The following is a 112,518-nucleotide window of genomic DNA, read 5'->3' as shown; positions in this document are numbered from 1 at the left end:
TTGAGCCAGAGCGCGTCGGCGAGGTCCGGCGCGCCGAACTCGCGGTTGCCCTTGGCGTCGGCCCCGTGGCAGGAGGCGCAATTGGCTTCGAACAGCGCCTTGCCCGGCTCGACCATTGTCGCATCCGAAGGCGTGCCGGTCAGGCTGACGACATAGGCCGCCGTCTGCTTGATTTCCTCCGGCTTGAGAATCTCGGTAAAGGACGGCATTTCGGAGACGCGCGTGTCGTCGTCGCCGGTATAGCGAATGCCATGTGCCACCGTCTGGTAGATCTCCTCAGGCTTGCCGCCCCACAACCAGTCGTCGTCATTGAGGTTGGGGAACCCGGCCGAACCTGCAGCGCCCGAACCGTGGCACTGGGCACAGTTGACCTTGAAGGCCGAGGCGCCGGCTGCAACCGCGAACTGGTGAAGCTGCGGATCGGCGATGATCTGATCGAGCGAGCTTGCCGCGATCTTTTCCAGATTGCCGGCCTGCGCCGCCTTGGCATCCGAAAGCTCGACGCTGAGCTCGCCCCGGCTGGAGTAGCCGATGACGCCCTTGGTCGCATCGGTCAGAAGCGGCACCGCCGGATAGACGACCATATAGCCGATCGCCCAGACGATGGTGGCGTAGAAGGTATAGACCCACCAGCGCGGCATCGGGTTGTTGAGCTCGCGGATACCGTCCCATTCGTGGCCGGTTGTTTCGACGCCGCTGATCTCGTCGACATGTTTGTCCGCCATGGATCAATCCTCCTTCAGAGGTATGGCTGCGGCCCGTTCGGCGGCCTGCTTGGCGCCTGGCCGGAAGATGAAGGCGACGACGCCCAGGAAGAAGATCACCATGCCGAGCAGTGCCCAGCTGTCGGCGAACTGGCGCATGGCCGTGTAGGTTTCCATGTCCGTGCCCTCCTTAGCGATAGCCCGTGGTGTCGTCGTAGGTCGAGAAATCGACGAGCGTGCCGAGCATCTGGAGATAGGCGACAAGCGCATCCATCTCCGTCAGCCTCTGCGGATCGCCGTCGAAGTCGCCGAGCTTGGCCTTGGGGTAGCGCGCCTCGACGCCTGACGTGTCCGCATTCGGGTCGGCCTGCGCCTTGATGTCGGCGGTGGCGTTGTCGACCATCTCGTTCGAATAGGGCACGCCGACGGCCCTGTTGGCCTTCAGCTGGCCGGCGACGTTGCGCACATCGAGCGGCGTCGCCTTGAGGAAGGCGTAGCTCGGCATCACGGATTCCGGCACCACCGAGCGCGGCTCGATGAGGTGCTGCACGTGCCACTCGTTGGAGTAGCGGTCACCGACGCGGGCAAGATCAGGCCCGGTGCGCTTCGAGCCCCACTGGAACGGGTGGTCGTACATGGATTCCGCCGCCAGCGAGTAGTGACCGTAACGCTCCACCTCGTCGCGGAACGGCCGGATCATCTGGCTGTGACAGACGTAGCAGCCTTCGCGAATGTAGATGTCGCGCCCAGCCAGTTCCAACGGCGAGTAGGGCCGCATGCCTTCGACCTTCTCGATGGTGTTTTCGAGATAGAACAGCGGCGCGATTTCAACGATGCCGCCGATCGAAACGACGAGGAGCGAGCCAACGAGCAGCAGTGTTGCGTTGCGTTCCAACAGGGCGTGTTTGTCGAGAATGGACATGGTCTATGCCCTCCTATTCCGCTGGCTTGAGCACGGGCGTCGAACCGAAGATCGGAGCTTCGTCACGCACGCGGCCAAGGATGGTCATTGTTACGTTGAAGGCCATGAGCAAGGCGCCGGCGAGGAACAGGGCACCGCCCAGTGCACGCAGCACGTAGTAGGGCAGCATGGCCGCGACCGATTCCGCGAAGGAATAGACGAGGAAGCCCTGGTCGTCGTATTCGCGCCACATCAGGCCCTGCTGGATGCCGGCGACCCACATGACGGCGGCGTAGACGACGATGCCAAGCGTAGCGAGCCAGAAGTGCCAGTTGACCATGCGCACGCTATAGAGCCGCTCGCGGTTCCACAGCTTCGGTGTGAGATAGTAGATCGCGCCGAAGGTGATCAGGCCGTTCCAGCCGAGCGCACCCGAGTGCACGTGGCCGATCGTCCAGTCGGTGTAGTGGCTGAGCGAGTTGACGGTCTTGATCGACATCATCGGACCTTCGAAGGTCGCCATGCCGTAGAAGGCGACGGCCATGACCATCATGCGGATGATCGGGTCGGTACGGATCTTGTCCCAGGCGCCCGAAAGCGTCATCAGGCCGTTGATCATGCCACCCCAGGACGGCATCCACAGCATGATGGAGAAGACCATGCCGAGCGTCTGCGCCCAGTCCGGCAGAGCCGTGTAGTGCAGGTGGTGCGGACCGGCCCAGATGTACATGAAGATCAGCGACCAGAAGTGGATGATCGACAGGCGGTACGAGTAAACAGGGCGGTTGGCCTGCTTCGGGATGAAGTAATACATCATGCCGAGGAAGCCGGCCGTCAGGAAGAAGCCGACGGCGTTGTGGCCGTACCACCATTGCGTCAGCGCGTCCTGCACCCCGGCAAAGGCCGAGTAGCTCTTGGAGCCGAGGAAGGACACCGGGACCGCCAGGTTATTGACGATGTGCAGCATCGCGATGGTGACGATGAAGGCGAGGTAGAACCAGTTCGCCACGTAGATATGTGGCTCCTTGCGCCTGAGCAGCGTGCCCATGAACACCGCGAGATAGGCAACCCAGACGATCGTCAGCCACAGGTCGACATACCATTCCGGCTCGGCATATTCCTTCGACTGGGTGATGCCCAGCAGATAGCCGGTGGCAGCCATGACGATGAATAGCTGATAGCCCCAGAACACGAACCAGGCGAGATTGCCGCCGAACAGGCGGGCGCGGCTGGTGCGCTGGACGATGTAGAATGAGGTCGCGATCAGCGCGTTGCCGCCGAAGGCGAAGATCACCGCCGAGGTGTGCAGCGGCCGCATGCGGCCGAAGTTGAACCACGGCTCGATGTTGAGGTCCGGAAAGGCCAGTTGGAGCGCAACCACAACGCCCACGAGGAAGCCGACGACGCCCCAGAAGACGGTGGCGATCACGCCATACTTCACCACGTCGTCGGAATATTCCGACAGCGGCGCGGCCGCCTTGCCTGCGGATGCCGTGCTGAAATCGAGGCGTCGCAGCATGACGATGGTGCCACCGAGCAGCACGAAGAACAGCACCCACATATGGGCTTCAAACTGCCGGTCCTGGGCAAACCCGGCACCTAGCAGCGCCAGGAATGCACCGATCCCGAGCAGGATCGTCTCGAAAGTGTATTTCATGGTTGGGTCCCCAACTTTATCCGATGCAGACGCGTGCGCACACCGAGAGATGGCATGGCAGCGCAGCTTGCCGGAACCTGTCAGAATCGGGGCGCCTGCACCTTGATTCAGATCAAGGCCAGCCACGCCGACTTGCATCACCCTCAGGAAACAATGAGGGAGCGCCATAGGAGTTGGCGTCAGAACAGCATGAAGAGAACGAATGACAACGGCCGGATCAGGCCATGGACCGGTTTGCCGCCGCGCCCTGCCCTTTCGGGCGAACCGCGGGCCTGGCTGGCGCGCGCGCATCAGGAGCAGCTTGCGCTCTGCAACAGCCTGGAGGAAATCGCCGACAGCCTGCCGGCCGAAATCGACCGGCAAAAATGCGCCTACGCCGCCAAGATGCTGGAACCGCTGATCCGCGAACTGCATTCCGGCGAAGAAAGTGCGGTGTTTCGCTGGGTCGAGCAGAACTGCGGCGACGACCCTTCGATCGCCGCCACGCTCGCGCGGCTGAAATACGAGCACTGCGAGGATGAGTGCTTTGCCGAAGAACTGTCGGAGATGCTGGTGAAGCTCGGCGCAGCCGATGACAGCGTGAATGCAGAGACTGCAGGCTACATGCTGCGCGGTTTCTTTACAAATCTGCGCAGGCACATCGGCTTCGAGCAGGAATGTCTTCGCACGCTGCTTCCGGCCAGTTCAGACATCGTGCGCGCCGACATCAACTAAGAGCGCCGCGGCCCTGCTGCCTAGTTCCCTGGGTCGGACGCGATCCGGGGACGAAATGATTCTGCAGGTACAATGAGTAGCAGCGCCCGCGCGTCACATTCGGCGCGCGGCGCCTCAGGCGCCACCGCCGTTTCGCAACCGGCCTGACGAATGTCCTCAGGCGGCAATCGCCCGGCGCCGGTCGGCATGTTCCTGGATCACCAGGATCGCGCCGATAAGCTTGCCGTTGCTCGACATGCACGGCGTCAGCCGGCAGCGCACGACGACCGTTCGCGCATCGACGGTCTTGGCGAAGGTATAGTCGACCACCTCACCCGAAAAACAGCGATCCAGATAGTTCTTCACCCGCAGCTCGAAGCGCTGGATGCCGATGAACTCGACGATATGCCGGCCGATGAGATCCATCGGGCGGCTCTCGAGATGGTTGGCATTGAGCGGATTGGTGTAGAGATACCGGTAGTCCGGCGTGATGACCGCGATACGGTCCGGAAAGCTGTCGAGGATCGCTTCGTTGAGCAACCCCTCGTCGGCCCGCCCCTTGTGTGGCGCAACAGGCGCGCGCTCCAGGCGCAACTCGGCGGCGTTGACCGCGCCGGTCGCCGCGAAATAGCGATTGATCAGCGATTGCAGCAGCTGCGAATGCCGCAGCACGCAGGAAATGTCGTCGGCCTCGACGCGCAGAATATCGATCAAAAACTGGAACTGAAGGCGGGCATCCTCGACGCTCACGGCCTTCTCGTCATAGACCGACTTCAGAATAGGATCGAGTTCACGATCCAGAAGTCCGATCAGATGCTCGTCTGCCGTACGTACAGCATACTGCAACTGTGAATACTTGAACCAGAACAGCTCAATCAGTGCGTTCAATTCGAAACCCCAATTCCCCCACGGCCGAGGCCGCGCCGATGCACTTAGACGACAGGCTTTAATGGTGTAGACGCTGATCCAGGTTTTGACGCCTCCCTCACACCCATTCGCGAAAACCGCATGACTTTGGCCACCCAAAGCGCTTGCAGTCTGTCCCCCGCGACACAACGGGGAGTTTACACTCATTGTCGCGCCGTTCAACATCAGAAAGGAAAGCTTGCCGCCTGCAAACGTTTTCACAAACGCAAAGGCGCCGTTTTCCGGCGTCAGACGTAAAAAGACCGCTTGGAATCCTGCGTTGCAAACACGCAACCGCGACACTTCATCGGGTTCAAGGAGAATCAGTCCTTGAGATGGCGCTTGATGTGCCAGCGATCATGGTACCACAGCCATTGGCCGGGATACTCCCGGACCCAGCTCTCGACCTTGTCGTTGAGCACCTGCGCCGTGGCGTTGACGTCGACGGCGCCATCGGCTTTGCGCGGGATGTCGATCGCCGGTTCCAGCTCCAGCCGGAAACGATTGCCGGGCAGCCGGATGCAGCGGGCGGGATAGACCTCGCAGTTGAACTGGCGCACCAGCTTGGCCAGCAGCGGGTTGGTCTGCACGTCCTGCCCGAAGAACTTGGTCTTAAGCCCCTTTCGGAACTTCTGGTCGACGAGAACGCCGACGCCGTTGCCGCGCTCGAGCTGGCGCGCCAGTGCAAAGGACGAACCCGCATGCGACGGCACGAGGTTGCCCATGCGCTCCTTGCGGAACTCGAAGACCTTCTCGGCCACGTAGGGGTTGTTCGGCGGGCGGAACAGCACCGTGACTTCGAGCCCGAAAGCCGAGCCTGCCACCGGCAGCATTTCGAAATTGCCGCTGTGGGCGGTAAAGACGATGAAGGGCCGCGGATTGTCGCGCAATTCGAGGAACAGTGGAACGCCCGAAACTTCGACACGGCCGGGCGTGGTCGCTTCCGGGTCGAAATCGAACAGCCGGTCGAGGAAGACATATTCGGCCGCCATGCGGCCCATATTACCCCAGCTCTCCATGGCGATCGCTTCGATCTCGGCCTCGCTCTTTTCGGGAAAGGCGTTGCGAAGATTGGTCAGCGTCAGCTTGTGCCGGCCGGTCTTCGGCCCGATGAAGCGCGCGACGCGATCCATGAACCGGATCGCGCCGTCGGCCGGAAACAATTTCAGGATCGTCAAAAGCAGAAAGACGAATTGCGCAATCAGCCACTGCCGGAAACGATCCGCCGCCAGAACCAGCCGTGTGATCAGCATGCGCACGTGGATCAATCCATCTTCAGGATGATCTTGCCGAAGATCTGGCGCGATTCCATCCGCTCCAGAGCCCGGTCGATCTCGTCGAAACCGACCTGTGTGTCGATGACAGGGTGCACCAGGCCGCGCGCCATCTTCTGCATGGCGTTGGCCATGTTCTCCATGCGGCAGCCGAAGGAGCCGAGCAGCTTCAGCTGCTGCTGGAACAGCATCATCAGGTTCATGTCGGTCGACACGCCCGAGGTTGAGCCACAGGTGACGAGGCGGCCTCCCCGCTTCATGCACAGCATGGAGCCGGCCCAGGTGTCCTTGCCGACGTGTTCGAACACGACGTCGACGCCCTTCTTCTTGGTCAGCTTGCGCACGACGCCTTCGAAGCGGTCGGTGCGGTAGTTGATGACGTGATCGGCGCCAAGCGCCTTGGCCTTCTCGATCTTGTCATCCGAGCCGACGGTGGTGATGACGGTGCAGCCAATCTTCTTGGCAAGCTGGATCGCCGCCGAGCCGATGCCGGAGCCGCCGGCATGAACGAGGATCGTTTCGCCCGGCTCGAGCTTGGCATTGTCGAAGAGCATGTGCTCGACCGTGCCGAAGGTTACCGGCGCAAGCGCTGCGGCAACCGCATCGATGCCGGGAGGCGCCGGAACCAGCAGGCGGGCCGGAAGATTGATCTTTTCCTGCGCAAAGCCGTCGAGGTGGAAGCCGTGCACGCCGCCCACATGTTCGCAAAGATTGTCGCGGCCTTCGCGGCACGGGCGGCAGAGACCGCAGGTGCGCGCGCCGTAGATCGACACGAGCTGTCCCGGCAGAACGCTCGAAACACCCGGGCCGATGGCATCGACGACACCGGCTGCCTCGGCGCCGATGACGAGCGGCATCTTGCGCTTGGCAAACGCCATTCCGCGCCAGCCCCAGACGTCGATGTGATTGAGCGCAACAGCCTTGACCCGGAGCGTCACTTCGCCCGGGCCTGGCGCTTCCGGCTCGGGAATGTCGGTGATTTCGAGCTTGCGGTCATCGAGCAGTTGCAGGGCGCGCATGATCTTTCCTCTGCCTTGGCGGCATCAATTCGTCTGAAGGTTCTGCTGCCTGGTTCTGGCTGAAACCGGATCCGATTTGAGGAAGAACCACGCAGCAGGTCTAATGCGTTACAGCGTCCCTTGCGCGCCATATCCGGCGCGCAGCGCTGTCGCCGTTGGCTTAGGCCGGCTCGGCGGTCATGACAAGGCTGGCGTTCTGTCCGCCGAAGCCGAAGGAGTTCGACAGCACGGCAGAAACCTGCTGGCTGCGCTTCACGTTCGGCACGACGTCGAGCACGATGGCCGGGTCGGGATTGAGGTAGTTGATCGTCGGCGGCAAGGTGCCGGTCAGCATCGTCTGGATCGAGAACACCGCCTCGACCGCGCCTGCGGCCGTCAGCGTGTGGCCGATCATCGACTTGTTCGACGAAACCGGGATCGACGGCAGATGCTCGCCAAAGACGGCCGACATCGACAGATATTCCATCTTGTCGTTTTCCGGCGTCGAGGTGCCGTGGGCGTTGATGTAGCCGATGCCGCCTTCGTCGATGCCGGCGTCGGCAAGGGCCGCGCGGATCGTCGCGATCGCCGGGCCGCCATCGGGCGAAGAGCGCGTGCGGTGGAAGAGATCGGCCTTCTCGCCACAACCCTTCAGGATGCCGTAGACGCGGGCGCCGCGGGCAACGGCTGCTTCCAGCGATTCCAGCACCAGGGTAGCTGCACCTTCGGCGATGACGAAGCCGTCACGGTCCTTGGTGAAGGGCTTGGACGCCTTTTCCGGCGGATCGTTCTGGGTCGAGAGCGCCGACAGCAGCGCAAAGCGGATCAGCGCCTCGGCACTGACCGAACCGTCGGTCGCAACCGTCAGTGCACGATCGGTGCGGCCCTGGCGAATGGCCTCGACGCCGAGCTGGATTGCGGTCGCGCCGGAAGCGCAGGCGGTCGACAGCGTCACCGGCAGACCGCGGGTGCCAAAACGATCGGCAAGACGCTCGGAGATCGCGCCGAAAAGCACGGCCTCATGGAACGCCGGATCGGCCTTCTCGCGCATCGCAGTGAGGAAGCGATTGTAGGCGTCGCCCGGCTGGCTCGACGGCGGCGAACGGTCGGCGAGCTCGAAACGCGCGCTCCATTCCGGCTCGATCGGCGGGGCGGCGAGAAACAGGGGGCCGTTGAAATCGCCGGAAATGCCCGCCTGGGCGAGCGCCTCCAGCGTCGTCTCGCGCGCCATCGCATAGGAGCGCTCGACGGAGTTGGCCGCCGGAACCTCGATGAAATCGACCATGCCGGAGATGCGGGTGTTGAGCCCCTCCGTCGGGAAACGGGTGATCTTGCGGATACCGGAAACGCCGCCGGTCAGTGCCGCCCAGTTGTCCGCGAGCCCCTGGCCGAGCGAGGTGATGACGCCCATGCCGGTGACGGCGACGATCGGACGACCGAGATGATCCTTGTAAGCGTTGCTCATCAATCGTTCCTCTTATTCGGCCGAAAGGACCGCGACGCCTTCGCCGCGTGAGTGACCGATGGTGGTCACGACCGCCGAACGGGCAGCCGCCGTCATCGGCTTTTCGAAGCTTGCGTCGAAGGCCGGAACCTTGGCACCGTGGCCGAGCGTGAGTGCTGCAAGCGCAAGGCCCGCCGGAAACTGCGCTTCGATGCTGTGGCCGACGAGGCCGCCATAGGCGCGCACCGGCGCCTCGGCAAGCTTGGCTTGCAGAAAGGCCTTTTCGCTGGCGACGAGATCGTGAAAACCTGACGTGCCGGAGAAGACCACCGTCTGTGCCGGATCGAGCTTTTCGGCCGGCTTTGCGAGATCCGCAAGGCGGGCTTCGAGCTTGCCGTCGGCGCGGCTGCCGCGGTCGCTGCCGATCGCGTCGATGGTCGCATAGATACGGGCTCCGCGGGCTTCGGCGTATTCGCGCGCTTCCAGCACCAGGAATGCGCCAACCGATCCGGGGATCATGCCGCCGCCGTTTTCACGGCTGCGCGACCAGATCGGATGCCAGTCGCCGGTTGCCTGCCCCTGGATCGCCTCGATCATAAGCATGATGTCGAGACGCTCGGCCGAGAACGCACCGCCGACCAGCGTATGGGTCGACTGTCCGGCCTTAATGCGGAAGAAGGCGGTTTCGATCGCCGAAATGCCGGCTGCCTCTTCGCCCATGAAGGTGCGCGACGATCCCGTCACCTTGTGCACGATCGAGATGTTGCCGGCGAGAAGGTTGGAAAGCTGGGCCAGGAACAGCGTCGGGCGCAGTTCGGTCGTCAGTTTCTCGTTCAAGAGCTGCTCGCGGTCATTGCGCTTCAGCGCCTCGTCGACGATCAGCGAATCGACATTGATGTCGCGTTCGCCGCCGCCGGCAGCGACGATCATGTCCATGCTGCCGCAGGCGTCGAGATTGTCCTTGAGGCCGGCATCGTCAAGCGCGAGACCGGCTGCAAACACGCCGAGGCGCTGCCAGTTTTCCATCTGCCGCTGGTCGCCGCGCTTGGCGATCTGCTGAGACCAGTCGATCTCCGGCAGCGGATGCACCGGATAAGGCTTGAATTTTTCCGTCTCGACGCGGGCCGCCGGCGTCTCGGTCGCGCTCAAAAGCGCCACATGCGGCTCGACCCCGACACCGAGGCTGGTGACGATACCGACGCCGGTGATGACCACGTCGTTTGCGGATTTGCTCATCTTCACTTCTCCGAAGCGGCATCCGCCGCAAGTGCCGTCATCAGGCCCACCTCGACTGCGCGCTTGCGCACGATATCGCCGAGCGGCACCTGATCGAACGGCATCGTCCTGAGTTTCAACTGTGCGTCACAGACCTTCTTGCCCGCAGACGTGATCTTCGCCTTGGTGACGGCAAAGCCTGAGCCATCGTGCTCAAGGAAGGCTTCGATATCGAGTTCCGCCGAAGGCTCGACGAAGGTCCGCATCTTGGCGCCGTCGACCGACATCAGAAACGGCATCGCCGCGAAATTGGTCGCGGCCAGAACGAGAAATCCCGAAGCCTGGGCCATCGTCTCGATCAGAAGGACGCCCGGCACCAGCGGATAGCCTGGAAAGTGGCCCTCGAATACCGGGCTCTTTTCGGGAACGACGGATCGCGCCGTCAGCCGGCCAGCCGAAAGATCGACCGTTTCGACACGATCGATCATCTGGAAGTATTCAAGGAGCATGGAGGCTCACCCCGTTTGGTTTCGGGCTCAAGTAAAAACGCCAATGCCGCCTGTCAAGCGCAGGGCGCGACCGGCGGCATTGGAAATCGAGTGGAAAGGCTTGAACCTTGGGCCAATCAGGCCTTGGCAGCCCGCAGCTCGTCGATCTTGGAGCAGAGGTTCTTGAGCACGAAGTATTCTTCGGTCGAAACCTTGCCTTCGTTGACTTCCTGCGTCCACTGTTCCAGCGGAATCTTGATTCCGAATTCCTTGTCGATCGCAAAGACGATGTCGAGGAAGTCCAGGCTGTCGATGCCCAGATCGTCGATCGTGTGGCTTTCCGGCGTAATCGTCTCGCGATCGATCTCGCTCGTTTCCGCGATGATGTCGGCAACCTTGTCGAATGTAGCAGTCACGCGCATACCTCTTTATTATTTTATTCCGAGTCTCGGCGATCCTATAGGTAAATGCGCCGCAAAAGCCAATGGCCTTGTAGCAACCTTGGCGATTTGAAATGCGATGTTGCTAAACGGCGACCGAATGGCGACCCCGTCCGCTCTGCAGATGCGCGTCGAATACGGCCGCCACCGACCGGGCAAACGGACGACCGCGGCCCGTCAACCTGAAGACACTATCCGCGATCGTCGTCAGCCCATCCGTATCCCTGGCGCGAAACAGCTTTGCCTCCTCGATGACAGCAGCGGCGCCCTCAGGGAATTCACCAGCGATTTGCGCAAAGGAGAATGAAAAGTCGCACATGATTGCCGCGATCACCCGTGCGCGCAGCCGATCGTCCGGCGTCAGCAGATAGCCGCGCACCGCCGCCAGGCCCGATTGCTCGACCTGGCGCAGATATTCGCCGGTTGCCGGCATGTTCTGGACATAACCTTGACGAAACTGACCGATCGAAGAGGCGCCGAGGCCGATCAGGGTTTCGGCGCTGTCGGTGGTATAACCCTGGAAATTCCGGCGCATGCGCCCTTCCCGGCTTGCGACCGCCAGACTGTCACCGGGCTTGGCGAAATGATCGATGCCGATTGCCTCATAGCCGGCGGCGACAAGCATTTCGGCCGCCCGGCTCATCTGGGCAAAGCGCTCGACGATGCCGGGCAGGCTTTCATCCGGGATCATCGATTGATGCTTCTTCATCCACGGCACATGGGCATAACCGAAGAGCGCGATACGATCGGGTGCCAGCGACAGGACGGCGTCAATCGTGGCTTCGAGCGAAGACAGGCTCTGGTAGGGCAAGCCGTAAAGCACATCGCAATTGACCGAACGCACGCCCCGCGCCCGCGACGCCTCGATCGCGTCGCGCGTCTGTTCATAGGTCTGGATACGGTTGATCGCTTTCTGCACCACCGGGTCGAAATCCTGGACCCCGAAACTCGCCCGCGTCATGCCGATCGCCGCCAGCGCATCATGGCGCGCCTCGTCGAGGTCGTTCGGGTCCATCTCGACGCTGATTTCGCAATCGCTGGAGAATCGGAAGTGGCTGGCGAAGGCCCTTTTGAGCGCGATCAGATCATCCGGCCGGAGCAAAGTCGGCGATCCACCGCCCAGATGCAGCGCCGTGACCTTGGCCTCGCCGTTCACCCTCCCGCCGATTGCCGCAATCTCGCGGTGCAGACCGGCGAGATAGGTCGTCACCGGGTCGTAACGCAGCGTTTGCTTGGTGTGGCAGGCACAGAACCAGCACAGCCGGTCGCAATAGGGCACATGGGCATAAAGCGACAGCGCCTCACCCGGTCCGATGGCTTCAAGCCAGGATTGATATTCAGCCTGACCGACCGTTTCGGAAAAATGCGGCGCGGTGGGGTAGCTGGTATAACGCGGCACGGGGCTCGCATATTTCAGGATCAGAGCGTCGTCCATCGGTCTCTCCGTCAAGTTGGCCAAGGCATAGGACGGTTGGCGAAGGAGACCTTTGATTTTGATCAAGTTGCCGAATTAACACGTTAAATTTGACAATTCGCAATTTCGCATGAGACATTGTTTCGCGCTTCCGGAATTAGCACCTGTCAACTCTTGATTTAACCGCCCGCATCCTCTTTGGTCCCCAGAACAAACCCGATGCAGGGAAGAAAGATTTGCAGATCGTGACTGAACAACGCCGCAAGGATATCCACAACTCGGACATTCCATCCGTCTGCGCTGCCTGCGAGGCGCGCCATGGCGGCGTTTGCGGCACGCTGACGTCAGACCAGCTTCTCGACCTCAGCCGGCATTCGACCCGCAGGCGCGTCGAGCCAGGCCGCGAGGTGGTCGGACAGGGGGAAATGACCGACAGCTACGCCAACATCATCAGCGGTGTCGTCAAGCTCAGCAAGGTTCTGTCAGACGGCCGCCAGCAGATCGTCGGCCTGCAGTTCGCGCCCGATTTCATGGGACGGCCTTTCACGCGCGAAAGCGCGCTGACCGCGGAAGCGGCAATCGACACCGACATCTGTTCGTTCCCGCGCAATGTCATCGAGCGGCTCGTCTCCGAGGCGCCGGGGCTCGAACACCGCCTGCATGAGCAAGCATTGAAGGAGCTGGATGAAGCGCGCGACTGGATGCTGACGCTCGGCCGCAAGACCGCCCAGGAGAAGGTGGCAAGCTTCCTCTATATCATCGCCACCCACATCGATCCGGAAAACGGCACGGCAACGGAATTCGATCTGCCTTTGTCGCGCGCCGATATCGCCGACTATCTCGGCCTGACGATCGAGACCGTCAGCCGGCAGGTCACCAAGCTGCGCAAGGACAATGTCATCCGCATCGAAAACAGCCGCCGCGTCACCGTGCCCAGCATGGACAGACTGATGCACGTCGCCGGCATCGACTGAACCCGCCATTCCGCACTTCAGCGCGTTTCCGCTTTAGCGCGGTGGCAGAGACGCGCTACCTCGCTGTTTTCACGCATTCCCTGACGTAAAACCGCTGCGCACTTTTGCTCGGAATGCTCACCGCGTAATGACAATCCGCGTGTTGCTCAAGCCATGCTCACGGGCAAGCGCAAAGAACTCGGCCGCATTGTTGGGGTGCAACCGCACGCAACCATGCGAGGCAGGTCGGCCAAGCCGCTTCAGGTCATAGGTCGCGTGCACGGCATAGCCGCCGTTGAAGAACACCGCGTAAGGCATTGGCGCATTGTCATATTTTCGCGACCGATGGTGTCGCGAAAGCCATTTCGCCTTCCAGCTGCCCTTGGGCGTGACATAGCCCTTGCGCGCCGTGGAAACCTTCCAGCGATACATCACGACGCCGTTCTGCTTCACGACCATCGTCTGAGACGAAAGGCTGATCTTGGCAACGAGATTGGCGGCGCTCAGTGGTTGAGCGGGAAACTGCATCAATGCGGCAATCAGCACAGTCAGGAATGCGTGTCGCATGTTTCGCTCTCCGCGTGCGAAAGCTCGACTGCAAGATCCCGACCTGTAGAGACGGTCATGCAGCAGGCTTCAGGCGCTGCAGCGTCTCTCACGCGTCACCCGGCGCGTGTGCGCTGCGATCGGTGGAACCAAAACGTTCGCGGAGAATAGCCGGCTCATCATGATACGAGTTTAATACATATGGAAAGCAAAGTCTTAATGCCAAGTTCAACTTGCCGTGGATACGCGGCGATCGCCAATCAAATCATGGCGATCAGAAGAACGCCAAAGGTCATCGCCGAACAGGCGCCATAAAATACGGCAATGCCGGCATCGATGTCTTCGTTTTCGGCAATGGCGCGGCCCGGACCATTGATCATCGGCTCGCTGACCTTGACCCCGCCATAGATGCGTGGGCCCGCAAGCTGCAGGTTCAGCGCACCGGCCATTGCGGCCTCCGGCCAGCCGGAATTGGGCGAGCGGTGCAGGCCGTGGTCTCGCAGCGCCACGCCGATCGCATCGGCCGCGGCACGGCGGCCGCGGTGCAGCAGAGCGCCAACGGCAATCAAGAGGATGGATAGTCTTGCGGCCGGCAGGTTGGCGACGTCGTCGAGCCGGGCGGCGGCCCAGCCGAAATGGAGGTATTTCGGCGATTTGTGGCCGACCATCGAATCGGCGGTGTTCAGCATCTTGTAGGCGAGCAGGCCGGGAAGACCGGCAACCGCATACCAGAAGGCCGGAGCCACGACGCCATCGGAAAAGTTCTCGGCAAGGCTTTCGATCGCGGCGCGGCAGACGCCGGGCGCATCGAGCGTCTTCGGATCGCGCCCGACGATCATCGAGACGGCGGCACGCCCGCCTTCCAGTCCATCCCGGCGCAAGCCTTCGGCAACGCGCCCGACATGGTCGCCAAGGCTCTTTTGCGCCAGAAACACCGCAACGACGACGGCCTCGAGCAGATAGCCAAGTACGCCCATCGTGCCGAACAAGCGATGCAGGATGCAGCCGACAAGCACACTTGCAAGCAGCAGCAGACCGATCGCCGCGACACCACGCAGCTTCAATGCGCCGGCGCCAAGGGTCTCATGCCCGTTCAGCGCGCCATCGAAGACCGCGATCGCCCTGCCGAAGAAGACGACGGGGTGCGGCAGACGCGACCAGAGCCAGTCCGGATCGCCGACGACGCGATCCAGCAGCAGCGCCGCCACAAGGATGAGAAGGATCTCGCTTGACACTTAGCCTCCCCCTGGCCGTGTCCCGTCGCCAGGGCGTGAGACATCTACAGGGCGCAGGGCGCCCGCGGCACGCAGGGCGTTCCAGTGGCGCAATGCGTCCGCCAGCCGTTGGTCACCTTCTGCGTCGGGCGCAAGCCCGATCCTGAGCCAGCGGGTGTCGTAGTCGAATTTGCGTGTCAGGATCTGCGCCTCGCAGAGATGCTGATGCAAGGCGCTGGCGTCGGCATGCTCCACCAGCACGAACAGGCCGGTTCCACCGATGCGTTTGAGACCGGCGTCATCAAGCACCGAATCGAGCCCCGCGCGGCGCTCAAGAATGCCCGCGGCGATCGCCTGCGTATCGCCGGACATCAGTGCCCGGGAGATCACAAGCGCCGGTCCGGACACCGCCCAAGGGCCGAGCCATTCGCGAAAGGCGCCGAGTATGGCATCGTTTGCCACGACGAAGCCGAGGCGCAGACCGGCCAGGCCGAAGAACTTCCCGAAGGACCGGAAGACGATGAGATTGTCGTTGGCGGCTACATGGCCGGCGACGCTCAGATCCGGCTGCAGATCGCCGAAGGCCTCATCGACGACAAGCATGCCGCCTTTCGCCTTCATCACTGCCGCCATTGCCAGGATGTCTGCCGGCTGAAGGGCGCGGCCGGTCGGGTTGTTGGGGTTGACCACCACCGCAAGGCCGTGGTGGAGACCAAGCTCCTCGGCGCGTTCCACCCGATCGACAGCAAAGCCGGCGGCCGCCAGCACGCGCGTATATTCACCATAGGTGGGGCCGAAAACGGCAATCCGGCGGCCGGCCGGAGCCAGCCGCGGCAGCAGCTGGATCACCGACTGGGTGCCGGGAACCGGCAAGGGCTGGATGCCGTTGGTCCTGTAATAGCTCGCGGCGGCCGCGCGTGCGCCATCGATCGTCAGCTTGTCGGGCAGCCTGTGCCAGGCCTGCTGCGGCACATCAGGCAGCTCGACGGGGTGTGGATTGATGCCGGTCGACAGGTCTAGCCAATCCTCGAAGCGACCACCGAAGCGGGCGGCAGCTTCGGTGATGCCGCCGCCATGCACGATCGGCGCGCTCATGACGGGTCCACAAGATCGATGAGGTGCATGAAGGAGCCGGCGACATTGTCGCGCTTCAGACCCGCCTGCCCGAGATCGACGCTCGCCGCATCGCTGACGGAAAATAGCCGGTCAGCGGCACCTTCAGAAACGATGGTCGCGTAGTGGAATTCGTGCGCCGTCATGGGTCCATCGAAGAACGTCGTGTCGAGAGGCACGACACGGCGGTAGCCGAGGTGCCGCCTGCGCTCGGCAAAACTGGTGACGAGCGGCAACAGGCCGAGCATTTCGTAGCGCGCGCCATCGGCTGCCACAAGCCCCTCGCCCAGCACCATATAGCCGCCGCACTCACCGAAGATTCGCGCGCCCCGCTTGGCCGCCGCAGCTATACCCGATCGGAAAGCAGCTGCCGTCTGCAGTCGCCCGGCATGAAGCTCGGGATATCCACCCGGCAGATAGACCACATCCGCCGCCGCGTCGGGACCTTCGTCGGCAAGCGGCGAGAAGAAGGAGATTTCCGCCCCGGCGCGACGCCAGCCGAACAGGAGGTGCTCGTAGCTAAAGGCGAAGGCCACATCCCGCGCCACCGCGATATGCTGGCCGAACGGCTTGAACCTGATGACCTCGGACATCACCCGTTCGGTCTGTGACAGGCTGGAGGCCCTATGGATCGCATCGAGATCGCAAGTCGCCTCGATCCGATCAGCCGCATAGTCGATGAAGGTCTCGAGCGTGCCGTGTTCGCCCGCCTGCACAAGCCCCAGATGCCGCTCGGGCAGCTTCAGGACGCCATCCTGCCTGAGTACGCCGAAGACAGGCGTGCCCACCCGCGTCAGCGCGTCGCGCAGCATCATTTCATGCCGGTCGCTCCCGACCTTGTTGAGAATGACGCCGGCAACCCGGATATCGCCCCTGTAGTCGGCATAACCGCGCACGAGCGCCGCGACCGAATGCGACATGCGGGCGCAATCGACCACCAGGATGACGGCAAGATCGAGCGCTGCAGCAAGGTCAGCCGGCGTGCCGCTGCCGTCGGCCGCACCGTCATGCAGGCCCATCATCGCCTCGACAACCAGCATGAGCCCATTGGCTGCGGCGTGCGCAGCGTTTGCTGCCAGAAGCTCGGGGCGCATGGCCCATGGATCGTAGTTGAGGCAAGGCTCGCCGCTGGCGAATGTGTGGAACGCCGGGTCGATATAGTCAGGCCCCGCCTTGCCGGGGGCAATCACCATGCCCCGCCGCCGCATGGCGCGCATCAGGCCGAGTGTCACCGTGGTCTTGCCGGAGCCCGAACAGGGCGCGGCGATCAGCAATCCGCTCATGCGGGATCCCTGAGCTCGCGGCTTGCGAAAGGATCGGCCACAAGCTGGCGCCCGCCAAGCGCCCCGATCCAGTCGAGCGATGCCCTCAGCCGCACGACCTCGCCGACGACCACGATTGCCGGCGGCTGCAGGCCCGATGCTGTGACATCGGCTTCGGCGCGTGCCAGCGTCGTTTCAAGTACTGCCTGATCCGGCGTTGCTGCGTTGCAGACGAAGGCGACCGGCTCATCCGGCGAACGCCCGGCCCCAATGAGATTGGCGGCAATCGTGCCGATATGCTTCATCGCCATGTACATCACGATCACCGGCGAGCCCGAGGCAATGCCCTGCCAATTGATGCGGTCCGGCACCAGGCCGGAGGAATCGTGACCGGTGAGAAAGGTGACGGCGTGGTTGACCTCGCGGTGGGTGACCGGAATGCCGGCATAGGCAAGCCCGCCGATCCCGGCGGTGATGCCCGGCACGATGCGGAACGGTATGCGGTTTTCGACCAGCGTCAGTGCTTCCTCGCCGCCCCGCCCGAAGACGAAGGGATCGCCGCCCTTCAGCCGCAGCACGCGCTGGCCGGCACGTGCCAGCTCGACGAGCCTCAATGAGATATCGCGCTGTTTCGGCGACGGTTTGCCGCCGCGCTTTCCGGCAAACTCCAGCACGGCACCCGGCCGGGCGAGCTTCAGGCAATCCTCGTTGACCAGCGCATCGTGCACGATGACATCGGCCTGCCGCAGTGCGTTGGCGGCATGAAGCGTCAGAAGGCCGGGGTCACCGGGGCCGGCGCCGACGAGCCACACGCTACCGGGCTCAAGCTCGGGCAGACCGGAAAAAATCGTATCGCTCATGCCGCTTCTCCTGCCATTCGCTTGCACGTTGCCGTTGACTTGCCTTGGCAAGGAGCGGATTCAGATCTGCAAGAAAGCCGCATAGATATTTGAAATGGTTCGTACATTTTCTGCGAAACGCGACCCGGTAAACAGCTCATGACACTGCCGCCGCGCTCACCGACAGGCGCTCGACGGGTCCGGCGATTGCTGCCGTCGCATGCGATGCGGTGAGTTTGCCAACGAGCAGCACGCTTGCCGGCCCCGCGCCGACGAGTGCAGCACCTTCCGCCACGCCGTGGCAACCGGTGTGGGCAAAGACGACCGCCGAGGGGTTCTGCAGCCGGGGTGCCGCGGCCTCCAGCGTCGCCGCATCGAAGAACCGTGCCTCGACGGCAAAATGCTGGGCGGCGGCATGAATCGCGGGCTCACCGCGCCTCGCATCGAGCGAGGCGACGAAGCCGATATCGGCTTTCGCTGCGCCCACCTTCGCCAACGCCTTTTCGGCAAGGGCAATCACCTCATCGGCCGGCGTGCCGCGCTCGCAGCCAAGTCCAAGGACGAGTGGTCCTGGCGGTGGCGGCGCTATGCTGGATGATATCATGCTCGACCTCGGCCCCCTCGCGGCAATCCACACGAAGCGCCGTCCGGCTCAAGTCCGGATCGGTCTGGACAGCACCGGTTCAAGCCCCCTGCCTGGGTCGGCCGCACCGGACGCTCTTTCAGTCCGCCTGAAGCGGACGCCGTCGCACATCCGACATTTTTACCGGAGGCAATCGCACGGGTCAAACCGGATTGCGCCATCGCCATGTCGCGTTTGGGGAAACCCATCACCCACCTTTCACGCATGCAAAGCGCCGGAACCGGCAATCGACCGAAGCCGGCAGACGCCCCATCCGAATAGCCATGATCCCAGAGTAGGTATCTGATTTTCCTGGATAATATACATCTGGCGACAAGCATCACAGATGCGCCTCGACGTTAGGCTTTGCATTTCGCCGCGGCCTCTGACACAAGGCGAACAAGGCCTGTGTACTCCTCCCTTCTCGAGTCCCTCCCGTGCAAGATCTCGCTTTTCACCTGCTCGTGTTCCTTTTCGTTGCCGCCTTCATTGCCGGCTTCATCGATTCGATCGCCGGCGGTGGCGGCATGATCACCATTCCCGCCATGCTGATTGCCGGCATCCCGCCGCTCCAGACGCTGGGCACCAACAAACTGCAGGGACTTTTCGGCTCCGGCTCGGCAACGCTTTCCTATGCCCGGCGGGGTCACGTGAACCTGAAAGAGCAAATGCCGATGGCGCTGATGTCGATGGCGGGCTCCGTGTTGGGCGCGCTGCTCGCGACCATCGTTCCCGGCGACGTTCTGAAGGCGATCCTGCCCTTCCTGTTGATTGCGATCGCCCTCTATTTCGGCCTCAAGCCGAACATGGGCGACGTCGACCAGCACCGCCGCATCACGCCCTTCCTCTTCACGCTGACGCTGGTGCCCGTCATTGGCTTTTACGATGGCGTCTTTGGTCCCGGTACCGGCTCGTTCTTCATGCTCGGCTTCGTCACGCTTGCCGGATTCGGCGTCCTCAAGGCGACGGCCCACACCAAGCTCCTGAACTTCGGCTCGAATGTCGGCGCCTTCGCCGTCTTCCTGTTCTTCGGCGCCATCCTGTGGAAAGTTGGCCTGATGATGGGCGTCGGCCAGTTCCTCGGTGCCCAGGTCGGCTCGCGCTACGCCATGGCCAAGGGCGCCAAGATCATCAAGCCGCTGCTCGTCATCGTCTCGATCGCGCTCGCCATCCGGTTGCTTGCCGATCCGTCGCATCCGCTCCGGATCTGGCTGGGAATGTAGGATCGCGGCGCCGCCCGGCCATCGATCTTGCTGCTCCGAGTCTATCCGATCACCGGCATCAGGTGGTGCCTGCCTTGGCCCTTCGGGCTCAGGGACCTGAACAGACTGGATGAATTTATCAGGTACTGACCTCAGTTCGTCGACCGGCGGAACTGCGACACGAAGAGCCACAATGCGGTAGCCGTGACGGCCGGCGCTGCGAGGAGCATGCCGAATCCGAAGATGAAGTGCGCCGCGACCTGCGCACGCAGCAAGAAATCTCCGGACCACAGTCCTTTCCTCAAGAGCTCAGACCACAATAGTGGTATCGCTGCGAGACCCGCCGACACGAGAAAGGCCGATAGCAGCGTTATCGGCAGGATCATCCAGCGCTGACGCAGGTGACCCGAGAGCAACTTGACGAGAGACCCGACGAGAACGGCCGGCAGCAAACCGTAAAGATATGCGGTCGCAATGCCGTCCATGAGGCCGCCGGCATCCCGCCAGAGGTCGCGAGGTCGGCTTCCTGGGGTGGAAAGCATCGGGCCGAATACCATGACGAGCAGCAACAAAATCAAGGGACCGACCGCAGCGGCGTAGAAAACGAACCAGCGGCTGAGGCGCGCTGAAGGGCGTGCTGCTACATTTTCTGCCATTCTCTCCTCCACTCAACCCTTTCGTGCAAGGCCATCGCGATAAATGCAAGGCAAACACATGAGGAACGAGCAGGCGCGCATCAGGTTTTGCAAGGGCATCGCCACGCGGAATGCGACGGCAGTCGCCAGCGATCAACAATCGGCAACCGGACCGCGAATTTCCAATTTTCACCCTTGAACCTCTAGTGACGAGAGAGTGCAACCTGCGCAAGATACAACGCGAAAGGAGCGGCGGCGATTTCCGCCGCGTCTTCTCGCAATCCCATCCAGACGTTCCGTCTACCCCCGAGGTCTCATGCTCACCGCCCTTCCCGCCGCTCTGATGCTCGTCGTTGGCCTGTTCACTCTGGCACTGGCGGTCCTGCGCCGCCGGCAATCCGGCCGCTCGCCCGTTGTCCTGACCTATGGCGACGATGCGGAAGGGTTTGCCGGCAAGCTCTTCCGCGTGATCGTGGCCGCGCTGGTGGTTCATCTGATCGCAATCGCCGCCTTTCCCGAAGCAGTGGACGTCTCGCTCGGCCGCATCCCCGCGCTCGACGCGCCAATTCTTCACGCCGTCGGCCTCGTGTTGATGGCGCTCGGCGGTGGGCTGACGATGCTGTCGCAATGGGTGATGCGCCACTCCTGGAAGATCGGCATCCTCGAGGAACAGGACGCGCCGCTCGTGACCTCCGGCCTCTACGCCTTCTCGCGCAACCCGATCTATGTCGGCATGGTCGCCGCACTGATCGGCACGGTGCTGGCCGTGCCGAACGTCGTCTCAGTGGCGCTCGCTCTTTCCGCCTGGATATCGATCTCCTACCAGATCCGTATGGAGGAAGTTCACCTCGGCCGTGCGTTCGGGCAGGCCTACAGCGCCTATTGCAAGCGTGTCCGCCGGTGGGCCTAGGTCCAACCAGCGCCTGCCAACAGCCCTTCCTTATCCGCCCGCAAGCCGCCTTCCAGAGCACGATGCATGTGCAATGCCGAAATTGCGGAATTATGTAGCAATTGCCGCCAGTGGTATTTTAGCGGAGGTGGGCTGTGTGACCCCCGTGGATCAGAGAAAAAGCTACAATCGCCACGGTTCCATTGGTGATATGAAGTCAGGATTGGTTTTGAAAGTAGGCCCATGGTCGAGCCGATTTCCCAGGAGCTCTTCTTAGCGCTAAAGCGGACCGCCCTGCTGCCGAACGGGCTACGGTTCTCATACGTCGAGATGGGAGATCCCAACGGTGTGCCCGTCCTCCTGCTGCACGGGTTTACGGACAGCGCCCGAAGCTGGAGCCTCGTTGCACCGTATCTCGCGACGGGCTTTCGCCTCATAGCGCCAGACCTGCGCGGCCACGGGGATTCCGACAAGCCTGAAGGCTGCTACACTATTCCCGAGATGGCGAATGATGTCCGGTTCCTAATAGAGGTTCTGGGGCTTGCGCCGACGCACGTGGTCGGTCATTCGCTTGGAGGGCGGCTGGCGCAAGCAGTTGCCGAGCGGTGGCCCCATATCATCGGCAGAATCGTTCTCGTGTCCACGTCCGCCACACTGCGCGAACGTCGGGGATGGTTGTGGGAAAACATCCAAATGCTCCGCGATCCCATCGATCCAGGAAGCGCATTCATGCGAGAATGGTGCTGTGGCGCAGTTCCTGTCGACGAGGTCTTCCTCGCTTATGCGCGACGCGAAAGCGCGGCGGTGCCCTCACGCATCTGGCATTCCATCTACTATGAGCAGCTTGCGTATGATCCTTCGCCGCTTTTGCAGGATATTTCCACAGCCACACTCATCCTGCGGGGCGAGGAGGATTTGATCGCTACAGAGGAACATCAGGAGAATATGAGAGAAGCTATCGCCGGCGCGGAGTTCATTTCCCTGCCCGGCCACGGCCATAACCCCCATTGGGAGGACCCTGAAAAATTGGCCGCCTTGATTGCGACGTTTCTGGGGCGTTCATAACCCCTCCCGGCGCAATCGAGAGGGCGGCTGGTGGCAACCCCCTATGGGACAAAGATCAGCATAGCCTAGCACCCAGCCCTGCGGCGTTTCAAGGCAAGTGCCGGAAGCAACCAAACCGGACAACCCGCGCGACACGACGGTGAAGCAGCGGGCCGTATCAGCGGGCTTGTTGAAAGCAGGCTCAGAACACCGCCAGGAGCAACGCGCCCGCGGCGATGAACACCACACCGAGCCAATTCATCAGGTTGAGCTTCTCGCCGAGAAACAAGACGCCGAAGATCGCCACCATGACGATCGACAGCTTGTCGATCGGCGCCACCCGCGCCGCATCGCCGAGCTTCAGGGCGCGGAAATAGGCAAGCCAGGAGGCGCCGGTGGCAAGGCCGGAGAGGGCCAGGAACGGCCAAGTGCGCCCCGGGATTTCCGAGGGCTTTTGCCATTGCCCCGTCGCCGCGACGATGCCGGCCAGCACGAGGAATATGCCGACAGTGCGGATCAGCGTGGCGAAGTCGGAGTTGATCTGCGCAACCCCGACCTTGGCAAAGACAGCCGCGAGCGCCGCAAAGGCGGCCGAAAGCAGCGCCTCCCGCATGTTTCCTTAAATCGGCATCGATTTGAGGAATCATGCAGAGTTCAAAGTGCTACAGCGACCTTTGCGCGTCCAGGGGACGCGCGGCGCTGTAGAACTGCCAGCTCTGGCTCATCAGAACTCGACGCCCTTCTGGGCCTTGATGCCGGAGCGGAAGGGATGCTTGATCAGTTCCATTTCGGTCACCAGATCGGCAGCCTCGATCAGGTCTTCCTTGGCGTTGCGGCCGGTCAGCACCACATGGGTCATGTGCGGCTTTTCTTCCTTGAGGAAACGCACCACCTCGGCCACGTCGATATAGTCGTAGCGCAGGGCGATGTTGATCTCGTCGAGCAGCACCATCGAGTTGCGCTCGTCGCGGATCAGTTCCTTCGCCTTCTCCCAGGCCTTTTCCGCCATCGCCACGTCACGGGCGCGGTCCTGGGTTTCCCAGGTAAAGCCTTCGCCGAGCGTGTAGAACTGGCACACGTCGCCGAAATGCTTCTCGATCAGGTCGCGCTCGCCGGTTTCCCAGGCGCCCTTGATGAACTGCACGACCGCACACGGCATGCCATGGGCGATGTGGCGGAAGATCATGCCGAAGCCGGCAGTCGACTTGCCCTTGCCCTTGCCGGTGTTGACGATAACAAGACCCTTTTCGTCGGTCTTGGTCGCCATGATCTTTTCGCGGGCCGTCTTCTTCTTCGCCATCTTCATGGCGTGGCGCGCATCGTCCTTCTCGGCAACGCCCTCACCCGTGCTGACCACATCTTCGCTCATGACGTTCTCCTGATCCTATGATTCAATCGTGGGATCCGGACGTAGTGCTGACCGCGATCCCATTCTTTGCACTTGCGCAACTCCGGACGGAAAACCGTTTTGCGGCCTCCCGGAGCTGCTCATTCGTTACCGGCGCGAAGCCGCGATGCGGCCGTCGTTCGCCCGGTGAGTTCAAACCGCGCCGAGTTCGAGCGCGGGGTCCACAGATTGCGATCGATCGCCTCCAGCAGCCGCTCGGACAATTCGGCGAGTGCTGCCGGGTTCTTGTCGCGCAGGAAGCTCGACACCCGCTCGTCGACGATGAACGCCTGATAGGCCGCCTCGAAATGGTGGTCGCGCACCGCCCCCGTGGTCGCGGCAAAGGCGAACATGTAGTCGACCGTGGCAGCGATCTCGAAGGCGCCCTTGTAGCCGTGGCGCATGACGCCATCGATCCACTTGGGATTGACGACGCGCGCCCTGACCACGCGGCCGATCTCTTCCTCCAACGAGCGGATCACCGGCTTTTCCGGCCGGGAGTGGTCGTTGTGGTAGATCGCCGGCTTCGCACCTCCAAGGTGCTCGGCGGCAAGGCTCATGCCGCCTTCGAACTGATAATAGTCGTCGCTGTCGAGCAGGTCGTGCTCACGGTTGTCCTGGTTCTGGACGACAGCCTCGATGGTGCGCAGCCGCTCCTCGAAGAGGTCGCGCTCGGCCTTGCCCTCCTCGCCGGCGCCATAGGCATAGGAGCCCCAGGTGAGATAGGCATCGGCGAGATCGGCTTTTCTGTCCCAGCCCTTCTCGTCGATCAGCGCCTGCAGGCCGGCGCCGTAGGCTCCCGGCTTCGCCCCGAAGACGCGATAGGAGGCGCGGCGCGCCGCTTCCGCCGCCTCTATACCGGATGCCTCCAGCCGCTGCGTCTCGGCGCGCATGCGCGCGGCGATCATGTTGTCGGCATCGTCTTCTTCGAGCGCCCCGACGGCGCGAATCGCCTTGTCGAACAGTGCGATCTGGTCCGGGAAGGCATCCCGGAAGAAGCCGGAAATGCGAAGCGTCACGTCGACGCGCGGACGGCCGAGCATCGCCAGCGGTATGATTTCGTAGCCCATCACCCGGCGCGAGATCGTGTCCCAGGTGGGCTTGGCACCAATCAACGCCAGAGCCTGGGCGATATCGTCTCCACCCGTTCGCATGTTGGCCGTGCCCCAGGCCGTGAGTCCGAAGGAAGATGGCCAGTCACCGTGATCCTGCAGGTAGCGGCGAATCAACAATTCGGCGGATTTCTTGCCGAGTTCGTAAGCCGCCGGCGTCGGCACCGAGCGGCTGTCGACGGAGTAAAAATTGCGGCCGGTCGGCAGCACATCGGGACGGCCGCGGGTCGGCGCGCCGGATGGTCCGGGTGCGACGAAGCGGCCATCGAGGCCGGTGAGAAAACCGGCCATCTCGGCGGCGCCGGAATTGACGATCGACGGTTTCAGCCGCGTCTCGACCTCGCCAAGCACGGCGCAGGTGGCGGACCAGCCCTCGGGTGCCGGCGTCTCGCCGCAAACGAACGCCGCCGCGAGCAGCTCGATGCGCTCGACCGTATCGCCGGCAGTGCGCCAAGGTTGATCGGAAACCTCGGCAAGGATATCCGGCCGTAAACCGGTCCAGGGATCGGACATCACGCAATCGAGCGGATCGAAGCCGAGCCCTGCGTCGGCGGTGATCGCGCGCTGAAGGCTCTGGTCGGCACCTTCGCCGAGCCCGCGCGGCACCCGCGCCAGCGCCACCGTCAGGTCGGTCAGAAGCCGCCCCTCCGGCGCCACGCCAAAAATGTGCAGGCCGTCGCGGATCTGCATCTCCTTGAGGTCGCAGAGATAGGCGTCGAGCTTCTCCAGCGCCTTGTCGTCGCTGTCGCCCTTGTCGATGCCGGCGTCGAGGTCGAGGCCGATGTCGCGCACGAGGTCGAGGATCTGCCGGCTCAAGAGCCTGAGCCGCCGCGGATCCCCGCCGGCGGCGTCGTAATATTCATCGACCAGAGCCTCGAGATCCTTGAGCGGTCCGTAGGATTCGGCCCGCGTCAAGGGCGGCGTCAGGTGGTCGATGATGACGGCGCTGGTGCGGCGCTTGGCCTGCGTGCCCTCGCCGGGATCGTTGACGATGAAGGGATAGATATGCGGCAGCGGCCCGAAGATCGCCTCGGGATAACAGGTCTCCGACAGCGCCAGGGCCTTGCCGGGCAGCCATTCGAGATTGCCGTGCTTACCCATATGGACGATCGCCTGCGCCCCGAACTGGTTGCGCAGGAAGGCGTAGAAGGCGAGATAGCCATGCGGCGGCACGAGGTCCGGCGAATGGTAGCTTTCCTTCGGATCGATGTTGTAACCACGTGCCGGCTGGATGCCGACGACGACCTCGCCGAAGCGGGCAAGCGGCAGCGCGAAGGCGCCGTCGAGGAAGAACGGATCGGTTTCCGGTGCGCCCCAGCGGCCGGTCACTTCATCCTGAATCTGTTTCGGAAACGAATCGAAGAATGCCTTGTAATCACTTAGCGAAATGAGTTCGCGGATGTCACGGTCGCGGCTCGCCGCATTGGTCGGCCCGGCCATGAGATAGCGGATCAGTGCGTCACCATCTGCGGGCACACCGGCAACAGGATAGCCTTCCCCCGCCATGGCGCGCAGCACCTCCACAGTGCCCGCCGGCGTATCGAGCCCGACGCCGTTGCCGAGCCTGCCGTCGCGGTTGGGGTAGTTGGCCATGATGATGGCGATGCGGCGTTCGGCCGGCCTGGCGCGGCGCAGCTTCGCCCAGTTGACGGCGAGCCGTGCGGCAAACCGTACGCGGTCGGCAAGCGGCTCATGCCCCACGTTATTGGCTTCCACTTTGGGGTCGTAGATCGACGCCGCCTTGAAGGAGACAGCACGTGCCAGGATACGGCCATCGACTTCGGGCAGAGCGACATTCATGGCGAGATCGCGCGCCATCAGCCCCTGCGGCGAGGCCTGCCATTGCGCTCGGGACGATCCGGAAAAGATCACCTGCAGCACCGGCGCGCCCGTCGATTCCAACACGGTCGGCTGCCGGTCGGCGCCGGGAGACGAGACGGCAAAGCCGGTGGCGTTCATCACCACGTCGGGGGCAGCCTCGGCAAATATCGATTGCAGCGTGCCGACCGAAACCGCATCCTTCAGACTGGAGACGAACAACGGCAGCACGCGCATGCCCTCAGTGGCAAGCGCCTCGATCAGTGCTTCGACCGGCCGGGTCTCGCCGCTCTGGACCAGGGCGCGATAGAAGCAGATCGCGACTGTCGGGGGTTCGAATCCCTCCCCCGCGTCCATCCGATCTTGGACACGTGTCGACCATTCGCTGACGCCGATGACGCCCGCGCCTGGCCACCAGATGCCGGCCTTCAGAAGTGGTTTTGCCGGCTGCGGCTTTTCCGCGCCCGAGATCAGCGCCTCGGCATAATCGAGGAACAATCCGGCATTGTCGGCGCCGCCCTCGGTGAAATAGGCCCAAAGGCGCTGCCGGTCGTCGGCTGCGACCGTCGAAAATGGCTCGAGGCCCGGATCCGGCTTGTCGTCGCCGGGCAGCACCGCGATCTGGAAGCGATGGGTGACGGCGGCGGCATGCAAGGCTTCCAGCACATAGCGGAAATAGCTGGCGCCACCGAGCGGCCGGACCACGATGAGCTTGGCATGCCGTGCGGTGCGCTCGACGTAAGTGTCGACCGACATTGGATGCATCAGGTTCATCAGGCTGGCGATACGCAGGCTTGATCCCTCGTTGCGGCGGCCATGGGCCGCAGCGATCGAGGAAAGCTCGGTGTCGGCGGCAGACAGGAAAAGCACGTCGGCCGGCGTTTGCCCCAGATCGATCGCTTCGTTGCCGTCGGCGATCGTTCCTTTCTGGGCGAGAAGCAGATGCATTGTTCTGTCCGTTCAAGCACTTCCAGGAAAACGCTTTCCCGGAAGTGCGTTGCTTCAAGGAGTTAGACGAGCGCGGTGATGGCAGCGCGCACCGCAGCTTCGTCCATGTCGTGCAGGCCGATGACGACGAGGCGCGTGCCGCGCTTTTCGCCGGCCGCCCAGGCACGGTCGTAGTACTGGTCGATGCGGGCGCCGACAGCCTGGATCAACAGACGCATCGGCTTGCCGGGCACGTCGGCAAAGCCCTTGAGGCGCAGCACGTCATGCTCTGCGATCACGCCCTTGAGGCGATCGACGAAGGCGGCCGGATCGGCAATCGCGCCGAGCTCGACGACGAAGCTATCGAACTCGTCGTGAGAGTGCTCCTCGCCGGCCTCATGCTCCATCTCGTGGTGCGACTTGCGGTTGGCGATATCGCTTTCCGTGCCGACGCCGAGACCGAGCAGGATGGCGGCAGCCACTTCGCCGTTCTTGGCTTCGATCATCGTCGGCTTGCGGCTGGTGCGCGAAGCGACCTCTTCGCGCACGGCCTTCAGGCCCGACGCGTCGATCAGGTCGGTCTTGTTGAGAACGATCAGGTCGGCAGCGGTCAACTGGTCCTCGAACAGTTCCTCGATCGGGCTTTCGTGGTCGAGATTGTCGTCCTCGACCCGCAGTGCATCGACCTTGTCGTGGTCGTCGGCAAAACGACCGGCGGCAACGGCGGCGCTGTCAACCACGGTGACGACGCCGTCGACGGTCACTTCGCTGCGGATATCCGGCCAGTTGAAGGCGGCGATCAGCGGCTGCGGCAAGGCGAGACCCGAGGTTTCTATGATGATGTGATCGGGACGGTTTTCGCGCTCGAGCAGCTTGGTCATCGTCGGGATGAAATCATCGGCAACCGTGCAGCAGATGCAGCCGTTGGTGAGCTCGATGATGTCGTCTTCCGAGCAGGCTTCCGCACCGCAGCCCTTCAGGACGTCGCCGTCGACGCCGAGATCGCCGAACTCGTTGATAATAAGCGCAATGCGCTTGCCGTCGGCGTTCTGCAACAGGTTGCGGATCATCGTCGTCTTGCCGGCACCGAGGAAGCCGGTGATGACGGTCGCCGGGATCTTGCCCTGGTTGGCTCTGGCAGTGGTCATGGATCAACCCTTCATTTTCAGCGGCAATCCGGCCGCGACAAAGTAAACTTCCGCGGATTTCTCCGCAACGATCTGGTGAAGCCGGCCGGCATGATCGCGGAAATCGCGAGCCATGCGGTTCTCGGGCACGATGCCGAGGCCGACTTCGTTGGAAACAAGGATGAGGCGCGCCTGGGCCTCAGGCAGAAACGCGGCAAGGGCAGAAAACTCCGCCGCCATGTCGCGTCCTTCCATCATCAGGTTGGTGACCCACAGGGTCAGGCAGTCGACGAGGACCACGCGCTGTTCGTCGTCGATGCGTGTCAGCAGCGAAACGAGATCGAGCGGCTCTTCATGCGTCGTCCAGCCTTCGCCACGCCTCTGCCGGTGATGGTCGATGCGCTCGCGCATCTCGTCGTCCCAGGCGCGCCCGGTGGCGACATAGTGCATGCCGAGCCCCGAGGCTTCGACGAGCCTTTCGGAAAAGCTGGACTTGCCGGAACGGGCGCCGCCGAGGACCAGAACAGGGCCGGCATGGGGAATGGTCATGTGCGTTGCCGCCTCACGCGCCTGGTCGCAAGTTCGAGCGGCAACAGGATTTCACCGCGCCAGAGGCGCGTTCGGAAAACGATCGATGAGCCAAGACAACCTCCGTGATGGCGTGGGAAGCGGGCTTCCCGTCGGGCGGAATGCCCCTGTCGGACGGCAGGTCTCCTGGCTCACGGCGTCACGGACCCACGGCATTGCCTCGCGCGATAACGCGAAACGCGATGCCAGGGCCCGAACGGCCCGCCTCACCTTCCCGGCGCTTTCCGGTGCCACAGCGAACCTTTGCGCGTCTCCGACGCGCGGCGCTGTGGGCGGTTTCGTGAAAGGCGGACGATTCGTAGAAGAAGAGGCGTCCAACCCGGCTGATCACGAAGCCACGCCAGTGGCTTTTCCGGCTGAGTTCCAAACCGCCTGCGATCGCACCATGCGATCCAAAGCCGGCCGTCCTTCAGCCCGATGGCGAACCCTGACCGTTCTACAGTCGCGGGGTCGGCTGCGATAAGGATGCCCGATTTGGGTCCACCCGTCACATTCCCAATTATTCCCCCGCATCGCCACGATCCGGGGAAACCATCCAACGTCCGATGATTAGGAAGCGGGCAGTGCAAAGTCAATCGACGCGTGCGACACCTCCCCGGCCGAATTGCGCCGCGCGACGATTTGCCGGGCGCGGAGTACCGCAGGCCGCCAGTTCTCGTCACAGAGCACAAGCGATGCACCACGGCGGCGAACTTCATTTTAGCGATTGCAGATAATGCGATAAACTAGCCCAAAAAGAGGGTTCGGTTATCCGGAAGGCAAATGGAACGCAGGCTCGCCGCCGTGATGATTGCCGACGTTTCCGGCTATGGACTGCTCACCCAGGCCGACGAGGAGGGTACGTGTGCCCGCTTTCAGGCCGATCTGCACAACCTGTTCGAACAAAGGATCGCTGCGCACCGTGGGCGGTTGATCAAGACCATGGGCGATGGGTTGCTGGTCGAGTTCGTGAGTGTCGTCGAGGCGGTCCGTTGTGCGGTGGAGGTCCAGCGCGCGAAATCCGAAAGCCGAGGATCCGATGAGGGTCGACTGGAATTCCGCATCGGCATCAATCTTGGCGATGTCATCGTTGACGGCGACGACATTCAGGGCGATGGCGTCATCATTGCCGAGCGCCTGCAGAGCATCGCCGAACCGGGTGGGATCGTCATCTCCGGCACCGCCTACGACCAGGTCGAAAAGCACCTCGATGTCCGTTTCGTCTTTCTCGGCGAACAACGCCTGAAGCATATCGAAAGGCCGGTGCGGGCTTACAGTCTGGAGCTGAACGAAACTCGCGCCGGCGGCGCAAAGGTCGCAGCGCACAGCACGAGGCGCTGGGCGGCACTTGTTGCATCTGCTGTCGTGCTCGGCGCAGCCAGTGGTGTCGTCTGGTGGCAGCCGTGGGAACCGCCTGCGGAAACGGCCCAGGTCCAGCCATCGAACCTGACCGTGCCGGACAAACCGTCGATAGCAGTGCTTCCGTTTGCCAATGTGAGCGACGATCCCAGGCAGGAGTATTTCGCCGATGGCATGACCGACGGCCTCGTCACCGAACTGGCCCAGGTATCCGGCTTGTTCGTTATCGCGCGCAACTCGACCTTCACCTACAAGAACAAGCCAGTGACACCCGGGCAGGTGTCCAAGGAACTCGGGGTCAGATACGTCCTCGAAGGCAGTGTGCAGCGGGCCGGAGAGCAGCTGCGGATCAATGCCCAGCTGATCGATTCTCTCGATGGCGGCCACGTTTGGGCCGGAACGTTCGACGGCTCGCTTTCCGATGTCTTTGCGCTGCAGGACAACGTGATGCGCGGCATTGCCGATGCGCTTGCGCTTCGGCTGAACCCTGACGAGCAGATGGCCTTGGGGCGCAAGGAAACGATGGTGCCGGCAGCTTTCGATGCGTTCCTGCGCGGCTGGGAGCATCACCGACGCACGACCCCCGAGGATTTTGCAAAGGCAGTGCCTTTCTTCGAGCAGGCGATTGCGCTCGATCCTGCCTATGGGCGCGCTTATGCCGCCGCCGCCATGGTCTACGCGCGCATCTGCATGTGGCGCTGGCATTATCAGCTGGGCATCTCGCGGACCGAAGCGAGAGCCAGGGCGACGCAATATCTGCGCACCGCGCAGAAACACAAAACAGCGCTGGCCTACCAGGCGGCCGCTCTCCTTTCCGAAGCGGACTGGCAGCATGCCGACGCGCTAACCCAACTCAAGGAAGCGATCGCGCTCGAACCCGGCGATAGCTGGAGCTACGCGCTGACGGCCTTCGTCCTTACCTCCGTCGGCCGCCCGGCGGAGGCCCTGCCCTATATCCGCACGGCCATGCGCCTCGATCCGCACTCCCCGTCCTTCTTCATTTACGTCCTTGGACTGACGCACTTCAGCCTGGAGGATTTCGAGGCGGCAGCGGCAGCAACAAAGCGCAGCATCGAACTCAATCCGCAGGATGACGGCTCGTTCCTTCTTCTTGCCGCCGCTTCCGGGCACCTCGGTCGCCGCGTGGAGGCGCAGGCGGCCATCACCCGTTTCAACGCGCTTCGCCTCGCACGCGGCGGCACTGCGGCCAGCATCGCGACCAGCCCACCCCTGGACCTGGCAAGGCAGGAGGACAGCGAGCGTTTCTACCGGGGGCTGCGGCTGGCGGGCCTACCCGAGACCTTGATGAACACCGACTTCATCGCCGCAAACAGGCTGCAAGCCGACGAAGCCCGTTCGCTCCTCCTGGGGCATCGGCTGCATGGACGCATGCTGGATTCTGGCGAGGAACACGAGGCTGTGATTTCAACCGGGGGCATGGCCACTCTGACGGGAGACTGGGCATCCATCGGAGCCGGTCGCATGGCCGACGTCGAGGTCAAATTCGACAGCGACGAGGTTTGCTTCCTGTGGCTGAAGACAACGAACCTATGCGGGATCGTGCTGCGAAACCCCGGGGGGCTTCGCGCCAAGGAGAACGAGTTCATATGGTATCACGGCGACAGAGCCTTCACGTTCTCACAGATCCCCTAGGCTTGCTGCTTCGCCATGCCTCGGCTACCGCACCCGCTCCAGCACGCTGAACTGAAAAGCCTGCGCTGAATTCCAAGGCGTCTTGTGCTGGTGCGTGATCGCCTCGACCAGCCGGAAGGACGGACCGATCACGTCAGCAAGCGCCGCCGGATCGTAGCGCACCACGGGCAGGCCGCTGCAGCGCGCTGGCCCGTCGGGGGCAAAGGTGGCGATGATGGCATGACCGCCTGGCGTGACCGCGGCCTCCAGCCTCTCGATATAGGCGGCGCGGTCGTCCGGATCGGTCAGGAAATGAAAGGCGGCCCGATCATGCCATATGTCGTAGGCGCGTTCCGGCTTCCACTCGGTCACGTCGGCGGCGATCCAGTGCACCTGATCCGCACGCGCGCAAAGCCGCGCCCGGGCGGCTTCGAGTGCAGCCGGTGAGAGATCGAGCACGGTGATCGCCGTCATGCCCTCATCAAGCAATGCATCGACCAACCGCGACGCGCCGCCACCGATATCGATCAGCGAAGACATGGCAACTGCCGCATGTTTGCGGATGAGATCGAGCGAAACGGCCGGCGTACCCTCGAACCAGCTGACGCCCTCATCACCCTTTGAGGCATATGCAGCGTCCCAATGCGCTCGTCGCTCGTCGTCACTCATTTCAAACCGCCTCGCACGCCGGTTGTCGCGTGGCCCAATGTCTGCGTGTGTCGGCGCCTGCGCCGCATCTTAGCGCTTGACGCGTGTGCTGCAATGGCAGCGGGCGGGTCTCAAATGCCGAGCAGTTGATCCAGCCATTTCCGGTCAAGCACCGCCTCAATCTCGCTCGCGACATCATCGAGCGCCGCGTCGACCGACTGGCGGTAATTGCCGATGCCGCCTTCGATGCCGAAGCTCGTCAGCAACGCTGCGCGATAGGCATCGCTGGAAAACAGGCCGTGCAGGTAGGTGCCCATCACCCGGCCATCGGCCGAAAGGGCGCCATCGGCGCGGCCATCAATGCGGATTGATGGCCGATCGCAATCGGCCCCGGCTGTGCGGCCGAGATGGATCTCGTAGCCTTCCAGTGCAACGCCGTGTTCCAACGACCAGGCGCGGCTGTTGCGCAGGGTCTTTTCCGGCGCCATTTCCGTTTCGACGTCGAGCAGCCCGAGCCCGGCGATCTCGCGGTCGCTGCCCTCGATTCCGAGCGGATCGGTGACGCGTGCCCCCAGCATCTGGTAGCCGCCGCAGATGCCGATCACGCGGCCGCCGCGTCGCACATGGCGCTTGAGATCCTGGTCCCACCCCTGGGCCTTGAAATCCTGGAGGTCGGCGATGGTCGACTTCGAGCCGGGTATGACGATGAGCCCGGCATCGGCCGGAATTGGGTTTCCCGGTTTGACGAAGACGAGATCGACCTCCGGCTCGGCGGCAAGCGGATCGAGATCGTCGAAATTGGCAATGCGCGACAAGACAGGCACGGCGATCTTGAGCGCCCGACCCTCGCCACGGGCCAGTTTTTCAAGAACCACCGAATCCTCTGCCGGCAGCCGCCCTGCCGCCTTCAGCCACGGCACCACGCCGAAACAGGACCAGCCGGTGTAACGACCGATGGCAGCAATGCCATCGTCGAACAAAGTGACGTCGCCGCGAAACTTGTTGATCAGGTAGCCGCTGACCATGCGCCGGTCCTCTTCCGGCAGGATCGCATGGGAGCCGACCAGCGAGGCGATGACACCGCCACGATCGATATCCCCGACAAGCACGACGGGCACATCAGCGCGCGTCGCAAAACCCATATTGGCGATGTCGCCGGCCCTCAGGTTGATCTCGGCCGGCGACCCCGCCCCTTCGACCACGACAAGATCGGCACCGGCTGAAATCTGCTCGAAGCTTTCCATCACCGCGCCCAGCAGCTTCGGCTTCAGCGCCTGGTATTCCCGGCCCTTCGCCTGGCCCGCGACCTTGCCCTGTACGACGATCTGGCTGCCGACATCCGATTGCGGTTTCAACAGCACCGGGTTCATGTGCACCGAGGACGGCACGCGGGCGGCCAGCGCCTGCAGCCATTGCGCCCGGCCGATTTCGCCGCCATCGTCGGAGACGGCGGCGTTGTTCGACATGTTCTGCGGCTTGAACGGCATGACCTTCAACCCGCGATTGGAGGCGAGCCGGCACAGCCCCGCCACCAATACCGATTTTCCGACATCCGAGCCGGTTCCCTGAAGCATGATCTTGCGTGTCATGGCGCCACCGGTAACACCGAATTGACCGCCGGCAAAGGCCTGCTTTGACACGATTTCGCCGCATTTGCGGCGCGTCGATGACAGTCTGTTTCGGTCGCTTACCAAGCTTGTCGAGTTTCTCTCCGAAACTAGCGTAAATGCGACATCCTGTGACGAGTTTGGCATTCATTTTCGCGCGGCGCGAGCCTATATCAGCGCCACCGAAACACACCCGGATCACAACACGTCCGGCCTCTCAAGGTCCATGTCCATGCTGTACATCTTCAGCAAACCAAATTTCGTTCAGATTGCCTGGAATTCCAAGGCACCCGTCAGCCAGTCGCGCGTTCGCAACGTCGTGCTCGATGCTCCCTTTGGGCCGCTCGGGTTCATCCGCACGTCCAACATCGGTTGACCTGCCCCGCCCGTTGATCGGGCGCACGTTTGGCAATGGCTTTGCATTCCAGCAGCTAACGCCTCCTCCTCCAGCCGTCTCCCCCGTGGAGACGGTTTTTTTTGGCCTGATGACCGGGAAACCCGAGGCTCCTGTTTTGTGCATGTCGATATCACAAAGCCGCAACGCACTTTGCGCAACATGCCCGAAAACGCGAAAGCCGCATCGACCTCTTGGCGAGGGATGCGGCTTCCAAAAAACGCTGGTCACTCCGGAAATACACACCGAAGGCTCGCTTCACACCCGGGACGCACTACCTTGATCCGGGCCGGCGGCCGTTTCCCGCCGCGCAACAACATTTAGCCGGACATCGTTACCGGATGGTTATTGAGGATTTAACGAATGATGAATCGCGGCTTTTTTTGAACTTTTTTCGCGACATCGGCAGAAAATGCCGGTGACGCATTCGCGACAGGAAAAGTCCTGATTGCAACAGATCAAAAAAGGGCAGTGCGGCGACCGCTATATTTTGCGGCACTAATTGTCGTAAATGCTTAAATTTGGGCGGCCCGAGGCCCAAAAAAACTCTTCGATCATGTCGCAGACAGACGCCGCCGGCACCCAGACCCCGCCGTTGTCCGATTCAAGAGGTTGATTTCCCAACGAGAATACTTAGGCTTGCAGAGCGGTATAGAGGAGATCCGGCCGGCGACAGGGTTCCGCGGCAAGGACAAAACAAACTCCCATGACCGCCGCAGCAGGGGCTACCCTTGGCTTGTCTTTTGCCGAACCCCAAGCTGCTCATTTGGTTCGGGTGAGCGGGATGCGAGGGCGTCCCCAGGATACCCGTTTGATCGTTGGCTGCAGTTCAAAGACTGGGAGGTCTTGCAACATGAAGAAACTCCTCGCTTCCACCATCCTCGCCGCGGGGCTGTATGCCTTGGCGGGTTCCGCGCAAGCCGCCGAATGCGGAGACGTCAGCATTGCCGAGATGAACTGGGCGTCTGCGGGCGTTGCCGCCCACGTGGACAAGTTCATTCTCGAAAACGGCTATGGCTGCACCGTGACGCTGGTCACCGGCGACACCATGCCGACCTTTGCCTCCATGAACGAAAAGGCCCAGCCGGACATGGCGCCGGAACTGTGGGTCAATGCCGTTCGCACACCGCTCGACGCGGCCATCAAGGAAGGCCGGCTGATCGAAGCAGCCAAGATCCTGAGCGAAGGCGGCGTCGAAGGCTGGTGGATCCCGAAATTCCTCGCCGATGCCAACCCCGACATCAAGACGGTGCAGGACGCGCTCAAGCACCCGGACCTGTTCCCGGCCCCGGAAGATCCGTCCAAGTCCGCCATTCACAATTGCCCGTCGGGCTGGAACTGCCAGGTTTCGACCGCCAATCTCTTCAAGGCGATCGATGCTGAAAAGGCCGGCTTCCAACTGATCGACACCGGCTCCGCCGCCGGTCTCGACGGTTCGATCGCCAACGCATTCGCCAAGAAGACCGGCTGGCTCGGTTACTACTGGGCACCGACCGCCATCCTCGGCAAGTACGAGATGACCCGCCTCTCCTTCGGCGTCGATCACGACAAGAAGGAATGGGACGCCTGCTCGGCCGTTCCGGATTGCCCGGCCCCGAAGGTCAACTCCTACCCGGTCTCCGACGTCTTCACGGTCGTGACCAAGTCCTTCGCCGACAAGGCCGGCGTCGCCATGGATTACGTCAAGGCGCGCAAGTGGGACAACGGCACGGTCAACAAGGTTCTTGCCTGGATGGATGAGAACCAGGGCACGAACGAGGATGCCGCAAAGCACTTCCTCGAAGAGTTCCCCGACATGTGGACCCAGTGGGTCGCGCCCGACGTGGCCGAAAAGGTAAAGGCTGCGCTCTGATTTCGGCTGATATTGCAGGCGCCCGCATGAAAAGCGGCCGCCTGCATCGGCGCCTTCGCCATCAGGCAAGGGAACCGGTAGGGCGGTCGTTGCTCCTGACGACGAACGGGGGCCATTCGCGTCGCATTCAGTAAAGCGGGCGTCACGTTCCGCTGTCACATTCCTCACGCCGGGACCCGAAGAGGTCACTAGCTAAGTCTGCGCAAGGATCGGCAACGACCGACCCGAAGACGCAGTCGGCGTCATAAGACTTCCGGCCAAGAAGGGGAAAAATATGGCATCCATCTGCAGTGTCTTGCCAGCGTTGCTCTGCAAGTTCCCTGCCATTGACGACGGAACGATCCGGCTCGCGCGCAAGACCATCGACGATGGTTTCAAAGGTTTCGTTCGCTCCTATGGCGACGCCATCGATACGGTTGTGCAACCGCTTCAATGGTTCTTGAACTATCTCGAAGGCGCGTTCGTGGCGTCGCCCTGGATCCTCGTGCTGATCGTCATGGTGGCCGTGGTCTATTACGGCAGCCGCAACGTCAACATCACCATCGGCACGGCACTGTCGATGATTGCCATCGGCCTCGTCGGCCTGTGGAACGACACGATGATAACCCTGGCGATGGTCACCGTCTGTACGCTGATCTCGATCCTGATCGGCATTCCGATCGGCATTCTGATGGCGCGCTCCGATCGGGTGCAGTCGATCGTCAACCCGGTGCTCGACGTGATGCAGACGATGCCGAGCTTCGTCTACCTCATCCCGGTGGTCATGATTTTCGGCATCGGCAAGGTTCCTGGCCTGATCGCCGTCGTCATCTACGCCGTGCCGCCGATGATCCGTCTTACCAATCTCGGCATCCGCCTCGTCGACCAGGAAGTGCTGGAAGCCGCCGACGCCTTCGGCTCGTCTGCCTGGCAGAAGCTCAAGAACGTGCAGATGCCGCTGGCGCTGCCCACCATCATGGCCGGCATCAACCAGACCATCATGATGTCGCTGGCCATGGTCGTCGTCGCATCGATGATCGGCGTCGGTGGCCTCGGCAAGAACGTGCTGCAGGCGATCGCCAACCAGTTTTTCACCGTCGGTTTCCTCAACGGTTTCGCCCTTGTCGGTATCGCCATCATTTTTGACCGTACCAGCCAGGCCTTCGGCAGGCGGCTGCAGAAGCATTCGGAGGTTATCCATGGCTAGTCACGCGATCGAGGTGAAGAACCTCTACAAGATCTTCGGCCCCCGCGGCGGCGACTATGTCGACGCTGTCAAGCGTGGCCTCGGCAAGGCCGAACTCAACGAGAAACACGGCCACGTGCTCGGCCTGCAGGACATCAACATCTCGATGCCGGCCGGCGGCGTGATGGTGGTCATGGGGCTTTCGGGCTCCGGCAAGTCGACGCTGATCCGTCACATCAACCGGCTGATCGACCCGACGGCGGGCGAAGTGCTTTATGACGGCGTCGACGTCTGCAAGATGAGTGACAACGACTTGCGCGAATTTCGCCGCCACAAGACGGCGATGGTGTTCCAGAAATTCGCGCTGCTGCCGCACCGGACGGTTCTGGACAACACCGTCTATGGCCTGGAAATCCAGGGCGTCGGCAAGGCGGAAAGCGAAAAGCGCGCGCGTGGCTGGATCGACCGCGTCGGCCTCCAGGGTTTCGAGAACCACTACCCCAACCAGCTGTCCGGCGGCATGCAACAGCGCGTCGGCCTCGCCCGGGCGCTCACCAACGACGCCGACATCCTGCTGATGGACGAAGCTTATTCCGCACTCGATCCGCTGATCCGCGTCGACATGCAGACCGTGCTTCTCGACCTGCAGAAGGAGCTGAAGAAGACCGTCGTGTTCATCACCCACGACCTCGACGAGGCGCTCCGGCTCGGCGACAAGATCGCCATCCTGCGCGATGGCCGCGTCGTGCAGCAGGGAACGGGCCAGCAGATCGTGCTATCGCCCGCCGACGACTACATCACCGCCTTCGTCAAGGAAGTGAACCGCGGCCGCGTCATCAATGTCGAGACGATCATGCGGCCGCTTTCGGGCAATCCGGAGGGCATGCCGCTGGCGATGGGCATGGTGCTGGAATCGGCGGCACGCGCCATGACCGGCGCCCACGTCAACGCCGCCCATGTTGTCGACGAGAACGGCCGCCCGATCGGCGCGCTCGACCTACCGACGATCATCTCGGCGATGGTGACGCCCACCAGCCACGAGGACAAGCGGGCCGCCTAAAGCATGTCGCGCAAAAGTGTGCTGCGGTTTTGCGATCGCGACATGCATAAAAACAAGAACTTAAAGCGCGGCAAGCGAATCTGAAAGATCGCGACGCGCCTTAAGGCAAGTCCACAATCGAGATCATGGGCGCCCGGCATTTTTTTCCGAAAGGAAGTTGCTGGCGCGCCCATCTTGTTCCTGCTCACGGCTCGGGCGGGCATTCGCCGCAGGACGTTCCTACCTGTCACCGCGATGCCGATGTCAGCCTCGCGTCGATAGAAAGCCGCCGTGTCGCTGGCGCTCAGTTAGTCTTCGTCGTTTCGGCTGCGGCCGGCTCGACGGTGCTTGCGGACGAAAGCGAATCGCTCTTGGCCGGGAAATACTTGTCGAGCAGGCCCATCATCTGGTTGTCGCGCTTCTCAGCGGTCTCACCGCCCATGACAACACCGACGAGGCGCTTGCCGTCGCGGGTTGCCGAGGTGACCAGGTTATAGCCCGATGCCGTGGTGTAGCCGGTCTTGATACCGTCAGCGCCGGCGTAGCGGTTCATCACACCGTTGTGTCCGCGAAGCTTCATGCCGCGGAACTCGATCCGGCGGTTGGAAAACAGGGCAAACTCTTCCGGGAAATCACGCATCAGGGCGATGCCGAGCGTCGCCATGTCGCGCGCGGTCGTCACCTGCTCCGGATCGGGCAAGCCATTGGCGTTCTTGAATACGGTTCTGGACATGCCGAGCTGGTGTGCCTTCTCGGTCATCACCTTGGCAAACCCTGTCTCCGTCCCGGCCAGTTGCTCGCCGATGGCAACGGAAGCATCATTGGCCGACAGCACGATCATGCCCATCACGGCTTCGCGCACGGACACGGTGCGCCCGACGCCGACCGCCAGCTTGAACGGCTCCTTGTTGTTGGCATTTTCCGACATCGTCAGCCGCTGGTCCCAGGTCAGCCTGCCGTCGCGAAGAGCTTCGAACGCCAGATAGATCGTCATCATCTTGGTCAGGGACGCGGGGTAGTTCAGTTCATCGGCATTTTCGGCCTCAAGGACCGTGCCTGTCTGCGCGTCGAGAACGAAATGGGCCTTTCCGGCGAAAGCGGAGGACGCACCGCCGAGCAGCAGACCGAGTGAAACCGCGGCCGACGCGAGTGTCCGGAGTGTAAAATGCATGATGTTCTTCTCGTTTGAGGCTATCGATCAGCGTGCGAGATCCGCGGGCAGGCTGGCGACTACATAAGTGCGCCCTTTTACAGCGATCGCCAGCAGGCCGCAATCGCCTGTAGGCTGCGGCCTTTCGTCGTGAACCCCCGCCCAGATTCGGCCATAATGGCTTCGCTCGACGACGGAGTTCCTCCTCGGGGTCGACCCTTCCTAACCGTTTCGCGGCGCGACCGCCCTTGCCCCGAAAGGCCAGCCGGACAGAAAGGGTTTCTCGACGAAACGATAGGTCAGATATGAGGCAACGAGCACTGCGGCCGTTGCAGCGAGGGTAACCAGCGTGGCGCCCCCCTGGCCAAGCGCCAGCACCGTGTCGCCATCGGCAGCCACATGGGTCGGCACCTTCAGGCCGAAGCGCAAAACCTGCGTCACCACCCAACCGACAATCGAATGGGTCAGGTAGACGCTGTAGCTGACGGTGCCGAGCCACACGAAGAGCGGCCACTCGAGAAAGCGGCGCAGGGACGTACCGTCCTGCAGGTTCGCGACGGCCACGATCGTCAGCGCGAAAAGAGCTGGCAAAAGGATCTCGGCCTGGGTACCGCCGAGACCCCAGATTGCCAGGACGACGAGCGCCAGCGTGCCGGCCGCCATTGGCGTGGCCGCCTTTCGGGGAATCCGGACGTGGAGCGAAGCGGCCCATGCCCCCAGGAAAAAGGAAAATATGCAGCGGACGATCGCAAAGATCGGATCGGTCTCAAGCCGCCCTCCCTCGAGGACCAGCAGGACGATGGCCGCCCCCGCCGCCAGAACAAGGCACCAGCGCATTTCCAGCCGCAGAAGCCCCATGGTCAAGGCGAAGATCAGGTAGGTCCAGAACTCGACGGAGATGGACCAGCTCGGAATGTTGAACGACAGTTCGTTCAGAACCACGCCCTGCAGCAGGAAGAGATTGGCCAGGAAGGCCTTTGCGTCCGACACGACGAAGGCGGGGCTGTTGGAAACGATGCCGGTCCTCTGTTCGAAGACGTATTTGAGGCACTCGATGCCAAGGAAGATCAGAAGGGTGAACAGATGAAGCGGATAGAGCCGCCAGAATCGTCGGCGCTGGAAGCTCGCCACGTCGGCAGGCGTCGATAATCGGTTGACGTAATTGAGAGCAATGACGAAACCGCTGAGCACGAAGAAGAAATCGACCATCAGGTAGCCGTGCCGGATGAAGGCGTTTTCACTCAGCAAACTACCGTAGCGGAAATGGTGCAGGGCAACGGCAAGCGCTGCAACCCCCCGCAAGGATTCCAGCGCCAGAAGCTTGGGTTTCTTCGCCATTGGGGAGAATGCTCCATCCCAGACGGCTAACGCCGCCGTTTCATCTCGTTGCGCCGGAAATTTGGATTTTCTGCTTCGAAGGAGGCAGGCTTCGCAAGGACAGTCCTGCCGCAGTTTTGCCCGGGAAGGCTTAAAATCCGGTAATTGGGGCGTCGCAAGGCGCCAGGCGGCATCCGGCCTTGCTTGGCGCGGCATCGTCGAGGACATCTTGCGCGATGTCGCCGGGGCTCATCGAGGTCGCGTTTCATTCGAGCTTAACCGAATTGCTCCATATTCCAGCGTAGGTCCCAGCCCGCGCCATGGCAGCAGACAGGGGCCGCGATACAGGAGGCGGCGCCATGTCGGCGATGCCCTGCCCCAACACTTTCGGCGCCTCATGCAACGACCTTCCGCCACCGCAGACTTTCCGACAGGCCGGCATCAAATACCGGCGCCGGCAAGCTACGACGCCGGACTGGCGCAACTGACCCGGCATCTGGCGTCGCTTCTGTCCGGCCTCGGGCTCTTTCTGATGGTCTTCACGCTCATGCCCTTTCAGGGCGCGATGGAGACCGATCCGAATGCGGCCAACGACGGCAACATCATCAACCAGGTCGGCTACATCGTGCTCGGCGCGGTCTACCTGTTCGCGATGCTGCTGGTGGTCGACAAACGGGTACTGGCGCGGCTTGTCTCGCCGGCCTGGGTGGCGATCTTCGCCATCGCCTACTTCTCCTGCCTGCAGTCCTACGATCCGGCAGCCTCTGCCCGCGGGCTGACGCTCAGCCTCGTGGCGATGATCATGGTGGCGGGTGTGCTGGTGCTGCCGCGCAGCGAAGAGGATTTCGTTCACGCGGGCGCAAATGCCATCCTGCTACTTGTTCTAATCGACTATGCGGCGCTCATCGTGGCGCCGAACCTCGCAATTCACTCGGCCGCCGGCGGCGAACCCTGGCATGCCGGCTTCTGGCGCGGACATCTGCTGCACAAGAACGTCTCGGCGCCCGTCTTTTCCATCCTGTGCATGTTCGGCATCTATTGCCTGCGCGCCGGCGCCCCGCTTCGCGGCTGGGCCATCACCCTGCTCTCCATCAATTTCGTGCTTCACACCGGCTCGAAAACGACCATCGGCTTCCTGCCGATCGCGATTGCGCTGGTGCTTGCCGGGCGCGCCCTTCGCAGCCCGGGCCTGATGATCGTCGCTCACCTCGTCATGTCGGTGCTGGTCTTCGCGCTGACCCTCGGCACCATCTATTCCGACGCCCTGCTTTCGGCGACCAAGGCGATCATCGACGACGCCACCTTCACCGGCCGCGACGACATCTGGAAGTTCGCCAGCGACAGCATCGCCGAGCATCCGTGGTTCGGCCAGGGCTACTCCAGCTTCTGGCTCTCGCCTGTCATCATGGGGCTCGAGGCGAATTTCGAAGCGAACTGGGACGTGCGCGGCATCGTCGCCGGCCACAACAGCTACCTCGACGCGGCGTTGACATTCGGTCTGCCTGGCGGCATCGCGATCAGCCTGCTTCTCTTCGTCAAACCGCTCTTCGACTATATCCGCGCTTCGCGCCGCCCGGAGGGACGCGCCTTTGCCGACTTCTGCGTCATGGTCGTGATCTTCATGACCTACAACGCCATGCTCGAAAGCTTCTTCCTCAACCGCGCCGACCCGATGTGGCTGCTGACGGCGCTCGCCATCTTCGGCCTCGGGCTTGCCGGGCGCATGGGGCTCCGCCGCCAACAATAGTCACCGGTCGGTCGCACGGATGCTTGCAAAGACATAAAGATATCTTTATATCTCATTGCATTCATTCTAGCCGGGAAAAACCGATGACCCTTGCCGCCAATGTTCTGTCTGATCTCATCGCCGAAAAGGGCGTTCTTCTTGCCGATGGCGCCACCGGAACCTCGCTGTTTGCGATGGGCCTCGAAGCCGGCGAAGCACCGGAGATCTGGAACGAGACCCGGCCGGAGAACATCACCAAGCTGCATCAGGACTTCGTCGATGCCGGCGCCGACATCATCCTCACCAATTCCTTCGGCGGCACCCGCCACCGCCTGAAGCTGCACCACGCCCAGGATCGTGTCCACGACCTCAACAGGCGCGCAGCCGAAATCGCCCGCGCCGTAGCCGACAAGGCGCCGCGCAAGGTCATCACCGCAGGCTCGGTCGGCCCGACCGGCGAACTGCTGATCCCGCTCGGCGCGCTGTCCTACGAGGATGCGGTTGCTGCCTTCGTCGAGCAGATCGAAGGTCTGAAGGCCGGTGGCGCCGAAGTCGCCTGGATCGAGACCATGTCCTCGCCGGACGAGATCCGCGCCGCCGCAGAAGCTGCCGCCAAGGTCGGCTTGCCCTATGTCTACACCGGTTCGTTCGACACCGCCGGCAAGACCATGATGGGTCTGCATCCGAAGGATATCCACGACGTCGCCAAGGATCTCGGTGATGGCCCGGTCGCCGTCGGCGCCAATTGCGGCGTCGGCGCTTCCGACATCCTCTCCTCGCTGCTCGACATGACCGCGGCAAAGCCCGAGGCGACCGTGATCGTCAAGGGCAATTGCGGCATTCCGGAATTCCGTGGTTCCGAGATCCATTACTCCGGCACACCGCCGCTGATGGCGGAATATGCGCGGCTGGCAGCCGACGCCGGCGCCAAGATCATCGGCGGCTGCTGCGGCACCACCTGCGGCCACCTCGCCGCCATGCGGGTCGCCCTCGACGAGCATTCGCTACGCGAACGCCCGTCGCTCGACGTGATCATCGAGAGGATCGGCCCGTTGCGCAACAAGACCGCCAATGAAGGCCCATCGGCACCGGCCCGCGAGCGCCGCAGCCGCCGCGGCTGAGAGGGCCTCCGATCAGACAGGAAAAGCGCTCCGGGATCATCCGATCCGGAGCGTTTTCATTTTCGGTGTTCTGACCCAACACGCGCAGGCGCTTGCTCCAAAGCAAGGTCGGTCGGCGCCGTCGCAGGTGATGCAATGTCGGCGGGTCGGGATTGGCACTTCTCGCTCGGACACCTCGCCATCTTCAGCGGCACCGACAAAGGTCATGTCGCTGCGTTGTCGATGCCTGACGGCGCCCGCGAAAATCAGGCGCTTCTCTTCATTGCACCGCCGCTCTGCAGATGCTGGCGCCATGCCGCGAGCCCGACCTCGATATTCTTGCGGCCGAAGCCGACACGAAAGCGATCCTGAGCGACCGGCAGCAGATCGGAGACGAAAAGGCTCGAAGGCAACAGCAAGACGCCCGCCTCCTCCACCAGGCGACGGCAGTGGGTCTCGACGCCGTCGGACCCGAGATAGCGGGCAAAGCCGACACAGCCACCGTCCGGCTCGCGCCATTCGTAGAGATCGGGGAACTCGGCAAAGAAGGCACCGAGCTTTTGAAGGTTTTCGGCGCAAAGCGCGCGATTGCGGTCAAGCAAATGCTCGCGCGCCTTGAGCGCAATGGTTGCCAGCACCTCCGACGGGCGCGAATTGCAGATCGACAGGTAGTGCTTCATCTTCTCCATGCGCTCGAGCAGGGCATGGTCGCGGCAGGCGATCCAGCCGATGCGCAGGCCCGGCAGCCCGTAGGCTTTCGACATGACGTTGAGCGAAATGCCGCGCTCGAACAGTTCGGCCGCCTGCGGCAGCCTCAGCGCCGGGTCGCGCTCCAGCCCACGGTAGACCTCATCGCTGAAGAGGTGGATGCCGCGTTCGGCGCAGAGTTCGGCGAGCGCCTTGAACGTCTGCTGGTCGGCGATCGATCCCGTCGGGTTGTTGGGGAAATTGACGGCGATCAGTTTTGTGTTCGGCTTCAGCGCGGCGCGTATGTCGGCGATATCCAGGCGCCAGTTGTTTTCCGGGCGCAGCGGAACGCCGGTGACGGAGGCCGCGATCGTGACCGGCAACGTCTCCATCGACTGGTAGTTGGGCACGGTGACGATGGCGTGATCCTCAGGCCCGAGCAACGCCAGCATGGCGCAGTAAAGCCCCTCCTCCGCGCCTGCAAAGCAGAGGATGTCCGCAGCAGAAAGCCCCCGATAGGTCGATGCAATGGCCGCGCGCAAGGCCGGCGCACCGTAGGTTTCGGTATAGCCGAGCGTCAGCTTGTCCCAGGCCTCCCGGTCCGTATCGTCGGAAAGCGCCAGCAACTCGCCCATACCAATGGTTTCGGCATCACTTGCCGTCATATGATGGCGCGCCTTGAACTCCCAACGGGAGAAATGCGTTTCGAGACGGAAATCTGGCAAGGTGGTCATATCGGGTCCTCCACTCGCTGCGTCCGGCGGACGGGCGAAATCATGGTCTTCTTGGTGATCAGGAAGCGTCGCTGCGGGCAGCGGCAAGATAGTTGTAGATCGAGGCGCGCGAGGTGCCGATCAGGCTGGCGAGATGGTCGACGGCGTTGCGGGTCTTGAACAGACCACGCTCTTCCAGTGCCGCCACAAGAGCGACGCGATCCGTCCGCTTCAGCGCGGAAAGCGCCAGGCCCCGTTCCTTCAGCCAGTCATGCAGCGAGGCGTTGATCTCCTCGCGCCAGTCGCGCGAAAACAGCGCCTGCGGCCGCGGCTGCGCAGCACCGGCAAAGGCGGAAAGCAGCTTGACGGCGCTGTCGATCATCGAAACGTCGAGATTGATGCAGAGCAGCCCCGCCGCTTCGCCCCTGGCATCGCGCAGCACCGCCGAGACGGACTTGACGCGCCGGCCGTCGGCGCCGGTCTTCTCATAGGGCCCGAGCACGCTTTCTTCGCCCGAGACCGAGCCGAACTCTTCCTCGATCAGCGAATCCTCGCCGACAGTACGGCCGGAGGATGCATTCCAGATGGCGGCAACGGTGCCGCTTCTCAAGTCATGCAGCACGACCTCGGCATGCGGATAAAGCAAGGCGCTGATGGCCGCGGCCGTCGGCGCGTGCAGAGCGATGTCGAAGGCGATGACGGGTTCTATGTTCATGCGACAGGCATGATTGATTCTAGACTTTTTATCAATTCTTGACATTTTATTTATATCAAATATTCACCGATGCTTGCGCACGCGGCTGGCCTGTCCTATCCCCGGAGAACATGAGATTCGCCTGGAGACACTGACATGAACGCCGGACCCGCTTCCTTCCCCGACAGGGACACCGTTGCCGACAAGCTTTCGGCATTTGGCGAGGCGGATCAGGCCTTTATCAGGTTGCTGATGGAAAATCCCGAGCAGGACGATCGGCTGCTGGATGGCCTTTACCGCTATCTCGATATCGCCTCCGAAGCGCCCTTTCTCAATACGCTGAAGCTCGACAAGCTCGGACAGTGGCTTGGCAACGAGGCACCCGCCCGGCTGCAGATGCGGCTGATGGAAGCCGCCCGCGCGAGCCAACACCCGGCTTACCAGGCGTTTAGAACCGGGTTGACGAAATCCGGCGGCCTGGAGCGTGCGTTTCCCAAGGCCTGAGTTTAGACATTTAACAAAGTACGATAGGGCTCGGCCCAATCGCAATGAACCTTTGACCTAGCTGGCTGCCCCCCGCGCATTACTGCCGAGCGGGATTTCTCGCCCTCATTCCTGTGCTTGTCACAGGAATCCAGCAGCGCCGTGTCTACGGCGCTCAAGAGCTTGCGGAACCAGGACCACTGGAAGATTCCTTGACGGCGCAGACGCGCCGTTACTGGATTCCTGTGACAAGCACAGGAATGAGGGACGTGGTGCGATCCGCGGACAAGGAAACGGCACCTTTAATCAGGACAATGGTTGCCGACATCGCACTATCACCTTTGGTCAACCAGGCCCTTGAACTCCCGCCGCCTACCGACCGGACCAGGCGCAGCGCAGGCTACGTCAGACGATGGCGGCAGCCGGATGAGGGGCTGCGCCAAGCGCCCAGCTCGAGGCTATCGCGCCGAAATCCGCGCCGCCCCTCAATTGGCCGAACCGCCACCGCCCGAAAGCCCCTTGGTAAGCCGCACCAGATTGACGAACTCGCCGCGATAGCCGAACGGATCCGCTCCCTTGGCCGCTGCCGCCAGATCGACGACTGCATCATAGGAATAGTCCGACAGCGCCGTCACGCCCGAAAGCTTCTGCCCGAATGCCGCCACGGCCACCGAGAAGCGGACATCGTTCGGCGCGTCGACGAGTGCAGGCACGGCATTCGCCTCGGTCACCGGCGTGGTGATCAGTTCGCTGCTTTCGCCATCCGGCTTCTTGTAGCGGATTTTCAGGAAGGCGAGTTCGCCGTCCTTCGCCTTCACACCGCCGGCCGGCTTTTCCGCGGCCTTGTAGCGCAGGTCGTCGTTCAGCACCGCCGGGCTGCCCTTCGGCGTCACCTCGTAGATCGCCGTAACGCTGTGGCCGGAGCCTATGTCGCCGGCATCCACCTTGTCGTTGTTGAAATCCTCGCGTTTCAGCGCCCGGGTCTCGTAGCCGATCAGCCGGTATTCGGCGATCGCCGCAGGGTTGAACTCAACCTGTAGCTTGACGTCCTTGGCAATCGGGAACAGCGACGAACCCGCCTCCTCCACCAGCGTCTTCTGCGCTTCCGCCAGCGTGTCGATATAGGCAGCCGTGCCGTTGCCGTTCTGGGCGATCGTCTGCATCAGAGCGTCGTTGTAGTTGCCGCGACCGAAGCCAAGCACCGACAGGAAGATGCCGCTCTTGCGCTTCGCCTCGATCATCTCCTTGAGTTCGTCATCGCTCGCCGGACCGACATTGAAATCGCCATCGGTCGCCAGCATCACGCGGTTGACGCCGCCCTTGACGAAGGCCCTCTCGGCCAACCGGTAGGCGGCATCGATGCCCTCGGCACCGGCCGTCGAGCCACCGGGCTGCAGCGTGTCGATTGCCGAAAGGATCTTCGCCTTGTCCTTCACCGCGGTCGGCTCCAGCACCGTACCGGCATTGCCGGCATAGGTGACGATCGACACCGTATCCTCGGGCTTCAGCTTCTCGACCAGCAACCGGAACGCCCCCTTCAACAGCGGCAGCTTGTCCGGCTCGTCCATCGAGCCGGAAACGTCGATCAGGAATACCAGGTTCGCCTTCGGCGTCTCTGCCGGCACGACGTCATAGCCCTTGATCGCCACATGCATCAGCCGCGTGCCGCCATTCCACGGCGTCGGCGTCACCGTCACTGTCGTCTTGAACGGTTCGGTGGCGCTCGCCGGGCGCGCCCAATCGTAGGGGAAGTAGTTGACCATCTCCTCGACGCGTACCGCATCGCGATCCGGCATCTGGCCTTCCATCAGCGAGCGCCGCACGAAGGCGTAAGACGCCGTGTCGACATCGACCGAGAAGGTCGAAACCGGATCGGTGGCGACGCTCTTGACCGGGTTGCTGTCGGCCTTTTGGAAGCGGTCACGGTTTTCCTGCGCAGCGGGCTGCATCTCCTGCGCAATGACGGGTGCCGGCAGGTAGGTCAGCCGCCCTTGCGCGCCGCCTTCTGCCGAAAGCGGTGCGAGGTTGTCGCTCATCATCTGGTTGGCCATCGCGTCCGCTTCGGCCTCGGCGGCGGGTGCCGGGCTCGCGGCTTGCGGTGCGGACTGGGCTTCGACTGTCTTCTGCTCGCGGGGGCGGTCAAGCAACCTGGCAATATCCGGGTCGTCGGCCGGTACCTGTACCTGTACCTGTACCTGAGCGTCGGAACCAACCGGCGCCGGGGCCACAAGGCCGGAGGCGTCCTGCTTCTTCGCAGCAGCGAGGCTTTCGTCCACCGCTGTTGCAGTCGGAGATGGCTTCTGCTGCAGAACAGCCTTCTGCTTCGGCGCCTCCTTCACCGCAATCTCCGTGCCGATATCACCCGGCAGCGTCGTGTTGCGCGTCAGTTCCAGCGTCAGGAAGGCGGCGGCGGGGATAACCAGCAGCGTGGCGAGTGCCGATCCGGCAAGCAGTTTCCTGTTCATGATGGGGCTCCATATCCGGTTGATGATGGAGCTTTGACGAACCGGCATCGCCGATCCTTGGGTGGTGGCCGAATTTTCTTCAACCGCATCGAAGGCCTGCATGGCAGCGGTGAGCGCACGGGCGCGTGCCTCGCTCGAAACTTTTGGCGAGGTCAGCCCGGAGAGCTTGTCGAAATCGTCGGTCATGATCACACGGCCTCCTTGCCAAGCAATGTCTTCAGCCGCTTGCGCGCCTCGTGCACATGCCAGGACACGGTCGCTTCCGAGCAACCCAGCACGTCGGCGGCGGCGGCATGGCTCATCCCCTCGGCATAGACGAGCAGCACCGCGTCGCATTGTTTTTCCGGCAAGGCCCTCACAGCCGTCCAGAGCGCCTCCTGGTGCTCGTCCTCGCCCGTCTGACCGCCGCCGAGAACCGCTTGCTCGCTGGCATAGGCCTGCATCCTGCAGGTGTCGCGCATCTGGCGGCGCTTGTGGTCGCGCGCAGCGTTGAGCGTAAGGGTGTAGAGCCAGGTGCGAAAGCGGCTGGTGCCGCGAAAGCCGCGAATTGCGCTGCCCAGACGCACGCAGACATCCTGGGCGATGTCTTCCGCATCCGCCGCATTGCCCGACCAGCGCCAGGCGACGGCATGGACAAAATCATAGTGCCGCTCGACCAGTTGGCCGAACGCTCGTCTGTCTCCAGACACTGCTTTGTCGACGAGTTCAGCGTCCAATGGCGTGCCCGCTCCCACCTGTTTCAAACCTTAGACGTTGCACGGCGACGATTCCTTGGGGCCGTCGCGAAAAAATCGTCGCGACCTCAAAGAAAAAACTATCGCGGGAATTTTCCGACGACGGCAATCATCGGCCCCATCGGAAACAGCCGGTCGTGCCGGTTGATATCGGGCGCGTAGAGGCTGGAGATCGTACCGTCGAGAAACAGCGCGTTGGGGCAGTCGAGTTCGTCGCGGAACAGCGTCGCGAAATCGTGAAAGCGCACCGGGCGTTTCGAGACGGCGAACACCACCTCGCCCGCTGCCGTCACGCCGACGCCGTTGCGGGTTTTCAGGCTGGTGCTGTCGGGCAGGAAACGCGGATGTAACGCCCCGTCGATCACCAGCATCGGGCCGGACTGTGTGGCGAACCGCGGTGCAATCCTGGCATCGCGATAGGCGTCTGCCGCCATCACGCCGGCCTTGCCGCCATCGATGTAGAAGACGCCGTTCGGCAGCAGATGGAAATTGCCCCAGCCGGTGTTGGTGTTGAGCGGCGCCTGCTCCCGTCCCTCCTCGATATGGAGGCCCACCGGCGACAGGTCGTCGTGGTACATGCCGCCGTTCATGGCAAACAGCATGTATTCTTCGCGATGACGCAGCTCCAGCGACAACGCCCGGAACGAGCGGAAGGGAACGCCCGCCTGATCCTTGTTGTAGAGGCGAATGTCATTTTCCGCCGGGTCGACGGTGCAGGCGATATAGTCCTGCCCGAGATGGTTGACATCACGGCAGGCGCCGAGCGCCGGGCCGGCAAGGCCGGCGGAGAGAACGGCACCGACGAGAAAAGGTTTTGGGAAAAGCGGCATGGCAAAAGGTCCAATCGAATCAGCCACCCAGCATGACGGAGATTGAGGCGGTTCTGGCGCAAAGCCAGGAAGTCGGCCAGCTTACATACTCTGGCGACATCTCGCTCGAATCGTATCAACTTAACGCAGGTCGCGCGCGACAAAGCAGAGTTTGGTGAATGCGTGAAATGGAGAGAGAGCCGTGGCGGATCGCATTGCGACTGCAAAGCCGTCTAGCAGCGTGGCCCATGTGACACGGATCTCTTGCCAATTTGCGGCGCCTCGGAACGAGGCGGACACCGCTAGAGTCGTTGTCAACAACATTCGCCGACATGGCGCCAAGGCCTTACTCGCGGTTTTCTGTATTTTGATCGCGTCGTGCAGTTTGCCAAGTTCGAGAAAAGAAGAGTGTTCAGCCGATTGGCTGAAAGTGTGGGATGGTCGTTCGGACCCACAGAATTGGGCATATGTACATCTGGCTCATTATGCTCAATCCGGAGCCTATCCAGACATCCCAGGTTATACTTCAACGGATGTAGCCGCCTACTTCGCGGCGCTGGCGATCAAGAACAATCAAGGGGTTGACATAATTGGCATGAAGCTGACTACCGCATCCGACGATATGCGGAAGTTCCGTCGAGCGGGAACCATGCGCGACGCGATAGCGCGCTTCTATGGGGTGAAGGTCTCGCAGTATTCCGGTTCCGGCACCGATCTTCCTGACAAATGCATCTACGGAGAAGCATCTGTCGCATGTCTTCCCAAACTAACGCGCCAGCTGTTGCCCAAGGCGGAAGAGATGGAGCAATATCTTGAAACCGCCGTCCACTTGCGCCGGCTCGGCGATGTTCCTTGTAAGGGTTCGATCAGGGATTTCGGCAATCCCAACTTCCGCTAGGAACCACGCAAACGGATCTCGACTTCATCAACCGCCCAGAAGCAGCCCCATGCCCATGACGAGCCCATAACACCCGGCCGCCGCCGCAAGCCCAAAGATCACGCAGAGACAGGCAAAACCACCGACACCCGCAAGCGCATAGGACTTGGGATCGCGGTTCAGCACATCCTGCGACAGCGAGACGAGTTGCCGCTTTTCCCGCAGGGTCGTCGCAAGCTTGACCGCATGGCGCTTTGCTTCCTTCTGTACCTCGCCATAATTGTTGCCAATTGCCCAGATGGTGAAGAACAGGCCGAGGGCGCTGACCGTGAGGGCGAATTTCCGGAGAATGTCGATCGCGTTGGGAAGCAGGTCGCCGGCCAATACAGAGCGATCCACCAGCGCATCGAACCCTGTGATGCAGGCGACGATCACAGCCGCATGGCCGGCGCCGATCGCCAGCAGGCGCTTGAAGGCATCCTCCAGGATCTGGCTGTTGGCGGCGTGAATGCTGTTAAGCCGAGAGATCTGCGCTTCCACGTCCTCACGCGAAAGCTGCGGAGGATAGTTGCTCACGGATACGACTGGGCTGCCTCTCATACGATGAACTCCAACGCCACGCCGTCCAGATCGGTATAAATTCGATAAAATTATCTTTCCACGACAACTCCAATTTTAGTCATTTTGGAGATTTGCACCATCTTTGCGCGCCAGAGCCGGGCGTGATCGATCAAAGGCTGAGCGCGGCCATGTGAAAGTGTAGCTGATCGGGCGAATAGCGATAGTCCCGCCCAACGGGACAAGCATCGCGGGAAAGACATCCGCGCTTGAGACAGCCGTTCCTGCCCGCCTCTGTTCGGAGGTGACCGCGACAGAGGCCGACATCGAATTGCAGAGGATCGAGTGCGCCGGCGGGACAGGCGGAAACGCACGGCTTTTCCACACAGCTGTCGCAGGGATGCGCAGCCGACCGCTCGTCTTCGACGGGCAAGGGTCTGTCGAAAGCGAGCGCGCCGCGATAGCCATGCCAGAGACCGTAGCGTGGATGGATGAGAATACCTGATGGCGAAGCCTTGAGCGCTTCCGCGCGCATCGCCCATTGCTGGAACGGCTGCCAGGGCGGGTCCGACGGGAAATAGGCCGTCGCGCCGATTGCAAGGGCGATCTCGCCGATCACCACCTTCGACCAGGTGTCGAGCGGGTCTCTGTCGCCCCGATCCGGCGCGTCCTCGCACCAGCGCACGAACGGCTGCCAGAGCGAGCCGCCGACATTGCCGATCAGCGCCACGCTTGCGGCCGGGCGGCCATCCGCCAGCAGTGGTGCGATATCGACGGAAGCAAAGTTCAGCGTGCCGCGCAAAAAAAGTCCGTGCGGCTCAAGAGCCGCACGGACTGCGTCTAGTCGAATTTCCGCAGATGCGGATGGCGCCGTCATTTCGGTTTCGGCCCCTGTAGATCGTAATGCGGGCGCCAGACCTCCTTCTGGATCATGTCAGCCACCTGCGCCGCGCCGCCTTGCTCCCTGGCTCGCTCGGGACCCTTTCAGGTGAAAGCGTCGGGCATCGAATTCTTGCGCTCCTCGATAAAGGCCTTGAGCGCGTCGTCGATTGCGGGATCGAGGTAAGGCGCCTCGTAATGCTCAAGCCAGCTGCGGCAAAGAGCATTGGCACGCTGCTCGATACGCTTTTCGCCTTCCACTTCCCACTGTTCGTAGGAGTTGTTGTCGGCAAGCGGCGACCGGTAGAACGCGGTCTGGAAGTTGGCCTGGGTGTGGGCGCAGCCGAGGTAATGGCTGCCCGGGCCGACTTCGCGAATGGCGTCGAGCGCCTGGGCGTTTTCGGAGAGATCCACGCCTTCGGCCATCTTCTGCATCATGCCGAGCTGGTCTTGGTCGATCATGAACTTCTCGTAGGAAGAGATCAGACCGCCTTCGAGCCAGCCGGCCGCATGCAGGACGAAATTGGTGCCGGCAAGCAGCGTCATGTTGAGCGTATTGGCCGATTCATGCGCGGCCTGCGCGTCCGGAACCTTGGAGCCACAGAGCGAACCGCCGGTGCGGAACGGCAGCTTCAGACGGCGGGCGAGCTGTGCCGCGCCATAGGAAACCAGCGACGGCTCCGGCGTGCCGAAGGTCGGCGCGCCAGACTGCATCGAGATCGAGGCCGCGAACGTGCCGAACAAGACAGGCGCGCCCTTGCGGATCAGCTGGGTGAAGGAGGCACCGGCCAGCACTTCGGCCAGGATCTGCGTCAGCGTGCCGGCAACAGTCACCGGGCTCATGGCGCCCGAAAGGATGAAGGGCGAGAGAACGCAGGCCTGGTTGTGGCGGGCATAGACCTTGAGCGCACCCACCATGGTTTCGTCAAAAACCATCGGCGAGTTGGCGTTGATCAGGTTGAGCGTGACACAATTGTTTTCGACGAACTCATCGCCGAAGACGATCTTCGCCATGGCGATCGTGTCTTCGGCGCGCTCGGGCGCCGTCACCGAGCCCATGAACGGCTTGTCGGAATATTTGATGTGGCTATAGACCATATCGAGGTGACGCTTGTTCACCGGGATATCGACGGGCTCACAGACCGTACCGCCGGATGAGTGCATCGACGGCGCCATGTAGGCGAGTTTCACGAAATTGCGGAAGTCCTCGATCGTCGCATAACGCCTGACGCCTTCGAGATCGCGCACGAAGGGGGGGCCATAGACCGGCGCGAAGATCGTCGCCTTGCCGCCGACCTGGGCGCTACGGGCCGGGTTGCGGGCGTGCCAGGTAAATTCCGACGGCGCCGTTTTCAGAAGCTCGCGGCAAAGACCCTTCGGAAAGTGGACGCGCTGGCCGCGCACGTCGGCACCCGCCTGCTTCCAAAGCTCCAGCGCCTCGGCGTCGTCACGGAACTCGATGCCGATTTCCTCAAGGATAATATCGGCGTTGCGCTCGATGAGCTCCAGGCCCTCTTCGTCCAAGACCTCATATTCGCGAATCTTGCGCTGGATGTGAGGCAGCGACGGCCCCGGGCCGCCGCCGGTGCGCGAGGCACGCCGTGCCGCCGCTCCCCGCCCCTCGCCACGCGAGCGGCGACCGCCACCCTCAACCGCGTCCTGTTCTGTCACGTCGCTCATGTACTCATTCCTCTCCCGCGCATTTCTTGATCTTGCGCCTTGAAGCACCAGTTGGCCCTAATGCTACCAAGCCGCAGGGACTGTACGGGTCTCAATGCGCCAACGAGTGGCGCAACTCGAACACTGCGATCTGCGTCATCGCCGTCCAAAAACCGCATGGCGCGAATATATTGTTTTTGTTAAGAATATACAGGCCTCGAAAGAAGCTGCTCGTCCGTCGCTTTTTGTCATATGCGACGTCGCTTTCGAAAACAGATTTTTACACGTCGACCGCTATTGATTGTTGAACGTGTCCGGATTTTAGCCCGGCCGTGCCAGGAACCGAGGAACCCTACTATGGCAGACGATGAAATCATTCTCGAGGACCTTTCCGACGAGGAACTTGTGCAGCAGATGCATGACGACCTCTATGACGGCCTCAAGGAGGAGATCGAGGACGCAACCAACATCCTGCTCAAGCGTGGTTGGACGCCCTACGACGTCCTGACGCAGGCACTGGTCGAAGGCATGCGCATCGTCGGCGTCGACTTCCGCGATGGCATCCTGTTCGTGCCGGAAGTGCTGCTGTCGGCCAACGCGATGAAGGCGGGCATGTTCATCCTGCGGCCGCTTCTCGTCGAAACCGGCGCACCGAAGCTCGGCAAGATGGTGATCGGCACCGTCAAGGGCGACATTCACGACATCGGCAAGAACCTCGTCGGCATGATGATGGAAGGCGCCGGCTTCGATGTCGTCGACCTCGGCATCAACAACCCGGTCGAAAACTACCTGGAAGCGATCGAACGCGAGCAGCCCGACATCCTCGGCATGTCGGCGCTCCTGACCACGACCATGCCCTACATGAAGGTCGTGATCGATACGCTGAAGGAAAAGGGACTGCGTGACGACTACGTCGTTCTCGTCGGCGGCGCGCCGCTCAACGAGGAATTCGGCAAGGCCGTCGGCGCCGACGCCTACTGCCGCGACGCGGCCGTCGCGGTCGAGACAGCCAAGGACTTCATGAAGCGCAAGCACAACCTGCTCGCTGCCGGCTGAGTCTGGTTCATCAACAAGAAAGCCGGCCGCAGCAATGACGCTTGCGGCCGGCTTTTTCATTTTCAGGGCATCAGTTGGCGGCGTTGGCCACCTTCTTGCCCGCAGACTGTGTCGCGTTGACGGTGTTTGCGGTATCCTGACCGATGCCGCGGATGGTGTTGCCGCAGGCACTGAGCGTCGTCAAAGCAACAAGGATGACACTGACGGTCGCAATGGTTTGTGCTTTCATGGCCAGCTTCCTTCACATTGATGGGTAAGTGGAATCGAGATGGAAAATGTATCGCGCACAATAGAACGCACACAACCGGAAAAAGTTCACGTCATCGGTTGCGGCGCGATCGCGCGCGAAATTCTTGCCGTCTGTCAGGCCAACAGGCTCGATCATGTTGACCTCGCCTGCCTTCCCGCCATCTGGCACAACACGCCCGACAAGATCACCCCTGGGGTCCGGGAAGCGATCGCCAAGGCTCGGCAGGAGGGCTTTCAGCGCATCTTCGTCGCCTATGCCGATTGCGGCACCGGCGGCCATCTCGACCGGCTCTGCGAGGAGGAAAAGGTCGAGCGCATCCCCGGCCCGCACTGCTATTCCTTTTTCGCCGGCAACGAGGATTTTGCCGGCCGCTGGGACGACGACCTGACCGCCTTTTTCCTCACCGACTTCCTCGCCCGCCAGTTCGAGGCCTTCGTCGTCGAGCCGCTCGGCCTCAAGCGCCACCCGGAACTCCGGGACATGTATTTCGGCCATTACCGCAAACTCATCTACCTCTCGCAGCAGGAGGACGAAGCGCTGCAGGCAAAGGCGAAGGAGGCTGCCGACTATCTCGGCCTCGAATACGAATACCGCTTCACCGGCTATGGCGACCTGACGACATCGCTGCTGCGCGCCTGATCGCGCAATCAGCCAGCACTGGTGACTGACCCGGTCAAAATGGTCCGTTTGACCATCAGCTCGCGAGCAGGATGGAAAGCTCCCCTGGCTTTTCCCCGGGGCCAGCGCCGGTCGGCCCGCGCCACGTGCCATCGAAGAGCGAGACGGTATTCCGGCCGCCGCGCTTTGCCTCATAAAGTGCGGCATCCGCCGCCCGAAGCAGGTCTTCCAGCGAGGCTTCGTTCGGTTTTCCCAAGACGACGCCAAGGCTTGCGGTGACGACCTGCCCATCGGCAAGGCCGCGATTGCGGATGCCGAGCGCCTCGATCGCCACCCTTATCCTCTCGGCCATGTCGCGCGCATCTTCCCGTTCGACCTCGCTCATCAGCACCAGGATCTCCTCGCCGCCGAAGCGGAAGGTTTCGCCCGCCCCGGCCACCTCGCGCAGGATGCAGCGACAGACGGCCCGCAGGCAATCATCGCCTTCGATATGGCCGTGAACGTCGTTGAACAGCTTGAAGCGATCGATATCGAGCATGATCACCGCCACCGTGGCCGCAGCGCCTTGCTCGTTCCAGATCGTCTGGCGAACGCGCGCCAGCGAATGGCGGTTGAGGAGACCTGTCAGTTCGTCGCGCTCGGATTTGCGCTCCAGCTCCGCGTGCAGCAGGCTGCCGCGCAGCTGATGGAGGAAATTGAGCCGGTCCTTGTGCTCCATGAAATAGGCGCTCATTGCCAGGAAGATCGCCAGCGTCACGTAGAACGTGACGATGCCGGTGTAGACGACATCGTCGAAGGCCCCACTCAGCTTCGTCGTCGTAAACTGCACGGCGCACATCAGCACCAGCCCGATCATGATCGTCAAGAACCGAGGCCGGAGCGCAATGACGAAGAACAGGAACGCCGCAACATTGCCGTTCTGGTAGACGAACAGATAGGGGCTGTTGCTGAAGACGGCGACCGACATCGGCAGCGACACGCCAAGCACGGCGACGGAGATGGCAAGGAGATCGTAGTTGCGCGCGCTCGGCCAGCGCCGGAGTGCCAGCACACTGATCAGGGCGAAGGGCGTGAAGATGCCGAACCGAACGAAGACGAGCGGCCAGAACACATCCGGCATCATCGTCGCGTCGCCGAAATACACGCTGTCGTAGATGAGCGTGCCGATCACTGCCCAAACGACGGCAAGCCTGACGCGGCTTGTGGCGTAATCGCGCAGGAAAGCCGCCTCGATATCGCGCGAAAAGCGCAAGAATCTGAACCCGCGGCCGATCTGGCGGTCAACGTCCCCTAGCGTCACGACGCCCATCATCGACTCTCCGGCTTGTTGAACGGATGCGTCAGAGGTGACACAGAAAGCTGAACACGCCCTAAAGAGCGGCCCCACAGCCCCTCCAACCCCGGATGCAGGCTGACTTTGCTTGGGGGGATTCAGCAATGTGGCGTTCGGGCATGCGGCGCTAGCTGCGCGCAGCAATCACCACGCCGGTCGCGATCATCGCACTGCCGGCCACGCGGTTGAGAGCGCGCACGGCACCGGTGGTGCGAAACCAGCGTGATGAGGCAGCCGACAGCAGACCGTAGCCTCCCATTGTCACGATGTTGACGACAAAGACAGTCGCCAGCACCGCAGCGATGCCGAACCGATCGAGCGCGCCGATATCGAGGATCAGCGGCATCAGGCTGGCATGAAACAGGATCGCCTTGGGATTGCCGAAACCGATGGCAGCCCCGCGGGAAAGCCCCGCCTGCCCCGCCGGAGCATCGGCCGGCGGCGCCGCGGCTGCCCGCCACATGCGATAGCCCAGAAACATCAGGTAGGCGGCACCGGCATACTTGATCACCAGGAACAGCCAGCCGAAGGTTTGCGCAATGACCGAAAGGCCGGCAAGCACCACGCTCACCAGAACCATGTCACTGAGCGCGATGCCGAGCCCGCAGGCAAGCGCCGGGCCGGTGCCACGACTGACACCTGTCGAAATCACCGCGAACATCGCCGGGCCCGGCGTCACCGCCGCCAGGAGCTGCGCCAGCATATAGGTGGAAAAAGCAGCAATCGTCATCACTACACCCCCGACAAAACCGCTCCCGAACATATTTCTCAAGTATCAAAGACTCAATAATGGGATCAACCGAAATAATTTCCAGGCCGCCATGAAACTACCGAAATCATCCGTTAAAAATCAAAAACAAACAAGGACATAAACAATCGTAATAGGGACATACAAAATACATAAAAGACAGTTATCGCATTTATTGACGCGGCATAATACGCGAATAAATCTGCAATACTGGCAACGTTTCTTTTGAACTCCGCGTATTTATTTTGGAACCAAGCGCGCCCCATCCCGTTTAAAGATCACACGACAACCTATCTGACGCTTCCTCCGCCGCCTCACAAATGGCCGTCTTTGCGCCGAGATCCGACACGCGGGAGCGTTCAATGACCAGACATGTCAAATATGAAAGAGAGGCACTGCTGCGCGGCTGGGATGCAGTCTACGATCTGGAGGAATTCATTCTGGCCTACAGTTTGGCACCGCTCGCCGCGCGTGAAATCTTTGCGAAAGCCGGTCCGCGCAGGATCGATCTCGCAAATGCGATGGACGCCCGGCACCTGGCAGCGACACAACATTAGACGATAACGCGCTTATGCTCCGCGCTTTACTGAAGTCGGTTGCCTCCATGCGTTATTGCGCGCATGGTGGTTGGTCGACAGCGATTGAAGCGGGCGCTGTCGCGAACGAGTCTATGTGCCTGTGCCCCAAGCAAAGGAGGACGTCATGTCTTCCAACCATCCAGAACACTATCTTGATAACGATGACCTCACCCTGTTGGTCGAGGTGCTCACGGCTGCCGGTTTCTACGGAACGACGGCAAATGCAGATCCAAGTGCAAGGCTTGTGGCGACGCGCTTCCTGATGGCTGCGCTCGAAAACGGTATCGACAGCCGCGAAATGCTTGCTGCAGCCCTTGTCGAGCGTGGCAATGCCTCGAGCGGAGAACATCGAACGCCGGCGCAGACGAAAGCCGAAGCAATAGACCGATGGGATGACGAAGGCGGCGCTCGTTCAAGCGTCACCGCCAAGTCTCCTGCTTGACCGCCGGCTTGAACGTCAACAGAGCGGCCGTCAGCCCTTCCACTGTTCCAAACGGGAGAATTCGATGCACACACTACCCAGCCTGACGGGCCACCACCTCAGCCCCCGCGATCTTTCATTGGTGCGTAGGGTTTTTGAGGCGACCTGTTCAAAGACACGGATGCAAGAGCGCGGCGTACAGGCCGATCGCTTGGCGAGATTCATCATGGACGAACTCCGGTTCGGCAACACGGATGAGTCATCGCTTCTGGAATGTGCCCTATGGCACGAGACGCGCCGCATTCCAAACGCCGCGAAAAGCCACTCAATCGTCGACATCCGAACAGCCAGAACGCGTGAGGGCCGCGATCCCGGCCAGGTAAAAACGAGTGTTCCTCATCATCGAGGCACTCGCTAGCCGCCCAACCCTACGCAGCTAGCACCGTCCGCCAACTATCTGACCTCAAATACCTGGCCGCCCCTCACGGGCAGCCAGCACGACCAGGCACGTTGCCTGGAGCATGACAGAGAGCCCTCCAACCACAGGAGCCATCATGGCCAAGGAAATCAAAACACTGGACGTGCTTTTTCACGATACATTGAAAGACGTCTATTTCGCTGAAAACAGGATCGTCGACACGCTTCCGAAGATGCGCGATGCCGCCAAGAGCAAGCAGCTCAAGGATGCCTTCGTCAAGCATCTCGGAGAGACAAAGGTTCATGTCGAGCGGCTGGAGGAGGTCTTCAAGATCATCGGCAAGAAGCCGGAAAAGAAGACATGTGACGCGATCATGGGCATCACCAAGGAAGGCGCCTCGGTCATGGACGAGTATGAAGGCTCGCCCGCGCTCGACGCCGGATTGCTTGCCGCTGCGCAGGCTGTCGAACATTACGAAATGTCACGCTACGGCACGTTGCGGACCTGGGCGCTGGAACTGGGCATGAAAGATGCCGCCAAGCTTCTACAGACGACGCTCGACGAAGAGCAGGCGACAGACATTGCTCTGACGGCGATCGCCACCAAGGTGGTAAATCAGAACGCAGAAAAAGCGGCCTAGAATATTTCCGGTAATAATGCGCACGCGTATTTCCGTCAGGAGTTGCGTGAGAGCAGAGAGACAGGGTGTTTCTGACGTCGTCTACAACGAAACGCTCTAACACGAAAATCGGCCCGGCTTGATTTTATCGAGCCGGGCAAAGGCTGTTACGGCCCAACAAGCTCGACGTGCCCTTGGGCAAATGTACAAAAGGCCGTGAAATGCGGCACCGCCCAGGCGCGACGTTTACTCATCGATTTCTCAGTCAAACTGACGCAACGACAAACGCGGAGGTTGGCATGAGATGGCAACCTAGCCCCTTGGGCCGGTTCCGATGTCCTCGGGCAACGGGGAATGCGACGCCGATTGCGCCTGCTCATCAAGTTCGGCTGCTGCCCACTCGAGAAACAGGTTGTATGCGACTGCCAAAAGGGTCGGCCCAAGGAAAAGCCCAATCAACCCGAAAGCCAGAACGCCGCCAACAAGCCCGAACAAGCTGAGCAAAACGGGCAGGTTGCTGTTTTGGTTGAGCAGATAGGGACGAATAAAATTGTCAATGGCGCTGACGAGCAAGAGGCCCCAGATGGCGATGAAGATCGCCCACCCCATGGAACCTTGAAAGAGCAACCAGAGTGCAACAGGCGCCCACACGAAGGGCGGGCCTCCCGGCACGAATGACAATGCGAAAGTCAGGCAACCCAACAATATCGGTTGAGGGACGCCGGCGATCCAGAAACCGATCCCGGCCAGCAAGCCTTGCGCAAGAGCGGTTCCGATCATCCCGTAGACGACGCCCTTCACCGTCAGACCGATGACCGCCAGCAATCTCTTGCCACGGGGACCGGCAACACGCTCACTGATCTGGCGCATGAAACCGGTCATGCGACGACCGTGCAGGAACAAGAAAAAGGTGATGAAGATGCTGAGCGCGAGTTCAAGGACGACGGAACCGAGGGCGGCTCCACCCGCAAGAGCGATATCGGTGACAGGGCCCGTGAATTTCTTGAGTTCGGCGATAAACGCTGGGGCATCATGTGCGAGGTTTTCCCAGTAAACCGCCACGCTTTCGCCAATGACCGGCAGGCTCCTTACCCAGTTGGGTGGCGCGGGAGGCCCCTCACCCAGGACATGCGCAATTCCCTCGCCCAGATTTCCTATGTCGTCGGCGAGCGCGGTCACAAGAAAAGCTAGTGGTGCGGCCACAACGATGACAACCAGGATCGTCATGATCGCTGCGGCAAAGGCGCGGTAGCCTCCGACCGCGCGCTCGCAGTGGCGATAGAGCGGCCACGTCGAGAAACAGATCACCGCAGCCCACATTATCGCCGATAGGAAGGGCCAAAGAACCAGCGCGCAAGCAACGACCAGCAGCGCAAGCGCACTGGTGCCGAGAACAGGTCCTATCCATCTGCGAAGGTCTGACATTGCCCGATCCGCCTTCGTTTCGGGGCACATTTCCGCCACCTCGCCATAGCCATACCCACGCGCTGCTCTGCACGAACGCCGAGCGGCAAGCGGGTCTGGCCAAGCCGGGTTGAACGCGAAACCGCGTCAACGCCGGCAGCGTGCGACCGGCCCGAGCATAGGCGCACGCCGGTAGTCGCACCGCATTTTCCGGCCGCTTCGCCTCACCGCAGACATGGCGATGGAAGCGTCGCGCGGCGATCCGGCCCTGCGTTTCATGGTTCGGGTAAGCGACGAGCATTGGCAACCGATAGCGGTACGCCGTTTTTCAAAGCTTGGAGAATCGAGTGATCGCAACGACGTGAACTCACGAACCCTTATCGCCGCGCGATATTGGGCAATCCCCCTTCGAGGACCTCCTCGGAACAATCCGATCAATCCAGGAAGGGCATGCGAGTGTCCGTCCACTGAACAATATTCAATACCAGCGACCGCGACCGTACCAGCCACCGCTGAGGACGAGAACGATCAGAACTATGATGAGCAGTGTGGTGATATCCATTTGGGTCTCCTGGGAGTACCCTGGTGATCGTCAATCACGATGATGGACGATGCTATTTTGTGCTGTACTCCAACGTTCTATAACGCGCCAGAAGTGTCTTCGTTCCAGCCCGCATAGAAGGCGGCGAAAACGCCGCCCTCCATCGAATGGACGGACTTACTTGGCGCGGCGCCAGACACCGTTGACGCCATCACCCTTGACGTCTCCGGCCTTCTTGTCTTCGGCATAGGTGTAGAGCGGCTTGCCATCGTAGGCCCACATGTCCTTGCCGGCTGTGTCCTTGACCAGCGACCACTCGCCTTCCGCCTTGGATTTCGCGGCGGCGTGGAACGCCGGCCACATCTTCAGGCAATTGGTGTCGCAGTTGGACTTGCCCTTGGTGTCCTTGTCGAACGTATAGAGGGTCATGCCCGTACCCGTGGTCATGACCTTGCCCACCTTCGTGTCGACCATCTTGGCCGGCTCGGCGGCAAAGGCCGACCACGACGTGGCGGCAGCCACGCCCAATGCGAATAGAAGCGTTTTCATGATTTTTTCCCATCGGGGATGCCAGCGGAATGCCGGTAGTGCCCGAAGTCTAACGCACAGGAACGCGTGGCTTGGGCGGCGGTTCCATAACGACACCAATTGGCCGCCTCGAAGCGAGCCGCACCTCTGCAGAGACGGGCAGCACCAGATGCGCTGCAGGTCGGCGACGTTTGATGACGTCACTGGGTCAGGCTATCAGACTGCGTTGTCGGCGCGGACCCTGTAAACGTGACCGGCGCAGGCCTGAATGCCCAGACCAGCAGGATACTCATGGTGACGATGAGCAGAGAGAATACGAGACGATTTGACATGGCGCCTTCCTCCATATTCGGAGCGCTGTGAATGCGGGTTGCAGCATTCGTCGCCGTTGTCAGGTCGAACATTTCTGGCAAGGAGACGCGCGGGTGCCTTCCTTATGGCCTCGCGGTCCGTGCGGTTAAGGAGCATTTTCAGGTATCCGGTCGCCGCATGGCAACGCAAGAAAGTGTACCACATATCTTGCTTGCAAGGGCTGTGGCGCGGCGGAGTTACCGCGTCAAACGATCAATTGCACGATGTGGGAGAACGGCGTCATCGCCCAACGGCCGTTGTCATCCTTGGCCGTTCGGTAAATGATGAAGTCACGGCCGATGGTGAACTTCCCATGCATGGTGATCTCGTTACCGGTCGAGAGCACGGCTCGAAGCTCCGTTGCCTGACGTTTCTCAATTTGATCACTGATCAAATCGGCGAGGACCTGATCCACGATACCAGGCTTTGAATCAATCAATGGAACACCCCCGCTTTTTGAGACACCGTGCGGATGCGACGATGTCGGCACGGCAAACGTGACCACCCGACGTTTACCGCAACTCATGTTTGAGCCTAGCCAAGCGGCAAAGCAACGGGTTTTAAGATCGTGCTCATCATTCGCCTCGGTAAAACCGAACGGAAAGCCGCCAGCAGCCATGCTCGCAAGCCCGCACCGTTCGGCCGGGAATCTCGGCTCAGAAACCGTAGAAGCGCCTTTTGCAACGTCTTGGCAGCTGTTCGGCTCAAGACAACTTCGATCGAACCTTCGTCGCATTCCAGGCCGCAGGCAACGCGTGATCCATCGGTCGTGGGAAAGCTGCGGCCTCCAGAGAGACATCGGTCAAGGCGGACGAATAGGAGAGCTCAACTCGGCCAGAATGCACAACCGCCTCAATTGAAACTCAATCGACGCGCTATGGTAGAGCCAAGTTGATTTGGCCGAATGTGGCTTTCGCGGTATCAGAACGTCGAACCGCCCCAATCCCCTAAATTCTCGACAGACAGGCAAGCTCGATTTCAGTGCTTGGCGCCAGCGCTTCGTTACGAGGCAGATCTCTTTCGAACCGTCTGTTCGTCCGCTCCATTGCGACGAGCATCATTCATCCGTCGGCAGCCAGCGCGAAAGCGCGGAACGGCTGTTCCCGCCGGTTGCTCTTACAGACGCTTGAGAAGGATCGAGACAATTATGAGTGCACTCTCTTTCACGAAACGCATCATCCGCGGCCCGGCCGACGCGCCGCCGATCCACCGTTTTCACGTTGGCCAGCTCGTGCGTTCCAAGGGGGCGTTGACGCGGGAATCGATGACCGGCGAAACCTATCGCATTACCGCGACCCTGCCGATCCGCGACAATGCGCTCCAGTATCGCGTACAGAGCAGCCGCGAAATCCATGAGCGGGTGACGGATGAGGGCAATCTCGAAATGATCGTCGGCACCGGCAAGGATGGGCCAGCCCTGGCCGAACGAACCTTCAGAAGAACGCATATCCTGTAGGGTCATCGTGCAGCGCATCCGAACAGATCAGCCACGGGAGGCGATCATGAAGTACCACATACCGGCTCATATCTATCTCTTCGACTATCGCGGTCTGTTTGCCTGGATTGCCGTGACGGTCGCCATCGCCGTCGTCATAATGACGATCCTTTTCGGCCGGATCCTGTGATGGCACGGCGCGAAGCCGAACGCCTATCCGCCCGGCCGACCGCTGGCCGAGTTGGCTTACCGCCTAGAAAGGACCATCCCATGTCACTGAGCTTCCCCAACCAAAGCCGAAGTTTCGACGATACAAGAAAAGCCGTTCGCTTCCTTGGCCACGATGGCATGTTGGAAGTGCCCTTCTATGTCGAGGCGGAAGCGCTCGCCCGTGGCGCGCCCACCCGCACGACCGAGGCGGCCTGCCTGCAGGCATTCGACGCCGCGCGCAACAAGATTTACGACGTTGCAAAGGCAGCCTACGCCCACGGGCGCCGGACGATCTACGTCCTGACGGCCGCAGACTTCCGGTAGATCTCAAAATCCGCTTCGGATCGTAAAGGCACATCGTGACGCCTGTCGATACGATCCGGGCCGGCAGTCCCTGTATCCGCCGAGCCGTTGCCCGACAGCCAATCCTGGTATAGGCCCGGCATCCACGTCCAACGCTCGTCGGACGGTAACGCGGCCAACAGAACCATCCCCCCAATATGCAGCAAGGCCGCGTCGTCATGGTCGCCTAATAGGGCGCGCAAAATCCGGTGCTCACCGCTTCGTTCGACGACCGCCTCGACGTTTCGCCACATCCTCTCGAACCCATAAGCCCGATGTCGGACAGCTGGCAGACAGCGTTTGCGCGATAGGCAAACGGCAGAGATCGCTTGTTGGAGATGCACATGACCCAGATCGTAGCGAAATATTCGCGCTTGCAGATTGCGCTTCACTGGACGATTGCCCTGTTGGTCCTTTTCCAATTGGTGTTCGGTGAAAGCATGACAACGGTCGTCGATGCAGCGGAAGAGGGACAAACCGCCTCCGGCGCCGACCAGTTCCTGGCAAGCGCACACTATTGGGTCGGACTTTCCGTTCTGGCTCTGGTTGCCGTGCGCATCCTGGTGCGCGCCGCTATCGGCGCACCGCCGCCGGCAGCCGCGTCAAAACCGCTCGAGCTCGCATCACGGGCCATGCATATACTGTTCTATGTCCTGCTTGTTGCTGTCCCCGTCACTGGCCTGATGGCACTTTATGTCTCCGATGAATTCGGTGACATTCACGCTGCCGCAAAGCCCATCTTCATCGGCATGATCGCACTTCATGCCCTAGCCGCTCTCCTGCATCATTGGGTCCTGAAGGATGGAACCCTTGCGAGGATGCTGCCATCGAAAGTACGCGACGGTCTGTGAGCGGACGATTGCAGGTCGCTTTTGATTGCCAACTGCGCAAGCCGCTCCCGCCGAGACCCCGGCCAACCACCACACCCTTAAGCCGCCGGTAACGGGGTAACCGCCAAATCTGTTGCGACCGAAGCATCAGGGCCCGGCATGGCGGACGCAGAAAACGAAACGATCACCACCGGCAAACAGCCGGGCCGCGTCGTCGTCATGACGGCAGGCGGTGAAAATCCGTGGATCATGATCAATGCGCTCGCCGCGCGTTTTGACGATATCGTCGTTCTTGAGGAACAGCCGGAATCCAAGGGCCTTTTCCTGCGCCGACGGGCGCGAAAGCTCGGCTGGCCGACGGCCCTTGGGCAACTGGCAACCATGGTTGCCTCGCGCTTCGGCAAGCGCTTTACCCGGAAAAGAGCGCAGGAAATCCTGCGGCTCTACGGCGTATCGGCAACACCCGATCCGCATGTGCCAGTGCGGCACATAGTTTCCGTCAACGACGGCGAGGCCGCTACCCATATCCGGCAGCTCGCGCCCGAGGTCGTCTTTCTCATCAGTTGCCGCATGCTGAAGCCGGCGGTCCTGACGCAGATCCCCTGCCCTGTGATCAATTTCCATGCCGGCATCAACCCGCGCTATCGCGGCCTGATGGGCGGCTACTGGGCACGGATCAACGACGATGTCGGCAATTTCGGCGCGACCGTGCATCTGGTCGACGAAGGCGTCGATACCGGCGGCATCCTCTACCAGTCGCGCCAGATGCCCGCCCGCCGCGATACGATGCACACCTATCCGCTGCTTCAGACGGCCGCGTCCACCGACATCGCCATTGCCGCCGTCGGAGATGCTCTCGAAGGCCAGCTGCGACCGCTCGATGTCGCAGGCCCGTCGCAACAATGGTATCACCCGCCGATCTGGACATGGCTCTGGAACGGAATTCGGCGCGGCATCTGGTAGGAAAACCGCCCGCAGATTTGCCGCTGCCCGCTCACTGCCCTTGGCAGTCTGAAGGCCCTAAGACCCTGAAATTTCTGGCACTCCGCAAGCGATGGATATCCCGAAGCATGGGCTTGCCCGCAACGCCTTAACGCGTAGAGTGCCGGGGGCTTCCGACGTTCTGCCCCGGCGTCGTTTTTGGACATATCCAACGTCGTGGCGAGGTGAGCCACGACGCCCGGACATAAGCATTGTCGCACTACAGCGCCGCGCGTCCCATCAGACGCGCAAAGGTCGCTGTAGCACTTTAGAGTGCTGCATGTTTTTGACCTTTAATCGGCTCCGACTAAAGGAAACATGCAGAGGAGGAGAACGACACCCGATGGCAGATCGCATAATCGTCTACTGGCGCGACATACCGGCCCAGGTCATCATCAAGAAGGGCCGCACCACCGCCAAGCGCGAGCTTTCGCTGCGCTTTACCGAGGCGATCGACATGTGCGCCATGCGCACCGGTGCCGCCGAAACCGACGACTATCTCGCGGAATGGCGCAAGGCCGAGCCCGAGCCCGTCTCCGACGATCTGGAGGCGGAAGCCGATCGGGCCGCCGCCGAACTCGAAGCGGCCTTTGATCGCGAGCGCCTGGTTGCTCTTGTCAAATCCGGGGGCCGCGACAATGGCTGAGCCGAAGATCGCGGGTGCGGCGGAGGCGAAGATCGTCAAGGGCAATGCAGCGGCCGCCGCCAAGGCTGCGACCGGCGCCTTTACGCCATCGGGCGTTTCCCCGAGCCGCCGCTCGCGCCACAAATATACGGTCCGGCTCTGGGCCGTGCGCAATTCCCGCTTCCTCGAATGGTTCTACAACCGCTTTGCCGACCTGTTCCTGCTCTTGCATCCATTGTGGAAGGCGATCGGCTACAACCGGGTGGAGCGACCCGTCACCTTCGTCGAACGCCACGTCAAGGGCTTTCTGTTCGACTGTCGCATGTGCGGCCAGTGCGCGCTGTCATCGACCGGCATGTCCTGCCCGATGAACTGTCCGAAGCAACTGCGCAACGGCCCCTGCGGCGGTGTGCGCGCCAACGGCAACTGCGAGGTCGAGCCGGATATGCCCTGCGTCTGGGTGCAGGCGTGGAAAGGCTCGCAGAACATGACGAAGGGTGACGCGATCTTGAACGTGCAGAAACCGGTCAACCAATCGCTGCGCGAAACCTCCTCCTGGCTGCGGGTGACGGCGGAAGCTGCCGCCCGCCGCGAAGCGCAGGCGAAAGAGAACCAGGCATGAGCCCCGACTACAACCCCCACGACCCCGGCGCGCCGCTCGACCCCTTGCCAGGCCACTCCTCGCGCGGACGGCTGGAGCGCGTGCTGCGCCGCGGCGAGTTCGCCGTGACCGCCGAGCTCAACCCGCCTGACAGCGCCAACCCGCATGACGTCTACGAACGCGCGGCGATCTTCGACGGCTGGGTCGACGGCATCAACGCGGTCGATGCCTCCGGCGCCAACTGCCACATGTCATCCGTCGGCATCTGCGCGCTGCTGACGCGCATGGGTTACGCCCCGATCATGCAGATCGCCTGCCGCGACAAGAACCGCATCGCCATCCAGGGCGACGTGCTCGGCGCGTCCGCCATGGGCGTGCAGAACGTCATGTGCCTGACGGGAGACGGCGTGCAGGCCGGCGACCAGCCGGGCGCCAAGCCGGTGTTCGACCTCGACTGCATGTCGCTGCTCGAAACCGTGCGCATCATGCGCGACAACACGAAATTCCTCTCCGGCCGCAAGCTGACGACGCCGCCGCAGGTATTTCTCGGCGCTGCCATCAACCCCTTTGCACCGCCCTACGACTTCCGCCCCTATCGTCTCGCCAAGAAGATCGAGGCCGGTGCCCAGTTCGTCCAGAGCCAGTACTGCTTCGACGTGCCGATGTTCCGCGAATACATGAAGAAGGTGCGCGATCTCGGCCTCAACGAAAAATGCTTCATCCTCGTCGGTGTCGGGCCGATGGCGTCGGCGAAAACCGCCCGCTGGATCCGCTCCAACGTGCCGGGTATCCACATTCCCGACAGCATCATCGCGCGGCTCGAAGGTGCCCAGGACCAGAAGAAGGAAGGCAAGCAGCTCTGCATCGACATCATCAACGAGGTCAAGGAGATCGAAGGCGTCTCCGGCGTCCACGTGATGGCCTATCGCCAGGAAGAATATGTCGCGGAGATCGTGCATGAATCGGGCGTGCTGAAGGGGCGCCAACCCTGGAAACGCGAGACGCTGCCGACCGACGCACTTGTCGCCTCCCGTATGGAGCACATTCGCGAAGGCAAGGAAGAAAACCAGCAGGAGATGGCCGAGGCCGCAGCCCACCATCCCCACTAAGGCATTTGCAGACAAACCGGCGCCGGTCCGTCCGTCGCCTCCATCGATCAACGGGTGAGACAACGAAACCCGACGCCACAGGATCAAAGGATCTTACATGACCCGTACCATCGTCGCTTCCGCCACCCGGGAAATCATCATCGGCTTCGACCAGCCCTTCTGCGTCATCGGCGAGCGCATCAACCCGACCGGCCGCAAGAAGCTGGCCGCCGAAATGATCGAGGGCAATTTCGACACCGTCATCAAGGACGCGCTGGAGCAGGTCGCTGCCGGCGCAACGATGCTCGACGTCAATGCCGGCGTCACCGCCGTCAACCCGAACGAGACCGAGCCGCCGCTGCTCGTCAAGACGCTCGAAATCGTCCAAGGCCTCGTCGACGTGCCGCTGTCGATCGACAGCTCCGTGTCGGCCGCGATCGAGGCGGCGCTGAAGGTCGCCAAGGGTCGGCCGCTGGTCAACTCCGTCACCGGCGAAGAGGAAAAGCTGGAAGCGATCCTGCCGCTCTGCAAGAAATACGACGTGCCTGTCGTCGCCATCTCCAACGACGAAACCGGCATTTCGATGGATCCGGACGTGCGCTTCGCCGTCGCCAAGAAGATCGTCGAACGCGCCATGGATTACGGCATCAAGCCGCACGACATCGTCGTCGATCCGCTGGTCATGCCGATCGGCGCGCTGGGCGACGCCGGCCGACAGGTGTTTGCCCTTCTGCGCCGCCTGCGCGAAGAGTTGAAGGTCAACACCACCTGCGGCCTCTCCAACATTTCCTTCGGCCTGCCGCATCGCCACGGCATCAATGCCGGCTTCATCCCCATGGTCATCGGCGCCGGTATGACGTCCGCCATCATGAACCCCTGCCGTCCGCAGGAAATGGAAGCCGTGCGCGCCGCAAACGTGCTGAACGGCACCGACGCCAACTGCACCAACTGGATCAGGACCTACCGTGACCACAAGCCGGCAGAAGGCGGCCATGCCGTGGCGGCGGCAGCAGCCCCGGCAGCCTCCGGCGGTCGTCGCGGCGGGCGCGCCGCGCGCACCGGCGGCGCTGCGGCGAGCGAATAGTCTGCGGCTCGACGTCAGGCTTTGAGCCCAAGGGACAATCCGGCCATGAAAAGCCAACTGCGCCTCTTCGCCCTGATTGTTCCCTTGGTCCTCATCGCACGATATGCGCTGTTTGAGGATGCGGCCGAGTTCAAAAGGTTCTACGCTGCGCTCGGGACCTATGTTCTGCCGGTTCTGTTCGCAAACCTCGCCGTGCTTGCCGTCGTACTGCTCACAGCATTCACAAAGAGGATCAACTTCGGCTCCCCGGAGACAGTCATAAAGGTCTTTTCCTGGGCAAGCTCGATTACACTGGCGGCAGCGGTTGTCTGGGCAATCGCAGCCGCGAAACTCACGACGGCATCATAGTCAGGCATCCGACCGCCGCTGTTGCGGCACAAGAGTAGGGATCATCGATGACAACGCGCCGACTTCACCTGGACACGTTCACGCTCTGGTTCGAAGCCCCCTTCGTCATGGCGCTTCGGCTGCAAGAGATGCAGATGGCAGCCTTGACCGGCAAGAGCCAGGATTCGACCGAGATCACCCGCATGGTGTCGGAGAAGATCGCAGCCACGGCGGAAAGTGCCATGGCGGTGAACATGGCGCTGTGGCGCGCCGGTTTCGATAATGCCGTGCGACTGATGACCGGCGGCGGCGCATCCTTTGGCCTTGGTGGAACGGCGATTGCCTCGGCCGCCCTCAAGCCCTATGGCAAGCGCGTGCGCGGCAATGCCCGGCGGCTGTCGCGCAAGTCGTCTTGACCAGATACGACCGCACGAGCGTTCCCTGACGAAATGATGCTCGCAGATCTTTCCATGTCGGGATCTGACAACTATCAGGCTGCATTCCGGTGCAGTCTGAAGACGTTTATCCATGCTTCGATCCATCGGGCGAGAGCGGACTTTAGGAAAGACAGAACAGCATGCGCATCGAAGGCACTTCCGAAATCGAGACCAACATGACCGAAGCCGCGCATAAGGATCCCCTTGTTCTGTTCATGCCGTCGGGCAAGCGCGGCCGGTTTCCTGTCGGCACACCGGTGCTCGATGCCGCCCGCTCGCTCGGGGTCTATGTCGAAAGCGTCTGTGGTGGCCGCGCCACCTGCGGGCGCTGTCAGATCGAGGTCCAGGAAGGCAACTTCGCCAAGCACAAGATCGTCTCCTCCAACGACCATATTTCGCCCGTTGGTCCCAAGGAGCAGCGCTACGCCTCCGTGCGCGAGCTGCCGGACGGACGCCGCCTCTCCTGTTCCGCCCAGATCCTCGGCGATCTGGTCATCGACGTACCGCAGGATACCGTCATCAACGCACAGGTCGTGCGCAAGGCGGCGACCGACCGGGTGATCGAGCGCAACGCCGCCGTCCAGCTCTGCTACGTCGAGGTCGACGAGCCCGACATGCACAAGCCGCTCGGCGATCTCGACCGGCTGAAGGTGATGCTGGAAAAGGATTGGGGCTGGAAGGATCTCCTGATCGCGCCGCACCTGATCCCGCAGGTGCAGGGCATCCTGCGCAAGGGCAACTGGGCGGTGACCGCCGCCATCCACCGCGACATGGACTCATCGCGGCCCTTCATCGTCGGCCTGTGGCCGGGCCTCAAGAACGAGGCTTATGGCATCGCCTGCGACATCGGCTCGACGACGATCGCCATGCATCTCGTCTCGCTGCTGTCGGGCCGCATCGTCGGCTCCTCTGGCACCTCGAACCCGCAGATCCGGTTCGGCGAGGATCTGATGAGCCGCGTCTCCTACGTGATGATGAACCCGGACGGCCGGGAGGCGATGACCAAGGCGGTGCGCGAGGCGGTCAACGGCCTGATCGGCAAGGTCTGCGCCGAGGGTGAAGTCGACCGGCACGACATTCTCGACATGGTGTTCGTCGGCAACCCGATCATGCACCACCTGTTCCTCGGCATCGACCCGACCGAACTCGGCCAGGCGCCGTTTGCGCTCGCCGTCTCCGGCGCGCTGCAATACTGGGCGCACGAGATCGATATCGACGTCAACCGCGGCGCAAGGCTCTACATGCTGCCCTGCATCGCCGGCCATGTCGGCGCCGATGCGGCCGGTGCCACCCTGTCGGAAGGCCCTTACCGGCAAGACAAGATGATGCTGCTCGTCGATGTCGGCACCAATGCCGAGATCGTGCTCGGCAACAAAGATCGCGTCGTTGCCGCGTCATCGCCGACGGGCCCCGCCTTCGAAGGGGCCGAAATCTCCTCCGGCCAGCGTGCGGCACCCGGCGCCATCGAGCGCGTGCGCATCGATCCCGAGACGCTCGAGCCGCGCTTCCGCGTCATCGGCGTCGACAAATGGTCTGATGAGGACGGCTTTGCCGAAGCGGCAGCTTCCGTCGGCGTCACCGGCATCTGCGGCTCGGCCATCATCGAAATCGTCGCCGAGATGTACCTTTCCGGCATCATCTCGCAGGACGGCGTCGTCGATGGCGCGATGGCGGCGAAAAGCCCGCGCATCATCCCGAACGGCCGCACCTTCTCCTACCTGCTGCACGAGGGCGAGCAGCGCCTCACCGTGACGCAGAACGATATCCGCGCCATCCAGCTCGCCAAGGCAGCACTCTACGCCGGCATCAAGCTCTTGATGGAAAAGCTCGAGATCGACCATGTCGATACCATCCGCTTTGCCGGCGCCTTCGGCTCCTTCATCGACCCTAAATACGCCATGGTGCTCGGCCTGATCCCGGACTGCGACCTCGAAGAGGTGAAGGCCGTCGGCAACGCCGCCGGCACCGGCGCGCTGATGGCGCTCCTCAACCGCGGCCACCGCCGCGAAATCGAGCAAACCGTCAGCAAGATCGAGAAGATAGAGACGGCACTTGAATCAAAATTTCAGGAGCATTTCATCAACGCCATGGCAATGCCGAACAAGGTCGACGCCTTCCCGAAACTGTCTCAGGTCGTGACGTTGCCGGAGCGCAAGGTGGCAGCAGATGATGGCGAAGGCGGCGGCCGTCGCCGGCGACGCAGCCGGGAGTAGGAACTGCCTCGTTTCCACGTCGTAACGATATCCGAGAACCCGACGCAGTCCTCGGCCCCTCACCCTAACCCTCTCCCCGCTCGCGGGGAGAGGGGACGCGTTCACGGAGCAGCCTCACTATCAGGGATTGGTTGGGCGCGAACCCCTCGCTGGATTGACAGCTGGACTGGGTAAACGGTCGAGTGCGACATCCCCTTCTCCCCGCCTGCGGGGAGAAGGTCGCGGCAGCGGGATGAGGGGCGGCCGCAACTTCCTACGATGACGTCAAGCGCCCCACCTCGCCGATCGTTCGCCCAAGAAATACGCTAACAGACCTCGTCGGCGACGTCCGAAATGGGATTAGGCGAACGTCCGACCGAAGCTTCAGAAGCCCTACCCACCCAGCGCGATCGTCACGACCACAAGCACGGCACCGATTGCCGCCATGGCGAAGGCCATCGGCCAGGGGCTTCGCCCCATGTAGCGGCCGAGCCTTGCTCCGACGATAAAGAGCATGACCAGCGCGATGCCATTCGAGACCCGCATGGCAACATCGATCCGCTCGATGAACAGGAAGGGAATGCTCGGCGGTAGCGTCGAGATGGCGACGAGGACGAAGATGGCGAACGCTGCCTTGAGATCACCGCCTGTGACCACGGAATTTTGGTCGCTGGATGGCAAGGCGCGTACGCGCAGAAGCAGCGCCTCGATTTCGCTTTGTGCCGATACCAGCCGGACATCTTCTGGGAGGTTGTCGAGAAAGATCTGGCGGGCGCGGTCGAGAGGTTCGCGCTGCAAAGCATCGACGAGACCGCGACGCCGGACACGCTCGACCGCGGTCGTCAGCACATGCATGACGCCGTCGACGATGCCCCAGGCAAGATTGCAGCCGAAGGCGGCGATCAGAACGGCATTGACGTTATCGCCGCCACCGACGGCTGCACTCATCGTGCCGGTGAAGGAAAGTGCCATCAGCAGGCCGAAGATGATCTCCGACAGACGATCGATCGGATCCAGAATGCGTCGCCGCTGTTCATCTCTCGTCACGTCTCGCCCCCCCTGCGCTGAGGTCAACCGATGACGACAGGGCCGGAGCCGGCCGCCCGGTCAGGCCACCGCTGACACAAGCCGCGCCTCTCCCGACTGCATCCTCAGTTCGGCGAAAGCGTCGCGAACGTGATCGGCCACCGCTAGCACCGGCGCCGACGCGCTATCGATCACCTGCAGGCCGATATCGTAGTGACCGAGGTCCGGCAGGCCGTCGCGCTCACCAAGCTGCACCATCTCGCCGTGGACAAGGTAACGCGGCAGCGGCGCGATCGCGAGGCCGGCGAGTACGGCCGCCCGTTGCCCGGTCGTGTAGGCGCTGAGGAATGCGATGCGGAACCGGCGGCCGGCACGCGACAGCTTTTCCACCGCATCGGCGCGCCAGACGCAGCCATCTTCCCACATCGACACCGGCAGCGGGTCCTTCAGGTGGGCATTGCCACACTTGACGCCGGCCCAGACCAGCTTCTCCTGCATCAGGATCTCGCCGTTCTTCGGCGCGACGTCGGTCAGGCTGTTGAAGATGGCGATGTCGAGGCGATGCTCGTCGACGCGCTTGCGCATGGCGGTGCTCATGCCGATCGAGACGTCGACGGTAACGTTCGGATAGGATTCGGCAAAGCGCTTGAGCACTTCCGGCAGGATGCGCTCGCCGACATCCTCAGGCGCCCCGACGCGCACGACGCCGTTCATATCCGGCAACAGGAAGCGTGAGACGGTTTCATTGTTGAGCGCCAGCAGGCGGCGGGCGAAGCCCAGCAGCATCTCGCCCTTCGGCGTCAGTGACACCGAGCGCGCGTCGCGCAGGAACAACGTGCAGCCGAGCAACTCTTCCAGCTTCTTGATCTGCATCGAGACGGCCGACGGCGTGCGGTAGACGGTCTCGGCCGCGGTCGTGAAGTTTCCGGTTTCGGCGATGGCGACGAAGGTCTTCAGCACATCCATTTCAAGCAGCGGAAGCGCGTGGCGCATCATCATGTTCATGGCGGCATCCTCAATCAATAAAACTGAAAGAAAGGTTCACATCATTTCGTTTGATTGAACATCAGCAAAGACCGATAGTCAAGTTGCAAGGACGCCAAAGGAAGGAAACCAGTCATGTCCGCGACCACAATCGCCTTCGCTGCATCGCAGGACATCCGGCACGTGAGCAAGGTGAAACCCAAGATGAACCGCACTCCCGAACATGCCGTACGAATGGCACGGACCTTGCCCGTCTCGAAGGCCAATGCCGACGGCGATCTCGTGCTGTCGTTTCTCTCCCGCGTGCAACAGCTGATCGACGGCATTGCGCGCAAACGACGGGCAAGGCGCATCGCCCGCAACCGGGTGGAAGCCCACCGTGAATTGGCGAAACTGCCGAAGCGGGTCCGCAACGACCTCATCTTCGGCGAGACGCTGACCGATCACCAAGTTTGATGAAAAACATCAAACATATTCGTTTGAATGATGATTAGGGTTGCGACATATATAGATCGTGGTCGCGACCTCTGAGGCACTCAGAAGGAGCCATGAAATGTCTACTATGCATCTATACCAGACCTCGGAACGGGCATCCTCCCTGTCGTCCATCCCGGGTCTCTTCAGTCTTCGTGCAAGCGCCTGGGCTGCCTGGAAGCGCTACGCCAATGAACGTGCGCTTGAAAACCTGTCCTACGACACGATGAAGGACATCGGCTTTCCCTCGGTCGACGATGCGGTGCACAAGACCGAGCAATGACTGACCGCATGACCTGTTTTCGGGGACCCAAGACCCCGAGGCCGAACCGCTGAAGGGCACCGTCGAGAAGGCGGTGCCCTTCTTCTTTTGTGGCCCTTGAGGATCCCGGCGGGCGTCAAAACGCACCGATCGGTCTTGAACGGCGACTTGTCCGATACCGACGCCCGGCCGTTTCTCGATCACCGCGTCGCAATCGGCAAACACAACCTATAGACGTTCTTTTCGAAAATTACGCATCCCTGGCGTTTCTTGTCAGATTGCGTCAGCCGCGCCGGCAAATCTGTCGCATTCCTTACAAAAGCCGCAAAGCCGGCTCGACGGCGGCTTTCCAACCCCATGTCGCAATGCGAAATGTCTTTGCGGTCGCTGCTTTCCATGTCAATGTCGCAAACAGACAAGCCGGACGGTATCTTCCAAGCGACGAATATACGCCATCGCCAAGCATGGGAAGCCTCATGAACAAGCCATTGACCAAAAAGCGTTCTATCGTCTTCTTCCTGGTTCCGAACTTTTCCATGCTGCCGTTTTCGGCCGCCATCGAAACGCTCCGCATCGCCAATCGCATGCTCGGCTACGAGGCCTATACATGGCGCCTCACGTCGACCGACGGCGAGAAGGTGCTCTCCTCGAGCGGCATCGGCCTCGAAGTCAACTCGTCTCTCGCCGACGAACGCAAGTTCCTGGGCGGCGAAAACCGTCCGTCGATGGTGCTGGTCTGTTCCGGCATCTATGTCGAGGATTTCAACAACAAGTCGGTCAATGCCTGGCTGCGCGAAGTCTACAACCGCGGCGTCGCCGTCGGCAGCCTCTGTACGGGCGCCCACGTGCTGGCGTCTGCCGGCCTGTTGACGGGCAAGCGCTGCGCCATCCACTGGGAAAACCTGCCGGGCTTCTCCGAGAATTTCCCGCAAGTCGACGTCTATGCCGACCTCTATGAGATCGACAGCAACATCTACACCTGCGCCGGCGGCACCGCCTCGCTCGACATGATGCTGAACCTGATCGACCAGGATTTCGGCGAGAACCTCGTCAACCGCGTCTGCGAACAGGCGCTGACCGACCGCGTGCGCGGGCCACACGATCGCCAGCGACTGCCGCTGCGCGCCCGTCTCGGCGTCCAGAACGCCAAGGTGCTGTCGATCATCGAGCTGATGGAAGGCAACCTTGCCGAACCGCTGTCGCTTTTGGAGATCGCCGAAGACGCCGACCTTTCGCGCCGGCAGATCGAGCGGCTGTTTCGCCAGGAGATGGGCCGCTCCCCTGCCCGCTACTATCTCGAAATCCGCCTCGACCGCGCCCGCCACCTCCTCATCCAGTCGTCGATGCCGGTCGTCGAAGTCGCCGTCGCCTGCGGTTTCGTCTCCGCGTCGCACTTCTCCAAGTGTTATCGCGAACTCTACAACCGTTCGCCGCAGCAGGAACGCGCCGACCGCAAGCTGACGCTGCAGATGGCGCGATAGGAACTGTAAGAACACACGAAAGGGCGGATCTTCCGCCCTTTTTGCTGCGAGCAAGCCGTCCCTTCTCGACCTGCCCGGCGATATGCGCCCGCCCGCTGCCAAACGTCACTCGCTCCTATGCCCATCAAAAGATCCAGCCCCAGGTCCTTGGGCTGAAATGCCCCTGACCGACGGACGCCCGGTCGCTGGATCCCCACCACAGGGGCATCCGTCCTTTGTCGCCCCCCTTGCCGCCGCTCCAACACCGCAGACCACCTGGCCCCCCGTTGTCGCCCCTCATTCCCGCTCTTCCGGAGCGCGCTCCGCTGACGTTAGCGCTTGCGCCGATCCGCATTTTTCGCTTGAACGGAAAAGGAGAGCGCGTGGCCGCGCCGCAGCCTGAACGTGCCGGCCTGCCACCGCCGCTCGAACATCCGGAGGACCTTCACCCTATGGCACCCGTGATCATCGACCCTGAGAAAGTCCGCGAATTCGAGGACAAGGAGCGCTTCTATGCCTGGCTTGGCGCCAACCATGCCAGCGAAACCGAGGTCTGGATCAAGATTCATAAAGTCAACTCGGGCCTCAAATCGATCACGCCGAAGGAAGCGATCGACGTGATCCTGTGCTGGGGCTGGATCGACGGCGTGCGCAAGGGCCTCGACGACAGGAGCTTTTTGCAGCGCTACACCCCGCGCGGCAAGAAGAGCATCTGGAGCCAGATCAACGTCGACAATGTCGCTAGGCTCATCACCGAGGGGCGCATGACCCCGCATGGGCTGAGAGAGGTCGAGGCGGCCAAGGCCGACGGCCGCTGGGACCGCGCCTATGGCAGCGGCAAGGACATGAAGATCCCCGATGACCTGCAGGCGGCGATCGACGCCGAGCCGGAGGCGATGGAAATGCTGGCGAAACTGAGCGCGCAGAACCGCTTCGCGCTCGCCTTCCGCACCCACAACATGAAGACCGAAGCCGGGCGCCGCAAGAAGATCGAGACCTTCGTCGAGATGCTGAAGCGCGGCGAAACGATTTATCCGCAGGCGCGGAAATAGCGCCGGTCGGACCGTCGGCACGCGTACCTTGGCGCACCTGCCGATGGATCCGGTTCGAGCGTGCTACGACGCCAACGCGTCGAGCAAGGCCAGTTCCGAGATCACCCGGTTTCGCCCGGCATGCTTGGCCATGTAGAGAAACTGGTCGGCGGCATGCAGATAGTTCTCGAAGGATTCGGGCGCCTCGATGGTCGCCAGCCCGATCGATACGGTGATCGACAGTTCCTCGTCATCAGCAACGATGCGTGATTTCGCCAGCTCGATGCGCAGCTTCTCGCAGAAGGCGAAGGCGCGCTGGACGTCGAAGCCATTGAAAAGAATGCCGAACTCCTCGCCGCCGAGGCGGGCGAGCAGATGTTCGTCGCCAACCAGTGTCGTCAGCCGCTTGGCCACATGCTTCAAGACGACGTCGCCAATCTCGTGGCCGTAGGTGTCGTTCAGCCGCTTGAAATGATCGATGTCGAGGATGGCGATCGCGGTCGTCTCGCCACGTCGCAGGCACTGCTCGACCAGGCGCGGGCCGGTCAGGAAGAAATGGCGGCGGTTGTAGATATCGGTCAGGTAGTCGCTCGCCGCCTGGCGCTGAAGCGTCTGCAGCCTTTTCTGGATGCCGGCGGCATAGGCGATGCGGCCGTTGAACTCGGCCTCCAGGAACGGTTTCTGGATGAAGTCCGTGCCGCCGGCTTCAAGGAAGCGCGCACCGATCCGGCGGTCGCCGCTGTCGGAAAGCGCGATCACCGGCAGCGCCCCGTCGCCCTGGCGCCGCTGCACTTCGGCAAGCAGCGCCGCACCGCTCATGTCGGACAGATCGAGATCGGTGACGACCACATCGATCGCCTCGCCCGAGTCGAGCACCTGCAGCGCGTCGGCGGCCGAAGCAACCTCGCAGACCGAAATCCGCTGCCGGCGCAGAATGCCGGCAAGCTCGTCACGTGAAGCCGTGTCGGAATCGGCCAGCAGCACGGTCGTCTTGCCATTGGTCAAAGCGCGGTCGACGGCACCGATCAGCAGATTGATCGATTCCGGCTGGTTCTTGATGACGCAATCGAGCGCGCCGCGACCGAGGATCTGGTCGCGCGTGCTGTCGTTGAACGCCGCGGTGAAGACCACGGCGGGCACGTGGTTGGCGAGGATGAAATCGAGCGCCTCGCAATTGGGCGCATCGGGAAGGTTGAGATCGAGCACGGCGAGCGAGAAGCTGTCCGGGGCTACAGCCATTTCCTGGCGTAGCGCCTCCAGCGAGGCGCAGTGCGTGACGCGGATGCCATGCACCGTCTCAAGGCCATACTTCAGCGCGGTGGCAAACATGCGGGAATCTTCGATCAACAGCATGCGCTTGTCGCTGTGCTTCTGCACAGAATTCATCCGACCTGGCGTGCGGCGCAATCTCACGTCCCTGCAAATCCCGATTTCGAGCCGCAGGCGTGCTTGCCCCAAAAAGGGCGACGCTGGCTCCCAATATACGATTATGCCCGATACGGATCGCACCAGACTTTTTCGTCTTGGCACGACCAGGCGGTACCGGGTCCCCACTTTTTATTGCGGCCGATTGAAGACGGTCCTGATTGCAATTTCGTTAATGCGGCAACCGTAAGGAGTCTTTTCTCGCGACCCGAGCAATTTTAGGGGTCGCAAGCGCAGAAAATCTGCAAACGCGCCGGCACCGATTGCCGACGAAAGAACTCCACCGCCTTCAACAGAAGGCGATGGTCAAGGAAGAGACGCGAAAGCGGGCCTCATTCAGCCGACGGATCCCGGGGCGTCCGGTCTGCGGCTTACGCCGGGACTTTTATCTTTTCGCTCAAGGTCTTGATCTTCGTCAGCGTGTCGAGGTTCTGGTTGACGCGGCAATAGAACTCCTCGTTGACGAACGGACGGACGACGAAGTCATTGCCGCCGGCCTTGAGGAAACGCGCCGACAGGAGCCGGTTGGTCGAAGACGAAACGCCGATGATGCGCAGTTGGTGCGGGCCATAGGCGCTGCGAATGCGCCGCGTCAGTTCGAAGCCATCGATATCGGGCATGTTGTAGTCGGTGATGACTAGGCCGATGTCGGGATTGTTCTTCAGGATCTCAAGCGCCACCGCACCGTTTTCCGCCGTGCTGGTGCGGAAGTTGTAGCGCTTCAGTTGCGTCGTGAGCAGCGCGCGCGCCGTCGGACTGTCATCGACAACAAGCACATGGTGCTTGTGGTTGGTGAGAAACCGGCAGACCGATTCCGCCAGCATGTCGACGGCAAAGACGCTGTCCTTGATGACATAGTCGACGATTTCCATCGCCAGGATCTTTTCGCGCGTGGATTCCTGGAAGGAGCCAGTGAAGACCACCGTCGGCACGCTCATCTCGATGAGATAGTTGAGCGCCTCGCCATTCTCGGCACCGGGCAGGTTGATGTTGGAAATGGCGAGCGAGGCCGGGAATGTCGCATTTTCGACGGCAAACTGCAGATCGTCATAATCGCGGCAGACGATGACGTCGATGTCGAACAGCTCTTTCAGCCGCTTCGAGACCATCGACGAAAACAGGTTGGAGTCCTCGGCAAGCACGATGCGGTGCTCAGCAAGGGATTCGCCGGAATAGTACATTCCGGAAACGCCGAAAAATGACATTGATCGCCTATCAGAAAGAGTGTCCCCGAAGCCATGCTAGAGGAGAAAGACTTTCCCGGCTGTTAATGAGCGACCCGTGAAACGGCGGATCGAGCGCACATCTGCGGCCAGGTCCATTCCTGCGAACCGGCCCTAGCGCAATCCTTCGATAACTGCTGAAACCGCTTCCCGCGACAAAGGCTTCTTGAGAAAGGCCGAGGCGCCGGCGTTCAGACAGCGCTCGCGCATGCGCTCATCGTCCGATCCCGTGATGATCACCGCCGGCAGGGACGTGTGGTGTGCGCGCAGCGCAGCCAGCACCTCCAGGCCGTTCATGTCAGGCATATGGAGATCGACCAGCGCACAGAGCGGCGCGTCGCGGTCGATCGCCTCCAGGAATGCCTCGCCCGATGCGAAGGCCAAAGCCCGGTAGGACAGCGAAACCACCAGACGGCAAAGCGCGCGACGAACCAGGTCGTCGTCGTCCACGATTGCAATGGCGGACTTTTCCTCACTCATCCAGCATTCTTACAGCATCGCCCGCCGCGAACGTAGTTGGACCTGGGTCCAATACGCCGGGCGCTGCTGGATTAGGGTCCACTGCGGCTGGCGGCGCATCGGCGATGAGGCGGACGAGATCGGCAACCGTTCGGACACCCATCTTCGTCATCATCCGGCCGCGGTGAACCTTGACCGTTTTTTCCACCGTACCGAGATCGGCAGCGATCTGCTTGTTGAGCTTGCCGGCAACGACGAGATCCATGACCTGGGCTTCCCGCGGCGTCAGGCCCGCCAGGCGCCGTTGCAGCGTTTCGCGCTTGCGCTCGTGGTCCTGCTCCACCCGTGTGCACGCCAGCGCCACCTCGACGGCCGCCAGCATTGCTTTGGCATCGACGGGCTTTGTCAGAAAATCGACTGCCCCGGCCTTCATCGCCTTCACGCTGGCCGGGATATCGCCGCGGCCGGTGAGAAAGATGATCGATTGTGTTCCGGCTGCCGACTTCAGCGCCTCCTGGGCGGCCAGCCCGTCAATCCCAGGAAGACCAAGATCCAGGATGCAGCAGTCGGCCGTACCGAGCTCCGTGCAGCCCAGCATGGCTTCGGCGCTCTGGAACGTCTGGACGCAATAGCCCGAAGCCAAAAGAAGACGTTTCAGCGAGCGCAGGACAAGCTCGTCGTCATCCAGCAGAAAGATGTTTCCGGCGCCCTCGTTCATTCTCCACCTCTATGCCGGGGGTAGCGTGACCACGGCCCGCGCACCATGGGTTGCGTCATCGTCAAAGGTCAGCTTTCCGCCTTGTGCCTCGATAATCGTGCGGCAGATTGCAAGTCCAAGGCCGAGCCCCGTTTTTTTCGTGGTGACGAACGGCTTGAACACTTCCGCCCGCATGGCGGGCGGAATGCCAGGCCCCGCATCGGCGACGGCCAGTTCCCGAAAGCCATCTTCGCGCTTGCGCACGCTGATTTCAACCTTTCGCTGCTTCGGCGGCATCGTCTCCATGGCGTCGGCGGCGTTCAGAAGAAGGTTGAGGATGACCTGCTGCAATTGCACCAGGTTTGCCTTCACCGATGCTTCGGACGGCCCCTCGACCACGGTCACTTCCGTTCGCCGGGCCACGAGTTCGGCATGCGCCAGCGCGACCGTCGCGCGAACCGCCTCATTGAGGTCGAGGACATCCAGCGCCGCATCGCCCTTCAGCATCATGCTGCGCAGTTGCGCAATGACGGAAGCGGCGCGTTTGTCGTCGGCGATGATGTCGTCAAAGATCTCCTTGATCTCGGTCCGGTCGCCGGTCTCGTCGATCGCCAGCCGCAGGCCTGCTTCGGCATTGGCAAGAATGGACGTGAGAGGCTGCGCCAATTCGTGGGCAAGCGCCCCGGAGAGTTCGCCGAGCTGGGAGCGGCGCGAGAGATGCGCGAGTTCGAGACGCTCGGTGGACAGGTCTTCTTCCAGCCGCCGGCTGCGTTTGTTTTGAAACAGGAGGGCGCCGATGGTCAGCGTCTGCGCCGCGATCACCGACAGGGCGAGAAGGATCGGCAGGCGGTAGCGTTCCCAGGCGGTCGGCTCGTAGTTGAGGATCTGGGTTCCCGCCGGGATCAGGTTGCGGTCGATGCCCCAGCGCCGGATTTCGCGCCAATCCACCAGATCGGCCTCCCGAGTGGGGCTCGCTTGGGGAGCCGACGTGTCGCCCTGCAACAGCTGAAGCACCAGATCCCCCATCTGGCTCCCGATCATTTGAAAGGTTCCGACATGGCCGGCCAGCACATTCGCACCGAAGTAGGAGCTGTAGACCGTGTAGACCGGCACGCTGGCAGCTTTGGCAATCGCGTCGGTCGCATCACGCGGCACGAAACGCTGCCCGTCCTTGTCCTCGAAGACGGTCAATATCATGAGGACTGCGTCAGCTGGCAGTGCGGCTGCAGCCTGCTTGAAGCCGTCGAGCGAAAGGCCGGACATGTATTCGATATCGAAACCAGCGTGGCGATCGCCAAGGGTGGCGCGGGCGTTCGCCTCCCAGCCACGGTCGAAGGCGGAGGAGCCGGACAGGACGACCGCCTTTTTCGCCTGCGGCTGGAGCTGCTTTGCCAGTTGCAGCGTCTTGCTGACGTCAAACCGGCTGACGATGCCTTTCACGTCGGCTGGAAGCGGTTGAAACGCCGATATGTCCCTGACGGCGCCGAAGACGATCGGCACGCCGCTTGCCAATCGGTCGCGCCGATCCAGAAGGAAGCGCAGCGCCCCCGGCCCGACGGCGAGGACGACATCGAGCTGCATATCCCGATACTTCGCTACCAGATCGTCCGTCAGCTGCTTGCGGCGCTCGGCGGAGGGGAAGCGGACGGTGTCGAGATGCTCGGTGTAGATTTCGATATGCCCAGGCGCGCTTGTCTCCAGTCGTTCACGCAAACCGGCAGCGATTTCGACCACCGCGATCAAGGTGCTCTCGTTTTCATAGATGACAAGAATTCGTTGCGGAGAAGCCGCAACCGCCAATGCCGGCGCAAAGACGAGCAACAGAAACGTTGCGACCACCAGTCGGCATCGAAATCTCATGCTGTTCAGGCGCCTTCTTCAATGCAGAGGAATGGTTTCAGCGTCCGGCGAACTCTCAATCAATGCGATGATGCTCTTATTGCAGCGAAACGCGAACGCCTCGGTGTCTCTTGTCCACGTGAGACACTATGGAGTTGTATTGAAAATAACTCAATTAGAATAGTGACTTCCTACCACGATTGGGCTTGGTCGTCAGTGTCCGTTGGACACCAAGGACTGTCGCGCCCGGCCGGCCGAACGGTATCGATGGGCATTTGCCTAGTTGGCCCTTGGTCCAACTATCCTTCCCCAAGAAATGCACGAAAATGTCAGTCGATATCAGGTGGCATCACAAGGCCGCCCTCACGCGGCTTTTCGCGTCTGGGATGACGGCGCGCATTTTTTCGCAACTGGCGTGATTGGGAGATGAAAACCGCGGCAAGTGCCGAGCGCCTCACCGACGTCATTCCAAGAGGAGAAGCCCAGTGAAAGACGATATTGCATCCACACCGCAGGAAGACATCGAGAGCAGTTCCGAGCAGCAGAAAAGCGGCCTCAGCCGACGCAGCGTCCTGCTCGGCGGCACGGCCCTTGCGGCAGCCGCCACCGCAATGGTTTCGACCACCGGCGTCAAGCCGGTACGCGCCCAAGCGAGCACTTCGGGATCGGCCGCCAAGCCCAACATTCTCGTGATCTGGGGCGACGACATCGGCATCTGGAACATCAGCCATAACAACCGCGGCATGATGGGTTACGAGACACCCAACATCGACCGGATCGCCAAGGAAGGCCTGGCCTTCAGCGACTACTATGGCCAGCAGAGCTGCACGGCAGGGCGCGCAGCCTTCATCGGCGGCAACGTGCCGGTGCGCACAGGCATGACCAAAGTTGGCCTGCCCGGCGCCAAGGAAGGATGGCAGAAGACCGATGTCACCATGGCGACGGTGCTGAAGAGCCAAGGCTATGCCACCGGCCAGTTTGGCAAGAACCATCAGGGCGACCGCGACGAGCACCTGCCAACACAACACGGCTTCGATGAATTCTTCGGCAATCTTTACCACCTCAACGCCGAGGAGGAACCGGAGAACCGCGACTATCCGAAGAACGAGGAATTCCGCAAAAATTTCGGCCCCCGCGGCGTCATCAAGGCTTCGGCCGACGGCAAGATCGAGGACACAGGTCCATTGACCCGCAAGCGGATGGAGACCGTCGACCAGGAAACCCTCGACGCCGCCAAGGATTTAATCAACCGTCAGAACCAGGCAAAGCAGCCATTCTTCGTGTGGTGGAACGCCACGCGCATGCATTTTCGCACACACGTCAAGGAGTCCAATACCGGCATTTCCGGACCGAGTGGCGACGAGTACCATGACGGCATGGTCGAGCACGACATGATGGTCGGAGATCTCCTGAAATTGCTCGACGATCTCGGCATCGCCGACAACACAGTCGTCATGTATTCCACCGACAACGGACCGCACTACAACACCTGGCCGGATGCCGGCACAACGCCGTTCCGCAGCGAGAAAAACTCCAACTGGGAAGGCGCTTATCGCGTTCCCGCCTTTATGCGCTGGCCCGGGCAATTCCCGGCTGGCAAGACGGTGAACGGCATCGTCGCGCACGAGGACTGGCTGCCGACCTTCGCTGCCATCGCCGGTGTACCCGATATCAAGGACAAGCTCCTAGCCGGTGTCGAGCTCAACGGCCGCAGCTACAAGAATTACATCGACGGTTACAATCAGCTCGATTATCTCACCGGCAAGACTGACCAGTCGCCGCGTCACGAGTTCTGGTATGTCAACGATGACGGCCAGGTCGTGGCCGCACGCTATGACGACTGGAAAGTCGTGTTCCTGGAGAACCGCGGTGAGGCCTTCGGCGTCTGGCGCGAGCCCTTCACCGAACTGCGCGTTCCCTTGCTCTTCCACCTGCGCCGCGATCCCTTCGAAAAGGCGCAGCACAATGCCATTGTCTACAACGACTGGTTTCTCGACCGGGCCTTTGTCATCGTGCCGATCCAGGGCCTGGCCGCCAAGTTCCTGCAGACGATGAAGGAATACCCGCCGAGCCAGAGCCCAGGTTCGTTCAACCTGACCAAGATCGAGGAAACCCTGAAGCAGAGCATGGGCAACTGATAGCGCCCTCGGGAACGCAATTTTAGCCCGGCATCTTCGATGCCGGGCTGTTGTGCGCCTTCTGATCCTCCGCCGGCTGCACCGTGCCAAGCGACGTGGCCCACGGACAATTCCCTGACCGAAAACGCCGTTTCGGTATATGATGCCGGCATGAGCGAAACCCAGGCCCTTTTCGATGTGCTTCGCCAGTCGGCGAGCCCTCCCTTCGTCGATGCCCTCGAACGGCACGTACGCGAAGCGCCCGACCGCAAGCTCGGCCGCATCAATGCGCTCGCCTTTGCCGCCGAGCACCGGCTCGACGAGGAAAAGACCATCGCCGGTTTCCTGCATGCCTCCCGCCTTGGTCTGTTCGAACTGTCGTGGAATGTGCTGTGTCCGGGCTGCGGCGGCGTGCTCGACGCCAACACGTCGCTGAAAACCGTGCAGAGCGAGGCCTATACCTGCGCGCTCTGCGCCGCCGGCTACGAGCCGACGCTGGACGAGATGATCGAGGTGACGTTCACGGTCTCTCCGCGCGTCCGTCACATCGAGGCGCACAACCCGCATGAACTGTCAGCCGGCGAATATTTCCGCCAGATCTATTGGGGTTCCGGCGTCGATCTGCCCGACGATCACTACGAGGAAATGGTCGAGGACTTCGTACTCGAGACGCTCGAATTGCCGCCCGGCGAAAAGGCCGTGATCGCGCTGCAGCTTCCGGCCGAGTTCGTCATCATCTTCGAGCCGGTGACCCATGCGGCGCAGTTTCTCGACGTCTCGGGAGAGCCGACAAAGGAAAGACGCAACCTGTCCCTGGTGTTCGACCGCACCCACCGGCACAGCGAGACCATCAGCCTGCAACCGGGGCCGTTGCGGATCCAGGTGGAAAACCATTCGGAGGTTCGCACCCTGCCAAGCGTCTGCATTGCCGGCGAAGCACTGCACGCGCTGCTCGGGCGCCGGCGCCCCTTCCTCACGGCGAAGCGGCTGCTCTCCAACCAGACCTTCCGCGACATCTACCGCACCGATACCATCGACGTCGACCAACGCCTGAAGATCACCAGCCTGACGTTTCTCTTCACCGACCTGCGCGGTTCCACCGAGCTTTACGAGCGCGTCGGCGACCTCGCCGCCTTCGACCTGGTAAAAACCCATTTCAGCGTTCTGAACGAGATCGTCGCCGCCGAGGCCGGCGCCGTGGTCAAGACCATCGGCGACGCCGTGATGGCAACCTTCCCGACCCCCGACCGCGCCATTGCGGCGGCCGTGCGGATGCGCGACGCCATGCGAAAGCTCAACGACGAACGCAGCAGCGAAGACCTGTTGCTGAAGATCGGCATCCACGAAGGGCCCTGCATTGCCGTCAGCCTCAACGAGCGACAGGACTATTTCGGCCAGACGGTCAACATCGCCTCGCGGGTGCAGCACCTCGCGACCGCCCATGAGATATTCGCCACCAGCGCGGTGCTCAAGCACCCGGCCGCCGCCGGCCTGCTGAGCGAGCGCGGCCTCAACCCGATGACCCACAACGTCACCCTGCGCGGCATCACCAACGAGATCAGCATTTTCGCCATCCCGTAGGCGCGTCCCATCGGGCAAGCCTTGAGCCTCAGTCCGACAGAAGTGCAAAGAGAAGGTCGAAAAACAGCGACGGCGCCTGTGAGACCAGCGCGCCGCTGCCATAGCCGACGACGCCCCCTGTGGCTGCCCCCATCCAACCGTTAGCCTCCCAACCCGAAAAAATCCCGATGGCGGTCGCCATCCCGACGAGGCAGACGATCCAGAGACCGTACATGACCGATTGCGACGCCCTGTCCATTCCACCTCCGCTCGCGCCTCAACCTGGTGTGGCGCCTGGGTCGTCCGCTCGCCGCTACCCACAGCGGGGAGTTCAGCGGCAGTTTTCAGCCCTGCATTGCAGATGGAAACGACGGCACGCCATTGCAAGTCGCGACGGCGAGGCTGGCGGCGCAGAGCATCATGTCGCGCTCCGGTTCGACGGATGATCGACGTGTTGGACCGCCCGGTCAGGTCCACCACCGCAAGGTGCTGGCGTCACTTGACGGCGTGGGTCGGCAGGCGCGGATTTCCACTGCGCCGTCGGCGATATCGCGACCATCGGCTGTCGGGGCCGAAAGGCTCAGGCATTCCGTCGTGGACGACGAATGGCTCTGACCTTTCCGCTTGGGCCGCCTCCACAGAAGAAGCGGTCGCCGCCATCGGCCTCAAGCCCCGAGACCCCCGTGCCAGCTGGCATGTCGAGCCGCTCCAGCACATCGCCGGTCTTCGGATCGATGCGCCTGACATCGCTGTCGTCGCCCTCCCAGGTGCCGTGCCACAGGTCGCCGTCGACCCAGGTGACGCCGGTGACGACGCGGTTGGATTCGATCGTGCGCAGGATGGCGCCGGTCTCGGGGTCGATCTGATGGATTCTTCGGCCGCGATGCTGCCCCACCCAGAGCGTGCCTTCGGCCCAGGCAAGACCGGAATCGCCGCCATTGCCCGGTGCCGGGATCGTCGACAGCACGCGGCCCGTCTTCGGATCGATCTTCTGGATGCAATCCTCGGCGATCTGGAAAAGGTGCTTCCCGTCGAAAGCGGTGCCCGCATGGGCGGCAACGGCGATGGAGCGCACCGTCTCACCGCTTTCGGGGTCGAGCGCATTCAGTCTGTCCCCGGTGGCAAACCAGACGTGGCGGCCGTCGAAGGTCACGCCATGCACCTGGTCAGCGTCGGCAAAGGGTCCGTATTCGCGCAGGATTTCGGCAGCGGTTCTTTTCATCGTTCCATCCTAATCGCTTGGTAGCGGACCGGGGAGTAACAACACTGTCGGGAAACCCGGCACCGGAGGCGTCATCCACCGGCGCGCCCGGCCTTGCCCGATCGGCTGCACCTTGCCAGCCGCGCAAAGCGCGTCAAGTGCACGCTGCACCGTACGCGCGCTCGCGCCAAGCGCAATCGCCAGCGCCGAACTCGCCCACGCCTCGCCATCGGCGAGCAAGGCCAGAACCGCGCCGTGCTGCCCTTCGGTCGGCGGCGCCAGCACTGAAACCTCGCGGTTACCGAGCGGCACAAGCGCAAAGCCGCGCGTGGTCGCCCTCACCTCCGCCACATGCCTGAGCTCGGCGCGCAGCCGCCCGATTTCGACGCGCAGTCGCGCCCGGTGCGATTCATCGGCGTGCCGCGCCCGGAAGGCGCCGGCGAGGAGCGCTTCCCTCGAAGCATCGCCGGGCCAGGCTTCGGCCAGCGTCCTTGCGAGCGCAAAAAGAACCGGGCGCGTCGCGAGCGGCACCACCCTGTCGCCTGCCTGCACCACATGGCGGCATGCATCGATGACCAGAGCGCCGGAAGCGAGCAATGCCTCGACCTCTTCGAGCAGCAGTGCCCTCTCCTTGTCACGAGCGATCAGGCGTGCGGCCGGCGTGGTGAGCGCAAGCAACGCGCCGTCGACTTCGGCGACCAATGCCGGGATGCCGGCTTCCCGCGCGACGGCGTGCGCCTGTTCCAGTGCGGCGCGCGCCAGCTTTGTCTGCAACCGCCTGATGGCGATACCGGCAACACTGAGCGCGTGGGCGGCGCGCGCGAGTGGCGGCAGCAGTGCCGGATCGAAGCCGGCAAGCGCTCGCTCGGCTTCATCGAGGCGGCCGATCAGGACCAGACGGCGAACCTGCAGATTGCGCGCGTGAGCGGCGTTGACGCGGTCGCCGTGGGTCTCGAGCGTCGCCCGTGCCGTCTCGAGCGCCTTTTCGGGCCAACCGAGGTCGCGCGAAACGAGCGCAATCTCCGCTTCGGCCACGACACAGCGCGCCCGGGCCACCGCCTCCCTGGTCCCGAACGCGCGCGCGGCACTTTTCAGCAAAGCCTTTGCACGCGGGAAATCGCCGAGCTGCGCCATCGCAATCCCGCGCAGCGCCAGCGCCGGCGCGTCGTCGCGAAGGGCCACGCGCTTCAGCGCGCCGAGCGGATCGCCCGCCGCCAGCGCCCGCGCCGCAGCCGTGATCAGCGAATCCATCGTAATCCCGTCAAACTTGTAACTCCCGCCCTCTCGGCACGCGGCGCTAACTGTACCCGGAGATCAGCAACACCCTGCAAGACCGACCAACGAATGGATAGCCGAAAATGTCGACGCACAGAACCGGAACGATTGAAGAGTGGGCAAGGGCGATCGCACTTGGCGCAGCCGGGCAGCTCTGCCTCCTGGCAAGCCCGACCTTTGCGCTCATGGCCCTTATGACCGGCATTCCGGGTGCCGGCGAGCCCGACATGCTCTGCACCACCTCGGCCTCCTCGCCGCTGACAGGAATGGCGGCGATGTACACGTTGATGAGCGCCTTTCATTTCGGGCCGTGGCTGCGGCTGATCGCCGGACGGCGAAACACCGCCCATCGGCCATGAGCCCCGTGATGCTGCCACCGGACGACTATTCCAACACCAAGGAGACCACCGATGCAGAACGAAATCGTTTCACCCGAGGCGTGGCTGAAGGCACGCCTGGACCTGCTTGCCGCCGAAAAGGAATTCTCGAGGCAACGGGAGGCGCTGACGCGCCGCCGCATGGAAATGCCGTGGGAGCGCGTGGAAAAACCCTACCGGTTCGAAGGGCCGTCCGGCACCCTGTCGCTTGCCGATCTCTTCGACGGGCGCTCTCAGCTGATCGTCTACCACTTCATGCTGGCTCCGGACTGGCAGGAAGGGTGCAAGCACTGCTCGTTCTGGGCCGATAATTTCAACGGCATCCCGGTTCATCTCAATCATCGCGACGTGACGTTCACGGCCGTTTCGCGCGCACCGCTCGCCAGGATCGAGGCCTACAGGAAGCGACTGGGCTGGAGTTTTCCCTGGGTGTCGTCCTTTGGCAGCGACTTCAACTTCGACTATCAGGCATCTCGCACGGCTGAACAGCTCGCCAAGGGCGAGGCCTTCTACAACTACAAGATCCAGCCGAGCACCGTCTCGGAACAGGTGGGCATCAGCGTATTCTACAGAAGCGACGCGAACGAGGTGTTCCATACCTATTCCTGCTACTCGCGCGGCATCGAGATGCTAAACGGCGCCTATCATTTCCTCGACCTGGTTCCCAAGGGCCGCGACGAGGACAGCTTGAACTACCCGATGGAATGGGTACGGCGCCACGACCAGTACTAAGGCAATAAGACCGGCTGCCGTGTGGCCGGCCTCCGCCTTTCGCAGCGCGCAAGGCGACGCGCTGGTCAAAGTCTTGGTCGGAACATCGACGCTGTTACGGCTCCGCTCTGAACTGCGCAAAGATGCTATGCATCCCCAACGCTTGTAACGGGCAACAAGCCACTCATCCCGCCGGCTTGTCCATCACCAGCACATCGCCATCGGCCGGGATCCGCAGCTTCGCCGCGGAAATGCCGCGCGCCTCGGCGGCCTCGCGCAGGTCCTGCCTGCTGATCGTTGCATGGTCGAGCGCTTCCATGTGGGTGGCAACAACCACCGCATCTCCCGATGCCTCGCAGACGGCAACGGTTTCGGCCGCGTCCATGACGATCAGGTCGCCGTCCCAGCGTGCGCCACAGGAATGGGTGACGATGATCTCGGGCTTCGTCTCGGCGATAACACCTGCGACCGGCGGATAGAGCACGGTGTCGCCGGCCCAATAGACCGAAGGCTCACCTTCGGCCTCGAGCGTGAAGCCCATGACCGAGCCCATCAGCTCGACAACGGAACCAAGGCCGTGGCTGCCTTCGCGCCGTGTCAGCGTCAGCCCCTGCCAAGTGGCACGATCGGCAAGTGGTGTGACATCGGTGAAACCCGCCGCGCGGATCTCGCCTTCGTCGCCAGGCTGACAGAAGATCGGCAGATCCTTCGCCAAATGCTCCTTGGCAACTTCGTCGAAATGGTCGGAGTGCAGGTGTGAAACGATCACCAGTTCGACGCCGTCGATAATGGCCTCGATGGAAACCGGAAGCTCGACCATCGGGTTTTCCGATCGGTTGGCGAAGGAGGGCAAGCTGTGCTTCGGCGCGAGATAGGGATCGATCAGCACGGTGCGACCGGCGTAGTCGAGCTTCAGCGTTGCGTTGCGGATCAGTTGCAGTTTCATAGGGTGCATCCTCTGGCGCCGACCGGCCATTTGACATCCGGGCGATCCTTGCCATTGCCACGGTAAAATCAAGCCCCGAAGTGCCGCTCGGTCCCCGTCGTCGCGGGCCCCTACTTGGCGGAAGAAACCGCGACCTTTCTTGCGGTAGCGATGATCCGCTCGGCGGTCGGAAAGGTCCCGAGGCCGTCCGGGCCGTCGCGCGCCTCGACCTCGGCCCAGGCAATGCAGCCCGATGTATCGACAAGGAAATGGCCGACGAGTTGGGTGCCATACTTCTCGGAGATGGATCGGTCGATGTCATGCAGTTCGAAGCCATCCTTGGCATTGAGCAGGTCATTGGCCTTCATCGGCTGCGCCGGCTCCGCCAACTCGCCACCCGGATTGATGCGAGCAGCGGCAAATTGTTCGAAACTGGTGTGCAAGGGCCATTGCGGCTCTTGAGCGTCGGCCGGAGCAATGGCGGCGAGCGGCACGCCGAAGTCGCGGTGTGTCCGGCACTCGGGATCGCACAGCACCGTTACCGGCGTCGGTTGAAACTGGAGATAGAGGCGAGCCCGCTCCAAGGGGGTATTGATGACGGCAAGTGTCTCGACACCCGCTTCGCTCAATGCGGGCTGGAGCGCTGCGAACTGCCGCAGCTGCCGCCGGCAGAACGGACAATGCAGGCCGCGAAACAGACCGATAAGGAACGACCGGCCGTGCAGGTCCGCAAGCGAAACAGCGCCCTCGCCGTTGGCAGCCGCCAATGAAAAGGCCGGAGCGGCCTCGCCCGGGCGCAGTCCTGGAAAATCATTCGCCATGGATAACCGTCCTTCTTCCAGAGCAATTGTCGCAAAGGCACGCAGCGGTTTCGGGTCCTGAATTGCAAACAAGGAGATAGGGCGCTCCAGGATTCCGTCTGTACCGGAACGCCATAATTTCACGCACCGATCACGCTTCTCGCGGCAGGGTGGCTCTCACCATGCAGTCACCGCCAGTTACAATCCCAGGGCTGCCCGCGTGCGGCGCGGGCGCAAGCGAAGATGCGGCCGCAGGCATGCGTGGCGCTCATCGCGGTACGGCCACGGCCGGAACCGCGGCCAAGCGTCTGGCGGGCTGCAAGCTGGGCGCTGTCCGGGCAGCTGGCAAAGCTCTTCCTCTTGGCGTCGTCAGGCGCCGTGATGGTGTTCGATGGTGCCTTCTTGGCCGGCGTCTCGCCGGTGCTGCGCGTCTTGGACGGTTCCGGCAGCTTCGCCTCGCGCTTGATATCGATGCAACGACCGGCCTTCAGCTGCTGGTTCTGGGCGCAGACAAGCGGGCAGATCCGCGCCTTCTGCGTGCGCAACCGTTCGAGCACATCGCTGGACGGTTCAAGGGCGGCAAGCTCGACCTTGCCGAGCCTTGCGAATTGCTCCAGTGCCCGGCGGCTGCCGAGGCCCCAGAGCCCATCTTCGCTGCCGGCGCGACAGCCGATCCGGTTGAGTTCCTTCTGGATCGCGCGAACCAGCTCGCGGTTCGGCTCTGCAATTTCGGGTCCTGACAGCCCACTATCTGTGTGCGGCGTCAGGGCGGCCACCTGCTCGGTTGCGGCAGGAAGGCCGCCGGCGGCCGGCGTTTGCGGTCTTGCCGCCTCATCGGCCGCAGCCCGCTCGATGATCCTGATCTTAGCCTTCGCCAGCGAAACGAAGGCACCGGCGGGATATTGCTGCAGATAGGCGTCGAACAGATCGCGATCGCTTGAGCCCTTGATCGTGTCCCAATAGGCAAGTTCGGCGGCATTGTCGGCCGCACCACCGCCGTGCGGTACGACTGCCCCCTGTGTCGTCGACGGTTTCAACACCACCTCACCCGTCAGCGAAGAATTGTCCCAGGGCACCTGCTTGCCATCCGTCGCCTCCAGCACGTCGCGGCGCACGTCGATCAGTTCGCGGGTGATGTCGCGCCCCGGCTTGCCCAAATGGCGAAGCAAGGCGGCCGTGAAGGGCGAGTTGCGCCCGGCGCCGTCGAGGGCGACGTTTCCGGGCTGGGTGGCAAAGGCGATCAGCGAGCCGATGCCGGTGCCGACCTTTGCGAGCCCCCGGCCGATCGAGCTGGAGCGCGTGCCCATCGAACGGGCGAGATTGACGGCCAGCGGATTGTCGCGGCAGGCATCGAGGAATACCAGGTTGACCCGGGTCTCACGCTCCATCGCCGAAAGGATCAGGTTCATCGGCACCGCCTCGAATTCGAGGTCGATATAGGAGAGCAGCCTGGCGTCTATCGGGGCGATGTAGTTCTCGCCATTCACCTGCAGCCCATGGCCAGCATAGTAGAACAGCGCGAGATCGGCGCCATCGAGCTTGCCGACGAAATCGCGAATGGTCTTGCGCACACCGGCAAGGTCGAGGTCGCGACCGACGACAACCTCGAAGCCGAGATCCTTCAGCTTACCCGCCATGTCGCCGGCATCGTTGTCGGGGTTCGGCAGCTTGGGGACATGCTGATAGGCCGAATTGCCGATGACCAACGCCACACGCTTTTCGGCAAGCGCCTGCGAACACACCAGCACCAGGAAGATCGTCATGATCATGCGAAGGCAGTGCATGTCATCCCCTCCGGACATGCCTGTGCATGTCCCTGCAGCGCCGCGCGTCACAGCATGCGCGAAGAACGCTGCAACACCTCAAACTCGCTGCACCGTTTCTCCTCAAATCGAACCCGCCTTGAGGAATCATGCAGTCGAAAGTCGCGTGCCCCGCCGCCGCACACCGGCCTGTCTTCAGGAGGGTGCGGTCCATCGGCGGCGCTGTCAATGCGCTCGGCCCGCACCTGCGACACCCGATCTGCCTGAAAGCGCGTCCCGGGGTCGTCCTGGAATTAACGGGCCATGGCGGCATTTCATTCAATTGCCAAATGGGATTAGCGTGGCCTAACCCATTCTGCTTAAGGCCGATTGACGGGCCGTTTGGAGCCGCGGTCGCGCCACCGGCACCTCCGGCGGCCATGACCCAAGACGAAAAACGGCGCCGGGAGATCCCGACGCCGTTTCGAATTCCGTTTTGAAGAGCTGCGCTTACTTGACGATCGCCGAACCGTTGACGATCTCGACATTCTCGTCGCCCTGCAGGCCGATGCGGTCGCCGCTCGGCGTGGTGACGAAGCAGCCGCTGGGGCAAATTACCTCGGTCCCACCGGCATCGATCGCCACTTCCATGCGGCTTTCGCCTTCGACGACAACCAGAACAGCAGTCTCGCCATCCTTGTTCGTGACAGTCGCGGCCGATACCGCCCCTGCCGCCAGCACGCCGGAAAGCAAAGCAATCACAAATGTCTTCATCGCCCATCGACGCCCGCGGCGCCGCCCTTTTGCACAGCCGGCCGCCCCGTCGGACAAGCGACGGTGGCTCCGGCCACCTCTTCAGCCCGTGACAGCCTAGACCGTCAAAAGAAGAATTGCATGCTTTTTATCGCGGGCAGGCTGAATAGCGGCTGAACGCTCCGTTTATCAGCGGTTGGGGTTTGAGCGGCGGCTGGAAGCGCGGCGCTTGCCGCCTTCCTCCTCGTTTTCCTCGTCGAGCGGGGCTGCGGAAGCCGCTTCCTTTTTCGAGGCTGCGGCCCTCGCCTCGGCCGACGCTGCCCCCTTCGGCTCGCCGACCGTTTCCGGCTCGTGGCTCTCGATCCCGGTCTGATCCTCGACCGGCACGTCCTCGATCTTCAGCGGGAACGGCGCGCCGATGCCTTCGTCGCGGAAGCGCTCGTAGATGGCGACACGCAGGTCGTTGCGCACGCCGCCGCCGGTCAGGACATCGGCCACGTAGATCCGCAATTCGAAGGTCATGCGGTCTTCGCCGAAGGCGGTAAAGCCGACGCTCGGCGACGGGTTCTTCAGCACCATCGGGTGGGCGCCGGCGATTTCGGCCAGCAGATCCATGATCCGCCGGGGGTCGCTAGCGTAGGTGACGGTGACGGCGATTTCCGAGCGGCCGAGCTTGTTGCGGTGCGTCCAGTTGCCGACCGAAGCGTTGATCAGCAGCGAGTTCGGCATCATGATCGACTGGTGCTGGAAGGTTTCGATCTCGGTGGCGCGCACCGAGATGCGCTTGACGAAGCCTTCGGTCGTGCCGCTGACGATCCAGTCGCCGACCTTGAACGGGCGCTCGACCAAAAGGATCAGGCCCGAGACGAAGTTCGAGACGATGTTCTGCAGGCCGAAACCGACGCCGAGCGAGAGGGCACCGGCGACAAGGGCAAGGTTGGAAAGATCGATACCAGCCGCCGAAACACCGATCAGCCCGGCAAGGCCAACGCCGACATAGCCGATGCCGGTGCGGATCGAGTTCCTGACACCCGCATCCACCCGGCTGCGCGCCATGACGTTGCCGTCGATCCAGCGCTGCACCCATCGGGTGACGATGTACCCAAGGATGAAGAACAGGATGCCCGCCAGGATTCCCATGAGCGAGATGGTGATGGTGCCGATCTTGATCTCGGTGACGGCGCGATAGGTCCAGGATTCGATGTCGGCGACCTGGAAGCCCCACTGCAAGAGGATCAGCGGAATGAAGAACAGCGCCACCAGCGCATAGATGCTGAGGCCCGCCACCAGTCCGACCTGGTCGAGACCGACCTGCTCCAGCTTGTAACGGCGCTCGAGAAAACGTCCGGCCGCCGTCTCGGCGAAGGCACCCTGGCGCGAAACCGCCTTGCCGGTGAGGAAGCCGATATACATCATCACCAGGATGGCGCCGGTGATGATGATCTGCGTGGCAATGAAGCGGGAGAGACCGACATAGCCGGTCGCGGCTGCAATGATCAGCGACGCGCCGGTCAAAACCAGCCCGATGGAGACGATGCGCGGCCAGGGACGACCCGGCGCATCGAAGGGCTCGTCTTTCTTGAGCGTCGGCTTGATCCAGGCAGAAGCAATGATGATCAAGCCAATCACGACAGAGGCAACAAAGCTCTTGACCACCGTCAACACGACGGGAGAGCCCATCGCCTCGCTGATGCCGCCGAACGTGTAGTCCAGGCCGTTGACCAGCGCCATGGCGAAGATGGTGATCAGCAGGACGTTGGCGCCGCGATCCGACACGCGAACCAGACGCCAGCGCGAATCCGACGGCGACAGCACCGCATTGGCAAGCGTGGTGACGAAGAACCCGACCACGAGTACTGCAAGCGCAATCGCGATGATGGGCGTAATATCCGAACGCAGCACGTTGAAACTGTGCATGAAGAAGAAGCTCGACAGCGCAAAGGCGGCCATCGAAATGGTCGGTATGAAGGTCGACCAGAAGGCAACCGACAGGCGCCGGAAATAGCTCGGCTCCTCGTCGGACTTGTCGTGATGGATATACGGCGAAAACAGCTTGTTGCTGCCGACGAGGAAGACCATCGCCGCACAGATCGACAGGAAGATCGCCGTCAGCAGTGGAATCCGCTTGTAATTCCAGACGAAGGTCAGCCAGCTCATCGTGCTGCGCGACAGCACATGGGTTTCATTGATCGTCGCCGAAAACGCTTCATCGAACATTTCGAAAGACACATCGGTGTTCTTCAACAGCGTGTTGGAAAACAGCGCGCGCCGGGTGGCGGTAATGCCGTTCGACAGTTTTGTCGCCTGGATGGAAAGGCTTTCGGCCTCTCCCGTCAGTGCATTGATCTCGCCGCGCTCGGCCAGCAGCCGCTTGCGCTCCGCGGTGACGATGTCGGCCTCGGGCGGCTGCCCCTCGCCCGGCGGATCGCCCAGTTCGGTCAGCCGCGCCTTTATCTCGTCCAGCCGCGGGCGCGTGGCGATCGACGTCGAGATGATCTGCTTGGCGACGGCATCGACCTGCACCTTGAGTTCGGCAAGCGCGATGTCGTCATCGCTGGCCTTGCCGACGAGCTCCTTCAGGCGCTTGAGCTCCTTGCCGGCCGTGGCCAACTGCTCGGCCGTCTGGCTCTGCCCGGCATCCGCTGCAATGGTCGCGTCGTTAGCCTGCGCTGCGTCCTGCGTCGGTGCTGCCGCGTTCTGGGCCGGTCGCGCCGCATCGCCCGCGGGTTGCTGCCCATTCGGCGCAGGCTGCGCTTTGCCGTCGGCGACCGGCTGCGTGTTCTGGGCGGGCTGGGCCCCGCCCTGGGCAGGCTGATTGTTGCTCTGGGCCGGGGCTTGCGCGGGCGTCTGGGCTGGTTGCGTCGTCTGTGCCGGCTGGGCATTTTGCGCCACGACGGCGCCGGCACCGGCCAGCGACAGCAGGCAGACGGAAACGGCGAGCAACTTTCCCACGAAACGCAATTTCAAAACCCTCAAAAGCCCAACCTCATCCCGATACGGAATCGCCCCGGGCAGTCGTCACAATGCGGTTTGAATACGAAAGACGGCGGAAAGATGCAAAGACACGGTAAAACATGCCTTCGCACCCCGTAAAACCGTCAGAAACCAGAGCCCGGCTGCGCCAGATAGGCGAGTTCCGCCGCCGTCGACGTTCGCCCGACGAAGGCATTTCGGTGCGGAAAGCGCCCATAAGTCTCGATCACCTCACGGTGCCGGATCGCATAGTCGATGTACATGGGATCGCCGAGTTCGGTGAAAAGCTTCACCGCCATGGTCTGATCGACAAGGTTCTCGGAGTGCTCGAAAGGCATGTAGAAGAACGCCCGCCATTCCGGCTTGACCGCCATGTCGGCGCCGGCGCCGACGGCGAGCTTGGCTTCCCGGAGCGCCAGTCCGTCGGTCGCAAAGGCGAGCGGCGTCCCCCGGTACATGTTGCGCGGCAACTGATCGAGAAGCACGATCGCCGCCAGCCGGTTTTCCGGCGTCGCCCGCCAGACGTCGCCGATCTCCCTGGCAAGAGCGAGATGCGAGGCCTGGAAGCGTTGGTAACAATGCGCGTCCAGCTCGCGGGACGGCTTGAACCAATGGTCGAGCGACAGTTCCTCGAACCAGAATTTCAACACTTCATCCGGAGTGCAGGCCTCGGCTTGATACGTCATTCGCTCCTCATGTCGCGCAGTGGGTCGATTGCCCCGGGACAAAAATCTTTTGTCCTCGGGATAAGATCTTTTGTCCCTGAGACAAAGATCTCTGAAATAGGCGGCAATCGCACCGTGTCCATACCGATGGCTTTACACCACCTTGCGCTGTTTCAGAATGGCAATAAAGGCGATGCCGCCGACAAGGCCGGTGACGACACCGATCGGCATGTCCTCGGGTGCCATGACGACGCGGGCGAAAAGGTCGGCCCATATCAGCACCAGCGCCCCGACGAAGGCGGAAAGCGGGATGACCCGGACATTGTCGCTGCCGGCAAACAACCGCACGAAATGCGGCACCATCAGGCCGACGAAGCCGATCGCGCCGGAGAAGGCGACCATGACGCCGGTCAGAAGCGCCGTGACGACGAAGAGCACCAGGCGAAACCGGCGAACGGGAATGCCGAGCGTCATTGCCGTCTCGTCGCCCATGGCAAGCGCATTGATCTCGCGCGCCCGAAGCACGAGATAGCCGAGGCAGGCCGCCAGCACCACGGCGGGATAGACAAGATGCGGCCATTGCGCCAGCCCAAGACCACCGAGCATCCAGAAGATCACCGTGTGCACCGCCCGTGGATCGCCAAGGAAAATCATCAGGTTGCCGATCGATGTCAGGGTGAAGGCGACGGCGACGCCCGAAAGTACCAGCCTGTCGGCATTGGTGCCGAGCACCCTTGTCACGAGCGCCACAAGTGCTGTCGCGACCAGAGCGCCGGCAAAAGCGAACAGCGGCACCGTGGCAAGACCGAGAATAAGCCCGGTATGCAGCAGCGCGACGATCGCGCCCAGCGCGCCGCCGGAGGACACACCGAGCAGATGCGGATCGGCGAGCGGATTGCGGGTGACGGCCTGAAGCACGGCACCTGTCAGCGCCAGCCCGGCCCCGACCAGCCCGGCAAGTACGACGCGCGGCAGGCGCACGTCCCAGACGATGCTTTCACGGCCCGCCGACCAGATGACCTCGACGCTGCCGGGCGACAGCTTCGCAGCGATGATCGACCAGACGGTCGAAACCGGGATCGGTGCCGAGCCGAGCGAGACGGCGGCAGTGATCGTCAGGCACAAGAGCAGCAGCGCCGCGAGAATGGCGGTCGTGGTTTTCACAGTCCGTCCCTGGTCCGAGGTTATGAGGGGTTGGAAGCACGCCGCCAGGCGCGCTTCCGCTACGGCGTCGCGCGTCGGACATGACACGCCACGCGCGTTGCAAGACTTCAAGATCACGGCATAGGTCCTTGAATTCATGTCGATCCAAGGAAATGTGCCGCGGATCTCCGGTTACATTGCCTGGTCGTGAAACGCCTTGGCGAGGCGCGCAATGGCATCGATGTTGCGCGGACCTGGCGTCGCCTCAACATAATCGAGCACCACGAAACGGTCATTCTTGACGGCATCGATGTTCTTGAAGGCCGGGTTGTCCTTCATGAAGGCGATCTTCTGCTCGGCGGTGACCTCGCCATAGTTGACGATCACCACCACCTCGGGGTTCTTGTCGATCACCGGCTCCCAGGAAATCTCGGTCCAGCTCTTCTCGACGTCGTCCATGACGTTGACGCCGCCGGCCGCCTCGATCATTGCCGTCGGAATGCCGAACCGGCCAGACGTAAACGGCTTCTCCTCGCCGGAATCATAGACGAAGACACGCGTCGGGCGCTCGATCGCCCCGACAGCCGCCGTGATCTTGTCGAGGTCGCGGCGATAGCCGTCGACGAGCGCCTTGGCCTGGTCCTCGACACCGAAGATCAGCCCGAGATTAAGCAGATCGACGAACATGTCGTCCATCGTAGGCTTATCCTTGGCCATGATGTGGATGCAGGATTCGGTCAGCTCGTAGACGTTGATCTTGAAGGGGGCGAGCGTTTCCGGCGTCACCTCGCCGCCCACCTTCATGCCGTAGTTCCAGCCGGCGAAATAGAAGTCGGCGTCGGCATTGAGCAGCACTTCCTTGGTCGGATACTTTTCCGAAAGCTCCGGCAGCGCCTGGACGCCTTCGCGCAGCTTTTCATCCAGCGTCTTCCAGCCGGAGACGCCGGTATAGCCGACCATGCGGTCCTGCAGCTTCAGGGCCAGCATCATTTCGGTGAGATTGACGTCGTTGGAGACGGCGCGCCTGGGTGCTGCATCGAAGGTCACGTCGCGGTTGCAGCTCTTGACGGTGACGGGATAGGCAAGCGCCGGCGTTGCCGCCAGAACCATGAGGGCAAAGGCGGAATGGGCAATGAAGGTCTTCATGAAATCAGGTCCTGTCGAGCGAGTGAAAAGGAAAAACGTGCGCCGCTGGAAACGGCATTGTTGTGGGCCGTGGCGGTAACGCCGAAGGCGGCGGAAAGCGCCTGCGGATTGAGCACCTCTTCGGGCGGACCGAAGGCCGTCATGCGGCCCTCCGTCAGGATCGCCACATCGGTGGCGAACTCGGCCGCCAGGTTGATGTCGTGCAGCGTGGCGACGATCGTCAGTTGCAGCGTCTGCAGCAAATCGAGGATTTCGAGCTGGTGACGGATATCGAGATGGTTGGTCGGCTCGTCCAGGATGATGATGCGCGGCTGCTGCGCGAGCGCCCGGGCAATCAGCACCCGCTGCTTCTCGCCGCCTGACAGCGTGGAGAACTGCCGCCCGGCAAGATGAGTGAGATCGAGATGCTCGAGCGCATGCGCCACGGTTTCGCGATCCCTCGCGGTCCAGCCACTCATGCCCTCGCGCCTTGGAATGCGGCCCATCATCACCACGTCGCGCACGCTGAAGGGAAAATCGCTGGGCATCTCCTGCAGCACGACGGCAATGATCCTGGCCGCCTCGCGCGCCGTCATCGCCCAGATATCGACCCCATCGACCTCGATCGTGCCCGCCGTCGGCTGGGCGGAGCGATAGAGGCAGCGCAGCAGCGATGTCTTGCCGGCACCGTTCGGGCCGAGAATGGCAAGCCTGCTACCGGGCGCAATGGCGAAGTCGACCTCGCGAACCAGCCGCAGATCCGGGCGCGGTCCCCAGTCCAGGGCGCGGACACGAAGGCCGGCCCCTGTCGCGGTGCAGCTCATTGGAAATGCCCGCCGATGTCTTCGGAGACGAGCAGCGCTGCCGGAATGCGCGCCAGCGTCTTGGCGCTCAGCCCGCGCGGCCGCTCGGCCGCCCGCGTCATGCCGTCGCCTCTTTCGGCATAGGTCGTCGCAAAGGAGACGAGATCGTCGATGTCTTCCTCAGGCGAAATATCGCCGAAGAGATAGGTCGCCTTTCCGGTTGCCTGGAAAGCGATGGTGCAAGGCCTGGTGCAGGCCGCCATGCAGACCGTGCCGGCGATGGAGAAATCCCGGTCGAGCGGCGCGCCGAGGGCCGCGATGCTGCGGTTCAGCCGCTGGATCAGATCCGCTCCCGGACGGCACGGGCCGCCGGTAAAACGGCAATCGGTGCAGACCGTTATCTTGTGCTGTCGGGAAACCGGATTGGCCATGTCTCTTCTCCGCCGGATTGGGCCGGAGAGAATGTGGCAAAGCGATGTGATGACGGATGACCGTCGCGCAAAAACCAGTTCTTTTCCATCGGAACACCCCGTCCGTTGTGGTTGATCGGTTCGATGGCAGGTCTCCTGGCTCGCGGGTCGTTGCGCATCCACGTCTTCCCGGCAGATCGCCAGTGACAGGGTGTGAATGCGCTTTCCGCTCACAGTTGCGGGGGCAGCCACGGTTTCGGCCCCATTTGGGTCGTCCGCTCCGTGTTCCCTTTTCAGCCGCTTGCGCATTATCGCGCTCGCAGCACCATCAAAGCCTTCGTCGCACACTTCGACGGAGGTGACAACCGGCGGAAGAGGTCGGCCATGGCCTATCAACATGCGGCATATTTTCATGAGGGTTAGTTATGTAATACCATTACGGATCGCAAGCGAAAATATCCGTGCACAGGCCGTTATGTATCATGGCCGGCAACGCCACGACTGACCGCGCACAACGCTCGAGCGCAATGATCAGGAAGATGGCTGGCAAAGACCCGTGTGCGCTATTACCTCCAACGTAGAGAAATGCGCTTTTGGCGGACACCCGACCCGAACGCCGACAGGGAAAACGATGCGCAGGCTGTTTGCGACCGTGGTGAAATGTGCCTGGGTTGTTTCGACCGTCCTTGGCGGAACCGCCTTCGGCGCATTCTACGGCTGGCAACGGCACGGATTGGTGGGCGCGATTGCACTTGGCTTCGTCGGCTTCGTTGCCGGCGCATTCCGTGCCAACTCACCGCGGTTGCTTTTGGAACTGCTGACCTGAACGATCGCTGACAGCGTCGGCCACCCAGCCCCTCCCATGCCTCGTCCCACGAGCCGGCGGGCCCTGCCGCCCGCCGGTAACCTCATCCGTTACTGTTACGTACTTGAAGGCAGCCACAATCAGTGATGTGCTTTCTGACGAAGCAATCGCGCCGTTCAGCCGATGCGCACCGACTTACATCGATCTCGCCCACATTTCGGGTGCCTGCGACAGAAATTTCCATGCGGCGGAGTATCCGGCCTGCCCGCGCAAGTCCCGAACGTCAGTCATGGCAAATCAGCTTTCTGAAGGGGATCATAGTGAATCCAATAGATTTTTTCGTTGAGACGCTGCGAACCTATCCTCCTGTCGCCGTCTTTCTGGCCCTCGGCATCGGTTTCCTGATCGGCCCGATCAAGATCGCCGGCTTCAACCTTGGAAACGTCACCGCCACGCTTCTCGCGGGCGTCGTCATCGGCCAGTTGGGCATCCAGGTTTCAGGCGATCTGAAGTCGACTTTGTTTCTGATCTTCCTGTTTGCCGTCGGTTACGGCGTCGGTCCCCAGTTCGTGCGCGGCCTCAGCACGGATGGGCCCAAGCAGATCCTCTTTGCCCTGTCGGTCCTGGTGCTGTGCCTGATCGTCCCGTATCTGTGCGCGCTCGTCGCCGGGCTGCCGCTTGGTTATGGCGCCGGCATGTATGCCGGGTCACAGACGATCTCGGCGGCCATCGGCGTTGCCAGCGACCAGATCAACGCGATGGGCATGACCCCGGAGCAGGCCAAGACCTACACCGACCAGATTCCGATCGCCTATGCCGTGACCTATATCTGGGGCACCATCGGCTCGGCGATCATCCTGGCGCAGCTCGGGCCCAGGCTTCTCGGCATCGATCTGCCGGCCGCCTGCAGGGAATATGAGGCAAAGCTCGGCGGCGGCACGGTCAGTACCGAACCCGGGATCACCCGCGCCTACCACGATTTCGGCCTCAGGGCCTATCGTATCGACGAGGCGAGCGGGCTCACCGGCACGCCGGTCAGGAATCTGCTGCCCGGCATCCGAGTCTTCGTCGAACGGTTGCGTCGCGGCACCCAGATCATCGAGGCGGATGGCAACACAGTGCTGCAGCCAGGCGACATCGTCGCCTTCTCAGGCAGACGCGCCTTGCTCGTCGAGCACCTGGATTCCAAGCTCGTCGAGGTCGAAGACAAGGAATTGCTGAACGCCGAAGCCGAGATCCTTGACGTCTACGTGACCAACAAGGCGCTCGCCGGCAGGACACTTGCCGATGTCAGCAACGAAGATTGGGCGCGTGGCGTCTATGCCCGCAAGATCGTGCGCTCGCTGGTCGAGATCCCGGTCCTGCCCGGCACGACGGTCGAGCGCGGCGATATCGTCACGATCGGCGGCGCCAAGCGACACGTCGAAGCGGCGATCAAGGCACTCGGCTTTGCCGATCGCCCTGTTGAAACCACCGACATTGCCTTTCTCGGCTGGGGGCTCTTCGCCGGCGCGATGGTCGGTGCCTTGACGTTGACCATCGGCGGCATACCGATCGGCCTGTCCACCTCCGGCGGCGCGCTTCTCGCCGGTCTCGTCCTCGGCTGGCTTCGCTCCACCTACCCCGCCTTCGGCACGATCCCGGCGCCGGCACTCTGGCTGATGAATACGCTGGGCCTGAACATCTTCATCGCCGTCGTCGGCATCGGCGCCGGCCCCGGCTTTGTCGCCGGCCTGCAGGAGGTCGGCATCTCGCTGTTGATTTGGGGGATCGTCGCGACCTCCGTGCCGATGATCGCCTCGGTCCTGATCGGCCACTATGTCTTCCGTTTTCACCCCGCGATTCTTTTTGGCGCCTGCGCCGGCGTGCGCACGACGACCGCGGCGCTGGGCATGATCCAGGAAGCGGCCAAGAGCAAGGTGCCGGCGCTTGGCTACGGCATGCCCTATGCCATCGGAAATACGCTTTTGACGATCTTCGGCCTCGTCATCGTCATCATGCTGGCACCCTCAGGCGGGCCGTAAGCCAAGGAAATCGTTCCTAGAAACAGAGACCTTCGTTCATTGGGAGTGTGATTCATGTTGGACAGAAATTTCTACGACAGCCTCTCCGATCTCAGCCCGTTCGAAATCAAGGACGAATTGATCAAGCTCGCCAAGGTGAATGCCGAAAAATCCGCCAAGGCATTCCTCAATGCGGGCCGAGGCAATCCGAACTGGACCGCAACGCGCGCTCGCGAAGCGTTCTTCCTGCTGGGCCTGTTCGCCGTGACCGAGGCCAAGCGTACCTACTTCGACCCGGCAGCCGGGGTAACCGGCATGCCGGCGCGCGACGGCGCCTATGCCCGGTTCCAGAAGTGGGCAAAGAAACAGATCCAGGCGGCGGTCGACTGGGACGAAGAGGAGGATGGCGCCCTTCCGGCACAGACGCTTTCCGATGCCGTCGAATACGCCATTCGCTCCTTCAAATTCGAGCCGGACGCCTTCGTGCACGAGCTCACCGATTCCATCATCGGCGACAACTATCCGGTTCCCGACCGTGCGCTGCACCACAACGAGATCATCACCCACGAATACCTGATGTGGGCGATGTGCGCGGGCTTCCGGCCCGACGCGAAGTTCGACCTCTACCCGGTCGAGGGCGGCACCGCTGCCATGTGCTACATCTTCAAGGCGTTGAAGAATGCCCGACTGCTCAATGCGGGCGATACGATCGCTCTGGGGACGCCGATCTTCACGCCCTATCTCGAGATGCCGGAGCTGGAGGATTACGACCTCAAGACAATCCACATCAGCGCCGAGCAGGAAGACCGTTTCCAGTTCACCGAGGAAGACATCAAGGCGTTGGAAGATCCGAAAGTGAAGGCGCTGTTCCTGGTGAACCCGGGCAACCCCTCCGCCGTCGCGCTCGACCCCGATACGATCGGGCGCCTGGTCAGCTTCGTCAACACCAAGCGGCCGGATCTGATGATCCTGACCGACGACGTCTACGGTACCTTCGTGCCGGGCTTCCAGTCGCTGCTCGGGCACCTGCCGCACAACACCATCGGCGTCTACTCCTACTCGAAATATTTCGGCTGCACCGGCTGGCGGCTCGGCGTCATCGCCGTTGCCCAGGACAACATCTTCGACAAGATGATCCAGGCGCATCCCGAAGCGCTGCAGAAGACCCTGGAGAAGCGCTACAAGGCGATGACGCCGACGCCCAGGGCGGTCAAGTTCATCGACCGCATCGTCGCCGACAGCCGCGATGTCGCCCTCAACCACACCGCCGGGCTCTCGCTGCCGCAGCAGGTGATGATGTCGCTGTTCAGCCTGGTCGAGCTGCAGGATGTCGACAAGCTCTACCAGAAGGCCTGCATGGCGATCTGCACGAAGCGGTTCAAGAATCTTGTCGAGGGCATGGGCGTCGAATCCAACCCCGGGATCTACTTCGATCACTATTACGGGATCATCGATTTCGAATTCTGGCTGCGCAAATATGTCGGTCAGGACGTCGTCGATTGGGTCAAGGAGCACATCCACCCGCTCGACATCCCCTTCCGGCTTGCGGAGGACTACGGCATCGTTCTGTTGAACGGTTCGGGCTTCGATGCGCCGAACTGGTCGGCGCGCGTCTCCTTCGCCAATCTCGACGACGATGCCTACACCCAGATCGGCAGCGCAGTGCGCTCCGTCGCGCGCGGTTACGTACAGGCCTACCGGGCGTCGAAGGGGCTCCCGATCAGCTGATCGATTACTGCCGCCGGCCGCCGACAGGCGGCCGGCGGTGACAGCCTGCAAGCATCACTGGCATTGCGGTCTTCGGGCGCATTCGCGCACGAGCAGCAAACGAAGACCTCTATCCGACAAAACAACAGGCGCCGCTTACCGCTGAAGGCCGACCGGCGTTCAGCGCACAATCTGGAGGGATCGTCACGTGATCGAGCAGATGTTCAGCATTTTGCGGTCTCATCCGGAACTGGCGTTGTTCCTGGCGCTGGGCATCGGTTACGCGGTCGGCAAGATCACCATTGCCGGCGTGACGATCGGTGCGGTCACGGGCTGCCTGCTCGCAGGCGTGCTGATCGGCCAGACCGGCGCCGTCCTGTCCAACGACGTGAAGCAAGCCTTCTTCCTGCTGTTTCTCTTCGCCATCGGCTACCGAACCGGCCCGCAATTCTTCCAGAGCCTGAATGCCGATGCCCTGCCCCAGATCGCCGTCACCGTGACGCTCTGCGTCGTGGCGCTTGGCGTCGCGATCGTGCTCTCCATCTTCTTCGGCTTCGATCTGGGCACCGCAGCAGGTGTTCTGGCCGGAGGTGCAACGGAATCGGCAACCGTCGGTGTCGCCATCGACACGTTCCGCAAGACCGCGCCGACGCCCGAGGCTGCCAGCCAGTTCGAATCCGCGATCGCGACCGGCTTTGCCGTCGCCTATCTCGTCGGCGTCGTCAGCGCCATCCTCGTGCAGTCGCAGCTGGCGCCAAGAATGTTTGGCCGCAGCCTGAAGGAGGCCTGTGCAGAGCTTGAAGCCGAGCTCAACATCACCCCGCACGACGCCGGCAACAGCGCCCGCCGCGAGATCGAGGCGCGCGCATTCGTTGTTGGCGACAATCTCGTCGGCCTTACCGTCCAGGAGGCGGAGGCACGCGTTCCCGAGCGGCAGAAGGCCTATATCGAACAGATCCGCCGCGGCAGCGAGATCATCACCCCCGCGCCCAAGGAGCGCCTTTACGCCGGAGACGTCATTGCCGTTGCCGGGCTTCGCGGGTTTCTGGTCGAATATGCCGACCGGATCGGCACAGAGATCGACGATCGCGAACTGCTCGATATCCCGGTCGAGGTTCTTGACGTCGTCGTGACGAACAAGGAGGTCGCGGGACAACGCCTGTGGCAGCTCAACCAGCGGCCGGAAGCGCGTTCCGTCTTCCTGCGCGGCATCCTTCGCGCCGGCCAAACGATCCCGATCTTCCCCGGGCTGACCGTGCGTCGCGGCGACGTGATGTCGATTGCCGGCGCGCGGCGCCATGTCGAGGATGCGGCAGCACTGCTTGGTTATGCCGACCGCGAGACGACAGCGACCGACATGGTCTTTGTCGGCGTCTTCATCTTTCTCGGCGGCCTGATCGGCATTCCCGCCCTGAAACTCGGCGCGCTGGAAATCGGCCTCGGCGTCGCGGTCGGCGTGTTGATTGCAGGCCTCGTCGCCGGCTGGCTACGCTCGACAAGGCGCACTTTCGGCTTCGTGCCCGAGGCAACCCTCTGGTTCTTCGACAGCGTCGGGCTTTGCGCCTTCATCGCCTGTGTCGGCATTTCGGCGGGTCCGAGCTTCGTCGCAGGTCTCATCCAGTCCGGCCCGGCGCTGGTCGTCGCCAGCGCGCTGATCTGCGTGATGTCACACGTCTCAGCCCTCGCGCTCGGCCGCTGGGTCTTCCGCATGAACGAAGGCGTGCTTGCCGGCACCTGCTGCGGCGCCGGCACATCGGCACCGGCGCTCGCCGCCGTTCAGGAAGCAGCCGGAAGCCAGGTCCCGACCCTGGGTTATGGCCTCGGCTATGCGATCGGCAACGTGCTGCTGGCGCTCTGGGGTGCGGTGCTGGTCACGGTTCTAGGCGGCTAGCCGCACCCTTCGGCTCGGCGGCGCACATTCGCCGGCTCAAGCGCGTCACCTTCCATCTATCGCAGCGGCCAGACCAGCATCAGCGCCGGCACGCTGACGAGGATGATCACGATCGACAGCGGGAGGCCGAGGCGCGGGTAATCGCTGAACCTGTATCCGCCCGGCCCCATCACCAGCGTATTGCACTGATGGCCGATCGGGGTGAGGAAGTCGCAGCCGGCGCCGATGGCAACCGCCATCAGGAAGGCTTCGGGCCGGTAGCCGAGCGCGGTCGCAAAACTGGCCGCGATCGGCGCCATGACGAGCACGGTGGCGGCATTGTTGAGGAAAGGCGTCACCGCCATCGCGGCCAGCAGGATCAGCGTCAGCGCGCCGGCGGGCGGCAAGCCGGTCGCGACCGTGCCGAGCCAACTGGCGATGACATCGGTGCCGCCGGTGGTGCGCAGCGAATCGCTGACCGGGATCAGCGCTGCAAGCATCACCAGGATCGGCCCGTCGACCGAGCGATAGACGTCGCGCAGCGGAATGATGCGAAAGATGACCATCGCAAGCGCGGCGGCAAAGAAGGCAATCGGGATCGGCACCAGGCCGAGGGCGGTCGACCCCATGGCTGCGGCCAGAACCAGGAGCGGCAAAGTCGCCTTGCGGATGGTGCCGAGCAGGATTTCGCGCTGCGCCAGCGGCAGGCAGCCGAAATCCTGCAGGAACGACGGCAGCTCGCGCCTTGAGCCTTGCAGCACGACGATATCGCCTGCCCGCAAGCGGATGCTGCCGAGCCGCTGCTTCAACCGCTCGCCCTGGCGGCTGACGGCAAGCAGGTTGACGTTGTGGTTGTTGAACAGCGCCAGCCGCTGTGCCGACATGCCGACAAGCGGCGAGCCGCTGCCAATCACCGCCTCGACCGCCTCGATCTCAGCACCGGCCTTTTCGCTCGAAGACGGCGAACGATCGCCGGAGATTTTCAGCTTGGCCTGCGAGACGATGCGATCGAGTGCATCCGGCCCGCCCTCGAGCAGCAGCACGTCTTCAGCCTCGAGCTTGATGTCGGGCAACGGCGCCACATGCAGCCCGCGCCGGAAAACGGCGGTGACGACGGCACCGCCATCGCCGATCTTGACGAGATGGCTGAGCGACTTGCCGATGACGGGGGAGCCGGCCGCGACCACGGCTTCCGAGGTGTAATCGGTGATCTCGATCGCCGCCTGCACCGAGACATGCTGGCTCGTGCGCTGCGGCACCAGCCTGTAGGCAAACAGCAGGAAGACGACGCCGACGGCAGCAAGCGTCGCGCCAACGGGGATGAAATCGAACATGGTGAAGCTCTCGCCCGTCAGCTCCTGGCGCACGCGCGACACGACGATGTTGGGCGAAGTGCCGACCTGGGTCATCAGCCCGCCGATCAGCGAGCCGAAAGCCATCGGCATCAGGAACACCGAGGGCTGCACGCCGGAACGGCGGGCGAACTGGAACGCGACCGGTATCATGATCGCCAGCGCGCCGATGTTCTTGATGAAGGCGGAAAGCACAGTAACGGTGATGACCAGCAGTGCCAGCTGCGCCCGCACCGAGGATATATTGGGCAGAAACCGCTGGATCGCCGCATCGACGATCCCGGAGCGTGCCACCCCGGCGCTGACGATCAGCGCGCTGCCAACGATGATGACGATATCGTCGCTGAAGCCATCGAAGGCGTGATCGTAGGGCACGATGCCGACGGCGACCGCAAGCATCAGGGCGGAACAGGCGATCACGTCATACCGAAACCGCCCCCAGATGAAGAATGCCATCATGGCGCCGATGACGAGAAACGCGAGAGACTGTTCGACGGTCATGCAATACCTGGATTTCGCGGAAGAACTGGGGCTTGGCAGAACGATTGAGCAGGCGACAGGCACAGGAGCCGAACGCGCAATCCAACGGGACGTTCGCTTAGGACTACCGCATGTTTCGCGAAATCGGAATTCGCCCCAGCGACAAATCTGGGTATGAGCGCGAAACTCGTGGGGTTGGCGGGCAAGGTCGGGGCTGCCCGAACGCCGAGAGAGGCGGATCGGCAGGCCTGCCGATCGACCGACACGTGCGGTCGCAGGACCGATTCCTGCACGGGCGCTTGCCGCGGCGATCTCCGGGGTGGCCCCTCCGGGATCGCGTTGCCGGCCTCAACGGCGGCAGGCACGAAAGTCACAGACAGTTCCTGTGCCCGTCGCAGGAGGCTGGACGGCCCAAGCCCCTGGGTTGCCGGGTCTTTTGACCTGAAAGACGTCAGCTCGCTCGATCCCGGCACAGGGCCGGAATGAGGGAGAACTGGGTGTGCTTCCCGCCAGGCGAGGTTCTCTGGGCCATGTCGGCAAGTGAGGGCCGGGAGATCCCTCTCCCGGCCCTCACTGGGTCAAATATTGTCGTGCACCCTGTCGCGGCCAATCAGTTGGCGGGTTGCGCAGCCTTCTCGATGAGATCGGCGACCGCCTTGGGGTTGGAGACGTAGATCGCATGGCTGCCGGGCACTTCGACGACGGTGGCGCCGGCGCGCTTTGCCATCATCTGCTGGGCAGCCGGCGGGATCATCAGGTCCTCGCCCGCAACAAGGTAGTAGCTCGGCTTCGTCTTCCAGGCCGGGTCGGTGACGGCACCGGAGAGGGCCTCGACACCCCATGGAACCTGGGAGTCTGCCATGAATGCGGCCGTTTCGGCATCAAC

At 62.4% G+C, this 112,518-nt stretch carries 107 protein-coding genes and 2 riboswitches (2 of these 109 only partly in view); of the genes, 43 read left to right on the top strand and 64 right to left on the bottom strand.

Annotated features, from left to right (window positions below; genetic code table 11):
- The 4 genes in view from ccoP to ccoN are tightly spaced (at most 13 nt apart) and all read right to left on the bottom strand, a layout consistent with a single transcriptional unit that may run on beyond the window.
- Positions 1-725: the 5' portion of a cytochrome-c oxidase, cbb3-type subunit III gene (ccoP, locus tag BLJAPNOD_RS12565; protein WP_115420046.1), read on the bottom strand. 139 nt of this gene lie to the left of the window's left edge; only the first 725 of its 864 coding nucleotides appear in the window; it begins with the start codon at positions 723-725; its stop codon lies off the left edge, out of view.
- A gap of 3 nt (positions 726-728) precedes the next feature.
- Positions 729-881 (bottom strand): cbb3-type cytochrome c oxidase subunit 3, encoded by a 153-nt coding sequence (locus BLJAPNOD_RS12560; RefSeq protein ID WP_077503813.1) that lies wholly within the window; start codon positions 879-881, stop codon positions 729-731.
- A 13-nt stretch (positions 882-894) separates the two neighbouring features.
- Positions 895-1,626 (bottom strand): cytochrome-c oxidase, cbb3-type subunit II, encoded by a 732-nt coding sequence (gene ccoO / locus BLJAPNOD_RS12555; protein WP_115420045.1) that lies wholly within the window; start codon positions 1,624-1,626, stop codon positions 895-897.
- Between the two features lie 13 nt (positions 1,627-1,639).
- The gene (ccoN, locus tag BLJAPNOD_RS12550; RefSeq protein WP_115420044.1) at positions 1,640-3,262 is read right to left on the bottom strand and encodes a cytochrome-c oxidase, cbb3-type subunit I; all 1,623 of its coding nucleotides are present in this window, start codon (positions 3,260-3,262) and stop codon (positions 1,640-1,642) included.
- 189 nt (positions 3,263-3,451) lie between these two features.
- Here ccoN and BLJAPNOD_RS12545 point away from each other — a divergent pair, with 189 nt between their 5' ends.
- Positions 3,452-3,976 carry a hemerythrin domain-containing protein gene (locus BLJAPNOD_RS12545; protein WP_077503927.1) on the top strand — a complete coding sequence of 175 codons (525 nt, stop codon included), beginning with the start codon at positions 3,452-3,454 and terminating at the stop codon, positions 3,974-3,976.
- 156 nt (positions 3,977-4,132) lie between these two features.
- On the opposite strand, the gene BLJAPNOD_RS12540 is transcribed toward BLJAPNOD_RS12545, so the two are convergent.
- The 8 genes from BLJAPNOD_RS12540 to hemN all read right to left on the bottom strand — a co-directional run bounded on the left by BLJAPNOD_RS12540 (position 4,133) and on the right by hemN (position 12,155).
- A complete protein-coding gene (locus tag BLJAPNOD_RS12540) occupies positions 4,133-4,843 on the bottom strand; it encodes a PAS domain-containing protein (RefSeq protein ID WP_115420043.1) in 711 nt (236 codons plus the stop codon).
- 341 nt (positions 4,844-5,184) lie between these two features.
- Positions 5,185-6,114: a lipid A biosynthesis lauroyl acyltransferase gene (locus BLJAPNOD_RS12535; protein WP_115421277.1), complete on the bottom strand. Its 930-nt coding sequence runs from the start codon at positions 6,112-6,114 to the stop codon at positions 5,185-5,187.
- 11 nt (positions 6,115-6,125) lie between these two features.
- Positions 6,126-7,154, bottom strand: a complete 1,029-nt coding sequence (locus BLJAPNOD_RS12530) for a zinc-binding dehydrogenase (protein ID WP_077503817.1) — start codon at positions 7,152-7,154, stop codon at positions 6,126-6,128.
- A gap of 160 nt (positions 7,155-7,314) precedes the next feature.
- On the bottom strand, positions 7,315-8,598 hold the full coding sequence (locus BLJAPNOD_RS12525) for a beta-ketoacyl-ACP synthase (RefSeq protein ID WP_115420042.1): 1,284 nt from the start codon (positions 8,596-8,598) through the stop codon (positions 7,315-7,317).
- Between the two features lie 12 nt (positions 8,599-8,610).
- The gene (locus BLJAPNOD_RS12520) at positions 8,611-9,813 is read right to left on the bottom strand and encodes a beta-ketoacyl-ACP synthase (protein WP_115420041.1); all 1,203 of its coding nucleotides are present in this window, start codon (positions 9,811-9,813) and stop codon (positions 8,611-8,613) included.
- A 2-nt stretch (positions 9,814-9,815) separates the two neighbouring features.
- Positions 9,816-10,301, bottom strand: coding sequence for a 3-hydroxyacyl-ACP dehydratase FabZ family protein (locus BLJAPNOD_RS12515; protein WP_077503820.1), 486 nt, complete (start codon positions 10,299-10,301; stop codon positions 9,816-9,818).
- 116 nt (positions 10,302-10,417) lie between these two features.
- Positions 10,418-10,702, bottom strand: a complete 285-nt coding sequence (locus BLJAPNOD_RS12510; protein ID WP_115420040.1) for an acyl carrier protein — start codon at positions 10,700-10,702, stop codon at positions 10,418-10,420.
- A 103-nt stretch (positions 10,703-10,805) separates the two neighbouring features.
- Positions 10,806-12,155, bottom strand: a complete 1,350-nt coding sequence (hemN, locus tag BLJAPNOD_RS12505; RefSeq protein ID WP_115420039.1) for an oxygen-independent coproporphyrinogen III oxidase — start codon at positions 12,153-12,155, stop codon at positions 10,806-10,808.
- A 215-nt stretch (positions 12,156-12,370) separates the two neighbouring features.
- On the opposite strand from hemN, the gene BLJAPNOD_RS12500 reads away from it, so the two are divergent.
- Positions 12,371-13,108, top strand: coding sequence for a Crp/Fnr family transcriptional regulator (locus BLJAPNOD_RS12500; protein ID WP_077503822.1), 738 nt, complete (start codon positions 12,371-12,373; stop codon positions 13,106-13,108).
- A 117-nt stretch (positions 13,109-13,225) separates the two neighbouring features.
- Here the strand turns inward: BLJAPNOD_RS12500 and BLJAPNOD_RS12495 are convergent, their stop codons facing one another.
- The 6 genes from BLJAPNOD_RS12495 to BLJAPNOD_RS12470 all read right to left on the bottom strand — a co-directional run bounded on the left by BLJAPNOD_RS12495 (position 13,226) and on the right by BLJAPNOD_RS12470 (position 18,665).
- Complete coding sequence (locus tag BLJAPNOD_RS12495) at positions 13,226-13,615, bottom strand: L,D-transpeptidase (RefSeq protein WP_244611016.1); 390 nt, start codon at positions 13,613-13,615, stop codon at positions 13,226-13,228.
- 278 nt (positions 13,616-13,893) lie between these two features.
- Positions 13,894-14,868, bottom strand: coding sequence for an adenosylcobinamide-phosphate synthase CbiB (gene cbiB / locus BLJAPNOD_RS12490; RefSeq protein ID WP_115420037.1), 975 nt, complete (start codon positions 14,866-14,868; stop codon positions 13,894-13,896).
- Entirely contained in the window at positions 14,869-15,942 is a 1,074-nt protein-coding gene (gene cobD, locus BLJAPNOD_RS12485; protein ID WP_115420036.1) for a threonine-phosphate decarboxylase CobD, read from the bottom strand.
- Positions 15,939-17,243, bottom strand: coding sequence for a cobyrinate a,c-diamide synthase (locus BLJAPNOD_RS12480; RefSeq protein ID WP_115420035.1), 1,305 nt, complete (start codon positions 17,241-17,243; stop codon positions 15,939-15,941). The genes cobD and BLJAPNOD_RS12480 overlap by 4 nt, the downstream gene beginning before the upstream one ends.
- A complete protein-coding gene (gene cobA / locus BLJAPNOD_RS12475; RefSeq protein WP_115420034.1) occupies positions 17,240-18,082 on the bottom strand; it encodes a uroporphyrinogen-III C-methyltransferase in 843 nt (280 codons plus the stop codon). The genes BLJAPNOD_RS12480 and cobA overlap by 4 nt, the downstream gene beginning before the upstream one ends.
- A gap of 136 nt (positions 18,083-18,218) precedes the next feature.
- Positions 18,219-18,665: a cobalamin biosynthesis protein gene (locus BLJAPNOD_RS12470; RefSeq protein ID WP_115420033.1), complete on the bottom strand. Its 447-nt coding sequence runs from the start codon at positions 18,663-18,665 to the stop codon at positions 18,219-18,221.
- Between the two features lie 455 nt (positions 18,666-19,120).
- On the opposite strand from BLJAPNOD_RS12470, the gene BLJAPNOD_RS12465 reads away from it, so the two are divergent.
- Positions 19,121-19,906 (top strand): TSUP family transporter, encoded by a 786-nt coding sequence (locus BLJAPNOD_RS12465; RefSeq protein WP_115420032.1) that lies wholly within the window; start codon positions 19,121-19,123, stop codon positions 19,904-19,906.
- A 131-nt stretch (positions 19,907-20,037) separates the two neighbouring features.
- Here BLJAPNOD_RS12465 and BLJAPNOD_RS12460 read toward each other — a convergent pair whose 3' ends face one another.
- On the bottom strand, positions 20,038-20,541 hold the full coding sequence (locus BLJAPNOD_RS12460) for a hypothetical protein (protein ID WP_115420031.1): 504 nt from the start codon (positions 20,539-20,541) through the stop codon (positions 20,038-20,040).
- Positions 20,542-20,836: 295 nt separating this feature from the next.
- Here BLJAPNOD_RS12460 and BLJAPNOD_RS12455 point away from each other — a divergent pair, with 295 nt between their 5' ends.
- Together BLJAPNOD_RS12455 and BLJAPNOD_RS12450 are read left to right on the top strand one after the other, a co-directional pair.
- Positions 20,837-21,430 carry an isoprenylcysteine carboxylmethyltransferase family protein gene (locus tag BLJAPNOD_RS12455; RefSeq protein WP_115420030.1) on the top strand — a complete coding sequence of 198 codons (594 nt, stop codon included), beginning with the start codon at positions 20,837-20,839 and terminating at the stop codon, positions 21,428-21,430.
- A gap of 222 nt (positions 21,431-21,652) precedes the next feature.
- Positions 21,653-22,474: an alpha/beta hydrolase gene (locus BLJAPNOD_RS12450; RefSeq protein WP_115420029.1), complete on the top strand. Its 822-nt coding sequence runs from the start codon at positions 21,653-21,655 to the stop codon at positions 22,472-22,474.
- Positions 22,475-22,655: 181 nt separating this feature from the next.
- Here the strand turns inward: BLJAPNOD_RS12450 and BLJAPNOD_RS12445 are convergent, their stop codons facing one another.
- The 5 genes from BLJAPNOD_RS12445 to cobU all read right to left on the bottom strand — a co-directional run bounded on the left by BLJAPNOD_RS12445 (position 22,656) and on the right by cobU (position 29,373).
- The gene (locus tag BLJAPNOD_RS12445; protein WP_115420028.1) at positions 22,656-23,066 is read right to left on the bottom strand and encodes an EamA family transporter; all 411 of its coding nucleotides are present in this window, start codon (positions 23,064-23,066) and stop codon (positions 22,656-22,658) included.
- Between the two features lie 111 nt (positions 23,067-23,177).
- On the bottom strand, positions 23,178-23,822 hold the full coding sequence (gene cobO, locus BLJAPNOD_RS12440; RefSeq protein WP_077503833.1) for a cob(I)yrinic acid a,c-diamide adenosyltransferase: 645 nt from the start codon (positions 23,820-23,822) through the stop codon (positions 23,178-23,180).
- A gap of 119 nt (positions 23,823-23,941) precedes the next feature.
- Positions 23,942-27,718 (bottom strand): cobaltochelatase subunit CobN, encoded by a 3,777-nt coding sequence (cobN, locus tag BLJAPNOD_RS12435; protein ID WP_115420027.1) that lies wholly within the window; start codon positions 27,716-27,718, stop codon positions 23,942-23,944.
- Between the two features lie 62 nt (positions 27,719-27,780).
- Positions 27,781-28,845, bottom strand: coding sequence for a cobalamin biosynthesis protein CobW (gene cobW / locus BLJAPNOD_RS12430; protein WP_115420026.1), 1,065 nt, complete (start codon positions 28,843-28,845; stop codon positions 27,781-27,783).
- Positions 28,846-28,848: 3 nt separating this feature from the next.
- Positions 28,849-29,373: a bifunctional adenosylcobinamide kinase/adenosylcobinamide-phosphate guanylyltransferase gene (gene cobU / locus BLJAPNOD_RS12425; RefSeq protein ID WP_115420025.1), complete on the bottom strand. Its 525-nt coding sequence runs from the start codon at positions 29,371-29,373 to the stop codon at positions 28,849-28,851.
- Between the two features lie 137 nt (positions 29,374-29,510).
- Positions 29,511-29,963: riboswitch (cobalamin riboswitch) on the bottom strand.
- Positions 29,964-30,174: 211 nt separating this feature from the next.
- Between cobU and BLJAPNOD_RS12420 the strand changes: the two genes are divergently transcribed.
- Positions 30,175-32,403 (top strand): adenylate/guanylate cyclase domain-containing protein, encoded by a 2,229-nt coding sequence (locus BLJAPNOD_RS12420; protein WP_115420024.1) that lies wholly within the window; start codon positions 30,175-30,177, stop codon positions 32,401-32,403.
- A 24-nt stretch (positions 32,404-32,427) separates the two neighbouring features.
- Here BLJAPNOD_RS12420 and BLJAPNOD_RS12415 read toward each other — a convergent pair whose 3' ends face one another.
- Together BLJAPNOD_RS12415 and BLJAPNOD_RS12410 are read right to left on the bottom strand one after the other, a co-directional pair.
- Complete coding sequence (locus BLJAPNOD_RS12415) at positions 32,428-33,051, bottom strand: class I SAM-dependent methyltransferase (RefSeq protein ID WP_115420023.1); 624 nt, start codon at positions 33,049-33,051, stop codon at positions 32,428-32,430.
- A 110-nt stretch (positions 33,052-33,161) separates the two neighbouring features.
- Positions 33,162-34,619, bottom strand: a complete 1,458-nt coding sequence (locus tag BLJAPNOD_RS12410) for a cobyric acid synthase (protein WP_115421276.1) — start codon at positions 34,617-34,619, stop codon at positions 33,162-33,164.
- 250 nt (positions 34,620-34,869) lie between these two features.
- Here BLJAPNOD_RS12410 and BLJAPNOD_RS12405 point away from each other — a divergent pair, with 250 nt between their 5' ends.
- The 4 genes from BLJAPNOD_RS12405 (at position 34,870) to BLJAPNOD_RS12390 (ending at position 39,108) form a co-directional block, all read left to right on the top strand.
- Positions 34,870-35,013 (top strand): hypothetical protein, encoded by a 144-nt coding sequence (locus BLJAPNOD_RS12405; RefSeq protein WP_115421275.1) that lies wholly within the window; start codon positions 34,870-34,872, stop codon positions 35,011-35,013.
- A gap of 871 nt (positions 35,014-35,884) precedes the next feature.
- Positions 35,885-36,883, top strand: a complete 999-nt coding sequence (locus tag BLJAPNOD_RS12400; protein ID WP_115420022.1) for an ABC transporter substrate-binding protein — start codon at positions 35,885-35,887, stop codon at positions 36,881-36,883.
- Between the two features lie 274 nt (positions 36,884-37,157).
- Entirely contained in the window at positions 37,158-38,069 is a 912-nt protein-coding gene (locus tag BLJAPNOD_RS12395) for a proline/glycine betaine ABC transporter permease (RefSeq protein WP_115420021.1), read from the top strand.
- Entirely contained in the window at positions 38,062-39,108 is a 1,047-nt protein-coding gene (locus tag BLJAPNOD_RS12390; protein ID WP_077503842.1) for a glycine betaine/L-proline ABC transporter ATP-binding protein, read from the top strand. Before BLJAPNOD_RS12395 ends, BLJAPNOD_RS12390 begins: the two co-directional genes overlap by 8 nt.
- Positions 39,109-39,391: 283 nt before the next feature.
- On the opposite strand, the gene BLJAPNOD_RS12385 is transcribed toward BLJAPNOD_RS12390, so the two are convergent.
- Positions 39,392-40,258 (bottom strand): D-alanyl-D-alanine carboxypeptidase family protein, encoded by an 867-nt coding sequence (locus BLJAPNOD_RS12385; protein WP_115420020.1) that lies wholly within the window; start codon positions 40,256-40,258, stop codon positions 39,392-39,394.
- A gap of 201 nt (positions 40,259-40,459) precedes the next feature.
- On the bottom strand, positions 40,460-41,575 hold the full coding sequence (locus tag BLJAPNOD_RS12380) for an acyltransferase (protein WP_158556120.1): 1,116 nt from the start codon (positions 41,573-41,575) through the stop codon (positions 40,460-40,462).
- 376 nt (positions 41,576-41,951) lie between these two features.
- Between BLJAPNOD_RS12380 and BLJAPNOD_RS12375 the strand changes: the two genes are divergently transcribed.
- On the top strand, positions 41,952-43,301 hold the full coding sequence (locus tag BLJAPNOD_RS12375) for an O-antigen ligase (RefSeq protein WP_115420018.1): 1,350 nt from the start codon (positions 41,952-41,954) through the stop codon (positions 43,299-43,301).
- Between the two features lie 83 nt (positions 43,302-43,384).
- Entirely contained in the window at positions 43,385-44,401 is a 1,017-nt protein-coding gene (gene bmt / locus BLJAPNOD_RS12370; protein ID WP_115420017.1) for a betaine--homocysteine S-methyltransferase, read from the top strand.
- Positions 44,402-44,646: 245 nt separating this feature from the next.
- Here bmt and BLJAPNOD_RS12365 read toward each other — a convergent pair whose 3' ends face one another.
- Positions 44,647-45,801, bottom strand: coding sequence for a pyridoxal phosphate-dependent aminotransferase (locus BLJAPNOD_RS12365; protein WP_115420016.1), 1,155 nt, complete (start codon positions 45,799-45,801; stop codon positions 44,647-44,649).
- A 58-nt stretch (positions 45,802-45,859) separates the two neighbouring features.
- Positions 45,860-46,495: a PAS domain-containing protein gene (locus BLJAPNOD_RS12360; protein ID WP_115420015.1), complete on the bottom strand. Its 636-nt coding sequence runs from the start codon at positions 46,493-46,495 to the stop codon at positions 45,860-45,862.
- Positions 46,496-46,630: 135 nt separating this feature from the next.
- Here BLJAPNOD_RS12360 and BLJAPNOD_RS12355 point away from each other — a divergent pair, with 135 nt between their 5' ends.
- Positions 46,631-46,978, top strand: a complete 348-nt coding sequence (locus BLJAPNOD_RS12355) for a hypothetical protein (protein WP_115420014.1) — start codon at positions 46,631-46,633, stop codon at positions 46,976-46,978.
- Between the two features lie 464 nt (positions 46,979-47,442).
- Here BLJAPNOD_RS12355 and BLJAPNOD_RS12350 read toward each other — a convergent pair whose 3' ends face one another.
- The 3 genes from BLJAPNOD_RS12350 to BLJAPNOD_RS12340 form a co-directional block, all read right to left on the bottom strand.
- Positions 47,443-49,614 carry a VWA domain-containing protein gene (locus tag BLJAPNOD_RS12350; protein WP_115420013.1) on the bottom strand — a complete coding sequence of 724 codons (2,172 nt, stop codon included), beginning with the start codon at positions 49,612-49,614 and terminating at the stop codon, positions 47,443-47,445.
- The gene (locus BLJAPNOD_RS12345) at positions 49,611-50,138 is read right to left on the bottom strand and encodes an RNA polymerase sigma factor (RefSeq protein WP_115420012.1); all 528 of its coding nucleotides are present in this window, start codon (positions 50,136-50,138) and stop codon (positions 49,611-49,613) included. Before BLJAPNOD_RS12345 ends, BLJAPNOD_RS12350 begins: the two co-directional genes overlap by 4 nt.
- Positions 50,139-50,236: 98 nt before the next feature.
- Entirely contained in the window at positions 50,237-50,986 is a 750-nt protein-coding gene (locus BLJAPNOD_RS12340; RefSeq protein WP_115420011.1) for a phosphodiester glycosidase family protein, read from the bottom strand.
- A 181-nt stretch (positions 50,987-51,167) separates the two neighbouring features.
- Here BLJAPNOD_RS12340 and BLJAPNOD_RS35175 point away from each other — a divergent pair, with 181 nt between their 5' ends.
- A complete protein-coding gene (locus tag BLJAPNOD_RS35175) occupies positions 51,168-51,863 on the top strand; it encodes a hypothetical protein (RefSeq protein ID WP_147294544.1) in 696 nt (231 codons plus the stop codon).
- 27 nt (positions 51,864-51,890) lie between these two features.
- Here BLJAPNOD_RS35175 and BLJAPNOD_RS12330 read toward each other — a convergent pair whose 3' ends face one another.
- The 3 genes from BLJAPNOD_RS12330 to BLJAPNOD_RS12320 all read right to left on the bottom strand — a co-directional run bounded on the left by BLJAPNOD_RS12330 (position 51,891) and on the right by BLJAPNOD_RS12320 (position 54,959).
- Positions 51,891-52,442, bottom strand: coding sequence for a hypothetical protein (locus tag BLJAPNOD_RS12330; RefSeq protein WP_147294543.1), 552 nt, complete (start codon positions 52,440-52,442; stop codon positions 51,891-51,893).
- Positions 52,443-52,572: 130 nt separating this feature from the next.
- Positions 52,573-53,277, bottom strand: a complete 705-nt coding sequence (locus BLJAPNOD_RS12325; protein ID WP_115420008.1) for a 4Fe-4S dicluster domain-containing protein — start codon at positions 53,275-53,277, stop codon at positions 52,573-52,575.
- A gap of 107 nt (positions 53,278-53,384) precedes the next feature.
- Positions 53,385-54,959, bottom strand: coding sequence for a trimethylamine methyltransferase family protein (locus BLJAPNOD_RS12320; RefSeq protein ID WP_115420007.1), 1,575 nt, complete (start codon positions 54,957-54,959; stop codon positions 53,385-53,387).
- 336 nt (positions 54,960-55,295) lie between these two features.
- On the opposite strand from BLJAPNOD_RS12320, the gene BLJAPNOD_RS12315 reads away from it, so the two are divergent.
- On the top strand, positions 55,296-55,994 hold the full coding sequence (locus tag BLJAPNOD_RS12315; protein ID WP_115420006.1) for a B12-binding domain-containing protein: 699 nt from the start codon (positions 55,296-55,298) through the stop codon (positions 55,992-55,994).
- Between the two features lie 70 nt (positions 55,995-56,064).
- Here the strand turns inward: BLJAPNOD_RS12315 and BLJAPNOD_RS12310 are convergent, their stop codons facing one another.
- On the bottom strand, positions 56,065-56,223 hold the full coding sequence (locus BLJAPNOD_RS12310) for an entericidin (protein ID WP_077503857.1): 159 nt from the start codon (positions 56,221-56,223) through the stop codon (positions 56,065-56,067).
- 39 nt (positions 56,224-56,262) lie between these two features.
- Between BLJAPNOD_RS12310 and BLJAPNOD_RS12305 the strand changes: the two genes are divergently transcribed.
- Positions 56,263-56,883 carry a DUF1638 domain-containing protein gene (locus tag BLJAPNOD_RS12305; protein WP_115420005.1) on the top strand — a complete coding sequence of 207 codons (621 nt, stop codon included), beginning with the start codon at positions 56,263-56,265 and terminating at the stop codon, positions 56,881-56,883.
- A 55-nt stretch (positions 56,884-56,938) separates the two neighbouring features.
- Here BLJAPNOD_RS12305 and BLJAPNOD_RS12300 read toward each other — a convergent pair whose 3' ends face one another.
- Together BLJAPNOD_RS12300 and BLJAPNOD_RS12295 are read right to left on the bottom strand one after the other, a co-directional pair.
- Entirely contained in the window at positions 56,939-58,171 is a 1,233-nt protein-coding gene (locus tag BLJAPNOD_RS12300) for a GGDEF domain-containing protein (RefSeq protein WP_115420004.1), read from the bottom strand.
- Positions 58,172-58,322: 151 nt separating this feature from the next.
- On the bottom strand, positions 58,323-58,925 hold the full coding sequence (locus BLJAPNOD_RS12295; protein WP_115421274.1) for a LysE family translocator: 603 nt from the start codon (positions 58,923-58,925) through the stop codon (positions 58,323-58,325).
- Positions 58,926-59,305: 380 nt separating this feature from the next.
- Here BLJAPNOD_RS12295 and BLJAPNOD_RS12290 point away from each other — a divergent pair, with 380 nt between their 5' ends.
- From BLJAPNOD_RS12290 to BLJAPNOD_RS12280, 3 genes are all read left to right on the top strand, one after another.
- Entirely contained in the window at positions 59,306-59,500 is a 195-nt protein-coding gene (locus BLJAPNOD_RS12290) for a hypothetical protein (RefSeq protein ID WP_115420003.1), read from the top strand.
- Positions 59,501-59,645: 145 nt separating this feature from the next.
- The gene (locus BLJAPNOD_RS12285) at positions 59,646-59,963 is read left to right on the top strand and encodes a hypothetical protein (protein WP_115420002.1); all 318 of its coding nucleotides are present in this window, start codon (positions 59,646-59,648) and stop codon (positions 59,961-59,963) included.
- 533 nt (positions 59,964-60,496) lie between these two features.
- Positions 60,497-61,000, top strand: coding sequence for a DUF892 family protein (locus BLJAPNOD_RS12280; RefSeq protein WP_115420001.1), 504 nt, complete (start codon positions 60,497-60,499; stop codon positions 60,998-61,000).
- Positions 61,001-61,291: 291 nt separating this feature from the next.
- Here BLJAPNOD_RS12280 and BLJAPNOD_RS12275 read toward each other — a convergent pair whose 3' ends face one another.
- The 3 genes from BLJAPNOD_RS12275 to BLJAPNOD_RS36470 form a co-directional block, all read right to left on the bottom strand.
- On the bottom strand, positions 61,292-62,404 hold the full coding sequence (locus BLJAPNOD_RS12275; RefSeq protein WP_115420000.1) for an AI-2E family transporter: 1,113 nt from the start codon (positions 62,402-62,404) through the stop codon (positions 61,292-61,294).
- Between the two features lie 697 nt (positions 62,405-63,101).
- Positions 63,102-63,473 (bottom strand): hypothetical protein, encoded by a 372-nt coding sequence (locus BLJAPNOD_RS12270; protein WP_115419999.1) that lies wholly within the window; start codon positions 63,471-63,473, stop codon positions 63,102-63,104.
- A 535-nt stretch (positions 63,474-64,008) separates the two neighbouring features.
- Positions 64,009-64,239, bottom strand: coding sequence for a hypothetical protein (locus tag BLJAPNOD_RS36470; RefSeq protein ID WP_171986890.1), 231 nt, complete (start codon positions 64,237-64,239; stop codon positions 64,009-64,011).
- A 711-nt stretch (positions 64,240-64,950) separates the two neighbouring features.
- Here BLJAPNOD_RS36470 and BLJAPNOD_RS12255 point away from each other — a divergent pair.
- The 12 genes from BLJAPNOD_RS12255 (at position 64,951) to BLJAPNOD_RS12200 (ending at position 73,976) form a co-directional block, all read left to right on the top strand.
- A complete protein-coding gene (locus BLJAPNOD_RS12255; RefSeq protein ID WP_115419998.1) occupies positions 64,951-65,259 on the top strand; it encodes a hypothetical protein in 309 nt (102 codons plus the stop codon).
- A 46-nt stretch (positions 65,260-65,305) separates the two neighbouring features.
- Positions 65,306-65,428 (top strand): hypothetical protein, encoded by a 123-nt coding sequence (locus tag BLJAPNOD_RS36370; protein WP_256372318.1) that lies wholly within the window; start codon positions 65,306-65,308, stop codon positions 65,426-65,428.
- 80 nt (positions 65,429-65,508) lie between these two features.
- Entirely contained in the window at positions 65,509-65,772 is a 264-nt protein-coding gene (locus tag BLJAPNOD_RS12250; protein ID WP_077503868.1) for a DUF1488 domain-containing protein, read from the top strand.
- A 362-nt stretch (positions 65,773-66,134) separates the two neighbouring features.
- Positions 66,135-66,641 carry a cytochrome b/b6 domain-containing protein gene (locus BLJAPNOD_RS12240; RefSeq protein WP_115419996.1) on the top strand — a complete coding sequence of 169 codons (507 nt, stop codon included), beginning with the start codon at positions 66,135-66,137 and terminating at the stop codon, positions 66,639-66,641.
- A gap of 138 nt (positions 66,642-66,779) precedes the next feature.
- A complete protein-coding gene (locus BLJAPNOD_RS12235) occupies positions 66,780-67,583 on the top strand; it encodes a formyl transferase (RefSeq protein WP_115419995.1) in 804 nt (267 codons plus the stop codon).
- A gap of 361 nt (positions 67,584-67,944) precedes the next feature.
- A complete protein-coding gene (locus BLJAPNOD_RS12230) occupies positions 67,945-68,247 on the top strand; it encodes a virulence factor (RefSeq protein WP_077503872.1) in 303 nt (100 codons plus the stop codon).
- On the top strand, positions 68,240-68,848 hold the full coding sequence (locus BLJAPNOD_RS12225) for a methylenetetrahydrofolate reductase C-terminal domain-containing protein (protein WP_077503873.1): 609 nt from the start codon (positions 68,240-68,242) through the stop codon (positions 68,846-68,848). The genes BLJAPNOD_RS12230 and BLJAPNOD_RS12225 overlap by 8 nt, the downstream gene beginning before the upstream one ends.
- Positions 68,845-69,936 carry a methylenetetrahydrofolate reductase gene (locus BLJAPNOD_RS12220; RefSeq protein WP_115419994.1) on the top strand — a complete coding sequence of 364 codons (1,092 nt, stop codon included), beginning with the start codon at positions 68,845-68,847 and terminating at the stop codon, positions 69,934-69,936. The genes BLJAPNOD_RS12225 and BLJAPNOD_RS12220 overlap by 4 nt, the downstream gene beginning before the upstream one ends.
- A 97-nt stretch (positions 69,937-70,033) precedes the next feature.
- On the top strand, positions 70,034-70,999 hold the full coding sequence (locus tag BLJAPNOD_RS12215; RefSeq protein WP_077503875.1) for a methyltetrahydrofolate cobalamin methyltransferase: 966 nt from the start codon (positions 70,034-70,036) through the stop codon (positions 70,997-70,999).
- Positions 71,000-71,044: 45 nt separating this feature from the next.
- A complete protein-coding gene (locus BLJAPNOD_RS12210) occupies positions 71,045-71,347 on the top strand; it encodes a hypothetical protein (protein ID WP_115419993.1) in 303 nt (100 codons plus the stop codon).
- Positions 71,348-71,394: 47 nt separating this feature from the next.
- Complete coding sequence (locus tag BLJAPNOD_RS12205) at positions 71,395-71,742, top strand: hypothetical protein (RefSeq protein ID WP_077503877.1); 348 nt, start codon at positions 71,395-71,397, stop codon at positions 71,740-71,742.
- A 161-nt stretch (positions 71,743-71,903) separates the two neighbouring features.
- A complete protein-coding gene (locus BLJAPNOD_RS12200; protein WP_115419992.1) occupies positions 71,904-73,976 on the top strand; it encodes an ASKHA domain-containing protein in 2,073 nt (690 codons plus the stop codon).
- 372 nt (positions 73,977-74,348) lie between these two features.
- Here the strand turns inward: BLJAPNOD_RS12200 and BLJAPNOD_RS12195 are convergent, their stop codons facing one another.
- Complete coding sequence (locus BLJAPNOD_RS12195) at positions 74,349-75,002, bottom strand: VIT1/CCC1 transporter family protein (protein ID WP_077503879.1); 654 nt, start codon at positions 75,000-75,002, stop codon at positions 74,349-74,351.
- Between the two features lie 60 nt (positions 75,003-75,062).
- Positions 75,063-75,986 carry a LysR substrate-binding domain-containing protein gene (locus BLJAPNOD_RS12190; RefSeq protein WP_077503880.1) on the bottom strand — a complete coding sequence of 308 codons (924 nt, stop codon included), beginning with the start codon at positions 75,984-75,986 and terminating at the stop codon, positions 75,063-75,065.
- Between the two features lie 114 nt (positions 75,987-76,100).
- Between BLJAPNOD_RS12190 and BLJAPNOD_RS12185 the strand changes: the two genes are divergently transcribed.
- The 4 genes from BLJAPNOD_RS12185 to BLJAPNOD_RS12170 all read left to right on the top strand — a co-directional run bounded on the left by BLJAPNOD_RS12185 (position 76,101) and on the right by BLJAPNOD_RS12170 (position 79,213).
- Positions 76,101-76,421 carry a hypothetical protein gene (locus BLJAPNOD_RS12185; protein WP_115419991.1) on the top strand — a complete coding sequence of 107 codons (321 nt, stop codon included), beginning with the start codon at positions 76,101-76,103 and terminating at the stop codon, positions 76,419-76,421.
- A gap of 106 nt (positions 76,422-76,527) precedes the next feature.
- A complete protein-coding gene (locus tag BLJAPNOD_RS12180; RefSeq protein WP_115419990.1) occupies positions 76,528-76,722 on the top strand; it encodes a hypothetical protein in 195 nt (64 codons plus the stop codon).
- 455 nt (positions 76,723-77,177) lie between these two features.
- Positions 77,178-78,182, top strand: a complete 1,005-nt coding sequence (locus tag BLJAPNOD_RS12175) for a GlxA family transcriptional regulator (protein WP_115421273.1) — start codon at positions 77,178-77,180, stop codon at positions 78,180-78,182.
- Between the two features lie 431 nt (positions 78,183-78,613).
- Positions 78,614-79,213 carry a YdeI/OmpD-associated family protein gene (locus BLJAPNOD_RS12170; protein WP_115419989.1) on the top strand — a complete coding sequence of 200 codons (600 nt, stop codon included), beginning with the start codon at positions 78,614-78,616 and terminating at the stop codon, positions 79,211-79,213.
- 63 nt (positions 79,214-79,276) lie between these two features.
- Here the strand turns inward: BLJAPNOD_RS12170 and BLJAPNOD_RS12165 are convergent, their stop codons facing one another.
- From BLJAPNOD_RS12165 to BLJAPNOD_RS12145, 5 genes are all read right to left on the bottom strand, one after another.
- Positions 79,277-80,578: a diguanylate cyclase gene (locus tag BLJAPNOD_RS12165; RefSeq protein ID WP_244610933.1), complete on the bottom strand. Its 1,302-nt coding sequence runs from the start codon at positions 80,576-80,578 to the stop codon at positions 79,277-79,279.
- A 410-nt stretch (positions 80,579-80,988) separates the two neighbouring features.
- Positions 80,989-81,822 carry a response regulator gene (locus BLJAPNOD_RS12160; protein WP_077503885.1) on the bottom strand — a complete coding sequence of 278 codons (834 nt, stop codon included), beginning with the start codon at positions 81,820-81,822 and terminating at the stop codon, positions 80,989-80,991.
- A gap of 132 nt (positions 81,823-81,954) precedes the next feature.
- Positions 81,955-82,320: a response regulator gene (locus tag BLJAPNOD_RS12155; RefSeq protein ID WP_115419987.1), complete on the bottom strand. Its 366-nt coding sequence runs from the start codon at positions 82,318-82,320 to the stop codon at positions 81,955-81,957.
- Complete coding sequence (locus tag BLJAPNOD_RS12150) at positions 82,313-83,017, bottom strand: response regulator (RefSeq protein WP_115419986.1); 705 nt, start codon at positions 83,015-83,017, stop codon at positions 82,313-82,315. The genes BLJAPNOD_RS12155 and BLJAPNOD_RS12150 overlap by 8 nt, the downstream gene beginning before the upstream one ends.
- Positions 83,018-83,026: 9 nt before the next feature.
- Positions 83,027-84,856 (bottom strand): ATP-binding protein, encoded by a 1,830-nt coding sequence (locus BLJAPNOD_RS12145; protein WP_115419985.1) that lies wholly within the window; start codon positions 84,854-84,856, stop codon positions 83,027-83,029.
- Positions 84,857-85,446: 590 nt separating this feature from the next.
- Between BLJAPNOD_RS12145 and BLJAPNOD_RS12140 the strand changes: the two genes are divergently transcribed.
- Both BLJAPNOD_RS12140 and BLJAPNOD_RS12135 read left to right on the top strand, forming a co-directional pair.
- Positions 85,447-86,973, top strand: a complete 1,527-nt coding sequence (locus BLJAPNOD_RS12140) for an arylsulfatase (RefSeq protein ID WP_244611015.1) — start codon at positions 85,447-85,449, stop codon at positions 86,971-86,973.
- Between the two features lie 150 nt (positions 86,974-87,123).
- A complete protein-coding gene (locus BLJAPNOD_RS12135; protein ID WP_115419984.1) occupies positions 87,124-88,533 on the top strand; it encodes an adenylate/guanylate cyclase domain-containing protein in 1,410 nt (469 codons plus the stop codon).
- Positions 88,534-88,561: 28 nt separating this feature from the next.
- Here BLJAPNOD_RS12135 and BLJAPNOD_RS12130 read toward each other — a convergent pair whose 3' ends face one another.
- From BLJAPNOD_RS12130 to BLJAPNOD_RS12120, 3 genes are all read right to left on the bottom strand, one after another.
- Complete coding sequence (locus BLJAPNOD_RS12130) at positions 88,562-88,771, bottom strand: hypothetical protein (protein WP_115419983.1); 210 nt, start codon at positions 88,769-88,771, stop codon at positions 88,562-88,564.
- A gap of 321 nt (positions 88,772-89,092) precedes the next feature.
- Entirely contained in the window at positions 89,093-89,734 is a 642-nt protein-coding gene (locus BLJAPNOD_RS12125) for a PQQ-binding-like beta-propeller repeat protein (RefSeq protein ID WP_115419982.1), read from the bottom strand.
- 9 nt (positions 89,735-89,743) lie between these two features.
- The gene (locus BLJAPNOD_RS12120; protein ID WP_115419981.1) at positions 89,744-90,964 is read right to left on the bottom strand and encodes a helix-turn-helix domain-containing protein; all 1,221 of its coding nucleotides are present in this window, start codon (positions 90,962-90,964) and stop codon (positions 89,744-89,746) included.
- Positions 90,965-91,071: 107 nt separating this feature from the next.
- On the opposite strand from BLJAPNOD_RS12120, the gene BLJAPNOD_RS12115 reads away from it, so the two are divergent.
- Positions 91,072-91,347, top strand: coding sequence for a hypothetical protein (locus BLJAPNOD_RS12115; RefSeq protein ID WP_115419980.1), 276 nt, complete (start codon positions 91,072-91,074; stop codon positions 91,345-91,347).
- 51 nt (positions 91,348-91,398) lie between these two features.
- Complete coding sequence (locus BLJAPNOD_RS12110; protein ID WP_115419979.1) at positions 91,399-92,097, top strand: thioredoxin family protein; 699 nt, start codon at positions 91,399-91,401, stop codon at positions 92,095-92,097.
- Positions 92,098-92,260: 163 nt separating this feature from the next.
- Here the strand turns inward: BLJAPNOD_RS12110 and BLJAPNOD_RS12105 are convergent, their stop codons facing one another.
- The 10 genes from BLJAPNOD_RS12105 to BLJAPNOD_RS12060 all read right to left on the bottom strand — a co-directional run bounded on the left by BLJAPNOD_RS12105 (position 92,261) and on the right by BLJAPNOD_RS12060 (position 103,436).
- Positions 92,261-93,022 carry an MBL fold metallo-hydrolase gene (locus BLJAPNOD_RS12105; RefSeq protein ID WP_115419978.1) on the bottom strand — a complete coding sequence of 254 codons (762 nt, stop codon included), beginning with the start codon at positions 93,020-93,022 and terminating at the stop codon, positions 92,261-92,263.
- A gap of 110 nt (positions 93,023-93,132) precedes the next feature.
- Positions 93,133-93,822 (bottom strand): redoxin domain-containing protein, encoded by a 690-nt coding sequence (locus BLJAPNOD_RS12100; protein ID WP_115419977.1) that lies wholly within the window; start codon positions 93,820-93,822, stop codon positions 93,133-93,135.
- Positions 93,823-93,989: 167 nt separating this feature from the next.
- Complete coding sequence (locus BLJAPNOD_RS12095) at positions 93,990-95,585, bottom strand: caspase family protein (RefSeq protein WP_244610932.1); 1,596 nt, start codon at positions 95,583-95,585, stop codon at positions 93,990-93,992.
- Positions 95,586-96,053: 468 nt separating this feature from the next.
- Positions 96,054-96,317, bottom strand: a complete 264-nt coding sequence (locus tag BLJAPNOD_RS12090; protein WP_115419976.1) for a hypothetical protein — start codon at positions 96,315-96,317, stop codon at positions 96,054-96,056.
- 168 nt (positions 96,318-96,485) lie between these two features.
- The gene (locus BLJAPNOD_RS12085; protein ID WP_343215817.1) at positions 96,486-99,218 is read right to left on the bottom strand and encodes a mechanosensitive ion channel domain-containing protein; all 2,733 of its coding nucleotides are present in this window, start codon (positions 99,216-99,218) and stop codon (positions 96,486-96,488) included.
- Between the two features lie 176 nt (positions 99,219-99,394).
- Positions 99,395-99,955, bottom strand: coding sequence for a DUF924 family protein (locus tag BLJAPNOD_RS12080; RefSeq protein WP_115419975.1), 561 nt, complete (start codon positions 99,953-99,955; stop codon positions 99,395-99,397).
- 132 nt (positions 99,956-100,087) lie between these two features.
- Positions 100,088-101,098 carry an iron ABC transporter permease gene (locus BLJAPNOD_RS12075; RefSeq protein WP_244610931.1) on the bottom strand — a complete coding sequence of 337 codons (1,011 nt, stop codon included), beginning with the start codon at positions 101,096-101,098 and terminating at the stop codon, positions 100,088-100,090.
- A gap of 171 nt (positions 101,099-101,269) precedes the next feature.
- The gene (locus BLJAPNOD_RS12070) at positions 101,270-102,223 is read right to left on the bottom strand and encodes an ABC transporter substrate-binding protein (RefSeq protein WP_115419973.1); all 954 of its coding nucleotides are present in this window, start codon (positions 102,221-102,223) and stop codon (positions 101,270-101,272) included.
- A complete protein-coding gene (locus BLJAPNOD_RS12065; protein ID WP_115419972.1) occupies positions 102,220-103,026 on the bottom strand; it encodes an ABC transporter ATP-binding protein in 807 nt (268 codons plus the stop codon). The genes BLJAPNOD_RS12070 and BLJAPNOD_RS12065 overlap by 4 nt, the downstream gene beginning before the upstream one ends.
- Positions 103,023-103,436 carry a DUF1636 domain-containing protein gene (locus tag BLJAPNOD_RS12060; protein ID WP_077504425.1) on the bottom strand — a complete coding sequence of 138 codons (414 nt, stop codon included), beginning with the start codon at positions 103,434-103,436 and terminating at the stop codon, positions 103,023-103,025. The genes BLJAPNOD_RS12065 and BLJAPNOD_RS12060 overlap by 4 nt, the downstream gene beginning before the upstream one ends.
- Positions 103,437-103,543: 107 nt before the next feature.
- Positions 103,544-103,760: riboswitch (cobalamin riboswitch) on the bottom strand.
- 286 nt (positions 103,761-104,046) lie between these two features.
- Here BLJAPNOD_RS12060 and BLJAPNOD_RS12055 point away from each other — a divergent pair.
- The 4 genes from BLJAPNOD_RS12055 (at position 104,047) to BLJAPNOD_RS12040 (ending at position 109,821) form a co-directional block, all read left to right on the top strand.
- Entirely contained in the window at positions 104,047-104,241 is a 195-nt protein-coding gene (locus tag BLJAPNOD_RS12055; protein ID WP_115419971.1) for a hypothetical protein, read from the top strand.
- Positions 104,242-104,540: 299 nt separating this feature from the next.
- Positions 104,541-106,244 (top strand): aspartate-alanine antiporter, encoded by a 1,704-nt coding sequence (gene aspT, locus BLJAPNOD_RS12050; RefSeq protein ID WP_244610930.1) that lies wholly within the window; start codon positions 104,541-104,543, stop codon positions 106,242-106,244.
- Positions 106,245-106,298: 54 nt separating this feature from the next.
- Entirely contained in the window at positions 106,299-107,951 is a 1,653-nt protein-coding gene (locus BLJAPNOD_RS12045; protein WP_115419970.1) for a bifunctional aspartate transaminase/aspartate 4-decarboxylase, read from the top strand.
- A 187-nt stretch (positions 107,952-108,138) separates the two neighbouring features.
- A complete protein-coding gene (locus BLJAPNOD_RS12040) occupies positions 108,139-109,821 on the top strand; it encodes a TrkA C-terminal domain-containing protein (RefSeq protein ID WP_115419969.1) in 1,683 nt (560 codons plus the stop codon).
- Positions 109,822-109,877: 56 nt separating this feature from the next.
- Here BLJAPNOD_RS12040 and BLJAPNOD_RS12035 read toward each other — a convergent pair whose 3' ends face one another.
- The gene (locus BLJAPNOD_RS12035; RefSeq protein WP_115419968.1) at positions 109,878-111,653 is read right to left on the bottom strand and encodes an SLC13 family permease; all 1,776 of its coding nucleotides are present in this window, start codon (positions 111,651-111,653) and stop codon (positions 109,878-109,880) included.
- A gap of 589 nt (positions 111,654-112,242) precedes the next feature.
- Positions 112,243-112,518 carry the 3' end of an alpha/beta hydrolase gene (locus tag BLJAPNOD_RS12030; RefSeq protein WP_115419967.1) on the bottom strand. It continues 489 nt past the right edge of the window, so 276 of the gene's 765 nt are visible here — the last part of the coding sequence; the start codon falls outside the window, past its right edge — the gene reads right to left on this strand; its stop codon occupies positions 112,243-112,245.

Source organism: Ensifer sp. M14 (assembly GCF_003355565.1).
Taxonomy (GTDB): Bacteria; Pseudomonadota; Alphaproteobacteria; order Rhizobiales; family Rhizobiaceae; genus Ensifer.
The sequence above is the reverse complement of the archived record's forward strand: the minus strand, read 5'-3'. Positions and strand labels throughout refer to the sequence as shown.

Coding starts and splice junctions, on each gene's coding strand:
- BLJAPNOD_RS12560 (WP_077503813.1), bottom strand. CDS start 881: ATGGAAACCTACACGGCCATGCGCCAGTTCGCCGACAGCTGGGCACTG.
- ccoO (WP_115420045.1), bottom strand. CDS start 1,626: ATGTCCATTCTCGACAAACACGCCCTGTTGGAACGCAACGCAACACTG.
- ccoN (WP_115420044.1), bottom strand. CDS start 3,262: ATGAAATACACTTTCGAGACGATCCTGCTCGGGATCGGTGCATTCCTG.
- BLJAPNOD_RS12545 (WP_077503927.1), top strand. CDS start 3,452: ATGAAGAGAACGAATGACAACGGCCGGATCAGGCCATGGACCGGTTTG.
- BLJAPNOD_RS12535 (WP_115421277.1), bottom strand. CDS start 6,114: ATGCTGATCACACGGCTGGTTCTGGCGGCGGATCGTTTCCGGCAGTGG.
- BLJAPNOD_RS12530 (WP_077503817.1), bottom strand. CDS start 7,154: ATGCGCGCCCTGCAACTGCTCGATGACCGCAAGCTCGAAATCACCGAC.
- BLJAPNOD_RS12525 (WP_115420042.1), bottom strand. CDS start 8,598: ATGAGCAACGCTTACAAGGATCATCTCGGTCGTCCGATCGTCGCCGTC.
- BLJAPNOD_RS12520 (WP_115420041.1), bottom strand. CDS start 9,813: ATGAGCAAATCCGCAAACGACGTGGTCATCACCGGCGTCGGTATCGTC.
- BLJAPNOD_RS12515 (WP_077503820.1), bottom strand. CDS start 10,301: ATGCTCCTTGAATACTTCCAGATGATCGATCGTGTCGAAACGGTCGAT.
- BLJAPNOD_RS12510 (WP_115420040.1), bottom strand. CDS start 10,702: ATGCGCGTGACTGCTACATTCGACAAGGTTGCCGACATCATCGCGGAA.
- hemN (WP_115420039.1), bottom strand. CDS start 12,155: ATGGACGACGCTCTGATCCTGAAATATGCGAGCCCCGTGCCGCGTTAT.
- BLJAPNOD_RS12495 (WP_244611016.1), bottom strand. CDS start 13,615: ATGCAGTTTCCCGCTCAACCACTGAGCGCCGCCAATCTCGTTGCCAAG.
- cobD (WP_115420036.1), bottom strand. CDS start 15,942: ATGAGCGCGCCGATCGTGCATGGCGGCGGCATCACCGAAGCTGCCGCC.
- BLJAPNOD_RS12480 (WP_115420035.1), bottom strand. CDS start 17,243: ATGAGCGGATTGCTGATCGCCGCGCCCTGTTCGGGCTCCGGCAAGACC.
- cobA (WP_115420034.1), bottom strand. CDS start 18,082: ATGAGCGATACGATTTTTTCCGGTCTGCCCGAGCTTGAGCCCGGTAGC.
- BLJAPNOD_RS12470 (WP_115420033.1), bottom strand. CDS start 18,665: ATGATATCATCCAGCATAGCGCCGCCACCGCCAGGACCACTCGTCCTT.
- BLJAPNOD_RS12460 (WP_115420031.1), bottom strand. CDS start 20,541: ATGGCAGAAAATGTAGCAGCACGCCCTTCAGCGCGCCTCAGCCGCTGG.
- BLJAPNOD_RS12455 (WP_115420030.1), top strand. CDS start 20,837: ATGCTCACCGCCCTTCCCGCCGCTCTGATGCTCGTCGTTGGCCTGTTC.
- BLJAPNOD_RS12450 (WP_115420029.1), top strand. CDS start 21,653: ATGGTCGAGCCGATTTCCCAGGAGCTCTTCTTAGCGCTAAAGCGGACC.
- BLJAPNOD_RS12445 (WP_115420028.1), bottom strand. CDS start 23,066: ATGCGGGAGGCGCTGCTTTCGGCCGCCTTTGCGGCGCTCGCGGCTGTC.
- cobO (WP_077503833.1), bottom strand. CDS start 23,822: ATGAGCGAAGATGTGGTCAGCACGGGTGAGGGCGTTGCCGAGAAGGAC.
- cobN (WP_115420027.1), bottom strand. CDS start 27,718: ATGCATCTGCTTCTCGCCCAGAAAGGAACGATCGCCGACGGCAACGAA.
- cobW (WP_115420026.1), bottom strand. CDS start 28,845: ATGACCACTGCCAGAGCCAACCAGGGCAAGATCCCGGCGACCGTCATC.
- cobU (WP_115420025.1), bottom strand. CDS start 29,373: ATGACCATTCCCCATGCCGGCCCTGTTCTGGTCCTCGGCGGCGCCCGT.
- BLJAPNOD_RS12420 (WP_115420024.1), top strand. CDS start 30,175: ATGGAACGCAGGCTCGCCGCCGTGATGATTGCCGACGTTTCCGGCTAT.
- BLJAPNOD_RS12415 (WP_115420023.1), bottom strand. CDS start 33,051: ATGAGTGACGACGAGCGACGAGCGCATTGGGACGCTGCATATGCCTCA.
- BLJAPNOD_RS12410 (WP_115421276.1), bottom strand. CDS start 34,619: ATGACACGCAAGATCATGCTTCAGGGAACCGGCTCGGATGTCGGAAAA.
- BLJAPNOD_RS12405 (WP_115421275.1), top strand. CDS start 34,870: ATGCTGTACATCTTCAGCAAACCAAATTTCGTTCAGATTGCCTGGAAT.
- BLJAPNOD_RS12400 (WP_115420022.1), top strand. CDS start 35,885: ATGAAGAAACTCCTCGCTTCCACCATCCTCGCCGCGGGGCTGTATGCC.
- BLJAPNOD_RS12395 (WP_115420021.1), top strand. CDS start 37,158: ATGGCATCCATCTGCAGTGTCTTGCCAGCGTTGCTCTGCAAGTTCCCT.
- BLJAPNOD_RS12390 (WP_077503842.1), top strand. CDS start 38,062: ATGGCTAGTCACGCGATCGAGGTGAAGAACCTCTACAAGATCTTCGGC.
- BLJAPNOD_RS12385 (WP_115420020.1), bottom strand. CDS start 40,258: ATGCATTTTACACTCCGGACACTCGCGTCGGCCGCGGTTTCACTCGGT.
- BLJAPNOD_RS12380 (WP_158556120.1), bottom strand. CDS start 41,575: ATGGCGAAGAAACCCAAGCTTCTGGCGCTGGAATCCTTGCGGGGGGTT.
- BLJAPNOD_RS12375 (WP_115420018.1), top strand. CDS start 41,952: ATGCAACGACCTTCCGCCACCGCAGACTTTCCGACAGGCCGGCATCAA.
- bmt (WP_115420017.1), top strand. CDS start 43,385: ATGACCCTTGCCGCCAATGTTCTGTCTGATCTCATCGCCGAAAAGGGC.
- BLJAPNOD_RS12365 (WP_115420016.1), bottom strand. CDS start 45,801: ATGACCACCTTGCCAGATTTCCGTCTCGAAACGCATTTCTCCCGTTGG.
- BLJAPNOD_RS12360 (WP_115420015.1), bottom strand. CDS start 46,495: ATGAACATAGAACCCGTCATCGCCTTCGACATCGCTCTGCACGCGCCG.
- BLJAPNOD_RS12355 (WP_115420014.1), top strand. CDS start 46,631: ATGAACGCCGGACCCGCTTCCTTCCCCGACAGGGACACCGTTGCCGAC.
- BLJAPNOD_RS12340 (WP_115420011.1), bottom strand. CDS start 50,986: ATGCCGCTTTTCCCAAAACCTTTTCTCGTCGGTGCCGTTCTCTCCGCC.
- BLJAPNOD_RS12330 (WP_147294543.1), bottom strand. CDS start 52,442: ATGAGAGGCAGCCCAGTCGTATCCGTGAGCAACTATCCTCCGCAGCTT.
- BLJAPNOD_RS12325 (WP_115420008.1), bottom strand. CDS start 53,277: ATGACGGCGCCATCCGCATCTGCGGAAATTCGACTAGACGCAGTCCGT.
- BLJAPNOD_RS12320 (WP_115420007.1), bottom strand. CDS start 54,959: ATGAGCGACGTGACAGAACAGGACGCGGTTGAGGGTGGCGGTCGCCGC.
- BLJAPNOD_RS12315 (WP_115420006.1), top strand. CDS start 55,296: ATGGCAGACGATGAAATCATTCTCGAGGACCTTTCCGACGAGGAACTT.
- BLJAPNOD_RS12310 (WP_077503857.1), bottom strand. CDS start 56,223: ATGAAAGCACAAACCATTGCGACCGTCAGTGTCATCCTTGTTGCTTTG.
- BLJAPNOD_RS12305 (WP_115420005.1), top strand. CDS start 56,263: ATGGAAAATGTATCGCGCACAATAGAACGCACACAACCGGAAAAAGTT.
- BLJAPNOD_RS12300 (WP_115420004.1), bottom strand. CDS start 58,171: ATGGGCGTCGTGACGCTAGGGGACGTTGACCGCCAGATCGGCCGCGGG.
- BLJAPNOD_RS12295 (WP_115421274.1), bottom strand. CDS start 58,925: ATGACGATTGCTGCTTTTTCCACCTATATGCTGGCGCAGCTCCTGGCG.
- BLJAPNOD_RS12290 (WP_115420003.1), top strand. CDS start 59,306: ATGACCAGACATGTCAAATATGAAAGAGAGGCACTGCTGCGCGGCTGG.
- BLJAPNOD_RS12285 (WP_115420002.1), top strand. CDS start 59,646: ATGTCTTCCAACCATCCAGAACACTATCTTGATAACGATGACCTCACC.
- BLJAPNOD_RS12280 (WP_115420001.1), top strand. CDS start 60,497: ATGGCCAAGGAAATCAAAACACTGGACGTGCTTTTTCACGATACATTG.
- BLJAPNOD_RS12275 (WP_115420000.1), bottom strand. CDS start 62,404: ATGTCAGACCTTCGCAGATGGATAGGACCTGTTCTCGGCACCAGTGCG.
- BLJAPNOD_RS12270 (WP_115419999.1), bottom strand. CDS start 63,473: ATGAAAACGCTTCTATTCGCATTGGGCGTGGCTGCCGCCACGTCGTGG.
- BLJAPNOD_RS12255 (WP_115419998.1), top strand. CDS start 64,951: ATGAGTGCACTCTCTTTCACGAAACGCATCATCCGCGGCCCGGCCGAC.
- BLJAPNOD_RS36370 (WP_256372318.1), top strand. CDS start 65,306: ATGAAGTACCACATACCGGCTCATATCTATCTCTTCGACTATCGCGGT.
- BLJAPNOD_RS12250 (WP_077503868.1), top strand. CDS start 65,509: ATGTCACTGAGCTTCCCCAACCAAAGCCGAAGTTTCGACGATACAAGA.
- BLJAPNOD_RS12240 (WP_115419996.1), top strand. CDS start 66,135: ATGACCCAGATCGTAGCGAAATATTCGCGCTTGCAGATTGCGCTTCAC.
- BLJAPNOD_RS12235 (WP_115419995.1), top strand. CDS start 66,780: ATGGCGGACGCAGAAAACGAAACGATCACCACCGGCAAACAGCCGGGC.
- BLJAPNOD_RS12230 (WP_077503872.1), top strand. CDS start 67,945: ATGGCAGATCGCATAATCGTCTACTGGCGCGACATACCGGCCCAGGTC.
- BLJAPNOD_RS12225 (WP_077503873.1), top strand. CDS start 68,240: ATGGCTGAGCCGAAGATCGCGGGTGCGGCGGAGGCGAAGATCGTCAAG.
- BLJAPNOD_RS12220 (WP_115419994.1), top strand. CDS start 68,845: ATGAGCCCCGACTACAACCCCCACGACCCCGGCGCGCCGCTCGACCCC.
- BLJAPNOD_RS12215 (WP_077503875.1), top strand. CDS start 70,034: ATGACCCGTACCATCGTCGCTTCCGCCACCCGGGAAATCATCATCGGC.
- BLJAPNOD_RS12210 (WP_115419993.1), top strand. CDS start 71,045: ATGAAAAGCCAACTGCGCCTCTTCGCCCTGATTGTTCCCTTGGTCCTC.
- BLJAPNOD_RS12205 (WP_077503877.1), top strand. CDS start 71,395: ATGACAACGCGCCGACTTCACCTGGACACGTTCACGCTCTGGTTCGAA.
- BLJAPNOD_RS12200 (WP_115419992.1), top strand. CDS start 71,904: ATGCGCATCGAAGGCACTTCCGAAATCGAGACCAACATGACCGAAGCC.
- BLJAPNOD_RS12190 (WP_077503880.1), bottom strand. CDS start 75,986: ATGAACATGATGATGCGCCACGCGCTTCCGCTGCTTGAAATGGATGTG.
- BLJAPNOD_RS12185 (WP_115419991.1), top strand. CDS start 76,101: ATGTCCGCGACCACAATCGCCTTCGCTGCATCGCAGGACATCCGGCAC.
- BLJAPNOD_RS12180 (WP_115419990.1), top strand. CDS start 76,528: ATGCATCTATACCAGACCTCGGAACGGGCATCCTCCCTGTCGTCCATC.
- BLJAPNOD_RS12175 (WP_115421273.1), top strand. CDS start 77,178: ATGAACAAGCCATTGACCAAAAAGCGTTCTATCGTCTTCTTCCTGGTT.
- BLJAPNOD_RS12170 (WP_115419989.1), top strand. CDS start 78,614: ATGGCACCCGTGATCATCGACCCTGAGAAAGTCCGCGAATTCGAGGAC.
- BLJAPNOD_RS12165 (WP_244610933.1), bottom strand. CDS start 80,578: ATGAATTCTGTGCAGAAGCACAGCGACAAGCGCATGCTGTTGATCGAA.
- BLJAPNOD_RS12160 (WP_077503885.1), bottom strand. CDS start 81,822: ATGTCATTTTTCGGCGTTTCCGGAATGTACTATTCCGGCGAATCCCTT.
- BLJAPNOD_RS12155 (WP_115419987.1), bottom strand. CDS start 82,320: ATGAGTGAGGAAAAGTCCGCCATTGCAATCGTGGACGACGACGACCTG.
- BLJAPNOD_RS12150 (WP_115419986.1), bottom strand. CDS start 83,017: ATGAACGAGGGCGCCGGAAACATCTTTCTGCTGGATGACGACGAGCTT.
- BLJAPNOD_RS12145 (WP_115419985.1), bottom strand. CDS start 84,856: ATGAGATTTCGATGCCGACTGGTGGTCGCAACGTTTCTGTTGCTCGTC.
- BLJAPNOD_RS12140 (WP_244611015.1), top strand. CDS start 85,447: ATGGTTTCGACCACCGGCGTCAAGCCGGTACGCGCCCAAGCGAGCACT.
- BLJAPNOD_RS12135 (WP_115419984.1), top strand. CDS start 87,124: ATGAGCGAAACCCAGGCCCTTTTCGATGTGCTTCGCCAGTCGGCGAGC.
- BLJAPNOD_RS12130 (WP_115419983.1), bottom strand. CDS start 88,771: ATGGACAGGGCGTCGCAATCGGTCATGTACGGTCTCTGGATCGTCTGC.
- BLJAPNOD_RS12125 (WP_115419982.1), bottom strand. CDS start 89,734: ATGAAAAGAACCGCTGCCGAAATCCTGCGCGAATACGGACCCTTTGCC.
- BLJAPNOD_RS12120 (WP_115419981.1), bottom strand. CDS start 90,964: ATGGATTCGCTGATCACGGCTGCGGCGCGGGCGCTGGCGGCGGGCGAT.
- BLJAPNOD_RS12115 (WP_115419980.1), top strand. CDS start 91,072: ATGTCGACGCACAGAACCGGAACGATTGAAGAGTGGGCAAGGGCGATC.
- BLJAPNOD_RS12110 (WP_115419979.1), top strand. CDS start 91,399: ATGCAGAACGAAATCGTTTCACCCGAGGCGTGGCTGAAGGCACGCCTG.
- BLJAPNOD_RS12105 (WP_115419978.1), bottom strand. CDS start 93,022: ATGAAACTGCAACTGATCCGCAACGCAACGCTGAAGCTCGACTACGCC.
- BLJAPNOD_RS12100 (WP_115419977.1), bottom strand. CDS start 93,822: ATGGCGAATGATTTTCCAGGACTGCGCCCGGGCGAGGCCGCTCCGGCC.
- BLJAPNOD_RS12095 (WP_244610932.1), bottom strand. CDS start 95,585: ATGCACTGCCTTCGCATGATCATGACGATCTTCCTGGTGCTGGTGTGT.
- BLJAPNOD_RS12090 (WP_115419976.1), bottom strand. CDS start 96,317: ATGAAGACATTTGTGATTGCTTTGCTTTCCGGCGTGCTGGCGGCAGGG.
- BLJAPNOD_RS12080 (WP_115419975.1), bottom strand. CDS start 99,955: ATGACGTATCAAGCCGAGGCCTGCACTCCGGATGAAGTGTTGAAATTC.
- BLJAPNOD_RS12070 (WP_115419973.1), bottom strand. CDS start 102,223: ATGAAGACCTTCATTGCCCATTCCGCCTTTGCCCTCATGGTTCTGGCG.
- BLJAPNOD_RS12065 (WP_115419972.1), bottom strand. CDS start 103,026: ATGAGCTGCACCGCGACAGGGGCCGGCCTTCGTGTCCGCGCCCTGGAC.
- BLJAPNOD_RS12060 (WP_077504425.1), bottom strand. CDS start 103,436: ATGGCCAATCCGGTTTCCCGACAGCACAAGATAACGGTCTGCACCGAT.
- BLJAPNOD_RS12055 (WP_115419971.1), top strand. CDS start 104,047: ATGCGCAGGCTGTTTGCGACCGTGGTGAAATGTGCCTGGGTTGTTTCG.
- BLJAPNOD_RS12045 (WP_115419970.1), top strand. CDS start 106,299: ATGTTGGACAGAAATTTCTACGACAGCCTCTCCGATCTCAGCCCGTTC.
- BLJAPNOD_RS12035 (WP_115419968.1), bottom strand. CDS start 111,653: ATGACCGTCGAACAGTCTCTCGCGTTTCTCGTCATCGGCGCCATGATG.